Source organism: Paraglaciecola sp. (assembly GCF_039942875.1).
Classification (GTDB): Bacteria; Pseudomonadota; Gammaproteobacteria; order Enterobacterales; family Alteromonadaceae; genus Paraglaciecola.
On sequence record NZ_JBDVBQ010000054.1, the window covers coordinates 1 to 115,343 of the forward strand.

Below are 115,343 nucleotides of genomic sequence, written 5' to 3' on the forward strand. Positions count from 1 at the left end.
CCACTAGAGTCTCCAAATTTAGGGGCGACAACGTTAGGAGGCGTAACCCCTTTAAACAGATACTGTTTCATTACCGCAGCTAAAGGAGGATAGAGTTCATTAATATTTGATAAGCCCCCACCTAAAACGATGATGTCAGGGTCATACATCAGGGTTAGTTGTGCTAAATAACACCCTAAGCAGTCGATATAAGCGTCAAAGGTTTTTTGGGCTTTACTTTCGCCTGCTTGTAACCCTTTAATGAGTGCAGGCACAGATGTATAACCTGCCTCAAAGTGTGTGCACATCCACAGTAATCCTGGGCCAGCAAGATATTCTTCAACGCAGCTAAGTAAGCCACAACCACACTGGCGCAGAGGGAATTGATAACGCTGCTGCAAAATAGCAGGAAGTGGTATATGTCCAAATTCACAAGCTACATTTTGCTTACTGCGAAAGAGCTGCCCATCAATGCACAACCCTCCGGCGACTCCCGTACCCAAAACTAAACCCAGTACATTTTTCTGACTCTGTGCTGCACCGCCATTGGCCTCAGATAACACAAAGGCTTTTACATCATTCTCAAATCCCACTGGACGATTCAGTATTTTAAGGGTGTCTGCCACCAGAGGCTGGCCATTAATACTTGGAATATTGGCAGAAACAGCACAACCGAGACTATCAACAATACCCGGGAAGCCAATACCTACCGACCCTTCACAACCAGTTGTTTGATCCGCTTTATCAACCATTTCAGCCAGGGTTGCTAAAAGCTGTTGGTAATTATCCCCAGGCGTCGCCACTCTCCATGAGTCGCTTAGTGTGAAGTCAGCATTAAAAATCGCTAATTCGATTTTTGTGCCTCCCACGTCCAGACCGTAATGCATATGTTTCTTCTTACCTATTTTTTTCTAATATGAGTAACTGTAGTTGCCAATCTAGTTAACACGTTACTCATAGCTATTTCGCAAAATGTACCCGTTTAAGCCAATTAACTAGCACGCCAGTATGTTAACTTGTGTCCTTTGACTGCGTAAAAAGCAATAAACACATAACAAGGCACCATAATCCAATATGGGCTTTGCAAGTTACCCGAACCATCAGCTAGATAGCCATAAATCAAAGGAATAATTGCTCCACCAGCAATTCCCATAATTAATAATGCAGATGCTGTACTAGTATCTTTCTGATTCAAACCATTAAGCGCTAATGGCCACACGGCTGGCCAAACTAAGGCGTTAGATAAACCAAGTAAGGCAACGTATAACACTGCATTTGGAATAGCCGGAACACCTGTCCAACCGAACAGTAAGTCCCATAGGTCTGTTGAAACTGTGCTTGCATTTAGCAGCAATACTGTAAAGGTCGCCCCTGCGATTGCAGAGATTGCCAAAGCAAGGCTTTGACTGATAATACGAGGGATAAACAACATACCTAACACGTAGCCAACAACCATAAAACCCATAGTATAGGAGGTTAGTTCACCAAAATTAGTGACACCCAGCTCTTTACTAAACAAACCAATTGTATCACCAGCAAGCACCTCTACTCCGACGTAGAAAAACAACGCAATCGCACCCAGTATGACTTGTGGCTTTTGCAAAATACTGCTGTCGTCATCTTCAGTTGCTTCTTCATCTGAATTGATATCAGGCAGAGGAACCGATTTAATAAACAAGCCAAGTACGAATAACATCCCCGCCATAATCAAATAAGGCGTGATCAAACGTGATGACAGCTCTGCAAGTTCCACTGCTCTTTGTTCAATATCCAATGAAGCTAATCTAGTTTCGGTAAATTGAGACATGTCTGTTAGCACAAATGCAGTAAATACAAGTGGGGCGACAATACCTGCACCTTTATTTAAAATACCCATAATGCTGATACGAACAGCAGCAGTTTCTCGTGGACCTAGTAGTACAATGTAAGGATTAGAAGCAGTTTGTAGAATCGTTAGACCAGCACCTAACATAAATAACGCCACTAAAAAAATGCTATACATTCTAAAATAGGCGGCAGGTATGAACATTAAGGCCCCCACTACCATCACGAACAACCCCAGCACCATGCCGTCTTTAAAACCCGTACGGCGTAAAATGTAAGACATGGGTAATGCCATCACCGTATATGAAATATAAAAAGCAAATGTCACTAGCAAGGCTTCAAAATGGCTCAATTCACACGCTACTTTTAAAAATGGAATCAAAGAGCCATTGAGCCAAGTCACAAAGCCAAACATAAAAAATAATATGCCGATAATCAGCATAGGGAGCATACTACTAGAAGGTTGATTATTTGTGCTTGTCATTGAGAACACCGGTTAAGTCATAAAATAAAAAAGGTAATATGATAATCATTACCTACATACATAAAGAAACCTTACCACCCTTCATTACCTTTCACAAGATTGAATAACGAAAGAAAACGAAATCAATTATTTACCTGTATACTTTGAAGTAGCGAGTTATACCCTTTTTGAGGCTGCCACGTACCTTGATTCGCAAATTGAATACTGTACTCAGGACGATGACTTATTATGCCACCATTACTCACGTCAGCTATGTGCAGCGATAAATGGTATTGGCCTTTCTCCATAGAGGCAGGCAGTTGCAAAGTCTCTTCAATTCTAACGTTACTTTCTGGACGCCAGCTTCGAATATCATAACGTTCAGAGTCGAGTACTACTGCATACTCTTGCCCGCTAGTATTATGAGTAAATATCACCCTCAGCTGCATGGGGAACATTGGAGACGTAAAGCCTAGATTTTCTATATCTAACGAGAAAAGCATAAGTCCACCAGCATTCGCAGCACTAGAGAACTCACCCTTCACCATGGATAAACGATAACCAAGACGACGTTTGATATCCGACATACAGCCTTCGTCTTGCCAGTCATTATTGACTTGATTGTTATACGCTGAGTTTAAATAGGTATAGTTAAATCGATCTATAATATCGACTACGTTATGACTACAGTTGTTTTGAGGAGAGTAGCCGTCATCACAGGTTTCTCCGCCCACAATAGTATAACGACTGTGTTGAGCTTGATGAGTTTTTAATGCATTTACCACTTTGTCGTTATTAACTGGGGCTTTAGCAGATGATCCGTAGTCTGCAAATGTTCCCCAATCATCTGATGTAGCAAGAAAACAATCATTGTATAAACCTAACCTAGAAGCATCAGAGCCATTAAATGCCTGCAATTCGTGTAATGGGGCGGCAGTGACTGGAGCCTCAGGTCCATGCATAAACTTTTGAATTAATTGAGGTTTCCTAACTTGTACAGTTATATCTTTTGGTACAGAGTCTAATATTGCTTTAACCATTTCAACTCGGTCATCCCAATTTTCATTGTAAATCCTACCTTGGGCATCAAAGTCACCAAAATGATCGGTAAACATCATCTCTCCCCATGTACCAATAAAGCCAGCCTGCCAAGTCAAAAGTACATCATGGTTTTGACTCAATACCTCTGAGACTTGCTCTATATGCGCCAAGACAATATCTTTACTGGCATCACCATAAGGAGGGCATATCCAGGAACCACAATCACCCGTTGGTGGAACATTGTTATAGGAGAATCTAACAATAAATTTAACCCCAGCTTTTCTGGCTGTATCAAAGTCATGTTGTAACTGCTGTAAAAAGGTCTCAGACAGCTCTTTAGTGTTAACAAAGCTATCTAAAATGTACTGCCTAAGAAAAAGTCCATGTCTGATTTGATAATTTCCGCCTACAGGCGTGGAGTACGTATTACGCAACCTGAGCAGCTCCTCTTCAGTGACCGCCTCAAAACTGCTGGCCTTCGTTGCATAGGGATAGTAGAAGCCACGACCTGGGTTCATGATATCTTCGTCAGAAACAGTATATTTAACCTGATGGGTAGGGCCGGTACTGCTATTTAAGCTACAACTGAACAACACCAAGCACAGACCTAACACTAGAAACGATTTGATTAGGCAAGCAGCGTTTATAACCGGGCCGTAAAATTTTTTAAACATAGAATACCTATTTTTGATATAAAATTTGAGAACATGGTAAACGTCACCTCATCCCAAATAAGGACTCGACGATTTTCTTTTTAGATATATTCATCGAGTGATTTGGTCTGATATTATTTAAAGGTGTATGTTGCCATCGCCTTATCTGGACTTTCATCGGTCGCCCAACCTTCTCCTGTAGATACAAATTTTACTTTAATAGCAGTACCTGTAACGGGTGAACCCAATTCACTTAAAGGAATTCTTCCTTTAATTTGCCTAGGAGTATCAACAACACTTGAAGTTAATGCATTGCTTTGTAGGGCAGATGACCAGCTTCCAGACTGAGCCTCATAGCGTTCAACCACCCATTGCATGCTATCGTTTGTCATAAAACGAAACCCATAACTTGCATCTAACTGTTTAAGACTCGTAGCTCCTGCGGGTAAAGGATTGGCAGTGCGCCCCTTAGTATCCATGCTGAAATACAATTCATGACGGTGCCAACTCGCAATATTGTCTTTGTTATCAAAAGAGAAGTACAAAAATTGACTGTCATTCACTAGGCGATTCTTTAACAGATTATTGTATCCTTCAGCAATATCGTCACCATCTGTATAAATCGACCAATACAGACTCTGAGCTGAACTTTTAGCTGGAGTTTGCTTTGCTTTCACTTGATAAGAAGCCGCCAACGTAGCAATGACAGCTAAAGCAATGAAGATTGGAAGTAATAGTTTTTTCAGGTTAAAAAATGACGACATAATATTTACTCTCACGAAAACAATTAACGTTTATGTTTCTTTTATTTCTTTTTAAATATTATAATCCTAAAATTCAATCAAACGCAACCAAATGAAACCACAAAAGGCTAGCAAAGCAAAATAATTGAAAGACACGCTCACTCAAAGTGAAACATAAAACCACTATGTCTAATTTGAAAGGGCACTACGTTAACCAGTTACATCTGTGAAACTAGCAATAACCATAGCTACAGAGACTGATTCAAACATAGGGAGTGATAAAGGTGAAAAAGAAACATTTACAGCTGATTTATTTAATCACATTGTTTTATCAAGATTTTTTATATGGTACTGAAAACACCTTTAGCCCAATTCGATTGTCGACATCAATAAACAAAGTTCAACCCATGACGGGTATAGCCTTTTGGGCAAGCAACAACAAAGCTCTTGAAGCCCTTGGAGACACTGTTCAGCTAGAGTTCTCTTACTTAACTTATAGTGATGTCATTGAAACTAAAGGTCATTACAAATGGGAAGTCATCGACAATTTACTCAATGATATTGCCAGTCGTAAACATCAAGCAATATTACGTTTTCACTATACATATCCCGGTAAAGTCAAAATATCAGTACCTGCTTATATCTTTAATGATGAAGATTACGCCCGCACCTCAGCAACAGTCGAAAATAAAAAAATCTTTGTGCCTGACTGGAGTTTTAAAGAACTAGAGACGTTCACAACACAATTTTTTGCCAATTTTGCCGCTCGCTACGACGGTGATCCTAGATTGGCCATGATTCAAGTAGGCTTTGGGTCCTACGCAGAGTATCACTTATATAATGGGCCGAGAGTGCTCGGTAAGACCTTCCCTACAAAGAAATTTCAGACGTCTTTTTTTAAAACAATGAATGACAAGTTCGATACAACACAGTGGTCCGTATCTATTGACGCTGCAAATTCTGACTATGGTCCATTTTCTAGTAAAGCTGAACATGCAAACCTTAACTTTGGTTTATTTGACGACTCTATGATGCATAAAACCCACTCAGTTACTGAAGATGAATACAACCTCTCATCTTGGAAGTTTTTTGGAATTGAACGCTACAAAAAAAGGATGATGGGCGGTGAATTCAGTTACTACTCTGATTATGATCAAAAAAGCGTACTTACCTATCCCGATGGTGCTTGGGGCAGAAGCTTTGAATCCTTTGTCGATCAATTTCATCTTAGCTACATCATTGGTAATGATCAGTTTCGTCATCAACCACCAGTGCGAATTAGAGAAGCTTCTATGTCAATGGGCTACAAGTTTCATGTTAACAGCTTTGAGGCTTCTAACGAGCAAAGTCGCATCAGCATTTCGAATATTGGCGTCGCTCCTCTCTATTACGACGCCTACCCTGCTGTTAATGGTGTGCGATCGAACTTATCATTAAAAGGGTTACTCCCAAATCAGACTATAGAATTTCTTATAGACTCAGGGGGGGACACACCCAGTTTTGCGATAGAAAGCGACTATCTGGTTGAGGGTCAAGTTATTGGATTTTCAGCAGATTAACGGACGTAAATGACCGTACGAATAAGTTTTAATTTAAGATGACGCCCTATTTAAACATCTCTGAAGGTACTCTGATTGCTCACTGATTGATTTCAATCAGTGAGGGGGAAACTATAGGCCGACATGACTTCATTGATCAGCGGCAACCGTGATTGGACCTGCCACATAACATCAACATCATTTACCCCGATATTAATGCTCGAGTTAATGGGGTCAATATCGCTCTGTTCTATACTTAGCTCAATAAAGTTAGTAGCACTGTTAGCTTCAATACTATGTGTATTTTGTGGCTCCCAGCTCCAATCTGAACCCGTTGATTTATATAAAGTAACTATGCCACCAGTGCCTTGTTGAATTAAATAATCAGCACCTGATAACGCCCAATCAGATGATTGAAAACCTGTAGAATTGTCGCCGTCAGAGTTGATAAACAAGTCAAAATAAGGCCCCATCTCGTTACCCGCCATCGCTATATATAAATATGTTTCATCAGCAACCACTTTTAATGATGTGACTTGTTGATTTTCGGCACTAGCGAGTAACGAAATACTATCCCAATCATCAGCATTACCATCAATTGAAATATTCACAACCTCGGGCTGAATGAACGGTTCTGATTCAAACTCGATTAAAGGCTCTGTAGGCTTTGTGTTTTTATCCTCTCCCTCCACATATGCCGCAACAGTAATAGTTTGCTCGAGATTATTATAACCGTTTGACTCATCCCATAAGCCAACATTAGCCAGTTGAATGCTATATTCAGGGCGTGTGGCTATCACACCATTATTCGACACGTCTGCGATATGTAAGAATAAATCGTAACTACCTATGGCCAAATTATCAGGTAGTTTAATGTACTCACCTAATTCTGTGGTGCCTGATTGCCAAGTGCGTATATCATGACCTACAGCCTCTAAGACAATAGTCGTTTCTAGTCCTGTGCTTTGATGCTTTAATATAAGTCGTAACTCCATGGCAGTAACAACAGACGTAAAACCATCATTATCAACAGTCAGCAAAAACGGTACATAATTACCAGCATTGGCTGTAGTCACTGCAGTAGAGCTAGTCATCGCTAGGCGATATCCTAATCTATTTTTAATTTCCTCCATGCAGGCATTATCACCCTCGGTCCAATCGTTATTGACGGCATTATTATAATCAGTATTAAGGTAACTATAATTAAGCTCATCCATGGTATTAACCACGTCATCACTACAATCATTTGCATAAGACACTGGCGGAATAGCCCAATCCTCATCCTTACAAGTCTCACCTCCCACAATAACAAAGTGACTATCGTTTTGGTGGTAACTCTTTAAAATGCCCACTGCATTACCCTGTTTTTCTCCTCCGGCGGTACCATAATCAGCATAGGTCCCCGTATCAGAAGCATCGGTTAAAAAGCAGTCATTATGAAAACCAACTCGGGCAATATCTTCATCGCTAAACGCGCTATCGGCCGTTAAGCTACCTTCTGTTCCACTCAGTCCGGCAGTAATTGGCGCATCAGCGCCGTATATAAGCTTTTGTTTCGCTTGTGGTGTTCTTACTTGCACCATAATTGACTCGGCAGTTGCTGCTAACAATGCTGATAATACTTCACTTCTGTCATTCCAATTTTGGTCAGTATAGCTAGCACTAACGTCTCCGGCGGGACTAAAGTTATCGGTGTAGTATTGCTCGCCCCACGCACCAATGAAACCTTGTTGTATGGTTAATATAACATCAGCATTTTCGGTCAAAATGGGTTGTAGTTGCTCAATATGAGCTAGAATTGTGGCTTTATCAGGATCGCCATAAGGCTCACTAGCATTTTTATGATAATGAAAACGTACCACCATCTTAATGCCAGCTTCTCGGGCGGTATCAAAATCAGTTTGAATTTGGCTTAAGGTCTGGCTCGACAACGTTGCGTTGTCAACGTAGTTATCTAAAATAAAAGCTCTTAAAATAATGGTGGCATTAACGCTATAACTCGCATCAGATGCTTGATAGCCATTTCTATTGACGACCAAATCGTCTTTATTTAAAGGTATAAACGCACTGGTTTGTGTTTCTGTGTGCTGATAGAAACCTCTGCTAGGGTTAGCAATGTCTTCATCAGATTTAATATAATATTTGTTCGTTACAGTGAAGCCCGCTAATAATTCAGCTTCGGGTGCTGTTTCTGGCTCAGAAACACTCGGAATAGTTGGCGTCTCATTGTCGCCTACATTTTCTTCAACACTACTGCTACTGCAACCTAATAAAATTGCGACCAGTAAAGCAAGTGCCAATATATTTTGAAAATTTATCATAAGTCCCTAATGTACCCTGTCTAAGTCAGCTTTATCCTGAACACAGAAATAATGTCGACAAGCTTGCCAATGACAATTAGTAGGTAAAAACCTTATACGACGCTAATACGAACAGGAGTCTTTGTTGTTGGCATGTAACCTTACCTCTTCCACAATAGTGTGAATTTTTGACGCAAGAAGAAGGTTCACATAGAGAATGTTTTGAAAAAAACGGCACCTAACCAAGGCACCGTTTTATCTAGCTTAATAGACAGATTTAAGGTGCTTCAGCAGTATAATCATACATACCAGCATCAGGTATTTGATCTGTTCCCCACCCAGCTCCTGTTCCTACAAACATCATTTTGATTGTCGTTATATCTGTAGGATTACCAATTTCACTTAGCGGGATAGACATGGTCGTGTAAACAGAATCACCGCCCTGTGCAGCTGCTGTGGTTTCTGCTTCGACCCAGACGCTTTGATCCACAACTTTCTTATAAGAATTCCAGCCTTCTCCGGTATATTCAAAGCTATATCCATATTCAGCAACTAAGCCTGTTAGACTTGCCGCACCGGCAGCCATAGGTTCAGTAGTGGTATCACTATCATCTGTGTTCAAATATACACTGATCGTATGCCAAGCATCTTTGGCAGCTTTATGCTTTTGTGTAATGACTAAGTCGCTGTCATCTATATTAACGGTCACTGACTCAATGTTATTACCAAGAGGGGTAATATCATCATCTGCTTCCTCAATTTCAATGGTTATTGGTTTATCAAATTGAAACATTGCATCATTGGGGGCTTGATCTGTTCCCCACCCAGCTCCGGTGCCTACAAACATAATATCGAATGCTGCGACGTCCACTGGTTCGCCAATTTCACTTAATGGAATTGTGATAGTCGTAATTACAGTGTCACCACCTGTCGCGGTTGCAGTTGTATCTGCATCAACCCAACCACCTTGATCCACGTCTTTTTTCGAAGCGTTCCAGCCTTCTCCAGTATATTCAAAGTTATATCCATATTCGGCAACTAAGCCAGTTAAGCTTGCCGCCCCGCCCGCTATCGGCGTACTTGTGGTATCGGTGTCATCGGTATTTACATATACGCGAATGGTATGCCATGCGTCTTTAGCAGCTTTATGAGCTTGTGTTATGACTAAGTCAGTATCGACAACTTTATAAGACACATAGTCAATATCATTTCCAAGTGGGCTAATATCATCATCGGTTTCGGTAAGTAGTGCGACTTCTGCACTTGCTGCGGCTTCTTCTGCGGCGGCTAAGGCTGCGGCTTCTGCAGCTTCTGCTGCGGCAATGGCTTCTGCTTCCGCCTGTGCAGCGGCTTCTGCTTCTGCTTCTGCAATAGCAGCGACAAGCGCTTCATCAACTGGCTCTACATTACTTTCTAGCTCTTGCTCCCAGCAACCGCTTAACGTGGTAGACAGTAAACTCAGTACAAATATATATTTTAAACTCTTCATAAGAAATTGCTCTGCTGTATATGTTTATTGATGGGCGCCTAATATAGACGCCAACTTTTTATGGGTGTCCATCATGATTTTTAAGGGATCGGGTATATTGATTAAAACTTATAACGTACACCGGCTTTTGCGGTTCGGCCCCACTCAGCATAACTACCCGGTAAGTTAGTGGTGCCACTGAAACCATGCCAGCCTTCATCTAATAAGTTATCTAGTTGCACGTAAGCTTCTAGACCTTCAGCCACATAGAAGGTTGCCGATGCAGATGCCCATGTGGTTGGCGAAGCCATACTTTTATAGGTATCGGTAACACTACCATCTGCATCATAAACATTGAGTGGAGACCAATGACTGGTTACAAAAGCCTCTGAATGATAAGCCGATAAATTTAAACTCATCTTATCGTTGTTATACAGCAGGCTGAGAGAGTAAGAGGTGTCTGGTATGTTTTCTAAAACTCCGACTGAAAATCCACTGACGATAGACTCTGTATCGATATAAGTATAATTAGATGTAATACCAAAACCTGAATCAAAGAAGTGTTGCAAGGCAAATTCATATCCTAAGATTTTTGCTTGGTCTAAATTTCTTGGTCCTGCAATCGTAAAGGCCACTTCTTCATACATACCTGATGGGGCCCAACGTACTGGGTTTTCCACAAGATAAGTAGGTTTATCTTCTGGATTATCTTGATAAAGATCTATACCTGATTGCACAAAGCCTCTAATGTCTTTTTGAAATACAGCGGCACTAATCGAAGAACCTTCTTTGTAGTACCATTCAATAGATATATCGGCTTGCTGAGCGGTTACAGGGCTTAAATTGGGGTCACCAATATTAGTGATGTACCATTGATTATAAGTAAGCGCGTCATGATCTACCTGTGTTGATAGCTGGTCTATGCCCGGCCTTGACATCACTTCGGCGTACGACAAACGTACAAGTAACTCTTCTGAAAATTCGAACTGAAGATTCATAGAAGGCAATAGTTTGTCGTAATCATTTTCGACCGAAATTGCAACGGTAGGCCCATAATCAACTACAGAAGCCCAAATAGTTTCAGGCGCCTCTGATACGCTTAAAATGGGTCTATCCCAACCAGTGGATGTCACATCAGTTTGCACATACCTCACACCTAGATTACCGGAGATGTTCACAAAATCGAATTCGGTGCTAAAGTTAGCTTGTACAAAGATAGACACAGTTTCTTCTTCAACAGCGCCTGACAAATTAGAGTTAAAAACGGGAAACAATGCATCCGAGTAGCCATCGACATAGGGCTCACCCGTAAGAGGGTTGATAACATTCGCATTCCCATCTGCTGACTTGATAGCTTCAAATGCATTGGCAACATCAAATATCGCAAACTCGCGAGGAAAATCTCCACTTACGCCATCAAGAAAATTATCAAACGGAAAAGCTTTTACTACATCAGCATCAACATCGTCCCATGTAAATGGCGCTCCGCTATACAATGACATGTTCGCGCTATTGTCATACTGCTCACGTTCTTTAGTTCGTTTGTTGTATACCACACCGTATTCGACACTATTTATTACGTCCAAATCCAAAAAAATCTGGTGCTCCAATGAAGCTCCTATCACTTCATCGTCAATATTAATGCCTTCTAACCGAGTAAAATGAGGACCAAATTGACCATTTCCAACAATGTCACTGACTTCAGTGATCCCCCCCTCATTATCAGCAAAATCTAAGGTAATACTTGGTAAACCGCCATCTGTTAATTCCATCCTAGCGGTTGTCTCACCAGCAACTACAGGCACAGAAACAACAAATCTATCTTTGCCACCGGCTTCGCGAGTTGCATTAGACATATATACATCACCGGTTAACACTGAGTTTTCAGTCACGTTATAGGTAAAGTTTGCCCCCAAATTGACAGTGTCTACAACACGATGCTCTTCAAGCGTCACCAATTGCGGTAAGAGATTTTGCACGGTTAGACCGGTAACTAATGTGCCTAGCGGATTCAACTCAGTTTTTATTCCACCATATGTAGCATCTGTGCCACTTGCGATGACGTCTGGGAAAAAATAAGATTCGGTATAGCCTTTACTGGGCGTGTCTAAACGAGTCCATAATGCGTCAACAACAATATCTAAATCACTATTAGGTCTGTATTGGAATGCGGCAGAAATCGCTGTACGCTCTTTGTTTTCTTCACGAGCGGTATAGGCAATGGTACCTGGGAAAATTAACTCGTTATCCGCTGGGTCGTTCGTTAGGCCATCACCATTTCGATCCCAAGACCAATTTGTACTGGTTGAAGGCTCCCACCAATTATCTGACAATTCATCAGTTCGAGTTGGCGCTCTGCTATATAGTGCAGAAACTAAAATACCCATAGTGTCATCATTAAATGTATGACTACCTACGCCTGTTAATTTGTAGCCATATTTATCTGCCTGTTCTCGATATATACCTTCTGCTCCGAAAGCACCATGAGTACCAGCGTTGTCAAACGGTCGAGCAGTTTTAAGATTGATAGCGCCACCAATACTGCCTTCTAATTGCGAAGCGGTAACTGATTTATGCACCCAAGCTTCAGAAATAACCGAAGAAGGTAAAACGTCAAAAGCAAAGTCACGACTTGATGAATCTGTTGCCATAATACGATTATTGATTGTAACAATACTAAATTCTGGCCCCAAACCACGAATACTCACGCCTTGTCCTTCACCACCAGATGTTCTATCTATGGTGATACCTGTGATGTGTGATAACGAATCTGCTACGTTAGCATCAGGAAAAACACCTAACTCAGCTGCTGTAATGCCATCGACAATAGAATCGCTCTCACGTTTCACATCCAACGCCTTGATAAGACTTTTCTGAGAAGAAGTCACTGTGATGACTTCATATTCATCCTCCATGACTTCTTCATCAGCAGCATAAGTAAATGCCGAACTACATAGCAGGCTTATTGCCAGAGTCAGTCTTGTTTTCCTAAATTTATTATTCATATTTTCACCACTCGATTTAGTTTTTTATTATGTGTAATCAATATGTCATAAACTTTTTATCAAAAAGAAACACTGAAATCAAATGAAATTTCAAAACATTATCGAAACGAAACATAAACAGTCAAAAAAAACACAAATGAAACAAAAAGTGACATTAAAAAATGATTTTTTATATAGAAAAGACATGGTAAATTTCATTTTGCAGCAATTAGGGTATATCGTTAAAGTTAAGGTTAAATCCCATTCAAGAAACGTATCATCACTGCAGATTTATTGAGGTTTCCAAACATACTCCGGTGATAGAGCGGCTCATCGGTGCGTAACGCAAACCACCCTAAAAGCGTGGTTCATATTGGATGGGGTTAATAGAATTAGATTCATCTTGATAAAATCAGATGTCAGAAATTACCTATGACCATTTACTATGCTTTTCTGACTGTTACTTGATAGGCTAGCATGACTCTGAATTTAGAGGTTTTGCAACTTATGTAAGCATGACTTAGAGGCAGTTTCACCTGATAAATGCATAGCATACAAAGCCGAGCCAATTACAGGGCTATACAAAGGTGATGAAATAGAAAAACGCAATGTAGTTTGATTAAGGGCCTCTTTCATTGGCTTAGAAACCAATGAGCCCGAGCGAAACACACCGCCCGAAAATGAAAGGTTAACATGCTCATTTTCAGTAAAACCTAGCACTTCACGGGTACTGAGTACAATTTTAGCTAGCTCTTTGCCGGCTTCTTCCATGATCCTCAAAGCTTCATAATCCCCTAAACCCGCAGCTTTGCTCACCAAAGTTGATACCGCTGCAATCCGGCTACGTTCGCCTTGCCACTTAGACAATACGAGTCCGGTAATATCTAAATCTTGCCCAATAGCTAAGTCTTGTTTAATGACTTCGTATAAAGGCCCTTTTTTTAATCTACCGTCAGACATTTGTGAGAATGCACGCAACCCGTTTATGGCAACCCAATATGCTGAGCCTTCGTCACTAAACAGTTCTCCCCAACCACCACAACGAGCACGCTGATTTTTTCGCACGCCGTAAGCAATAGATCCAGTTCCAGCTACAATATTAATGCCGTCCTGCCCACCAAATGCAGCTGCCCAGCCGTTCACCATATCATTGTCACATTGGTATTGCTTTGCTGACAATATACTACTGGGCAACTCGGAGATGTGGTTATCGACTTCACTATCTTCACCGAAAGCGGGTAACCCAAAGAAAGCGTAAGTAAGGTCATTAACGTTTTTTTTAGCTAAATGTAGCGTCTTTGAAATGCCACTTTCAATGACATTCCTTGCTCCATCAAGTCCCACTTGGATGTGATAGCAGGTTGGCTCTGAATGTTCAGCTAAAATGTGACCATTTTTATCAATGAGCACAAACGCGGTTTTTGTGCCCCCGCCATCAACACCTAAAAACATGAGACTTACCTCTTCTAACCATATCTCACTACAAGGCGTGGATATGCACTCCTTGAACCACACGATTAATCGTACCCGATGAACTTGGATTATCTGGCGTATTATTTATCGCCAAAGAATGTTGTAAGGCATACACCTGAGCAGACGCAATAAATGGGAACATTAAATAAGTATCGTCAACCTCAGACATATTATCCAACATCACACACTCACCTTGTTTAAACACTGGGTCACTTTTAGCCGTAATTGATAAAATCTGCCCAACTTCTTGATCATTCTGTAATTCTGCGAGTAACTCTAGGTCATATTGTCGAGTGTATGGATCGTTTGAAATAAAAATAATCACTAAGGTTTTATCATTAACCACTGCTTTCGGCCCGTGGCGAAACCCTAGAGGTGAATCAAAGGTAGACAATGCTTGCCCGTCTGTTAGTTCAAGTAACTTCAAAGCTCCCTCTTGAGCCAAGCCTTTAGATACACCGCTACCCAAATAAACCACACGCTCGAACTTTTTCATTGCCACACTTTTCAACATCATATTGTAGGTTTTCAATAATGCTGAGGTCGCATTAATCGCTGCAGTTAAGTGCTGTTCGAAAGCATCCGAGGGGCAAAACACGTAAAGAGCAGTCAACAACATACAACTAAAACTTGAAGTCATAGCGAAGCTCTTATCATTGGTCTCTTCTGGCATAAGCAACGCAAGTTTATTGTCACCTTGGCAACGTTTATACAAGGCCCCTTCTGCATTACAAGTAATCGCAATTTGAGAGCAGTTTTTTACCAGTTTTTCTGCACACTCAAATGCTGCAACACTTTCTGGGCTATTCCCTGAACGAGCAAATGACACTAATAAAGTGGGTACATCCTCTTGAAAGAACTCATGGGGATTAGACACCAAGTCTGTAGTTGGAATGGCTTCAACTCGGCCACCAAAGCTTTTTAAAATAGCAGGGGCAATACTGGCACCTACAAATGCTGAAGTACCTGCACCAGTCAAAATTATGCGAATATTTTTGGTGTTTAACACTGGCCTTAAAAACGCTTCTATTTTGCCTTTGTTAGCCTCTAGCATTTGATAAGTTTTTTGCCATGTCGCGGGTTGCTGCTCAATTTCTTTGGCAGTCCAATAAGCATCCATACTTCGTAATGTAGCTTCTGAGTAATCTAAATAGGTCATAATTTTACACCTCCTTCGTAGTTCGGCTTAATTGCTATGACAAGCAGCTGAATATTGTGCTAACACTTCTGATATTTTATGGAAAATCAGTTCTTGAGTACTGGTACCTATCTCTCCATTCACTATAGCGCCATACTGATTAGGCAAGTACTGGCTCACTAATGTAAGAGGTGGTGGAGTGTTATCTAAGTTTTCAATCAGTTTATTCAAACTAGCTGTGACCTCCGGTTGTGGCCAGTAGTAGCGAATACGGTCACTCAAGCTATATTGACAATCCAATGCCTGTTCTTTGGTGTCTTGTGAATAATACTTCTTCCAATAGACAGGCTTGTCCTGCATGGCTTGCAGTAATGTTTGTTTCAAATTTGCACGGTTTGCCTGCTCAATCCACTCTTGCTCGATTAAATCTAGCGCCCAACATGCTTCACGTAAAGCATAGGTTAACCATGGTCCAACCTTGAGAATGGCAAAGTGTCCTTTAACCAAATCAGCCAAGTGCTCAGCAGTTTGATAGTCTGTTGAGTGCGCTTCGTAGATCATAAGGGGATCATTTTCAATATTTTGACTAAGTGCCTGGGCTTTTTCTGGCTTAAACGCCATCACTTTATGATGATCGAATTCAACACCTGGCTGCACAACCAATGCAATGATCCTCGGCCATGTTAATTTAAGGCCTGCATCAAAAAAAGCGTGTTTATGAATTGCAATGGTTTCGGTTGCCGCCTCTACTGAAGTGGGAGTCAGTTCATCTAAACCTTCCTGAGCACCACCAGGAACTGGCACTTCAGTTCCTATAATATACACGGGCGCTTCGCCACCCACTTGTTGCCACGTTTGTTCTGCAACCGCACAAAGCCTAGCCGCTCTTAATGCAACCAAATCATCACCTAAAGGCACAGGGTCATCACTGCATGACATTGAACAGTCTAAGTGAATTTTTCTAAAGCCTGCCTTGATATACTCTGCAATTAATATATCTGACTTCTGCATAGCTTCTTCAGCAGTTAAATCTTGCCAACAGTTTGGACCTAGGTGATCGCCCCCCATAATGACACGGTTTCGTGGTAAACCTACTGTATCTGCTATCGAAAAAACCAGATTACAGAAGTCATTAGGGCGCATACCCGTATAACCACCATCTTGGTTTACTTGATTAGAAGTTGCTTCAATAACTAAGGTTTCGCCTTGCTTCAGCGCATGACGCATTGAAGCCTCAATGACTAAAGGGTGAGAAGAACATACCGAATAAACACCGGTTATCTCACCTGCTTTGTGCCTTTGCACCATTTGTAATAATGCTTCCAAATCTTTTACCTCTTATCTAACGATTAAACTCCACCAAAGGAATCAAAGTGAAACAAAAACAAATAGAATATAACACACAATGTTTCATATGCTTACTTTTTTTAAGTGGAAGTATAATAAAGCTAAACATAAGAACAATCAATGAAACGAAAAACTCAAACAACTTCATTTTATTTCCCATTATCTTGACTTGGGTTTCATTTAGCTTCATTATCGATTGCAGCTTATCAAATTTTGTTTGACTACTAGAACAACATTACAAACTGAAATAAAAATGAGAGGGTGAAGAGATGATGAAAATACTGGAAAGAAAGTTTAAAAGAACAGCACTATCTATAGCGGTTGTATCCGTTATGTTAGTTCCACAGGCTATTGCACAGGATGATACAGAAGTCATATCAGTCTCTGGAGTGAGAAGTAGCTTGGCAGAATCTTTGTCTAACAAAAAGGAAGCAAAATCTCTTGTAGACTCAATAGCAGCTGAGGAGTTAGGACGCTTTCCAGATGACAATGTCGCAGATTCTCTTTCTCATATTTCTGGTATTACAGTAAGTAGGACCCGTGGTGGGGAGGCTCAGTACGTTAATATTCGAGGCTTAGGACCAGAGTTTAGTATCGTTACCCTCAACAACCGAATTTTAGCGACCGACGATGGAGGGCGTAATTTTGCTTTCGACGTTATCCCTTCAGAAATGATAAGCGGTGCAGATGTATGGAAAACAGTTCAAGCTAAAAATGTTGAAGGCAGCATTGGTGGTGCGGTAAACCTCAAATCAGCCCGCGCATTTGATAATCCAGGCATGCAGGGAGTTGTATCTGTCACAGGCGATTACAATGACCTTTCTGAAGAGGTAGGTAAAAAATTCAATGGTGTATTCAGTAACACTTTTGCGGATGACACTCTTGGCTTTATTGTCAGTCTTAGTTCGTCATCAGGTACTGAAAGAGCTGATGAGATGATAGACAACTATGTGTTTGGCGTAAATGATGGTTTGAGTTATGACGTCAACAATGATGGCACGATTAGTTCAGATGAAGAAAATTTAGTGATCCCGGGGTCATACGCTCTAGGTGCTTATGCCACAGACTTCAAACGCAATGGCCTAACCTCTTCATTACAGTGGCGCCCAAATAGCCGTTTAGAAGTCACTGCAGATGTGATAATAACTCAATTAGAAGCGGACTCTACAGGCTACACTCAATCATTTTATATGGTAGATGCAAGTGCTGCACAAGACCGCCTTACCAACATTGTATTAGATGGTAACGTAGTCACTCAAATGGATATCGCAGATGTGACTATGGAAGTAGTAACATTAGATGAACACCGCACAGTAGATAGTAGTATGTTCGCCTTAAGTGCTGAGTATATGGTAACTGATGATCTAACCATTAAAGGTGATATTTACCGGTCTAGCTCTGAGCGTGATTCAGGAGGAAAAAACACCTTTGTAGTAGCGGGTTCGCCCGGTGCGCACTCAGGTACATATAGCCTAAATGCGGGTGGCTTACCAGATTACATCCCTAACTGGACCGAAGGCCGTAGCTCCGATGACTTTGGAAATGATGACTTTTCACCTCACTGGGCAGCACGTGATGGCAGTGATATAGAAGATGAAGTCACTGGTTACACCTTGGATGGTGATTGGCAATTCAGTCATGACTATTTGGTGAGTGTAGACTTTGGCATTGCATATACCAGTCGAAATAAAACAAATACAGCCTATGATAACTACAGCGCAGGAGCATGTAATTATTGTGGATACCCGTTTACTTTTGGTGAAGTGGGCGCTGATGTTGTATTACCTTTTCCTTACGACAACCTTTTCGACGGCGAATCTGGCAACTTTCCTAGATCGTTCCCTATTTTCAGTATTCCTGATTATGCTTTAGGACTTGCTGCATCTGACGGAATGACACTAACAGACTATAACGGCAACACTCGTACATTTGGCGAAAATGAATCAGCTCTTTGGGAGCCAGTCTACAACCCAGTGAATTCTTATGACATAACCGAAGATACAACAGCCTTATATGCCCAAGCCAATTTAGAAGGTGACAATTGGTACGCAAATATTGGCGCAAGGGTAATAGATACCGATGTGACTGCCGCATATTCGTATAACAACATTCTGTCGATAGACGTTGTTGATCCAGACTCGTCAAATCCTTCATGGGATGTAGAATATTCTGATGGTTCCGCGCAAACTGCAAAAGGAGGTTATACAAAGTTCTTACCTGCGGCCAACTTCGGCATTTACCTGCAAGAAGATTTATTGTTTAGAGCAGCTGCTGCAAAATCACTATCTCGCCCCACAATTGACCAAATGGCTCCTTTAACAACAGACAATGCTCAATCAGGATTATTCACTATGAATATTAGCGGTAACCCTGACATTGAGCCCGTTTACTCAAATCAAATCGATGCTGCATTAGAATGGTATTTTGAAGAGAACAGCTTACTCAGCGCCTCTTTATTTTGGAAAGATTTAGATGGTTTTATCACCTTGAATACCACCAATGTAGTTATTGCAGGTGAAAACTTTACAGTGACTCAGCCAATTAATGGCGATACGGCTAAAGTTAAAGGGTTTGAATTAGGTATTCAGAAGTTTTTTGAAAATGGTTTTGGTGTAACTGCAAGTTATGCTTATACCGACTCTAGCACAGTAGTCGATGGCGTTGATGCCGGAGCACTAGTTGGGGTGGCTGACAATTCTTATTCATTATCTCTAATTTACGAGAAAGACAAAATCAGTACACAAATAGCATTGGACTACACGGGTGAGTTAGTTGCCGATTCATTCAGTCCTCTTGGAGATGACTATCAAAGTACGACGAATGCCGTGTCCATGGTAAGTGCTTCTTTTAATTATAACGTAAATGACAATGCCCAATTGTTCGTTGAAGGAAACAATCTATTAGGCGAGTCAAACCGCACATTCCAAGGTCGCAACGATCTGCCAGGCAATATTCAAGTCTACGGTAGAACCTTAAAATTCGGCGCTCGTTATACTTTTTAACAACAATAGCTGGCAGCAAAATGCTCACCCATTTTGCTGCTATTTGAGTTAATCAATAAAAGTTTCCTCCTTTGTCATGAATAAATCAGTCAATAACATAATCATTGTAGGTGGCGGAACATCAGGTTGGATTAGCGCCGCCATTTTGGCAAAAAAATTTGCCTCAATCCAAGGAGCACCTAAAGTCACCTTAATTGAGTCAAAGAATGTACCTACTATAGGAGTGGGTGAGGGGACCTGGCCCACCATGCGCAATACCTTAAAACGTATAGGCATCACCGAAACTGATTTAATCACCCAATGCGATGCGACCTTTAAACAAGCCAGTAAATTTGAGGGATGGGTAACGGGTGATAAATCAGATGTTTATTTTCACCCATTCAATAGTACTCAGGGATATCCACGTATTAATCTAGCTAATTTCTGGGGGCAAGATAGTGAGATTGACGCTTCATTCTCTAGGGCTGTAAGTTGCCAAGAATCATTATGTGAACAAGGTTTAGCGCCCAAGTTAATTAGTACCGCAGAATACAAAGACTTGGCTAATTACGGGTACCATTTAGATGCGGCGAAATTTGCCTCTCTTTTAAAAAATCACTGTTTAACCAAGCTTAATGTCAAACATATTGAAGACCAAGTCGTCGACGTAAAAACCTGTATAGCAGGAAACATTAGTGCGGTAGTTACCCAGCATCATCAAACTGTGCACGGAGACTTATTTATAGATTGCAGTGGTTTTTCAAGTATTTTGTTAGGCAAAGCACTTGATGTGCCGTTTGTCTCTAAACAGCATATCCTTTTTAACGACAGCGCCATAACCGCACATGTTCCATATGCGAGTGAAGACCAGTCTATTCCTTGCTTTACTCGTTCTAGCGCCCAACCTGCAGGCTGGATATGGGATATCGGTTTACCCCACCGCCGAGGTGTGGGGTATGTTTATTCAAGCCAGCACTGCTCTGACACACAAGCTAAAAAGCAGTTACAGATGTATATAGGTACTCAATCAGTACCCACTGAATTTCGTAAAATTTCATTTAAAGCGGGCCACAGGGAGGTATCTTGGAAAAATAATTGCGTAGCCATTGGACTATCTGCTGGCTTTCTCGAGCCTTTAGAGGCATCGGCATTAATGTTTGTAGAAACCGCTGCCACTATGCTCGCTGACCAATTTCCGGCTACGTATGAGTCTATGCCGAGTTGTGCCAAGCGGTTCAACCATGCTTTTATCTATCGATGGCACAGAGTCATTGATTTTCTCAAACTACATTACGTTTTGAGCCAACGCTCAGAACAATATTGGCGTGACAACCGCGAAGCCAGCTCAATACCAAGCTCATTGCAAGCGCTACTAGAAGACTGGAAACATATGCCTCCCTCAGATATTGACTTTGCTAGTCAACTAGACATATTTCGAGCCCCAAGTTACCAATATGTACTCTATGGTATGGGTTTTAAAACTAACTTTGCCGCCGCCAAGCACACATTAGACAATTCAGAACTTGCGAATAAATTTTTTGACTTGAGACAACAGGAACAACAAAAACTTTCTATTAGGCTACCTAAACACAGAGAATTAATAGATAAAATTCATCAGTATGGATTCATGGAAATTTAAGATGGTAAATTCTCATATACAAGCCCTAAATCCTAGCACCCACAAAGACTTAAAATTGAATGTCGACCCTCTATTTACCTACACTAAGTCTATTCAGTTTACTCCATTACATGTAAATGAATTTGCTCCAGCCAGCACCTGTTACCCAATTTACTTCATTAAGGATAGAGCAACGGGAAAGCTATTTAGTGTGGCATTATTCGGACTAGAAGAAAAAGAAAACCTGTTCTTCGGCGATACACAATGGCGGGCAAGTTATGTTTCTGAAAGTATGCAATGTTGGCCTTTTACTATGGCAAAAACATCTGACAACCATTGGTCACCCCATATCGATACCAGCAGCCCACTGTTATCCAATGATCAAGGGCAGCTACTCTATAAGTCCGGTCGCCCTAGTGAAACACTAAACACCACCTTGCAGCGTTTACAGCAATCCTATCAACAAAAATTGCAGAGCATGGCATTCGTTGAATGGCTTTTGGAATTAAAATTGCTGAAACCTGTGCGTTTAGGTATGAAATATTTGTCTGGTGAAAAAAGTATCATTAATGGGATGTACAGCATCGACGCAAGCGCTTTACAGCAACTCCCACCAGACGCACTAAGCTTGGGCCATCAGCATGGATACCTAGCACCTATATATACGTTACTTGCATCTCATTACAACTTATACGACTTAATCCGTCTTAAAAAAACATTTTCAAAGCGACCTATTAGTTCACTACAGCTTATTGAGAGCGAGTGAAAATTTTATAATAAAACGATGTTTATATTTTCTAACGGATAATAAATAGCATGTTATGGAGAAAAAAATGAAATCAAAAAAGTGGCTAGTATTTGCCTTGATCACCACCTTATCTTGGGGTTTATGGGGGGCGATGACAGGCTTGTTCGCAGATGAAACCATCCCTTCTACTTTGGTCTATTCAATATGGGCACTAACGATGATCCCCCCCTGCCTTATTGCTCTAAAGCTCATTGCTTGGAAACTAGATTATGATAAACGCTCAGTGATACTTGGATGCTCAATTGGCTTACTTGGCTCCGGTGGCCAGATGTTGTTATTTCAAGCCGTCAATGTAGGCCCTGCTTATTTAATATTTCCCATTGTTTCTCTTTCTCCCATTATCACCATTGCCTTATCTTTTGGGCTGTTAAGGGAACGCACCGGAAAGCTTGGGGCATTTGGTATAGTGTTAGCGCTCATAGCCTTACCTTTATTTGAATACTCGACTGGGCCAGCAGAGTCTCAGAGCCAAGGTTTGCTGTGGTTTGCCTTAGCTTTATTTGTGATGGCTGCTTGGGGATTACAGGCATTCTTTATGAAATTCTCGAATGAAAGCATGAGTGCTGAAAGTATTTTCTTTTACATGACAATCACCGCACTAGCACTTATCCCAGTGGCATATGCCATGACGGATTTCACTCAAGAGATAAACACCAGTGGCTCGGTATTATTAACCACTGCAGGCATCCAAGTACTGAATTCGATTGGCGCACTTTGCTTGGTCTATGCGTTTAGACACGGCAAAGCTATTTTAGTGTCGCCTCTAACAAATGCGGGTGCTCCCCTTATATCAGCAGTGCTGGCCATTATATTAATGGGTGTCGTTCCCTCAGACGCAAAAATGCTAGGTATTGCCTTGGCAATCATAGCCGCTGTTATTCTCGCCATTGAACCCGAAGACAAAGACAAAATTGAAAAGCACTAATCTTTCAATTTTACAATAGGACGTTATTATGAAGATGACACTGCAAAAGAATGTGGTAATTTTGTTGTTCAGCAGTTTGCTGACATTAAGCATAATTGGATGCACTCACACCAGCCAATCATTAGTAGAGAAAAACCACGCTAGGCCACAAACTACTTACACAGTCACGAACGAATTAATTAGCATTGAGTTCGACCAAAATTTACACAGCCGAGTCATCTCTAACCTAGATGGCACCATGCAGAAGCTTGGCAATTTTCAAGCCAGTGAATATGTAATTTTGGAAGGGGGCAAGGTCATCAGTGAGTTTGCTTTTATAAGTCGTTCTGAACATGACATTGACACTGAACTAGGCCCAGGAAAGCAAGTTACTATACTTGGGGATTCGACTTTAGGGTTACGAAAAACAATCTTAATAAGACGTTTCGATGCATATCCTTCGATGCTATTTTTCAGCCTGATTTATGACAACACCTCAGACCAACCGATGAAAATTATAAAGTGGGTCAATAATCACTACGCACTGACTAGCGATTCAGATAATACGTCACAACAAGCTGCATTTTGGTCATACCAAGGGGCTTCATTCTCTGACAGACGTGATTGGGTTATGCCTTTAAAACCTGGCTTTTCGCAACAAAATTATATGGGCATGAATGCTTCAGATTATGGTAGCGGTACAGCAATTTCGGATATATGGAGAAAAGACATAGGGCTAGCTGTAGGTCATAGTGAAGTGAACCCTAAACTGGTAGCGATTCCCGTTAGCTACCCAGAAAATAGTCACGCTGCGCAGTTACACATAGAGCTAGAGCAAACCGTTCGGCTGGCTCCAGGACAATCGACTCAAACAATTGAAACCTTCGTCAATGTGCACAAAGGCGACTACTACGCCACTCTCAAAAATTATCGAAACACTATGGCTGATAAAGGCTTAAAAATGGATGACATTCCCGATTCAGCCTACGAATCCATATGGTGTGCATGGGGTTACGAACGAGATTTTAGTGTTGACGAAGTGCTGGCCACTCTGCCTAAAGCCAAAGAAATGGGGTTAAAGTGGGCTGTATTAGATGATGGTTGGCAAACAGCAGAAGGTGACTGGTATTTACACCCAGAGAAGTTTCCGAATGGCGACAAAGATATGCAAGCCTTTGTAAAAGAAATTAACGACCAAGGTTTAAAAGCTAAGTTATGGTGGGCGCCATTAGCAGTGGATCCAGGTACCGACTTATTACATGAACATTCAGATATGCTACTCCTTGACGAAAACGGTGCAGTGCATGATGTGACGTGGTGGAATAGCTTCTACCTCTGCCCAGCCTATGAAGGCACCATTGAATATACCAAAGAACTGGTTAAGAAAATGATGGGAACTTGGGGTTATTCAGGGTTAAAGATTGATGGCCAACACCTAAATGGGGTTCCCCCTTGTTATAACCCTAAACACAATCATGCATCACCAAACGAATCTGTAGAAAAATTAGCCGAATTTTGGAAAATGGTGTACGACACGGCCCTTGAAATAGACAAGCAAGCGGTAGTTGAAATATGTCCATGTGGCACTTCTTACGCGTTTCATAACTTACCTTACATGAACCAAGCCGTTAGCTCAGACCCACTGACATCTTGGCAAGTTCGGCTCAAGGGCAAAACATTAAAAGGATTAATGGGAGAGTCTGCCCCTTATTATGGTGACCATGTCGAATTAAGTGATAACGCCAGTGATTTTGCTTCGTCATTAGGTATAGGGGCAGTAGTAGGAACGAAATTTACTATTCCTTCAGGAAACAAAGCTGCTGAAGCCTTTCTGTTAAATACCCAGCAAGAACAAGAGTGGGGTAAATGGATTGCTTTGTACAACGAAAAAATGCTGCCTAAAGGTGAGTATCTAGGTGAGCTTTACGATATTGGTTTTGACCTACCAGAAGCTCACGCTATCGCCAAAGGTGAGCGCCTATACTATGGGTTTTATGCCAAACAGTGGAATGGTGATATTGAACTGCGCGGTTTACAAACCGGTCACTATCAAGTCTATGATTACATCAATGACCAAGATCTAGGTACAGTCACTGGGCCCAATGCAATGTTAGAAGTAGCGTTTAATGATTATCTGCTACTCGAACTCATTCCCATCACTCACTAGATAATTAGGAATTAAGGCCATGAAGTTAGCTATCTTATTAATACTGTTTACTAGTGTAGGACTAAGCAAGCAGGTGAATGCGTTGGAAGTTGGTGATCTCGCTCCCAATTTTTCGCTATCATCTATGCATAATGAAAATGTTGTTAAACTAAGCGATTTTGCAGGAAAAGTGGTGTATCTGGATTTTTGGGCCTCTTGGTGTGGCCCTTGTCGAACCTCATTCCCTATTCTGTCTAAACTTTATCAAAATTACCACGCACAGGGGTTTGAAATCGTATCGATTAACTTGGATGAAAAACCTAAGCTCGCCGAAGCATTTTTGCAACAATATCCAGTATCTTTTGAGCATCTTAGTGGCTTTGGCTCCGAAGTTGACAAAACTTATGGTGTTAATGCCATGCCTACCGGTATATTCATTGATGCCAAAGGAAAGGTAAGACTTATACATAGGGGATTTAAACCCAACCATAAGCCATTTATTGAAGCTGTTTTACAAAAATTAATTTCTGAAGTGTAACTCAAACCTATAAAGTTGAAAGGCAGCCAAGCGAAGTGAAACCCTTTATTGAATAAAAGTTTCATTGTGGGTATGATATCGACCAAAACACTTAACACCGAAAGAACCATAAGGAAATTTAATGCGCGATACTAGCCAAAGACGAGTAGAAATATCTAAAATGCTCAAAGATAAAGGCAGTGTTCAAGTGCCTGCCCTAGCTAGTATATATAACGTATCAACTGTCACCATCAGAAAAGATTTAAGGTTCTTGGAACAGCAAGGCATTGCCACTCGTTCATACGGTGGCGCGATGCTTAAAGAAAACGGTATTATCGAAACTGAAGTCACCGTCAATGATAAACAAACTTTACACGCTGAAGAAAAATCATGCATAGGAACGGTAGCGGCTGACTTAGTTAAAGATGGTGACTCTATCATTTTAGATTCAGGTTCTACTACGCTACAAATAGCCACACACTTAGCCAATAAAGAAAATGTAACTATTGTGACTAACGGCTTAAACATTTTGAATGAACTGTCCCATCATGAAAAACTTAATGTCATGTTATTAGGCGGCACCCTTAGGCGTAAGAGCCAGTCTTTTTTTGGAAGTTGTGCAGAAAACACCTTAAGAGATCTACATGTAGATAAACTATTTTTAGGGGTAGATGGCTTCCATATGGAACGAGGGATCACCACTCATTTTGAGGCGGAAGCTCTACTTAATAAACTTATGTGCAGAGTGGCAAGTGAAGTAATCGTCGTCACTGACTCTTCAAAGTTTGGCCAAGTTTGCCTGCATAAAATTTTAGAGCCCGCAGGTGTTAGAAGAATAGTGACAGACCAAAATATCCCTCAAGACTATTTAGATGGCTTGAGACGACTAGGAATAGAAGTCACCATTGTAGAAATCTAAATTTGTTAGTCGTCAATAAGGGAGCATTTAGAGGGTTAAATGCTCTCAGACTAAAAATCACGCTAGTGCCACTATTAACCAGTAATTCGTAAAGAAAGTTATACACTTCCGCTAAAAATCCTTATACCTATCTCTAGGGGTAGGCTATTCAACCACAACGCTTTGTGTAAAATCCGCGCCAAAGTTACCCACTCAAGAAAAGACGAAGGGATGCCCACATGAATTTTCCAAGCCACAGATTTTATGAAGATCTAATCGCATTGTTTTGTGCTGGAGTTTTAGTGTCTTTTGGCATTGTTTTATTTGAAAAACACAACTTACTTACCGGTGGTACTGCGGGTATTGCAATCATAGGTACCCACTTAACTAGCCTTAGTTTTGGTCTGTTATTTTTTCTAGTGAACATTCCCTTTTACTACATTGCATGGACACGTTTAAGTAAACGTTTCACCATTAACACCTTTATATCAGTGACTGTGGTATCGGTTATGACAGAGAAAATGGGCTCTTTTATCACTATTTCTGATATTGAGCCGCTCTTTTCTAGCATAGTAGGCGGGATATTAATTGGTGTCGGTGTGTTAATCATGTTCAGACACAAATCTAGCTTAGGAGGCCTAGGAATTTTAGCGCTGTACCTGCAAAATAAATTCAATATTCGCGCAGGTAAATTTGGGTTGTTGATAGATGCATTGATTTTATCTTCATCGATTTTTATTTTTAGCTTTGACTTGGTTATTCTCTCTATTTTTGGAGCAATAACCTTAAACCTACTCGTTGCCGTTAATCATAAACCGGGACGTTATCAGGCTTACATTGAACCTAAAAACGAGTCTAAAATAACCGACACAGCGACACAGACCTAGACGTTAAAACGGCTTAGAAATTCAAGGCGTATTTTATCCCCAATTGGGCCCGCGTGTTGTCATCATGCACTTCAAATTTAGCGAACCAATCTAAAGGTACAAAATTTAAGCTAGACTCAACCTCTATAGCTAGGCCATGGCCCGTGGCTAAAAAGTCTTCGGTGAGTTCGGCTCTAGCTCCAAAGCTTTCAGACACATAGCTGTAGTAGCCAAACACCTCCAGCTGTTGCGAAAACAACTCCACAGTACTTGCTGCACTAAGCACCAATTTTAATCCGTCAGACGAGACGTTATGGATAAGCTCTGTTGCGTAGGTTACACCTATGCCTGCTTGGTAACGCACTTCACCAGACGCAAAATTATCAGTCAATAGATGCTCTGCGCTTACCTCAAAACTAAAATGGGAGTTAATATTTCCTGAGTATTCTAATTCAAAAAAATTAAGGTCTTTGGCTAAATGTAAAGCTGAGCTAGCTTGGGTATTTTTAAGTTCACCAAACACAATTTCAAACTGCCCATGAGCCACATTTTGCACGTGGCGTAAGCCTTTAATCCAACCATCTTTCGATAACCCAGTAGATGAAACCCTACCTTTATAGGTAGGCAAAACCCCTAGCTCAGTTTTACCATCTTTGGATGCGTAGCGTAAAAATAACCGCCGTAAATACAAATTGTCACTGACACTATGGTTGAAAGTATTATGACTAGACGAAAAACTATCACCGGTTACCGCAAAGCCATTAACACTCCAATCGCTGTTTTCACCGAATACCAACGACAGATAAGCCCGAACACGATATTGATAACGCAAGTCTTTACCAGAACGTTCATCTAGCCTTATCTGCGTATCGAGTTTTCCAGAAAACTCAGCACTATTAGCCACACTAAGAAATAAAAAGCCTGAAAACCAAAACGGCCAAAGCAGCTTGACCTGCTTTGGCCGTTTTAATGTGGTTAAGGAATCATCTATAATTTGAATAAACAAGATCCTGCAAGTTAAGTGAGGTCGATTAGCTTAACGCTCTTAGCATCCAAGCTGTTTTCTCATGAATTCGCATTCTATCAGAGACAAGCGCCGCAGAAGACTCATCATCAGCTTCTTGAGCTGACACTAACACTTTACGGCACGTCTTCACTACAGCTTCGTGGCCAGCTAATAAGATTTTTACCATTTCAGTACCAGAAGGTACACCATCAACCTCTGCAATTGAACTCAACTTAGCGAACTCTTTATATGTTCCGGGTGCCGCCACGTCTAGGGTACGAATACGTTCTGCGATATCATCTACAGCAACGGCTAGTTCGGTGTAATGCTCTTCAAACATTAGGTGAAGCTCTCTGAACTGTGCACCTGTTACGTTCCAATGAAAGTTATGGGTTTGAAGATACAAGGTATATGAATCAGCTAACAAACATTTTAAACCTTGCGCTATGACTTCTCTATCTTGTTCGTTAATACCGATATTAATTGAACTCATGATTTTGTACTCCTATTTGATTGGATAAAAGCATAGACCTTGCGGAGTCTTTTAACCATTGAGTAAAATTAAACTTCAGATTCTATAAAACCTATCAATAATCAAAAAATGCCAGCTAACCAAGACTGAAGATACTCTGAGTATTCCATATTAAGCGAGATCATCAGCTTGCAAATAATTGCTCAATATCTTGAAATGCCTTAAATTCTAGAGCGTTTCCACAGGGGTCAAGGAAAAACATGGTGGCTTGTTCGCCAACCTGCCCTTTAAATCTTATATGGGGTTTAATCACGAACTCCACAAGGGCAGACTGCAATTTTTCACTTAACACTAGCCAATCTTGCCACTCAAGTACCACTCCAAAATGCGGCACAGGTACGGCATGATTATCAACTAAATTATGCTGGGGTAAGCTAGGCATTTCAGCCACTAAATGGGTAACCAGTTGATGACCAAAAAAATTCCAATCAATCCATTGTGGGGAATTGCGACCTTTGGAACAGCCTAACAATTCCCCGTAGAAAGCTTCTGAATCTTGCAAACTCGTTACAGGAATAGCCAAATGAAAAGGAGCAACTGACATATGTATACCTAAAGTAATTTTTTAAGAATTTTAAATTTTTTCGATGTGAAAGGCGGGTACCTAAGGGGCACATCAAACCAAAAACTGCGCTTCATTACTGTTTTCAAATGACTAAAATTATCGAAGCCTGTTTTACCATGATAGGCTCCCATACCGCTGTTTCCTACACCGCCAAAGGGTAGATTAGGATTTGTGGCAAACATAAAACCATCATTCACCCCCACCATACCCGCACTGGTTTGCTGCAGCACAGTTTGCTCGAAATCCTTATTTTTTGTATATAAATATAGAGATAAAGGCTTTGCTCTTTTGCTTACAAAAGGCACAGCTTGTTGGATGTTCTCAAGGGTGATAATAGGCAAGATAGGGCCAAAAATTTCCTGCTCCATTAATGGACTGTTTAAAGCAGGGTCAAGCACAATGGTGGGTTGGATATAGCTTGAATCAGCATCGCTATCACCGCCAAAGACTATATTTTGCTCGTCAAGGTATGTAATAAGACGAGAAAAATGCCGAGCATTTACGATTCGGCCATAATCATCACTTTTAGCAATATTAGCGCTATAAAATGCTTCAATCTTTACTTTTATAGCCTCAATTAATTGAGGTGCAAAAGACTTTTCTACCAATACATAATCTGGGGCCACACAGGTTTGCCCCGCGTTCATAAACTTGCTCCACACAATTCGTGAAGCGGTTACCTCAAGGTCAGTATTGCTATCAACAATACATGGACTTTTACCACCAAGCTCAAGGGTAACAGGAGTTAAAAACTCAGCCGCAGCGCGCATCACAATTTTGCCCACCACTTCTCCGCCAGTGTAAATAATGTGATCGAATTGGTTTTGCAGCAATTCAGAGGTTTCATCTACCGCCCCCTCAACCACAATCACTGCTTGTTGATCTAAATACTTAGGAATTTGCTGCGCCATTAAAGCTGAAGTATTCGGCGACAGTTCTGATGGTTTTATCAGTGCGCAATTTCCTGCAGAAATCGCTGCAATCAAAGGCCCCAATACTAACAATAGTGGGTAATTCCAAGCACCGATTATTAGCACTGTACCTAAAGGCTCAGGTAGCACATAACTTTTACCCGGTTGCGCCACAATGGGTGTAGAGACATGGCGGGGTTTCATCCATTTTTTTAGATGTTTAACTGTATGCTCAACCTCGCTGACCACACCGCCTAATTCAGCCGTCCATGACTCCATGTCGCAGCGGCCTAAGTCTTTCTGTATTGCGGCCAAAATTTCGTCCTGATGCACTAATACCAGCTTTTTAATTTGCTCAAGCTGCGCTATACGCCACTCTATATTTTTTGTATGGCCTGCAGCAAACGTCTCACGTAAGCCTTCAACTTTAGGCCCTATAAGAGATAAGTTGGTGGTGCATCTATCGGAAGGAAAGTCGGTTAACATAGCTCACTTTTGTCTCTAGTACATTTAAGAAACCATGTTAACCCACATTGTTAGCTAGATAAAATTTACAACTGACGAAAAGCCACGGAAGTTTGAGCACCCAATTACACTTGATTGGCTTGCTCTACTAGGGTGAAACTACTGTTTTCTGCCCCTTTAACAAAGACAGTACATTGCCCCCAACTTTCTGGGATCGTCCAAGTCAAATCATTAGCTATGGTGCTACGAGAGCGTTTGTTATCACAGCGAATTTCCATTTCATCTAACTGGCCATTTACATTAGTCATGGAAAAACTATTGCGACTTAACTTATGGGTCCAATTTCTACTGCCTTGCAATGTGGCCTGTCGGGCAATGGGTTGCTCGCCAGTTAGCACGTCTTTAATTTTAGCCACATACACCTCTAAAGGTTTTGCAGCCTCAGCCCCATTTTTCGATTCAACTAAATGTTTATAGGTTTCTAATGCTGCAAGTAGTTGATTATCTTGTAGTTGTAGCACAAACAAGCGAGATTGAAGATACTGATAGTTTTGCGTACCTAAGGCATCCTCTCCACTTAATACTCCTCGAAAACTAGATGCCAATTCACGGTGACTATCTTTGGTGGCATTCGCGAAATTTGCATCTAGCAACCAATACCAAGCACTCTCAGTTCGGTTCCATAATTTATTTTCTTTAAACTCCTGCAAACCTAGCTCAGCACTCACAAAGTCCTGCTCGGCAATAGCATTGGATATTTTCACATACTTGTTACGGAATTTTCGGCGTACGCCAGAATCTTTATTATTGTCTAATTTAAAGTCTAGTTGTACTTGAGTTTGACACTGCTCAATGGCTTCACCATCTCGGGTGGCTGGGTTATATTGCCACTTTTCAACAGATCGCAAGGCTGCCTTTTCTAAACTAGCAATGCCGCTAGAGTCTGTGACTATCGGGTCTAACACTTTGCCATCGTCACCAATCACAAAGCTCACTCGCACCCAACCTTCTTGCTTAAGCATTGCAGCATTCATTGGATATTTAGGAGGCACTCGTTCAATAGGCTCAGCCGCAATTACCGTATCAAAAATTTCGGCTTTTACAGGGCTTTCTGCCTGACTTAAAAGAGGTAAAACCAATAAACCTAAAAGTGGGTATTTCACATACAATCCTTATTTGTCTTAATACGGTATAAAAAAATACCAAAGTAATCACAGATCTACAATACTATGACTCTCATTTGCAGGCACAAAAAAGGCTGCATATAGCAGCCCTTTTTAAACAAAAAATAGAAACTATTTATGCGTCAAATGGGTGACGTAATACAATGGTTTCGTTTCTGTCTGGTCCAGTAGAGATTATATCGATTGGCACGCCTGTCAACTCTTCTAGGCGCTTAATATAATTCTTAGCCGCTTGAGGTAGCTCATCATACTCTGTTACACCGAACGAGTTTTCACTCCAGCCAGGCATTGACTCATATACAGGTTCAATTAGCTCATAACCGTCTGCGGCCATAGGTGGTACATCGCTGATGTTACCTTGCTTGTCTTTGTAACCTGTACAGATACTTAAGCTTTCAAGGCCATCAAGTACGTCTAGCTTAGTTAAACAAAAGCCTGTAATTGAGTTAATTTGCACGGCTCGTTTCATGGCAACAGCATCAAACCAACCGGTACGACGCTTACGGCCCGTAGTGGCACCAAATTCGTGACCTTTAACACCAAGGTGTTGGCCAACTTCACAGTCAAGTTCAGTTGGGAAAGGGCCAGAGCCAACACGCGTAGTATAGGCTTTAACAATACCCAACACGTAATCAAGGTTTAACGGCCCAAAGCCAGCACCGGTGGCAACGCCACCCACAGTAGTATTTGAAGATGTTACATAAGGATATGTACCATGATCAATATCTAGCAAAGTACCTTGTGCACCTTCAAACATAATACAGTCGCCACTCTCGCGGGCTTTGTCTAAGACGTCTGTTACGTCTACTACCATAGCTTTTAAAATATCGGCTACTGCAAGTGCATCTGCTAGAACTTTCTCATAACTTACTGGCTCTACTTTATAATAGTTAGTCAGCATAAAATTATGATACTCAAGTATCTCTTTAAGTTTTACAGCGAAATCTTCTGGATTAAACAAGTCACCCACACGTAAACCACGACGAGAAACTTTGTCTTCGTAGGCTGGACCGATTCCGCGACCTGTTGTACCAATTGCTTTGTTACCGCGCGCTTTTTCACGGGCAACGTCAAGTTCGATATGGTACGGCAGAATTAACGGGCAAGCTTCACTGATACGTAAGCGTTCTTTAACGGGAACACCTCGCTCTTCGAGCATAGCGGTTTCTTTAAGGAGTGCTTCTGGGCTAAGTACTACACCATTTCCGATAACGCAGGTTACGTTTTCACGCAAAATACCAGAAGGGATTAAATGTAGAACTGTTTTTTCGCCATCGATTACCAAAGTATGACCCGCGTTGTGGCCTCCTTGATAACGCACTACATACGTTGCCTGATCTGTTAGTAGATCAACAACCTTACCTTTACCCTCGTCACCCCATTGGGTTCCGAGTACAACAACATTTTTAGCCATGGAATTGGATGGGTCAGAAAAATTAGGCGAGGATTCTACCAAAAAACATTGAGCAGCTAAATAGCTAAATCGTGCAGCTTATAATCAATTTAACGGAAATATGACTGGATAAAAAAGGGCTAAATGAGATACAGCAAACTTACCAAGCCAATTGTGACTAAAACTCTCCCTGTAGTTTTTAACTGATTTGAGGGCTGCAATGACATCTGCAATAAATATTGCTGCCATTTTTTAGTAAATAACATAGGCCCAAAACCCTCAATCACTAACACTGCAGCCAATGCTATTAGTAGGGTGTCGGTTAAGGTGTAACTCATAAAATGGTGCTCAGCAAAATAATGAAGGGCACAGGTTAACCCATTCTATGTATTAAGCCCAATGCATCACTCTATCAAATATGACTATCAACCACTCCTTCAGGATTAAACTTATATCCCACTCCCCATACGGTTTGTACGATTTGTGGTGAGGTAGCATCGGCTTCTATTTTAGCGCGTAACCGGTTGATATGAGAGTTAACAGTATGCTCATAACCGCTATGGTGATAACCCCAAACCGTTTCTAATAGTTGGCTACGATTGAATACTTGATTAGGATGACTCGCCAAATGATGCAATAATTCAAACTCTGTGGCAGTCAACTCTAAGGTGTTGTCTGCCAGTACCACTTGGTGATTTTTCTGATTGATTTGTAAGTTACCAATAGTCAATATTTTTTCATCACTAGTTGGCGTAGCCTGACTAGTTACGTTTTGCATCACATGCACTTTTCGTAGTTGCGAGCGCACTCTTGCCTGCAATTCGCGGGCGCTGAATGGTTTAGTCATATAATCGTCAGCCCCTAACTCTAATCCTAACACCCTGTCGGTTTCAGAACTTTTGGCAGTCAACATAATGATCGCTTGTGAAGGCTTTTTATCACGCACTTGACGGCAAATATCTAAGCCACTCACCCCTGGCAACATTACATCGAGTATCAACAAGGAGTAATCATTTTGTGTCGCGAGCATTAATGCTTGAGCGCCATTTTCCTGAATGCTAACTTCAACCCCCAACTCTTGTAAATTAACACTTATTAGCTCTGCAATATCACGGTCATCTTCGACTAACAACACTGTGTCAGACATATTATTCACTCCTACTACTTTTTATTTGAGTCAAAACTAAAAAACGCTCAATACTTTAATATTGAGCGTTTTTAGTTAGCTCAATACCTTATTCTGTGCGCGTTACAACTATACTCACAGTTGGGTTGTCAAATTTATGGTCAACAGTTAATACAGATGTTGATAAACCGTCATCACTTGAAACAACACCAGGATGCATGGCTACATAACCTGTATCTGTGCGATTAGGGTTATAACCTTCACCACCAGCAGCAGGACCAGGAACAGTTTCTGCTGACTCTGAATTTACTTCAGTACCCGCATCATAAGCTCTACCCACTCCGCTCCAAGTATCACCCACTTCTAGAGTACTTAAGTCTAGAGCATTAAGACCGGTAAACGCATCATTTGTATTCCCCAACATAGCGGTTATTGACAAATTTGCATCGGTTACATCTTGAATTGTTATCGTAACTGTCTCATTTTCACCAGGCAAAATGGGGCCAGTACCTGAAGCAGAAGTCATTCCTAAACTTAACATGCCTTCACTCATACCGCTTTCAGCTAACTGTTCTAGCTCAACCGATGCAACCTCGCCCACAGTAAAAATAGAATCATCATCAGCGTGCAGCACAGCTGCTATTGGTGAAACCGGCTGTCCTTTAGTCAAGTTAGTTACGGTAATTTCATAACTTACGTCAACAGGAACAGGCTCAGGTGCCGGCACTTCCACAATCACTTCTACCGGTACTTCGACTTCTCTGACATCATCGCTACAGGCACTAATAGCAAGGGGTAAGGCTAATAGTAAGGCTGAGCGAAAAGGTTTATTCTTAAATTGATTTAACATAACAGTCTCCTTAGTTAACGGTTACTGTTACTTTGGCAACAGGGTTTAACCAACGGTGAATAGAGTTAGTAACATCACTAGCGCCATCTGTTAAAGAGTCATCACCAATATTACCTGGGTGAATATGTACAGTAGCATTAGCTTCTGTAGACGCTACACCCGAACCACCCGTACCTAGTGTTAAGAAAGGTGGAGCTGGCATACCCGGCATACCTGGCTCACCGCTACCGATCAACTCATCATTGGCTTCGGTACCCGCATCGTAAGCATTTAAGTAAATAGTGTAAGTACCTACTTCGGTTGGGATTTCCCAATTATCTAAACCGATAAAACCATCGTTAGAAGGTAAAATCATCGCAACGACAGATAGTACACTGTTGCCATCTGTGGTCATAAAGGTCCCAGCAACTTTTTCAGTTGGCGCTAAAGGTCCAGCAGTAGGCTCAGCTAACATGTCAGCACCTATTGCTGTAGCTACTGTAGTAATACCAGCTAAACTGCCACCTTCTGCCATTTCTTGAATCTCTGCACTGGCCATTTCACCTACTTCAAATAAACTAGTGTCAGGCGTGTGTGCAACAGCTGCGATAGGCGTAAAATAAAGCCCTTGAGTAATGTTTTGAATTTCAACTGTGACATCGGCTGCCATTGTTGGTAGGGCAGTCACAGCTAAGGCAGTGGCTGCACAGAATTTTTGTAAAGTTTTCATTAATGTTTCCTCGCTAAAGAATGATGTGTTGTTAGAACGAGGAGAAGTGTTACAAACAAGTATCCCGAAAGTATCACGAAAAAAGTACAAATTTCTAAAGCAAGTAAATTATCGAAAATACCTATATGCATTAAACAAGATTAATGCCGTAGCATGACCGATGAACATACGATATGATACATATCACTACAAAACATATATTGATATTATGGGCATCGTAAAAATATCCAACGAACTTCACGAAGAAGTACGTAAAAACAGCACAGTGATGGAACGCTCTATCAACTCTCAAGCAGAATTCTGGCTTAAAATAGGTAGGTTAGCGGAGCAAAACCCAACCTTAACCTATGAAGAAATCCTGCGCCGTGAAATGAAAACTCAAAATGTCACCTCAGTGAAGCTAGTTAATGAGTAACCTATTAATTAAATCTCCACAGCAAATCACCTTAATGCGCGAATCGGGAACGTTATTAGCTCGAGTATTTAGGGCATTAGATGAATTTATAAAAGCAGGAATTTCCACCATGGAAATTAATGATTTTGTGGAAGACTATATAGTTAATACTTTGCAATCTAGGCCTGCAAGTAAAGGGCAATACGGCTATCAATACGTTCTAAACTCATCAATCAACGAAGTGGTTTGCCATGGCGTACCTTCACCAGTCAAAAAGTTAAAAGAACGAGATATTGTTAATATCGATATTACCCTAGAAAAAAATGGCTATATAGCAGACAGCAGCAAAATGTACACTATAGGTGAGGTTTTACCTCTGGCTCAGAAATTAGTAGATGTAACCTACGATGCCATGTGGCAAGGCATTAAGTGTGTAAAACCAGGCGCCACCACAGGTGATATCGGCCATGCGATTCAGGTTTATGCCGAAAAACACGGTTTTAGCGTAGTACGTGAATATTGCGGCCATGGCATTGGTAAAGACATGCATGAAGATCCACAAATTCTGCACTTTGGTACACCTCATACCGGTTTAGCCTTACGAGCAGGCATGATATTTACCATAGAGCCGATGATTAATCAGGGGTCGTATCGTACTAAGCAGAAGAAAGACGGCTGGACAGTTATTACCCGTGACAAAAAACTATCAGCACAATGGGAACATACTATTCTCGTTACCGAATCTGGGTATGAAGTACTCACCCTACGGCAAGAAGAAACATCACCACTATAAGCTTGAACTGGCTTTTATTTTTAAGCTGGTTTATTTTTGATAGCCACTTAGCTACCAACTGAAAAGTACGTATGCAGAACACATTATCAATACGCTCTTACAGCCGACAAAAAGTCAAACATAGTCACGGTTTTCATCAGGTTGTATTACCTCTACGGGGGGTAATACATCTTGAAATTGATAAGTATAAAGGCAAAGTAGCACCGGGCGAGTGTGTGGTAATAACTGCACTGAGCCTGCATCAATTCACCGCCGAAACCCAAGCTAGGTTTGTGGTCGCCGATTTAACTGAGTTACCTAAAAATATCGCCACAGACCAATCTAGCGTATTTGCTATTAATGCGCCTTTATTGCATTTTTTAAGCTTTGTAGAATCACAGCTACAACACCAAGTGAACAAAGAGTTAGAACAAATGTGTTTCAACACCCTATTTGCTTTATTGGGCGAACAGCGTCAGGTTAAACAGATAGATCAACGACTGCAAAACGTTATTGAACATATAGACACACACATCAGTGACGTTATGCCTATAGAAGCCCTCGCTCAAATAGCCTGTTTAAGCCCAACTCAATTCAAAAAGCTATTCAAAGCACAGCTAGGGATCCCCCCCATGCAACATGTCATTAAACTGCGTATGGAAAAAGCCCAAGCGCTACTTATTCACACAGATTCTCCCCCCCATATCATTGCCGAGCAAGTGGGTTATTCAGACTACACCGCTTTTAGCCGCCGCTTTACTCAGCACTTTGGCTTGCCCCCTTCTAAAATATCTAATTAATCACATCCTTAAAAACTTCACATAATTGCGTCTGGCTGGCACTCAAAAGCGTCTTAACTGCAATATTTCTTGCTAGCAGTATAGGTAAACTAGTCACACTAAATATTAGGGCTTTAAAAGTTCTAGAGTATTGTAAATATAGGAAGTGAACCTTGAGAAATAACGCCACAGGCGCGGTTATCTGTATCATAATTGCCTGTTCTTTATGGGCAACCACAGGCACAGCAGCCAACTTTGCTCCTAGCATTAATCCTCTAGCCATAGGCGCTTTTGCCATGGGTGCCGCCGGTTTATTGCTGTTGATAACCGCTTTTAAAACGGTACTAAAAGAGCGAGTTAAACTCATTAAAGTACCCGTTCTATTAGTACTTGGAGGCATATCTATCGCTATCTATCCCCTAGCGTTTTACAGTTCAATGAAACTCGCCGGTGTAGCAATAGGTACTATGGTGTCTTTAGCATCAGCACCTTTTTTCTCAATAGTATTTGAGCGTCTTATTAACAAAAAAATCATTTCATTACGCTGGATGGTTAGCTTTGCGTTTGGTGTGCTAGGCGTTGCTTTAATCGCTATGGGCAAGCAATCACATGGGCAGCAAACGCTTATCAACAACACCGAATATTTAAGGCTAAGTGCCACCCACTTTGGGGTGATTTTGGGGCTTATCGCAGGATTAGCCTATGCCGTGTATGCATGGGCTGGCAAACAAATGATTGACCAAGGCATTAGCTCAAACGCCTCTATGGCGAGTATGTTTGGCTTTGCCTCAGTGTTATTGTTGCCTTCGTTATTCATTACAGGTGACAATTTGTTCGCCACCCCAACAAACACAGTCGTATCTATTTACATGGCTGTGGTCCCTATGTTCATTGGCTACTTATTATTTGGTTATGGCTTAAGGCATATTGAAGCCAGTAAAGCGACCTTGCTCACTTTGTTAGAGCCGGTGTTAGCCACCTTGCTGGCGGTAATAGTGGTGGGTGAGAAATTTAATAGCTGGGGCTGGTTGGGTATGGTACTAATTCTAGTGTGTTTAGCGTTGCAAATCGTGAGAGTCCCAATAAAGCTAGGCGGTAGACAGGCTGTTTAGATGCGCTGCACATAATGGGCATGCGTTACACGCACAAGGTATCGCCGCGACATATGCATTCGCTAGGCTTCTTAACAAGTACCGACTTACATCCATTGAGCTGACTCTCAAAGATACTGTTAAGGTATATGTTGAAGGTATCTAAGCCCAAAGTAATAAGCCAATAATAAAAAAGAGAGGATCTTGATGGATGAAAAAAAAATAGAGAGTATTGGCACCAAAATAATACAGCTATTATCTGTGCTTTTATCACTTGCATCTTTGATATTAGGTGTGCTTTTTTTGAGTAACTTTGATGCTCAAAGCATGATGGTAACTTTTATGGCTGCATGTCTAACATTAATAGGTTTGGTAGGGCTTGTGAGTGTAGTTATTTTTTACGTTAAAGGCACAAAAGCAAGTGCCTAATCAGCATAACCACTACCTATGGCTCTAAAGGGTAGTTCTAATTCAAGTTCAGGTACTTGCAACCCCACCCACTGTGGGAAGGTATTACTATTTGGGCCAGGAAATAGCGTATATTCATTCGCCCATGGGTAACGATTTATCGCTGCGGTGACTTCGGGTATCAACTGTTTAGCTTTAGCTCCGTGAATAGATAACACTTTATCGGGCCTAGCACCGTACCAATAGCGGTCTGGCGTTGTGGTTTGATATTGCTTTAGGGCAGGTAGGCCACGTTTTACTCGCCAACCTACGACTTCATACACTGTATATTCAGCAGCATCTTCAGGTTTAACGGCAATCCACGTATGCACTGCAAACCAGCCGCGCCAGCTAAATGCGTCTGCAGCATAAAATTCAATCACGGCGTCTTTGGTGATGGCAGGGTTTACTGCCAAACCTGCAGGCTCACGACTGGCTTCTCTCCAATTGGTGTTTGAACAAGCAGCTAACATTCCAATCAGCACGGTAATAATGGCTATTTTTCTCACAATTAATCCTATGTAGACTAAAATGGTTCAGAAGGATTTCGACTTTATTTGACTTCGTGTCAACACATGACCCTGTGATACCAAACTATATTTCAACCTAAGTTATTAACACGTCTAGTAATATGGCCAATTATAAAAATTCATATTTATTTAATTGATTAAGACCTTAATCTTGGTACTCTTATATACAGGTTTTGGTTAAAAAACCGCCACTCACGGATTGAACTACACCATAAATTTAATTGTTAAGGATGACTTATAATGTTTAAGCGAATCAAACTCCACCTGTTTTTATTGTTTTTTATTTTTACCTCACACTTTACTTATGCGCAATATTTAGACTCTAAGGGCACTGAATTTTGGTTAGCCTTTCCTGAAAGCTCAACGAATCTCGCATCCCCTGAATTATCTTTTTTTATTAGCTCATCTGAAGATGCAGAGATAATTGTTGAAATACCTGGGTTAGCATTTACGGACTCAGTAATGATAGCTGCAAACATCGCGACTAAGTACACGCTTCCTTCAGGCTTAGAAACCTTGGAGTTTGATACCGCTCAACAGACAGGTATTAAACTATCATCTGTTGTCGAATTTTCTGCATATGGGTTGTCTCGATATCCAGAATCTACAGATGCCTACCTAGGCCTGCCTACAGATGTTATAGGGACTGACTATGCTGTTCTTGCTTGGGATACTGGCGTAGTGGGTGCTTCTGAGTATTTAATTGTCGCGACAGAAGATAACACGACAATTGATATTACTGCATCACATCTAGATACAACCTCCGCAGATACTCAGATTACTCTTAACGCAGGAGAAACCTATCAACATAGCTCACAGGAAAATGATGATGTTACAGGAACGGTTATTTCTGCAGATTACCCAATTGCCGTTTTTGCCGGCCACCAATGTGCCAATATTCCCGATTTATCAACCCTAGCTTGTGATCATATTTTAGAGCAGTTACCACCCACCAATTCTTGGGGTTCGCAGTTTTTCACAGTACCTTTAGCTGAAAGATTAAGTGGTGATACCTTTAGGTTTTTCGCCAATTTAGACAATACCGAAATTACAATTAACGATGAACTTGTGGCAACTATAGATAGCGGTGAGTATTTTGAAACTATTTTACTAGATGCAACTTATGTTACTTCGAGTAATCCCATACTTGTGTCTCAATATTCAAATGGCTCAACGTTTGATGACGTAACATCTGACCCCTTCATGATGTTAATTCCACCATTCGAACAATTTCTTGATGAGTACACCTTCTCCACACCAACTGAAGGATTTCGCGCAAATTACCTGAATATAGTGGTAAGAACCGACTCAATATCTGCCCTATCTCTAGATTTAACTATGCTAGATCCTAGTTATTTCACTCAGATATTTTCTAGTGAATATTCCTACGTACAAATCGACGTTGAGTTAGGTAGTCACACTTTAACTGGCGCTGTTGCGGGTGTTTATGCGTACGGTTACGACTCGTATGATTCTTACGGGTATTCCGGTGGGTTATCTTTATCAAGTGTAGCGTCAGTAGCAAGTATCGAATTGTTTGAAGATTATGAAATAGTAGATGATCTGGCATGTTTTTCTGTACTTGTGAGTGATGTTGATGAACTACCACTAGAAGATATTCGCGTTGATTTTTTAATTGATTTATTAAACGGCAGTGATAGAACAGATACTCAAGGTGTTGCTGAATATTGTATTGAAGCGGGCACAAACCCTGGCGAGTATGTTGTAACAGCAACTGTCGGAAATGAAACTGTTTCAGATACTATTGAACAGACTATTGTCGAAGAAGTTATTGAAGAAGAAGTGGTTGAAGAAGTAATTGATCTCACAGGTGACACTGTCACCTCAAAAGGTGGCGGTGGTGCCTTTGGTATAATTGGGATATTGGGTGTTTTCTCACTTTTTTGTCGAGTAAGACGCAAAAAGCTTCACTTTCATTATTCGTAACCCTTTAAGTACATGGAGCAATATAGAGGTAAAGGCCAGCATTTTTAGCTGGCTTTTTGTTGTATTGATATACTAGGCGGTAATACTTAGTTCACGTTATTTAACTGTGTACCTAAACAAGATCACATTATCTAAAACAAGATTACTCGACCATATAAATTTTGCTCCCGCGCCAGTAAATTGTTCTTGAAAATTCATATAAGCAGGTTTGTTATCTACCCCTATTTCACCTTCGGTATACTCCAAGGAGTTAGGCCAAGTTAAATGGCTTTGATCGATAGTCCAATTACTTGGAATATCCCAATGTAATGAATAAGTCGTTTGATATTGATAAGCGCCTTTAGTATCGCAGGTGCTGGTTAACCTTTGCTGACCTTTTTCTTCTACGCAATTTAAGTCGTAAATGGGTGCCGTATAAAAAGTCTGAGCCTTCCAATCTGAATTGGTGAGTGTACCGTCAGAAAAGCTCGCAATTAAGCCACCGTCTCCGGGGTGATATTGTTTACCTCTGTTGTTCTCACTACCTAAACCAGCGTTTTCTTCCCAGTCCACCACCTTAATCGCAATATCGTAAGGCTTTTTAACTTTAAAACGTACAATGTTGGAGTTAAATGGCGTAAACGGCACTGGATCTACCCCTATCAATTTTCCATTGATAAACAATTCAAAGTAATTATCTGCGAATATATATCCAGTGATAACCTCACCGTCACCATCTATCTCGATTATGGGTACTGCTGATACATCAACTTCAGATATAGACTTGGGTTCCACATTCGTACATTGATCATATAAGTTGGTGACAAAATTTTCTTTTTTGTATTGAGTTTCAGCTGGAACTAAATAGGTTTTATCACCGGCTTTTTTTATACCAATGGGAGACAAGCGCGAACGCCCATGCTCACAGGTGAATTGTGATGTACTAAGCACTGTTGCGGGCCCTTCAATCACGACTGCTTTTGCAGCTAAAACACTACAAGTCGTGCCCCCTAAAAAAACTAAGGTAAAAAAATAACTAAAACGAATGCTCTTCATTTATATCGTGTACTCCTATTTAATACATTTGGTTAACTATTGAAACTAGCAGTCTGCAGGGCACTGTTGTGTTGTTTCTGTATTATCACACATACCATCCCCACAGTATTTTCGGCCTGTGTCAGCTTGTTGGATATGTGTGGCTGGGCGCACTTTTTTAGGGGGCTCTTCGCTATGTTCTTGTTTAAGCTGATTTAACTTTTCATATATTTCGGTTGTGATATTGCCCTCGGCGTCAACATATTCAAATTGATGTAAACCATCGTTATCCCAGCTGTAATTTATATGATGACTGTGCCCATTTAATTGATACTCTAACGAATAACTGGAAGCTTGATGCTTTGTAAAATGGGTGATTTCTGCACCGGGTAGCGGACCGTAGTCAGCCGTTCTTATTGGCCGAGTAAATGGCTGAGGAATAATTTGATCCTCAGGGGCGTTTTCTATTGAGTCCGTACTTACCTTCCCTCTTAGACCAGCAATAAAATAAGGAGCATGATCAACAGCATGGTATTGATAGCTGCCATTCTCAGTAAATCTCCCCAGATACTCATCTAACTCCGCATCTGTTTTACCAAATACAGGGAACCCATCCAAGGCGAAGGCCACTGGGTTATTCTCACCTACTATCTGTTCTAAATGCTCGGGAATTAAGTGATAGTGATAGTCATCTGCTTTGCCTGCATGTCCCCCCCAACGGTCTAGCTCACCAATTTCGGTAGCAAACTCTCCTCTATTATTGGCAGCGTTAAAAATGGGCACACCATTAACCGCGACCGCGACTGCTCCTCGATGAAAGTGCTCTTTAGTTAATAGTGGTGTTTCAGCAAGCTCGGGATGCAGTGGGATCTTCCAAGCGTTATTAGCAGTGTAATCTTGTGGCAATACAACTTGTTGCTGCCAATTGGTTATTCCCTCCATAACCGGATGGTCCGGAATACCATTTGATGCAACAATAAAGTAATGATCATTTTGGCTGGTGCTCACCTGTTTAAAATGAGAAAAACGGTTGTGGCTAAGTAAACTCTGCTCACTACCCAAATCAACACTGGTTTTAACTGGAGTACATGACACTAAACCTAACAATGCAATGGGTGTTAAAACACCAAGATATTTCATAGAAACTCTGTAAAAATGTAAGCAAGCGTCAAGAATGACGTTCGCAAAAGATTAAAAATCTAGTTTGTAGTGCAATCATGCTCAAGATTGATAATTTTTGCGAAGGAATTTACGAACTCTTTACGCTTTTTAAAATACTTTATGCGTTAAATAAGTTCATACGGCTTGTTAACTTACAACTCCCATTAACTTATGGATTTCAGGTTCTTTTTCGAGAGCAAACTCATACTCAGCGAATACATATTTCACGTAGTCTTGATTATAGTGAAAATCTAACGCCTCTTGACTTTCAAACGTTTCAACTAGCACTAGGGTGGTATTGTTTTCGGTAAACAACTCAAAACGTTGGCAGCCTTTCTCTAGGCGGGTAGGGGCTAATATTTCTGTTATTAGCGTACGGCAATGGGCAAATTTTTCTGGTTTAGGGTGAATAAATGCAACAATATCAATCATGAGAACCTCAGTTTTGTAGTGATATAAGCCGTAACGTTAGATACGGGTTTAGTTAAAATAAGCGCCGCGCAAAAAGCGGCAGGCCATGCATTGATAAACGCTATCATCCAGTAGTTTAGAAAATCAGAAACGAATCCGAGATTGATAAAGGTTACCCAGGCAGACATCAGCAAAGACAGGCAAAACGAAAACAAAAATGTAAAAATAAATCGAGTCATTACTCGCACCTATTTAGCGATAGAATAGATGCTAGGTTATAGAAATTAGAATTTTCTAGAACAAGGTTTTTGGAAACTTAAGTATGAGGAATTTGCCATGCTAGATGATTTTTTGTTATTTGTGGAAGTCGCCCGTAGAGGTAGTTTTTCAAAAACAGCCAAAGCACTTAGATTAACGTCGCCAACATTATCAAAGCGCGTGAGCTTTTTAGAAGACCGCTTAGGCACGCCTTTATTTATTCGTTCTTCACGGGGTTTATCATTAACTAGTTATGGCCAAGATATGTACGAAAAGCATGCCAATGGTTTACTGGAAATCAATGATGCTTTACTTGCAAAAGATACATCGTTACCTAGTCGATTTATACTACATTGTCCGCAAAATTTAATGCAAGGCCCATTTTATAGGGCCTTATGGCAATTTATTAGCTTGCCTGAACTTATGGCAACAAACATTACCTTAGAGCCCTCAAACGCCAATGTACTTCTCAGTCAAACATCATTTGATATGGCTATCCGTGTAGGTAAGCAAAAAGATTCTGCCTACTATCAAAAAGCCATAGGTGAAATAGCTGTAGCCTTAGTTTGCGCAAAGGATTGTGTATCCAAAGAGGTATTAGTCACGCCATATGACAAATTTTCGGACCACGATAGGGCGATCACAGATAGCCACAACACTTTCAACAGAATGATAAAAACTAACGACATCACGGTCGCCAGACTGATGGTACAAGATAAAGTGGGAACCGGCTTATTGCCCATGACTGAAGTACAACAATTGCTTGAAGATTCTGAATGCGAATATGAATATAGGTCTGGTGTATTGTTTACACGCCCTGTGTATGCCCTATGGCCAAATACACAAGCGCCATCTACGCTCGCCTCTTTGTTGTTAAAAACCTTACATGAAAACAAGACACTAGCTTTAAACGGCCAACTGCTAAAATTGTAAACACTTAATTCACCCGCCATGGTGGGTTGAGTCTGTTTTCGCCAGCCCAATACAACTTAATTTTATTACCCGATGGGTCAAATAAGATGGCCTCGCGCCACAGGTAGGTTTGGTCTGTGGGTAACTGTTTAAACTCAATCCCCTTCGCTATTAATTGCTCTACCCATGTATCCAAAGCTTGATGCTCAAAGTAGATAACAGCACCATGTTCAGCGCCTTCTTCTAATACTAACGAAAAGGTAGCCTCACCTTCAGGACATTCAAACCGTGCATAGTGAGGGGTATCAACTATTAAGTTAAATCCTAAAGCTTGATAAAAGCTAACCCCTTTGGGCATATCTGTAACCGGCAAAGTCACTTGGTTTAAATTCATTTTTTTACACCTTTTATTATTCTTGTTTACTAAGTTCTATCATTAAAAACTCAATAAGCGCTTTCACTTTCATGGATAAATACCGGTTTTGTGGATAGACGGCCCACACTCCTTCTTTTGGCTTTTGATATTGTTCTAATAAAGGAACTAGCTCACCAGATTCAATGTAGTCTGTCACATAAAAATCGGGTAATTGAATCACCCCTATATCTTTTAACGCCGCATTAACCAGGCCATAGCCACTATTACACCTTATGCTACCACTGACTTTTACTTTTTTCTCTTTGCCACTGTTTATAAAATACCAATAATCATTAGTTCCCAGCAAACAGTTGTGATGACTTAGTTCAGACAAAGAATGAGGCGACCCAAATTTTTTGATGTATTCGGGAGAAGCGCACACAAAAGTTGACCTTTGGGTGAGCTGCCGGGCAACTAAACTTGAATCTTCGAGCTGTCCGAGTCGTATAGCCAAATCAAAATCAGATTCAACCAGATCAACTCTATTATTACTGAGGTTAATATTAATTTTGATGCCGCTATTAAATTTCACAAAGTCATTAAGGATAGGAATGATAACGTTCTCACCATAGGTCACAGGTGCAGAAACATTGACTGTGCCTTGGGGTACACCCTTTAGATTATTCAGGGCTTGCTCTGCTGCATCTAACCCATCTAATAAATCTTTGCAGTGCACATAATACAAGTGCCCTTCTTCTGTTAATGCAACTTTTCGAGTGGTTCTGCGGAACAACTTTACCCTTAACCTTTTTTCTAAAGCGGCGACTTGTCTACTCACCTGTGCCGTTGATAGCAGTAAGTCTTTCGAAGCCAAAGTAAAGCTTTTACGGTCTGCCACAGCCACAAACTCGGTAATACCTTCCCACCTCATTATTATTACACCTCAGTAAAAGATAATTACTAAATGGATTATTGTTATCAAATATAAAACAAATGATAATTTTAAAATACTCAGAATACGTTTAATTTTTTAAGCGAAAAATGCAAAAGGCTAAGTAATGAATGACAATAATATTTCTTCCAATAGCGGATTTATAAAATCTAAAGCTGCAATTGCTTGGGGTCCTAAGCAGCCATTATCCATTGAAGAAGTGGATGTGATGCTGCCTAAAAAAGGCGAAGTGTTAGTGAAAATTGTGGCGTCGGGTGTATGCCATACCGATGCGTTTACACTTTCAGGTGAAGATCCTGAGGGAATTTTCCCTGTGATTTTAGGTCACGAAGGGGGTGGCGTTGTTGAACAAGTAGGTGAAGGTGTAACAAGTGTAAGTGTTGGAGCTCATGTCATCCCACTCTACACCGCTGAGTGTGGCATTTGTAAATTCTGTACTTCAGGTAAAACCAACTTATGTAGCGCAGTACGTGAAACTCAAGGCCGCGGTGTTATGCCAGACGGCACCACTCGGTTCTATAAAGATGGGGAGCCCATTTTCCATTACATGGGCTGTTCTACTTTCTCTGAATACACAGTATTACCTGAAATTTCATTAGCCAAAGTGAATCCTAAAGCGCCCCTTGAAGAAGTATGTCTACTTGGGTGTGGTGTAACAACAGGCATGGGCGCAGTAATGAATACAGCCAAAGTTGAAGAAGGTGACACAGTAGCGATATTCGGCTTAGGTGGAATTGGCTTATCTGCGGTAATTGGTGCCGCTATGGCAAAGGCATCACGAATTATTGCTATCGATATTAATGAGAGCAAATTCGAATTGGCCACAAAGCTAGGCGCCACCGACTGTATCAACCCCAAAGATTATGACAAGCCCATTCAAGACGTCATTGTTGAGTTAACTGACGGTGGGGTTGATTACTCTTTCGAATGTATTGGTAACGTAGACATAATGCGCTCAGCTTTAGAGTGTTGCCATAAAGGTTGGGGGGAGTCAGTCATCATAGGTGTAGCCGGTGCTGGGCAAGAAATATCAACCCGTCCTTTCCAACTCGTTACTGGGCGAGTATGGCGTGGAACCGCGTTTGGTGGGGTTAAAGGCCGCACTGAATTGCCCGACTACGTAGAGCGTTACTTAGCTGGCGAATTTAAGTTAAACGACTTTATTACCCACACTATGGCCCTTGAAGGCATCAATGACGCATTTGATTTAATGCACAAGGGTGAAAGTATTCGCACTGTTATTCATTTCTAAAAGTAACAGCTTAGTACCCTAACTCCCCTTACCCCGTTACTCAGATAGAGAGTAACGGGATGCATTAAATGAGAATCTAACATGACTATTGAAAGCCTCAGCATTAATAAAGTATCTAATGGCTGGCACAAACAGTTTAGCCACCAATCACAAGCATTAAACTGCCGTATGCGATTTGCTATTTTTTTACCGCCACAAGCCACTAGCATACATAAAGTGCCGGTACTTTATTGGTTGTCAGGTTTAACCTGCACCGATGAAAACTTTATGCAGAAAGCGGGGGCACAAAAGTTAGCAGCCGAATTAGGGGTGGCCATTGTAGCCCCAGATACTAGCCCCAGAGGCAGTAAGGTGCCTGATGATAAACTAGGGTCTTATGACTTAGGTTTAGGTGCTGGTTTTTACCTAAACGCGACCCAAACTCCTTGGGATAGCCATTATAAAATGTATGATTATATCCTAACCGAACTTCCCGCTTTGATTGAAGAAAACTTCCCTGTGAACTCAAAGCGTGCCCTTAGTGGCCACTCAATGGGCGGCCATGGGGCGCTAACTATTGCCTTAAAAAATCCTGAAAAATATCAATCTGTTAGTGCTTTTAGTCCAATCTGTAACCCTATGAAATGCCCATGGGGGCAAAAAGCCTTTAGTGCGTATTTGGGTGACGAACAGCGCCTATGGGAAGAGTACGACGCCAGTGAGCTCATCAAAAAATCTACCACTCATTTGCCTACTCTTGTATCGCAGGGCACCAGTGATGAGTTTTTAGAAAACCAGCTTAAAACACACACTATTAAAGAAGCTGCGAGTATTAACGATTACCCCATTACCATAAACATGGAAGAAGGCTACGACCATAGCTATTACTTTATAGCGAGTTTTATCGAGCAGCATTTACGTTTTCATTTTGAACACTTAGCTATTTAGAAGAGTCTAATTTAGACTGTTAGTAACCAAAAGACTTACTGCTTAAGTCTATTTTGAGCAACACACAAGGCATGTTGTCGTAAGGCTTTCAGTTGTGGGCTTTCAGTATGCCAATAATGCCAAAACAGTGGCGTATTAATAACGTAAGTAGGCTTTAAGTCTACTAATTCGCCATTGTTTAATGAGTTTCCAATTTGTAATTCTGGTAACAAACCGTACCCGAGCCCCGCTATTATCATTTGTTTGAAGCCTTCTGAAGAAGGGCATGAATGAATAAATTTAGGTTTACCATAATTGAAATCATCTAGAAATTCATGCTGCAGCGTATCGTTTTCATCAAACACCAAGCAAGGTAAGTCCGATAGTTCAGCATCTAAACCGTGACGCTCTATAAAAGCAGGACTAGCGACGGCTTTATAGGGTAATGCCCCAAGGGCATCCACCGAACCACCATTAACTGGCTCGGGGTGAGAAGATATACATATCATCACTTCTCCAGCTTTCATTCTATTGAGTGTTACAGATTGGTCTTCTACCACCAGCTCAAACTTTAACTTACCCGCCATAGCAGACTCAGGAACCGCTAAGGCCTCTGGTAACCAAGTGGCCAAGGAATCTGCATTTGTAGCCAGTCGCACTGTTAACGGTTTATCGTACGCAGAATCTTCAGCTATATTTGCCATACCTAATGCCACCTCTAACTGCATAACTTGCTGTAAGTGATTCAGTAAACGCTGGCCAGTGACGGTTAATTTAGGGGGTTGAGAGCGCACTAAAACAGGCTCACCTAATGTTGACTCAAGTTGCCTTATTCTTCGGCTCACCGCCGATTGGGTAATAAAGAGTTTTTTAGAGGCTTTTTCAAAGCCCTTTTCAGTGATCACAGCAGCAAGTGCTTGTAGCAATGGATAATCAATCATGATTTTTATTCATGTAACGATATTTATATTCATTATACTACTAACAAAACAAAAGATATCATTAATGTCATTGATACAAGAGACGAGTGCATCACGTTAAGTCATGAGCACTACACAGAACAACTAAAAGTAGGATAAAAATGGGATCTTTTTTCTCTGGAATTATGCTTGGCTTAAGCTTAATCGTCGCTATTGGTGCACAAAATGTGTGGGTGTTAAGTCAGTGTATGTCAGGCGCTAACCGTTTAGTCATTGCCCTTGTATGTATTTTTTGCGATGCCTTATTAATTATTCTTGGCGTGTTTGCAGCTAACGAAATCAAGTTACTCATGCCTTCACTTATACCTTGGTTGACCTATGCAGGTGTAATGATTTTGTTATACATAGCGTTTGGCTCAGCCATGCGCGCCATTAAAGGCAGCTCTGGATTAAAGATAAATGACAGTAAAGCTAGAAACTGGAAAGTGACAGCCATAGCGGCTTTAGCCATATGCTTACTTAACCCCCATGTTTACCTAGATACGGTAGTGCTACTAGGTAGTTTAGGAGCCTTACAACCGAGCCCAGCTTACTTCGCCGCTGGCGCGTGCGTGGCTTCGGTATTTTGGTTTGGAAGCCTTACAGCATTCGCCCCCAAGCTAAGAGTGTTGCTGAGTTCACCTACTCGCTGGAGAATATTCGATAGCATAATGGCCACCATATTAATCTTTATGGCAATACAATTGTGGACGATGGCTTAGATCAGCGAATTAATATTGTGGTTTAGTATTGTTCAATATAAATGATGATGATGCTTTGACTTTAGACTCGTATTCTTTAATTATCTCATTAGCTTTGTAATCTAATAAAATCATAGGGTTACAAATAACATAGCCATCAACTTGTGAAATTATGTTTTTAATTGCTGAAGGTGTATAGCCATGCTCATATTGAGTCTCACGCAGTTTCATCGACTTGAAATTAGGACTTTTACATAATTCCATTGCTCTTTTGGTAAACGTTGCATGAGCAGCAGGAAAATCAGTCCAAGGTGCATAATTGGTTTTTGAAATAATAGAAAAAAGACCATCATCTACCTTAAAATCAGAAAATCCCCCTCCAAACGGATTTTCTCCTTGCTCTTGGTTATTGTGATATGAAGATGTACAACTAGTTAATATTAAAAAACAAAAAAGGCACCTAATGAGTTTCATATGCAATCTCCGTTTGTCGAAAAGAAGTGAATTGATATTAAGGCATATATTGTGAGCTAACAAAGTAAATTTATTTAACCACTTCAAAATCAGCAAAACGAATAGAATCTTGTTCATTAACTAACATATGCTTGCTTTTTAGAGAGCGGTAAAAACCCCATTTAGGCCTTACAAAGTGGTCTTTTTGGGTGCCACGCCACATGTCTATGTTTTCTGACTTAAAAGCCAATACCGTTTGTTTATCAGACATGCGTTTAACACTTATTTCTAAGGCGCCATTATCTCTATACGTTACGGTACACTCAGCCTCTAACCATACATCTGCCACCTCTGGCCAAAGAGTCTTATCTAAAATGACAGCTTTTTTTATTGGCGCATGGGACAAAGCTAACCATCTGTCACCACGATAATTTCTTGCTGATATCGTTAAAATAGGCATGCCAATGCCATCATCTACTGACTTTAACTGGAAAAAATGACTAAAATTTTTAGAAAGTGACATCTCTGCTTCCAGCTTGAATTTCCAGCGGTACGTCATGGTTTCGCCTTCAAAGCCTTTTAAACTGACTTTAGAGCCGCTGTAGGCTTTAATCTCATTGCGCTGCCTGTCAGCAAATTTGATATATTTGTCTCTGTCTTTATCAAGGTCGCGGTGCAGTACAAAGACAAAGTGGTTGCCCACTATATTGTCGCTATCTTCATAAATATGCTTTTCACTAATATGATTATCTGGGTATAAATCAGGAGATTCTATTGACCGTTTGCCACCAAAATTCTGAATTAATTCGTAGGCCGTTAACCCTTGATTAGGCCCGTCAGCTTTTAAGGTAGAAACCATAGGAGTTGAGAGCACAAAAGTACTGAATGCCAAAGATATGAGTAGCAGTAAAATATTAATCATAAGCCTTTAATGTATCAAAAATTTCTTTAGATAGAGTCTCATATGAACTCAGAATAGAACCTGATAATTTTTTGGGATGATCAAAGTCTGGAGCAGGCTCCATCACAATTTCAAAAATAGAGTAGTCTGGCATAACTTCTTTGTTCACCCACTTTACTTCTTTTAGCTTTTGCCAATAGCCCAGTTGTACGTCTTTTGTTTGCCCCAGCAACCAAAGTTCAAAGTGTGCCTGATGATGATTAAGTACAATTGCCAGCTTGAGTTTGTGTTGTTTTAGATAAGCGTTTTGCAGGTAAAAATACGTAAAGTCTATGTAACCGTGAAGTACATTAGCTACCGACAACTCACCTTTATATTGTTTCTGAAAGTCGATTCTAAGGGCTTGCACTATGCCAACTAAGCTTTGATAGGTTTGCTGAATTTCACCGCTAGCAAAAGCCTTTTTGTAGCTCGGAATACGTGCAGCTAGACTTTGTTTTGACATATCCACCTCTGCTATTTTTGATGAGTATTTGGCAGACAGATACCTTAGTTACATGCCCTTTTTTTGTTGATATTTATATAAGCCTTTTAAAGCATTATATAACCCAGCTGCCATAGTAAAATCATGACTCTCATTATCAAACACATCTAAATAGAGAATCAAATCACTGGAGCGGTTGCGTAATATTGTTTGCGTTAAATTGTCATATACCGCTCGCATTTCGCCACCTTCAGCTCCAATATTACAATAAAGAAAACTGCCAACACTCACACCTTTTATAACATATTGTTGTGCAGCTGTAGCCGTTTCTCTTGCTCCCCACCACACCGCAGGACTAAACGCCAAGTGAGCTTGAAAAAGGTTGGGTCGTGAGTGAAATGCGTGTACTACAAACAGACCAGCAATAGAGTGTCCAGCGACAACATTATGATTGTTAGTACGATAGGTTTTATTGATGTAAGGCATGAGCTCTGTCTCAATATAGTCTAGAAACTTATCAGCTCCACCACCTTCACCAACAGGGCCCCTAGGATCCATATTTACGCTAGGGGCAAAATCCCGTAAGCGGTCTGTAGTGTTTACGCCTATCACTATATGTTCATTAGCACCATTAGAACTGTGAAGACGTCGGTTCATACTATCTACAAGCTCAGTATTGATGCCGTCATCTAATACATAGAAAACTGGATAGGTTTTGTTTTTGTTGGCTTTATAAGAAAGAGGTAACTTAACGGTGACCTTTGTTTTTTCGTTTAGTATTTCTGAAAAAATGCCATGGGTCAGTTGTGTATCTTCAGCCCCAACCCCCACAGATAAAACACTCAATAGTAATAGCAAAATAGCTTTCATGAGTAATAGTTCCTTTCAAAAATTAAGTAACGATGAATAATCAAAATAATCGCGCAGCTAGAGTACAAGATTGACATTTTTGACACATTTTTAAAATGTGTTTTCGTAAACTCGATACAAGCTAAGTAATATCCACAACAAATTAGGTAAAACTCCGAATAGTATCCGCTAAGACTTTGATTAATGATAATTCAAAGGTCTATGAAATGTTTTAAAGGATACTCCCAATGAATACCTCAACATGGGCGAAAGAATTACAGAAAAGTTATCAAGGTATGGTAAATAACGTTGAAAAATTTGTAGTGAAAGAAGGAAAAAGCTTGCAAGAGGCTATTCATACTGCTGAAACAACACTAGAGAATGCCAAAGAAACAAGCCTAGATGCCATAAAAGAAGCAAGTAAGCATCTAGAAGACAATTTACAAATATGGATAGAAACAGCTGAAGAAATTAATCAAGCTTATAAAGATGAAATTAACTTTGATTTGGCCTTCGCAAGTAGTTCTGTTTCAGAAAAATTCAAGAATATTGCTAACTCAAACACAGCTCAATTAATTGAATTTACAACAAAACTTAAAGCACAAGCCCAAGCGGCAACGGCAGACTCACATATGTCTGTCCATGAAGAACATAATCAATGGAGTTCAGAACACGGACTATGGCTTGATGAAATTGAGCTTTGGGGAAAAGACCGTGACAATGCCCTAAAGAAATTAGTAACGATAGAAGCCGCATTAAAACAACATGAAAAGGCACTACTTGAGCATTCTCAGGTTATTAAAGCTCATAGCAATTTAGAACATAAGCATGAAATCGCTATCGCAGATGCAGAAAAAGACCCAAGTAATCAAACGTCACAAATTGCAGATGAAACACTACAAACGCTGCACTTAAAGGAACGTCAAATACATGCACAGCATGCAGAGTTCCATCAAGCAGCAAAAGCTAACCATTATAAAATAATGGCAATGGTCAATATGCTTTATAAGCAAACTCAAAAAACTAAATAAGGAATAAATTATGGCTAACAACACGCTAAAACTAGATTCTGAATCGAACATAGAAGCGATCAAAGTGGCTATTGCTAAAGGCGAAGAAAGCAAAGTAAAAATGCTTTTAACTAATATAATTTTTGACGAATTACAAAAAGAGTATTTGATCAAATGGGCTGAGCATTGTCAAACGCCAAATATAGTAACCTTGCTTAAAACCGCCCCCGCTACGCCCTAACTGTCAAAGTAAGTTTTATGTAGATTTATAATTTACAGATAACTATAACGCCACATTTTTTCTATGGGTTGGGAATACTTGGCTGCAAAAAATATGTTTAAAAGCATTGATTTGAAAGGGCTGTTAGTCATTAGAACAAATTAAATTTTAATTTTTTATTGGTCACTTATTCTCAAAATAATCATTTAAAAGGATCCAGTCTTTATAATGGGGTGAAATCCAACCTATGTCTTTAAAGGCATTAAATATTCCATCTTCATTACTATTAATCTGATTTCTATGACCACGAATATATGCCTGTAAGGCATCAAAGTAACCTTTACTTTTTGAGTTGACCACAAAAACTCTAGTACCAGGCAAACTAAGCTTAAACCCATCTATTCGCGTTAACACTATCTCACCATCTAGATTATAAACGTATTTTTTATTTAGCGCGTTTGTCGTAAAGTCGGCTCTTTTTTTGGCAATCATATTGGGGATTTTACGGTGATTAGAAACTAATACATGAGGTCTGGTTGTTAACTTATTCAGCTCGGAGTCGTCTCTAATCCATTGGGTCGCAGTGATACTCGTAAGGTTCATGAGCTCATAAACACTTTTAATAGCTAATACTTCTGGCCTATTGGGAGCAGTGAAAAAACCCACTTCAAATTCACCTTGTCGCAGCACAGGGTCCGAGAGCGAAAGGTTGGTTTCGTTAAGCTGATTAATTACCGACGGGAATTCGCTCATAGAAAAGGCATCGGCAACGCCCACTGAGAGCATTTTAATCGCTCTAATATTATTAGGCGCTTGAATAACCTGAATGGTATCTCCGAGTTTATTGAAACGGACAACTTCACAATGGATCAAAAAATCTAATACTGGTCGACCAAAATTAAACTCTTTAATCTTGGAAATAGGAATACATTTATCGACTGGTAAGAAGTAATCTCGCCCATCTGTAAATGAAGGGTCCTCTTCCAGCATACCTTCTAGGGATTTTAAAAAACCAATAGGTACCACTATTTTAATAGGTTTTGATGGAACCGCTTGCGAGAGTGGGGTAAGTAATAAAAAAGTGGAGATCCAAAATAACTGTAAACGTAGTTTTGCTGCCTTTGATAATTTAAACATAATCCGTGTAATTTCAAATTTATAATTGGTGCAAAAAACCTACCTTATCAATTATAAATTTGAATTCCTAATACAATAGCTGTAACGCTTTAGCTTTAGTTAAACTATGCTCTTACCTTCCGCAGCACTTTTTGAATTTACGTCCATTACCACAAATACAGGGATCATTACGGCCAACTTTTGGGGTATCCCGAACAACTGGTGTTTTAGGCGGGCAGCAACTTGTGTTGGTGCACCCTGTGCTTGTTTCTTGCTGTGTAGTGACTTTTTTTGTTTCATTCATATCTTTAACACCTTTATTAATACAACAAACTATAAATTTTACGACGGTATTTTGATTTTAATGGGTCGCCATCTGGCAATGCATTAATCATATCTAAGGTCAGTTTTTTAGCTTCACCAAAATTTAAGTCTTTTAGCAATACAGAAACAATCAGCTCTAACGCCTCTTCGGTTTGATTGGCCTGATGTAATTGCACTGCTAATTTTACTTTAAGCTCTAAATCATCAGGGTTAGCTGCAAGCTCAGCTTGTAAGGCTTTAATTTCAGGGGACTCAGCGGCTTGTTCAGCTAATTCTATTTTACCTAAAATACTATTATACAGGGCGTCTTGATCCACTAAGCCGATTGTCTCTAACAAAGCTTTAGCTGGTTTAATTTGACCCAGTTCTACTTGGCAATCAGCCAGTAGTAGTTTGATATCAGCACGAGTTGCGTCAAGTTCATGGGCTTGTTTTAAAACCGTATAAGCTTGTTGGTAGTCTCCAGCAGTTACTAACTCTACACCTTGCTGATACAAGCCATCTTCAGGTTTGGGTAAATGCTTTTCAAAACTGGCAATAATTTCTGCTTCTGTTTGCACCCCAGCAAACCCATCAATAGGTTGACCTTCTTTTATCAACATAACCGTTGGTAGATTTTGAATACCAAATTGACCCGCAATTTCTTGTTGAGTTTGACAGTCAACTCGGGCATGAATGAGGCTATCACTAAATTTAGCCGCTACATTTTGTAGTACAGGGGCAAGCTGCTGACTGGGTTCATAACCTTCGGCCCAAAATTCTACCATCACAACGTTAGTTTGTGAGTCTTGTAAGATAACCTGCTGGAAGTTTTCTGGGGTGATATTGATAACACTATTCATATTGGTATCCATAGATATTCAGTTGAAAGGGGGATGGGGTCAAAAACGCTGATTTCAAGGAACAACCACTATCCTTTTATAGGGTAAACAATGCAATTTTGACGAAATATAGCAGCACTATATTATCGTTAAATGAACAAGATGTTATGCATTCAGCGCTAACATTAACCAAAAAGTGTGGTGTATTAGAAATTGATTGACTCATTTGTTGAATGAAAATACCTATTTAGTCTTTCACATCTATATATTTCATAATCAGATAACGTCATAACGTGATTAAGGGGCAAAATTTGCTAGGTCGTTGTAAATGTACATCTTACATTTTTGTTACTGTACTTGCCTTTTTATTATCCGCCTGTACTTCAAGATCTTCCCTCATGCCCACCCCCAACGTATTCCTTCACAAACCGTATTTAGAAAGCGAAGTACCCGTTGCGTTTCGAGAAACAAGTATGAACCTGATTTATGTCACGGACCGGGCTATTTCGCAAAAAGTAGGACAAAAATATAATGCTAAACGCTCTTCTTCAATGGCCTACGGCGTTGCGACAGTTAACTTTGAAGCACCCTCATTACCATGGCATGAATTGGTGGCTCAAAGCAATGCTCCAAAACGTACTGTTGATTTAAGCTATGTATTAGAACAGGTAGAGGAGTTAGGGCGCTACCCAGTATCACCATATAAGTTTAATCAGGTACAAGGTCGACTAGCTATTGATAAGTCTGTTAAAGAAAAAAAGCAACGGCATGAAAATCACCTTAATCACATAGTTAATGAGCAATTAGCGGTATCTACCAACAAAGACGTTGTTCTATTTGTACATGGCTTTAATAATACCTTTGAAGACTCTGTGTTTACACTTGCAGGCATTTGGCATTTTTTACAGCGTCAAGGGGTACCTATTGTTTACTCATGGCCCGCAGCTGCAGGTGGGATAACTGGTTACCTTGCAGATAAAGAGTCTGGCCAGTTTACTATTTTTCATTTGAAAGAAACTTTACGAGCATTATTCAACAACCCAAAAATCGAAAACATACATATTATTGCCCATAGCCGCGGAACCGATGTAGTGACAACGACACTACGTGAGCTTGTTATCGAAAATAGAGCCGCAGGAGGCAACCCAAGACAAGATTTTCGGATTGAAAATTTAATACTCGCCGCCCCAGACTTAGATTTTGGGATTATCAAACAAAGGCTTATGGCTGAGCAATTTGGGCCTGCATTTGGAAAGATAACGATTTATACCTCTCAAGAAGATAGCGCACTTGGGCTATCTCAATGGTTAACGAACACCATTAGTTTTGGGCGGTTAAACACCCAAGATATTAACTTAAATGAACGGGAAATATTTAAGTCAACAGGTAACGTAAGCTTGATTAAAGTACCTAAATCTAAGGGGCTTATTGGACATGACTATTTCCATAGTAATCCAGCTGTAAGCTCTGACTTAATTAATCTCATACTATATAACGCGCAGCCAGGATCAGAAAAAAGACCTCTTATTAATATTGAAAATAATTTTTGGTTACTCAATAAGGACTATTTAATGACACATTGATGAAATGCAAAGACACCCGCTGGCCATGACTGGCTTTTAGCCGCAAACTGCGCTCACCTAGCAGAGCAATTTATCCATACCAAACAGCTTCCAATGTAGTTTAAAGTTCAAGCTGTCTATAGCTTTTTGCCATAACTGTAACACTTGACCAAACGGTTCAGTTTATCTAATCTCGATTACGCTCCCTACTAGCACAATAGTTGAAATAGTAGCTACAACTTAAAAATAAACATAATATTTAAGAGAGATGAACATGTTAAAAGCTATACCAACTTGCTTGGCTTTGGCTATTTCGCCTTTAGCTTACGCTGACGAAATAATTGCAGAGCAAAATTTTAATGGGCTGTCATCTGACGGCACATACACCACAGAAGCCATAACCGATGGTACCGCTTTAAGTAACACTGGCGCATTTAATGTTGGAGGTGATGGCCTAGATTTTCAAACCTATTGGTTTGACAGCCGCAGTGTTGGCGATGGTCCAATTGATACCTCTGAAGGTTCAGACGGTAGTGATTTTATCGGTGTGAATAGTTATAACGCCACCAATTCACCGGATGTAAGTGCTGCTGGTGTACCAGTTTCAGAAGGCGTTGAGCATAACTTTGAATTTAATGACACAGATGGCCGCTTAGATGTTGTTTTCGAAGAAGTAGATGTAAGCGGTTACGAAAACCGTCAGCTTACAATTAACTATTGGATAAATGAAGACACCTTCGAAAGCGATGACTTTTTTACAGTATCTATCTCAGATGGCACATCTGATATAGAGCTTTACTCTGTTAGTGAAACGGTTTTACAAAACTTATCTAATGGAGACGCTGGTGTAGCCTCTGAATGGCAAACATTAACCGTCGATTTGGATGATCTTATATCTACCAACAGCTTAGGTGAAACCCTTACTTTAACGGTAAGCGCTGACATCAACTCTGGTAACGAAAACATCTTTTTTGACGACGTCCTCTTTTCAGCTTTAAGTTCTGAAGAAGAGGAAGATGAAGAAGAAATCGAAGAGCCAATTGAAATAGGTGCTTGTTTTGCTACAGATTCTGAAGGCTTACAGTACATAAGTGCCGTTCAGGGTTCTGGTACGGCTTCTCCATTGGATGGCTCAGAAGTTATAGTAGAAGGTGTTGTGACAGGTCTTCGTGACAATGGATTCTTCATGCAAGAAGAAGTCTCTGATGAAGACCAAGATAGCAGTACATCTGAAGGGGTTTTTGTTTATTACACTGATACTTTACCGACTGTTAATCACACTGTGCGAATATTAGGAACAGTAGACGAATATTACGACCTTACCCAACTAACAAGTGTTACTAGTTTATTAGATTGTGGCGAAACCACTGCATCTATTACCACAGCTAATGTGTCCTTTCCAATGGCTGAAACAGACGACTTAGAGCACTACGAAGGCATGATGGTAAGTGTAAGCGACCTCACTGTTTTCGATACTGATACCCTATGGCAATATGGTGAGCTTGGACTAAGTGATGAACTTAAACGCCAACCAACAGATCTTTACGCACCGCTTACCGCCGCCTATGAACAACTAGTTCTAGATAATGCGTCCACAACCATTTACGTTGAAGATAATACTTCTAGCAGTTACCCAGAAAGCTTAAGCTTTTATAGTAACTTTAGTTACACCAATGCCATTGGTGTGGGTGATACCGTATCTGCAACTGGCCCACTAAACTACTCATTCAGTAAATACCGTATAAATGCCACAGAAGCAGACTTCACAGTGTTAAGCGCCCGTGAAGCATCCCCTAGCATTGATGAAGGTGACTTAAAAATTGCAACTTTCAATGTACTAAATTACTTCAATGGAGACGACGACGGTAACGGTGGTGTGACATTTGATTATGACGCTAACCGCGGAGCTGAAAGCGAAGAAGAGTTCGAGTTACAAGAAGGACGAATCGTTGAAGCAATCGTTGCAATGGATGCGGATGTTATCGGCCTAATGGAAATTGAAAACGATGGCTTTGGTGACGATAGTGCTATTCAATCATTGGTTGACGCTGTTAACGCCAAACTGTCAGATGATAATGCCTACAGCTTCATCGCCACTGCTGATGATAGCTTAATTGGGACAGATGCCATTGCGGTTGGCTTAATTTACCGAGCATCTGTTGTTACGCCATCAAGCGATGCAATTAAAATTGATATGCCATCACAGTTGTTATCTGATGACACTAGTTATGCACAAATGCGCGTATCTTTATTACAAAGCTTCACCCATGACGGAAGCGGTGAGTCATTTGCAGTAGTCGTTAACCACTTTAAGTCTAAAGGGTCAGGATGTTATGAAGATTCTGTAGAAACAACAGATATTGACAGCATTCAAGGTAGTTGTAATGCGCTACGTGTATCAGCAGCCGTGACTTTAGGTGACGCCTTAGAGGCCGCTGATTTACCAGACAGAGTGATGATTTTAGGTGATTTGAATGCCTACTCAGCTGAAGATCCTCTTGCCGTACTAACTGATTACGACCCAGCAGAGCGTGGATACACTATCACCACCGCAGCTCGTACAGAGTTAGATGAAGGTGTTTCGGTAGACGTTACCACAACCTATGGTTATGAAAACGTAGCTGAAACCTTTGACGCCGATGGCTTCTCTTATTGGTATTATGATTCAATGCAAGTGGGCAGTTTAGACCACATTCTAGCTAGTAGTGCATTTATGGATGACATTGTTGATGCCACACACTGGAACATCAACTCAGTTGAAGTTTACCAATTACAATACGACCAAGCTCTAAGCTACTACAGTGTTGAAGATGGTTATGCCTTTACTGACCTTGGCCCATATAGAAGCTCTGACCACGACCCTTTCATCGTATCTGTAAGCTTTGCCGCTGACGAGCCAGAAGAGGAACCTGAGGACGATGACACCTCATCTAACAATGGTTCAGGTGGTTCAACTGGCCTAGGGTTCTTATTACTAGGATTAGGAGCCTTGCTTTTCCGTAGAAAAATGACTCACTAAGATGTAGTCATATAAAGCATCTATAAAAAGCCACATCAGCCATGCTGTCTGATGTGGCTTTTTTGTCTCATTACTACTTAAATTGTCGTTTATTAGACACCTGATACACTTCTCTAGATGGGGCTAGTTGCTTCGGACATACAAGATACCTATTGGTTTTCGAAGTAGTCTAACAACTCGTATTGCAACGATTTTGTGTTGTTCGAACTCAAAAGAGCACCGCTATTCCTTCATTCAAACGCCTTGATTAAGTACATTTAAACTCTCGCAGAGTAACGACTTATGAATGGGGATTGGCATTAAGCAAGTTTTCCCACTTGATAATCACTAAATGCTTGATTGACTTCTTCTTGGGTATTCATCACAAAAGGTCCGCCACGGGCGACAGGCTCATTTAATGGTTTACCGGCAATGAGCAAATATTTAGCATCCCTTAGCGCGGTTATATCAACCGAATCACCATCTGTGAGCACCGCTAATTGACCATGGGTAATAGTCTCCTCTGAGCCATGTAGTAGAATGGCTCCTTCGTAAACATAGATAAAAGCATTGTGTCCTAGAGTGACGGTATTAGTAAAATTTGTACCTACTTGCTGATGAATATCCCAATAAATCGGTTCGACAAAGGTATTATTTACTATGCCTTGGGTGCCATTTTGTGTGGTGCCCGCAATAACCTTAATCCTTACACCTTGATGCTCTTCGATAAGAATTTCATCATGGGTTTTCTCTTGGTAACTGGGTTCGGTCATCTTGTGTGAGCTGGGTAAGTTCACCCACAATTGAAACCCAGACAACAAACCTTGTTCTTGCTCTGGCATTTCTGAATGAATAATTCCTTTTCCTGCTGTCATCCACTGCACCCCACCAGCTTCTATAATGCCGTTGTTACCTGCACTGTCTTGATGTCGCATCTTGCCTGCTAGCATGTAAGTGACAGTCTCAAAACCGCGATGGGGGTGAGGCGGAAATCCTGCGATATAATCTTGAGGCTGGTCAGAGCCAAAGGCATCTAACAATAAAAAAGGGTCAAGCATATTGATATAAGGAGTACCAATAATACGAGTCAATTGCACCCCAGCGCCATCTGAAGCAGGGAGCCCTCTAAACACCTGTTGTATATTTCTAAATCTAGCCATTTTGGGGCTCCTTTTTTCAAATTAAAAAGTATGCACGATTAAGTTCATTGCGAGTTGGTAAGTATGTTATCGCTGCCTAAATCTATTTTAGTCGCATCTACGACAGTAACATCTGTGATCCCGATAAAGCCCATTACCTGCTTTAAGTAGGGAGTCGCTAGATCCATTGCACTGCCAATTGGTACACCACCTGAAGCCATAACCAAGTACACTTTTTTATTTTTTAGTAACCCTTCTGGACCATTTTCGGTATAACGAAAAGTGACGCGAGCACGAGCCACTAAATCAACCCAAGCTTTGAGGACAGCAGGTACACCAAAATTATATATTGGGGAACCGATGACAATCTCGTCTGCATCTTGCAGTTCTTTCACTAACACATCAGAAAAAGCTAACGTTTCCTTCTGAGGCTGCTCTCTTAGCTCAGGGTCAGTAAAGTTAGCGCCAATCCACTGCTCATCGATAAAAGATAAACCAGAGGCTATGTCCCGTTCTTTTATTTGTAAATTTGTATGCTGACTTTTAAGTTCTGCGATTAACTTTGCAGACACTTGTCTGGTTAAAGAATCTTGGTAACGACCGCTGGAATTAATTGATAAAACTGTTTTCATTTTTGTATTCTCCAATAAAGTTTAAGGAATGATTCTGAACTGATAGCTATATTACTGTTGATATAAAAAAGAAAAATAACCTAAAACTGAAATCATTGTTCTCATATTGTGAACAATAATGCTAAATGTTAGGCTCTTCGCTAGAGGTAACTGAAAAGGGGCGGACTCAAAAGCGAATGAATCAATTTGAAGATATGCAAACCTTTGTACGTATTGTTGAGGCAGGCAGCATTACTAAAGCCGCAGAACAGCTAGACATAGTGAAATCGGCGGTAAGCCGTAAGTTAACCGAATTAGAAAAGCGTCTGGGTGTAACATTATTGACCCGCACGACTCGCTCGCAAATATTGACTGATTCAGGTCGCAATTATTACCAAGAATGTATTCGTATCATAGAAGACTTAGCCGAAGTTGAATCTAGTATAAAAGATGAGCACTGTTCATTCGCAGGTAAAATTAGACTTTCAGTGCCCTTTTCCTTCGGGCTTAAACACCTAGCACCCGCTCTACGCCAATTTAACGATGCGCACCCCAATATATTTTTTGATGTGGACTTCAACGACCGAAAAGTGGATTTAATAGAGGATGGGTACGATTTGGCCATCAGAATTTCTAATTTGGCAGACTCTAGCCTAATTGCCAGAAAGATAACCTCTATGACCCCTGTTTTATGTGCTAGCCCCGCTTATTTAAAAAGGTATGGTGAACCTAAAGCCCCTAGCGATTTAAACAATGGACATGTTCGCTTAAGGTACAACCTCATCACCGATGCTTGGCGATTTACTTCAGGTGATGGTGCAGAAGTGACAATCAAAATCCCTGTTACAGTGAGCTCAAATAATGGCAGCTACTTATGTGAAGAAGCCATTGCTGGCAGAGGCTTACTGTTAGGGCCAGACTTTATTTGTTATCAAGCCATAAGCGCCGGACAGTTAATACCATTATTTTGTGAACAACTAACAGGTAAGGCAGTTAATGCCTATGCTGTTTACCCTAAGACTCGGCACCTATCACAACGGGTCAGGGGACTTATAGACTTTCTCGTTGCTTATTTTGGTGACACGCCATATTGGCGGATCAATTAACCACTCCATTGATGGCCTTACAGCTACCTTCACGTTTATCACCCACTTATATATTGTTTGAATTGTCGCTAAGTAGACATTTCCATAAACCTCACTATGTTACCGTTTTGAACAATCGCTGAACGGAACGTTAATTATGACCACCACAAGCCAACAAACATTTACTAGCTTTGCTGAGTTTTATCCTTATTACCTGTCTGAGCATAAAAATAACACTTGTCGACGCTTACACTTTGTTGGTTCAGCATTAATTTTAATATTAGTTGCTTACACTTTAGTAACCGCTCAGTGGTCACTGTTATGGTTATTACCCATTTTAGGTTATGGCTTTGCTTGGGTAGGACATTTCTTTTTTGAACACAACAAACCCGCTACGTTTAAACATCCTTTTTACAGCCTATTAGGTGATTGGGTCATGTTCAAAGATATATTATTTGGAAAAATTCCCTTTTAAGGTATTTTGAGATTAGCCGTTTTTTAGTTAGCCCTTCTATAAAACCAAATAATCCCTCAAAAAACCTATGTTTTTTTAAAGTCAATATGGTTTGACTAAAAAAAGTACAAATATCTTTTATTTGGAGCCTTTTCAAGCTCACAAAAAAACCGTAAACTTGCGCCCCTTTTTGACATGACGAACATTTTTTGCACGATTTAAATAAAGGCAAACAACTCCTTATATGATGCAGATAGGTCCGCATACGTTAGAAAACAATTTAATGCTCGCGCCAATGGCTGGAGTAACTGATCGCCCGTTTAGACAATTATGTAAACGTTTAGGTGCGGGCCTAGTGGTATCAGAAATGCTTTCTTCTAATCCAAGGGTTTGGAACACAGATAAGTCCAAACAACGAATGGACCATGAAGGTGAAGAAGGCTTACGTTCTGTGCAAATTGCCGGGTCTGATCCTGAGCTAATGGCACAAGCGGCACAATTTAATGTAAAAAACGGGGCGCAGATTGTTGATATCAACATGGGTTGCCCCGCTAAAAAAGTAAATAAGAAGTTAGCCGGTTCAGCTTTATTACAAGACCCAGCTCTGGTTGAGAAAATCATTCAGGCTGTGGTTGCAGCAGTAAATGTTCCGGTTACTTTAAAAATACGCACAGGTTGGAATGTCGAAAATCGCAATGGCTTGTTAATAGCTAAAATTGCACAAGACAACGGCATTCAATCATTAGCGGTGCATGGTCGCACCCGAGCCTGTATGTACAAAGGCGATGCAGAATACGACACCATTAAGGCTATTAAACAAGCTGTGTCTATCCCTGTTGTCGCCAATGGTGATATTACAGACGCCCTTAAAGCTAAGTACGTTCTGGAATACACCGAAGCAGATGCTGTAATGATTGGTCGAGGCGCCCAAGGTCACCCTTGGATTTTTCGAGAAATCTTACATTACCTGCAAACAGGTCAAATACTGGCTGCCCCCAGCATTGAAGAAGTGAGTAGCGTATTGCTAGAACACGTCGCCAATGTTCATCAATTTTATGGTGAGTTTATGGGATGCAGAATTGCTCGCAAACATGTGGGCTGGTATTTGGCAGAAAAAGATCAGCAACGGCTGTTCCGTGCAAAGTTTAATGTTATCGAAGATGCAAGGCAGCAACTCGATGAATTAGCGGTGTACTTTGATAAATTGGCAGATGAACAAGCAACCACGCCTATGGGCGCGCTTACGTCAACTGCTGTATGATAACGACTAACTTAAAGAGCAAGATTTCTATATGTTCGAACAAAATGTAACTTCTCCTTTTACCACTACGGTAACGACTCCTTCGCAAACTCAGGCTCAAAAGCCTCTTCGCGATTCTGTAAAACAAGCTGTAAACAAGTACCTTAAGCAACTTGATAACACTAACATCGAAAACTTATATGAGTTAGTTATGGCTGAAGTTGAAGCGCCTATGCTAGAAGAAATCATGACCTTCACACGCGGCAACCAAACCCGTGCGTCAATCATGTTAGGTATCAACCGTGGTACACTACGCAAGAAATTAAAACAGTACGGCATGAACTAAGTCAGTCTGTATATAAAAGAGCACCTTATGGTGCTCTTTTTGTTTGTAAAGACTATGACCAAGTAGTCAAGTAAACCCTATCTTCGTATTTTGGCTTTAATTAATAGTGGAACCAGCATGCAAAACGATTCACCAGTAACACCCATCCGTAGAGCACTTCTCAGCGTATCTGATAAAACAGGTTTATTAGAGTTTGCCCAATTTTTAGCGAGCCAAGGGGTAGAGTTGCTATCTACTGGCGGTACCGCAAAGTTACTTAGCGACAACGGATTAACAGTTATTGAAGCCTCTGATTATACAGGTCACCCTGAAATCATGGACGGCCGCGTGAAAACCTTACACCCTAAGATTCACGGTGGAATTTTAGCTCGTCGTGGTCAAGACGAACAAGTTATGGCAGACAACAATATTCAGCCAATCGATCTAGTGGTAGTTAACTTGTATCCATTTGCAGCTACTGTTGCCAACGACGACTGCAGTTTAGAAGATGCCATTGAGAATATCGATATTGGCGGGCCCACTATGGTGCGCGCCGCAGCTAAAAATAATAAAGATGTGACGATTGTTGTAAACGCTAAAGATTACGCACGCGTAACAAAAGAAATGCAAGCCAACAGCAATGCTGTTAGCCAAGCAACACGTTTTGATTTAGCCATAGCCGCTTTTGAGCATACTGCTGAATACGATGGCATGATAGCTAACTATTTTGGCACCATGATCGAAGAAAATGAGTGCGAAACAGGTTGTTGTGAGCCTGAGTACAGCCTGTTCCCACGTACTTACAATATGCAATTCACTAAGAAGCAAGATTTACGTTACGGTGAGAACAGCCATCAAGAAGCGGCATTCTATGTTGAAAACAACATTCAAGAAGCCTCGGTTGCTACTGCGACTCAACTTCAAGGTAAAGCATTATCGTTCAACAACATCGCCGATACCGACGCAGCTTTAGAGTGCGTTAAAGAGTTTGATGTGCCTGCATGTGTTATCGTTAAACACGCAAATCCTTGTGGTGTAGCTTTAGGCGATGACATTTTGTCTGCTTACGACCGCGCTTTCAAGACAGACCCAACCTCAGCCTTTGGCGGCATTATCGCTTTCAACCGCGAGTTAGATGCAGCTACCGCCCAAGCTATTGTTGATCGTCAGTTTGTTGAAGTGATAATCGCACCTACGGTTAGCGATGCAGCTGTTGAAGTGGTCGCAGCTAAGAAAAACGTACGTCTACTAGCATGTGGTGATTGGCAAGGACAGTTAACCGAAGGCCATGACTTTAAACGTGTTAATGGTGGTTTATTAGTTCAAGACCGTGACTTCGGTATGGTTGAGCAAGACGAATTACAAGTTGTTACTAAAGTAAAACCTACTGAGCAACAGCTTAAAGATCTAATGTTCACTTGGAAAGTCGCTAAATACGTTAAATCTAACGCCATAGTTTATTGTAATGACAGCATGACAATCGGTGTGGGCGCCGGCCAAATGAGCCGCGTTTACTCAGCCAAAATTGCCGGTATTAAAGCTTCTGACGAAGGGTTACAAGTTGAAGGGTCGGTAATGGCATCAGATGCATTCTTCCCGTTCCGTGATGGTATAGATGCCGCTGCAGCAGCTGGTATAAGCGCTATTATTCAACCTGGCGGCTCAATGCGTGACCAAGAAGTGATTGATGCTGCAGACGAACATGGCATTGCTATGGTCTTCACTGGTATGCGTCACTTTAAGCACTAAGAACCGTTTCTCTATAAATAAGCATTAAAGGCTAATTTGATGAAAGTATTGATTATTGGCGGCGGTGGTCGCGAACATGCTCTAGCTTGGAAAGCAGCACAATCTAGCAAAGTGACCCAAGTGTTTTTAGCTCCGGGTAATGCCGGTACTGCCCTTGAAGATAAATTAGTCAATGTTGATGTAGGGGCTGAAGATGTACCTGCATTGCTAGCATTTGCTAGAGAAAACCAAATGGACTTAACCATAGTTGGCCCAGAAGTGCCTTTAGTATTAGGTGTGGTAGATGCGTTTCAGGCTGAAGGTTTAGCCATCTTTGGTCCTTCTCAGGCCGCGGCTCAACTTGAAGGGTCTAAAGCCTTCACTAAAGACTTTTTAGAACGTCACAAAATACCCACTGGCGACTACCAAAACTTTACTGAAATAGAGCCGGCTATTGCTTATGTACAGCAAAAAGGCGCACCTATTGTTATTAAAGCTGATGGTTTAGCAGCGGGTAAAGGCGTCATAGTTGCGATGACACTAGATGAAGCCGAAGATGCGATTCGCGATATGTTAGCAGGTAACGTATTTGGTGAAGCCGGAAGTCGTGTGGTGATTGAAGAGTTTCTTGATGGTGAAGAAGCCAGCTTTATCGTTATGGTTGACGGTAAAAACGTTCTACCTTTTGCCACTAGCCAAGATCATAAACGTGTAGGTAATGGCGACTCTGGCCCTAACACAGGCGGTATGGGTGCTTATTCACCGGCCCCCGTTGTGACTCCAGACATCCACCAGCGAGTGATGGATGAAGTCATTTACCCAACCGTAAATGGTATGGCGGCTGAAGGCAATACATACGTAGGCTTCTTATACGCTGGCCTGATGATTATGGCTGACGGTACACCTAAGGTAATTGAATACAATTGCCGCTTTGGTGATCCTGAAACTCAACCTATCATGTTACGTTTACAATCTGATTTGGTCGAATTGGTTGAAGCCGCCCTTGATGGCAAACTTGACCAGATACGAGCCGCTTTTGATCCCAGAGCATCGGTGGGTGTGGTACTTGCTGCAGGTGGTTACCCTGGTAGCTACAACAAAGGTGATGTGATATCTGGCCTAGAGTTAGGTAATAGCGAGGCTAAAGTGTTTCATGCTGGCACTAAAAACATTGATGGCAAGGTCACCACTAATGGCGGCCGTGTACTTTGCGCTACCGCATTAGGTAACACAGTGACCGAAGCTCAACAAAATGCTTATGAACTTGTAAAAACTATTAGCTGGGAAGGTATGTTTTATCGTGATGATATTGCTTACCGCGCCATTGCTCGTGAGCAAAATAAGTAACCAAACACTGGTTATTACATTTTAAAAAGCGCTTCGGCGCTTTTTTTATTTTTTTGGGCATGCCATCAACTCACTCCAAACCCATAAGCTCTTAAATAACATTTGTTCTTACTTGCAAAACATTTATTATTCACATTTAAATGCGTCTATGAAATAACAGTAAGGTACTGTTTATTATAATTTAAATTTAAGAATATATCTTTCCATACATTTTTAATTCTACAAATACATGGGAAATATTGAAAGCGAGCAGTCAGGTCTATTTTTATGAATTTCGTAAGATAAGTTCTGGTATTAAAAGTCGAATACATGAGCTTTATTGTTTTTTTTGCTTCTTGAAAAACAGAAATTTATAAAATAAAAAGGCACTCATCTACTAATTTTTTCATTTCAATATATTAAGTTTCTTTACCTAAGATTTCTTATCTACTTGTTCTATTTCAGATGTTTATTTTCGGCTATAAATACGTAGCGCCGAACATTTATAAAATACTTTCTGTTCGGTAAAAAGTGGTTGGTCGCCCATAAATTCATCCCTTGTAAATCTTTGTAAAGTTACTATTGAATGCTTTGATAGGTTTGTATAGTACTCCTCTATTTTTACCATAAAAAGATTAAGGGTGCTTAATGCGAGATATTATAGCGGGGCTTTTTTTATTGAGTGCGGTCCTTACAAGCTCTGTCAAAGCTGAAGAACAACTCACTGCCACGATTATTGGTTCAGGTTCGCCTATTTACAATGAAAATAGAGCAAGTGCTAGCGTTTTGGTCTCTGCAGGAGATACTCATATTTTGGTTGATATGGGTAATGGTGCTCAAGCTAATTTAGACAAGTTAGGCATTGAGGTGCGTGACTTATCCAATTTGCTTTTTACTCATCATCACCTTGATCATAACGAAGAATTTGTTCCTATTTTTATCCGCTCTCTTCTGGGTCGCAATAATTTCACCATTATTGGCCCCCCTAATACCGTTAAGCTAACCGAAGCAAACTTGGCCTTGTATAAAGAAGATATTTCCTATCGCTTAAGTAAAAGCCAAAGAACCCTTGCTGAACGTCAAAAAGCCTTTGATGTTAGAGATATTCAAGGTGGTGAATCCTTTAATATTGGCGACATTAGTGTCAATACTATCCAAGTTCCCCATACGATCCATACTATTGCTTACCGCTTTGACTACAATGACCAATCTATTGTTATTACCGGCGATCTTACTTATTCAGAAACGTTACCTGCCTTTGCTAAAGATGTTGATTTTATGATAATCGACTCCGGTGGCATGATTATGACCGGGGGGCGAGGTATAAATCGAAATACAAAAAAATCATCAGGAGGCTCAGAAAGGGGCAAGTCTAAAAATAAAAGCTCTCGTACCCGCGCTCACTTAGATTTAGCCGATTCCAGTTCAATGGCCAAACAAGCCAAAGTCAAAAATTTAGTTTACACGCACTTTAACGCTGATGCTGTGGATACCGACGCCAGCTTAAAAAAGATCCGAAAAAACTACAGCGGTACTGTTATTTTTGCAGAAGATCTCACGGTGCTTAAAAAAGCAGATAACAAACATACAGCAAGCGCATCAAACATCAATGTGTCTTATCCAATAGTCGATACAGGGCAAAAAACCTTTTATAGCAATGACGGTGTGATTTCACTACCAACTGAAGGCGATGATTTTTTTGGTCAGGATGGAAGTTATATAATCAATGAACCCTCTTACACCGACAATCAAGATGGCACTATTACGGATAATGTGACTGGTTTAATGTGGCACAAAGATCTGAGTGACAAATTATCGTACAAAGAGGCCCTTGATAAAATTCAGGGACTAGAGTTAGCTGGCCATACCGATTGGCGTATAGCAACACTCAAAGAGCTCTATTCTTTGATCCAATTTACCGGAGCGGTAAAAGGTGAAAAAGCCATTACTCCCTTCATCGATACAAAATACTTTGAGCAACCACTAGGGGACACCAGCCAAGGCGAGCGAGAAATTGATGCGCAAGTGTGGAGCAGCACAGAGTACGTTGCAAAAACCATGAAAAATGACGAAACCGTATTTGGCGTTAACTTTGTTGATGGGCGAATTAAAGGTTACCCAAAATATAACCCTCGTACTCGAGCACCTAATAAAATGTATTTTAGGTTTGTAAGGGACAATAACGCTTACGGTGAGAACAATTTTGTAGACAACGGGGATGGCACTATCACAGATGCTGCAACAGGATTAACGTGGCAACAGGCTGATAGCAATGAAGGTTTGAATTGGCAATCGGCACTGGAATATACCGAAAATTTAAGTTTAGCTGGACATGATGACTGGCGATTACCCAATGCTAAAGAGCTACAAAGCATTGTTGATTATACCCGCTCTCCTGCAACGTCTGGGTCGGCTGCTATTAATCCCATTTTCCAAACGTCCAGTATTATCAATGAAGCTGATGAAAAAGATTATCCGTATTATTGGAGTTCGACGACCCATCTTGATGGGCCCATTCCAGAGAAAAATGCAGTCTATATTGCTTTCGGAAAAGCCTTGGGGGAAATGCATGGTAGCATAATGGATGTTCACGGAGCAGGTGCTCAGCGCAGCGATTCTAAAACCGGAGAGCCTATATCTAGGGGCCCTCAAGGGGACATGATCCGAGTGAAAAACTATGTTCGAAGTGTAAGAGGCGGGTCAATAGAAGTAACAACAACTGCATCCACTGAAAATATTAGTCAATATTCAGTGAGCGCCAAAAAAGAACCGCAACTAACAAACAAAAAACAACTTTCATCCTCTGGTCAGAATAAATTTATCAATAGATTAGACAAAAACGGAGATGGAAAAATATCAAGTTCAGAGTTTAAAGGTGGAGCAAATCATTTTAAGCATATAGATAAAAACAACGATGGGTATATTACCGTAGACGAAGCCCCTACAGGACCTCCCAAGCAGCGTTAGTTATTAACTAACGCCTAAATCCTGAAAATGTAACTCGCAGTTTCCAACAAAAAGTTGTTAACTCAGAATAAATGCGACTTCAATTTTAATTACGGTGGCTTCTATTAGGAGCTAAGTTCTATTGCGGATAACAATGACAGCCTTAGTTTTGTTTGTATGCAGTTACGGTAAACCGTAATTCCTAACAACTACAAACATCTAACTACAAAGCGCTCAAATATTTAACTAGCTCGCTCGGTATGCCAATGCATTTATAAATCGTTCTATTTTCATAACAGAGAAACACAAGGTTCGCTTAACCTGATCGCTACCCGTGTCTTTTTTTGTTGTTAATATGCGACTTGTTTGTTTTGTTTCACCATGCCAAATTATTTGGCTTGAAACAGTCACATGTAAAGCATGGCCACTGTGCCAATCACAAAACAGTAAACTCGCAATAGGGTTTTCTAACAGGTTACCTAGGGTATTAAAAAAGCCATTACCTAGATAATCGTCTACCAGCAACTGCCCTTGTGAGTTAATTGACACAAAACCAGCGCTGCCACCACGGTGGGATATATCAGCACCGCGGTTATTAAGTTGCTGCCCATCATCAAAATGACTCGCAATAAAAAATGCGTCAGCGCTAGATATTATATGTTTGTCACTTTGGTTGAGTTGCTGGCTAATTGTTGTAGAAAATTCACCATAATTTCGGTTTTTCCTAAATATTTTAGGCTGGATGTATTTAGGGCAATTGCCATAGCTTTGCAATATCGTTAAACGGATGTTTTTCTGATTAATTTCGGTAATGATTGCGCTTGCACGATTACGTCTCTTAGTTTCGAACTCAAGGCCCAACAACCCCACTCGGTCGCCTACCTTGATGTCATCTAGAATGTAATCTCCCAATGAATGTTGGGTATTAATAATGAGCTCGGTTTCACTAGGCGACTGAATAAAGTTAGCTGCACCAAATAACATACTGGCACGAGTCTGCGAAAGGTGATCGGTATAGCCAATATATATCATGGGCAATGCACTAAAAAAGTCTCGATGCTGCTGCGGCATAAACTCACGGATAAACTTAGGCCCAATATCAACCATACGCTGGTAAGTGCCAGCCCTTTTCTGAATATTCTGTTCACCCTTATGCCAAACGGACAGCAGCTCATTACTCATGGGTACGCCTTAAGCCGTTATTAGTTCAAGGCGGATACCACCAGGAATAAAACACATCATGTGTGAAATAGGTAAATCACCTAATGGCTCTGGAGCAAATTCAATTTCAACGCTATCAAGCAGCTTGAGTTGTTGATACAAATTATTCAGTACCTCGGCATTTTCTACCTTAAGAGCAAAGTGATGCAGCCCAATATTCTTTTTACGGTCAAAGGTGACCATATTGCCGACATCAGCAACCTGCCAAAGGGTTAACATTACCGTGCCATCAGACACAAAAATAGCGGGGTACTCGGGCTTTTCACCGACTTTTTTAAAGTTTAATTGCTCAATAAAAAACGCCGCAGTTTGTTTAATATCAGGCACGTTAAGGCCTAAATGATGAATACCTAGGGTGTTAAGTTTAGTTGTTTCGGCAACAGCTTGACTGCTTGTACTGCACATAATAATTGACCTTAATATAAAGTTATCTGACAAAAGTGAACAGATCTGTTCATCACTATAGGTGAACAGACTTGTTTACGTCAAGATAAAAGTGTTTATAATTTAGGTACGCCAGAAAAACTAAGATCAAATAAGATGCAGCCAAGAAAACAACACCTAGTCGACACAGCACTAACCTTATTTAATCAAAATGGTTATCACGCCACGGGAATTGACTTAATTTTGGCGCAATCTGGGGTGTCAAAAGCCACCTTATATAAACACTTTCGCAGTAAAGAGGAGTTGATCTTAGCCGTTCTAAAACAACGACATAATCAAATATTAAGCAATATAAACACTAAGATTGAAGAAGCCGCGCAAACAGGTTCGCATCCAGTATTAGGGATATTTGACGGATTACATGAATGGTTCAACAGCGACGACTTCTATGGCTGTAACTTTATCAATGCCAGCGCTGAATACGCCGAAGCCCACGACCCTATTCATGTATTTGCAGCGGAGCACAAGCAAACAATTGTCGATTTAATCAAGACTCAACTCTCTGTTGCAGATAAAAACCTAGCGGAGCAAATCGGCTTACTCATTGAAGGGGCAATTGTGATGGCGCACACCAGAGGCGTTAAAAACGCAGCGCTAATGGCAAAAGAAATGGCTCAATATTTAATCAGCACCAGCTAGAAGTGAATACTTACATACCATTGAAAAATATAAGGGAATATTTTTGAATTAAAACAAGCCGTGCTTTGGTCTTGATCATTAAATACTATCTTCGAAAAAATTTATGCTCCCATTTAAATCAATCAAACCGTTCTTTTTAATAAAGATACACGCTAGTTTTATTGCTAACCAGGTAAGGCCCTCGACGGACGCATTCAACAAGCTTTCAACCTTCAGCAGTGTAGTGCTCATCGTATTTTATTTATTTGCATTTAGCGTACAAGCAGCTGATGCCACTTGGCCAACAAAAACCCAGTACCATTACGCCAATATCAAAGAACAAAAAATATTTTACCGAGAAGCTGGCACACAACATAAGCAAACCATAGTTTTGTTGCATGGTTATCCTTCATCGTCGCATACCTATCGTGAACTTATCCCACTTTTATCTGGCCGCTACCATGTGATTGCGCCTGATTATTTAGGATCAGGTTTCAGTGACCGACCTGCCCCTTCAAATCAAGATTACACGTTTGAGGTATTGGCCGAATATATAACCGCATTACTTCAACATCTCAAAGTAGAAAGATATAGCCTATACATTCAAGACTTTGGGGCACCAGTTGGGTTTAGAATGTTACTGAAAAACCCAAAGAAATTAGACGCTTTAATCGTGCAAAATGGCAATGCTTATCTCGAAGGCTTAACACCACAACGTCAAGCATTTTTCAAGCAAGCCAATCAAGATAGATCGCAAGCACAACTCGATAAGCTTTATTCATTTACCGGTGAGCAAGCAATCATCTACAAGCAATACCTAAGAGATGTAGCCGATAATACCAGTATTATGAACCCAGATAGCTGGACTCACGATTTACATTTTTTACAGACTCAACAAGACAGGCTGATTCAAGTTAAGCTACTGCAAGATTATTACAATAACTTGCTAGATTACCCCAAATGGCAGGCTTATCTTAGGCAATACCAACCAGCAACTTTAATTATATGGGGTAAAAAAGATCCAGCGTTTATCGCAGCTGGTGCACAAGCCTATTTAAAAGATTTACCTAATGCAGAATTACACTTGTTAGATTCGGGGCATTTTACAGTAGAAGAAAAACCAGTAGCCGTCGCCAAATATATCACTGCTTTTATGAATACTCTTGAAACTCAAAAAGCTTCAAAGCCATAATTTTAAACCTAGAGGTAGTCTATATAGGCTACCTGATATACTTTTGAAAATGACTAAACTACTCATCAGCTCACTAGCATTTATATAGCTAAATATAATTTACCCTTTTAATTTATCTATTGACTCTGAAAACTACCTTTCAAATAAGAATACAAATTCTGCAAATCAAAAGGCTTACCTAAAAAGCCAGTGAACCCCATGGACTTATACTCTTCAATATCTTCTGACATAACGTTTGCGGTAAGTGCAACAATTGGAACACTTGTGTTGTGTTGCCTAATAACTCTAAATGCCTGCTTTCCATCCATAATGGGCATCTGAATATCCATAAGAATGATATCAGGGTGACATAAACCAAACATACTAACGGCTTCTTCTCCGTTTTCAGCAAAATAAAGTTCTGCATTCGTTTCTTGTAGCATCGACTTAATAATCTCTTGATTGATTATGTTATCTTCTGCAATAAGAATTCGCTTATCACTGAGGTCTGGAACCTCAATAGTCTTAGCTTCAACTTTTGAGACCTCAACCTTAGTCGATTTTTTTAGAGGCAAGAAAATAGTAAATGTGGTCCCTTTGCCTTCGGTGCTTTTAATACTAATGTCACCTTCCATTAAAGACACTAAATCTTTAGTAATCGACATACCCAGCCCGGTGCCACCGAATTTTCTGGTAATGGATGCATCGGCTTGTGTAAACCTTTCAAATAACACACTTAGTGCTTCTTCAGACATGCCTATACCCGTGTCTGTTAACTCAATTGCGACACCAGGTATATTGTTCTTATGAGTATCACTAAGGCGAATAGTTACTCCACCTTCTTCGGTGAACTTGATTGCATTTGATACCAGGTTAAGAAGAATTTGCCTAATTCTGACGGGATCACCTATCCAAATTCTAGGAATGTTCTCCTCAAAACAAATATTAATACCTAAATCTTTACTGAGAGCGATGGGTAACATATCTGAAATAACTGACTCTGTTATGTTCAGAATAGAGAATTCAACATTTTCTATAGTTAATTGGTTTGCTTCAATTTTGGAGTAATCCAGAATATCGTTAATTATCCGTAGTAATGAATTGGCTGAGTAGATTGCCTGAGGGATCAACTTTTGGTTTTTAGAATTATTAATATCCCGTTGCAGCAACTGCAAAATGCCTAAAATTGCATTTAAAGGAGTACGTATCTCATGGCTCATATTTGAGACAAATAGGCTTTTTGCATTGTTAGAGCTTTCAGCCTGTTGTTTCGCTTCTCGTAGTAAGCTTTCAGTCTGGTGCCGCTCACTTATATCCTGAATCACTGACCAAGTATAATCTTTACCATCCTCTCCTTTAATTTTTATCCCAGACAATTGTACTGGATAGCTATGCCCTGACTTGTGAATATACTCTTTTATGTACGGCCCGTAGCGACCTGTAGCGGTCAATAAGCGATGCTGTTCCTCATCTAATTCTTTATATTTCTCCGGGGTGAGCTGCCAATAAGATAAAGCATTAAGCTCTTCTAGCTCATAACCAGAAAAACCAATTAACTCTTGGTTAGCATAATCAAATAAACCATCTTCTATTCTATTTATAGCCACTCCAACTGGGGCTAAATTAACAAACTGTTTAAACTTTTCTTTTTCTAATAAATAAGCCCGTTCAAAGTGTTTGGCATCAACATGAGCGTCAACTAACTTAATTTGGGTCTTCACTAAATCAGATAAATCTCTGCCAACAGCTAGCACAAGAGGCCTATCTCCAACAGGTATGGCAGTTAACGACACTAAGCTTGGAAATGTCGAACCATCTAACTTTATATACTGCCACTGGAAAACTTGCGGCTGCCCCTGCAGGGCCTTTTGAATGTATTCCATTGCCATATAATTAGATTTTCGACCACAAGGTTGGAGCTCTGGAGATAAGTCAGCGGGTGTTAACTTAAGAAAACTCTCTTCACTATCAACTCCGTGCATCGCAACGGCAGACGAATTACATTCAATATAAGTTCCTGTACTCATATCAATAATTGAGAGGGCATCAGCAGAAATGTCAAACAGCTTTTTATATTTGTCCCTTTCGAAACAAACTTCATTAATTTGACTTTTTAGCTTCTTATTTTCATTTACTAACGCCCTGTACTCGGACTCGTTCATCTCAATATATCCATTTTATATCGTCATTGGAGCGAAAATTTAATTATAAATTACCCATTAAAATAAACTGTAAAACGAAACTATGGTGGTGCTCAATACTGCAACCTTAAACTCAACAACTGCTAGCGTAGCTGGCACTAAAACTAATCGTAAAGTTTGAGCTATAAAGATAATGAGAGATATTACAGGCATCACTCGGGAAATAATAATCTATTCAACAAGACCACTTTACAGGTGTACAACAACAAGTAGAAGTCGTAAACATTATTATCAGGTACTGTACCTTGCACAGCATTATATCGGCCTATTTTGAACTAATTTGAATTTTAAATTATTCAAAGTTAATTGATACTGAAATGCACTTACCACACAACATAATTAAGGGGCTTGGCATTTGACATGTTACCTACTCTAAAGAGCATTAACTGAACTGCAACTATTTGAATAATAACTCTTTCAGTCATCATCAAACGCTCCTTAAGACGTTAGTATTCATTAGGTAATCTGTATCTTAACTTGCCATTAGCATAGCCATTAGGAGAGGTGATTTAAACTGACATTTGTTACCGAATACTGACACAATGGCCATCACTAAAAAGCGCATTTTCTAACTCAGCTATATTTTGCATCAATCTTTTTCAAAGATCATAAATACAGTGACTAAACCAATCATTAACCAGGTTTTTTGCGCCAATAAAAAATTGACCAATACCACCGGAACTACCACCTGCACCATTCATATTTAAGACTCTTTATTCTTAGGTGATAATTCGCCTTGATTAATCTATTTAACGTTTAAAACTATTTATTCTTTTTAAAATCATCCTCAGTAGCGCCAGACCACACCTTACTTAACAGGTGCATGGCAGTGGCTACGCGGTTTATGGGCTTGATTAGGTCTGTGGTATCAGATTGTTGCATATCAAGCTTTATGGCTTCTAACGAGCTCGCCATTTGCCCAAGTTGTTGCACCGCTTGGGTAGTGGGGTCGCCCTCTACTTTTAGGGTTTGCTTACTGCTAAAGGCACTACAAATATGCTGCCAGCGGGCGGTTTTTTCGTCGTCCATCACGCCCCGCAAAATTGCCAGTTTAAGTAGGTTTTCTTCGGCGCCCGAAGTAAGGGTTTGAGCTTCGCCTGTGTAGTGGTCACCAATTAACTGCATTAGCTCGTCATGATTCATCACAGCCGAGACTTTTTCGGCCATTTTATTCATGTTGCGATAACTACCTTGTAGTTTAAAGGGCGGCTCTTCGCGATAGTCTTCTGCGGTAGCCGCTGATTGTATGTATTGTAAATTTACTTTCAAAATCACATCTTGAATGGCGCTTAAGTGCTTTAACACACTGATGATCTCGTTCACCTCTGCACCGCTATATTGATGGCTTAAGTCGCTACTGCTGGTTTCACCATTTTGTGCCATAGCCACTAATTTATAGACATCTTGCATATCTCTTAATGCAAGGGGAGCTAACACTGGGTTAGAGGTTAGGGAGTTTTCAATGTAACTCAGGGCAAACTGCTCTTCTTTGCCTCCTAGTACATCCCCTAAGTTGTAGATGTCAGCGCGGTTTGCCAACATATCAGGCACTTTAAACACATCCCCAGACTCTGTGTAGGGGTTACCCGCCATGACCACACAGAATTTTTTACCCCGCATGTCATAAGTCTTAGCTTGGCCTTTCCATACCCCTTCGATACGCCTGGTGCCGTCACATAGCGAGATGAACTTTTGTAAAAACTCAGGATGGGTATGTTGAATATCATCTAAATACAACATCACATTACTACCCATTTCTAAGCCTAAGTTAAGTTTTTCAAGCTCTTGGCGGGCAGTAGCATTAGGTGCATTTTCAGGATCGATTGAGGTAACATCATGACCAAGTGACGGACAGTTTATTTTCATAAACACCAAGCCTAAGCGGTCGGCTACATATTCCATCAAGGTGGTTTTACCATAACCTGGTGGCGATATAAGTAATAACAGCCCCATTAAATCGGTACGTTTATTGTCGCCCACAGTGCCCATTTGTTTAGCTAGGTTATCGCCAATAATAGGCAGATACACTTCGTTAATTAAACGGTTTCGCACAAACGAACTAAGGGGTTTCGCCTTGTAAGCATCGAGTTGTAGCTCTTGCTTGCTTAGCTCCATTTGTTGCTGGCGTAATTCATGATATCGATGAAAATTCGCGACATGCTGGATATGATATTGGTTTAGCCGTTCGCTAAATTCATCTAGGGCTATAAGCAGTTGGCTATCTTGAATATTTGAGTGATCACTCAACAAGCCATCAATGGTGACATTTAGATCGACCTGACTAGGGCGAGTATTTAGCTTGTCTCGGCAAATAATAAGGGCTGCGGCTTCTGGTAAATAGTGGGCGAGTTGCACCCTATCACTCTCAGACAAAGTAGCCGCTAACCAAGCGTTAGTAAGTGACCACTGCTCTTCTAAGCCCGAAATATAAACCCCATCAGTTGGAGCCTGCTCAATTAACTGATTAAACTGTGCCATGGCTGCTTGGAATTCGTGACCATGGCCCAAGGCATCTAACTGCTTAGTAAAACTCTCAGATAAACTTTTAGCTGGCTGGCTACTGATAAAGGCGAGTTTGTTGTGCGCCAATTCTGCACTTAAGTATTCTGTACTTTGCTGAATTTCGTTGTAACTAAAGGTTAATCCAAATTGCTCACAAAATCCTTGTAATCTTTGCAGCAAACTTTGCTGTAGTTGCTCAAAACCCTTAAGGCTATTAAAGGAATTTGCCAAAAGCTGGGCACTAAAAGCATGACTTTGCCAAATCTTTTCTTGGTTTTTGTCTCGGCTTGAAAACGCCCAAAACATCATGGCTAAACCACGGGCTTTAGGGGCAAAACGTAATAAGTCTGCCTTTTGATGCACAGGTAAAATAGCTTGTAAAACCTTAACGGTATCTGAGTCATGCACGCCTTTTTCGTAGCCTTCTTGATAGCGAGCTGCAATATACTGGCATACCAGTTCAAGTAAGGCCTTTGGATCATCCGCTAGTTTGTATAAGGCATTAATTGACTGACCATTTTGTTGTTGCTCAGCATCACGAATAATTAAAGAGGTTAAATATTCAATACGGCTTACTTGCTGATTTTCAGATACTAACGCCTGTTGCCAATAAGGTTTGAGTTCGTTCAACTCTTGATTGTCGAGTTGTTCAAAATAGTCTGTGCCCACTAAGTGGCGATATAGACCATCATCACGGGGTAACAAGGTTAGGTCTAAGTTTTGTGAATTCACACTAAACTTATGTTTGCCTAACTTGATAACAGCGCCACCGTCTTCAAAAATATCCTGCTTATCCCGTAAACTGCGAATACCTTGTTCTTTTGCAGCTTTTAGTTGTGCTTCTAAATCATCAGCTTTAACTGGGTCATTCAATTCACGTAATTGCGCCACCAAATCGGCGATTTTCATCACCATGGGGTCTGAGGCAAAGTATGTATTTAACTGGTCTGCATCGCCAAAAGAGTAAGCACGACGGGCGACGCCTTTTAAAATACGTTCGGCAGCACCAAATAAATTTTGCGAGCGACGCTGTTGGTCTTCTAATAAGCTTTGTTTACGACTTTCGAACACACTATGTAATTCTTCACGTTTATCCATAATGTCGGATAAAAACTGATCATACTCACTAAATTTGGACTCTAACTCTTCGAGCTGAATCATTAGCCGTGATAGTTGTTCGTCAGCTTTTTCTGGCGTATCCACCATGGCAATGGCGCTATTAATACTTTGGGAAAACAAACGGAACTGTGCCGCAAATTCAGCAGAAGACTCACCAGAACCTAGTTCTTTGCGGCGCTTTTTACCTTGGGCTTTAACTTGGTTTAACTTGGCATAGATCTCAGAAATATCGTCAAGAATTTTAGTTCTTACAGTAGCGTCATCAACTTTTAAGCCATTCAATATCTCGGTTAATAAATCTAAGCCAACAGATAAACCATCTAGCTCATCGATTAATGGCTTAATATCAACTACTAGTGCAACTTCAGCCACACTATTTTCTAAGGTAATAATTTTGTCGTGGTATGGCTGTAAGGCTTTGTCTGCCGCTAAAAACTCAACGGTAGCACTACTGACAATTTCAAACTGTTCAGTTACTTGGCTATCTAACTCGGTAATACGAGTTTTGTTGATATAACGCTGATCTTTAAGGGTGATCAAGTGACCACGCTGTTGTCGTAAAGCCGTTAAACAGTCCACATATTGTTCGGGCGATTGCCAATCACTAATCTTAACAGTAGTTAACACATCAGCCTGTTTTTGCTCGGCTTGAGCTAGGGCTTTGTCAGCCTGAAGGCGGATTTGCTCAACTTTAATAAATTCATCGATTACTAACTCAGCAGTAGCGGTAATGTTTTTAACGACCTCACCTAGACCACCCACTTCGGGCTCGGTTAACCAATAATAACTGTCGAACATAGTGCGACAGGTTTTGATTAAGTCTTCGTATAAATTACGACTGGGATTTGGGTTAGCCACACTGCGATTAATGGCAATTAAATCTGAAATACCCCGTACTAATTCTTTATTGCCAATGCGGCTAAAAAAGCTGTCGCTTGTGGGCTGTTTAGCGGCATGTTCTTGACTGAAATAAGGGGTTTCCCACACTTGCATAGGGTGTACCCGAGTCGCTTCGTCTTCAGCCACAAACACCACCATAGTGCCGTTTTCAAACACACTGTACCCGTGGGCGTAGATAGGATTTTGTAAGGCTTTACGAATAAGATTGTAAGAATACAAGCCCACTAAACCAGACTCTGGCTCGTAAAACACATACAAGACATCTTCGCCATTGGGCGAGCGGATAGTACGTTTAAAACGCAGACCTTCTATCTCATCAGGGAAAGATTTAGTTTCACCATTCTGTAGATAATAACCACCGGGGAAAATAATGCCGTGATCTTCAGGTAACGACACGCAAGCCAAGCCTATAGCATCAATACGTGTCACTTGATTCGTGCGGGTGTTAAATACTAGATAACGATACTGTTTTTCTCGGTAGGGCTGAATTTTTAAGAGTATCAAGCTACCAATTTGTGCATATTGAATATCAGCATCGGCCAAGCTTTGGGTTTGGTCATCTACTGGCTCATTATAAATGCCTAAGCCATCTTCTGTATTATTTTCGATCTTGATAGTGAGCTGACCGCTTAGGGTTTCAACAAACACAGAATCAAGAATATTAACGTGTGGGTGCTGGCCTGTTTCGTGTTGTTCACGGCCTGCTTTTAGCCATTCAAAATCGTGGGATGGAGGTGTTTTTATTGCCCGCTCACCGCGGTTGTCTATATAAGTAGCACTACCATCTTTGTTAACACGCCACTGAAATACTCGCGTATCTTCAATTTTTCGGCCAATTTGAAACACAGCAAAAAGCGTCTGGTTTTGCACCTTAAGCTGAATTAAACGAGCCTCTTTGTAATAAACATATAGCTCACTGAACTCTTTAACAAAGTTAGCATCTGCTAAAAAACTACCCGCTAGGTCTTGGGCTTCAAGGTCATATCCAGTGTCACTTTGCTTGAGCTTAAACAAACCAAATACATCTTGTACTTTGGTTTCTTTTTTAAGGCCAATGAATACGTTGTAGCCAAATAAAATACTATCGCCAACAGGTACTATATCTCTGGCTACACAGTTGTTTTCGGTTCTGACGCGTACTCGGCTAAGTACATCCAATTTCGCTTGACCAAACTCATCAATACGAGCTTGATTAAGGACATCGACTTTTTGTTTAAGAGCTGACGCTTGCTCGGTTAAGCGCGAGCGAATAACTTCATAAGCCCCGCCCTCGGCAACCGCTTGGTCAACTTGGTTTTGATCTGTTGTAGCTTGTTCTGCCATAAAGCCTCTCCCAGCTAATGAAAACGAGCAGCGATATCACTGCCCATACACTGTTTATTAGCTTGAAGTGCTGTCGCTCTTTTTACTTAAGGCATTGGCAACTAAATCCATAATTTGAGGATTGTCTCCGCCTTCTTTTAGAAATTTAGCAACCAGTGCGGTAATAGCCGTGTCTTTTGCATTTCCACTTGCACCACCAAACCCAGCAATTAACTCTTTGGCGTCTTCTACAAAGCTGGCATCGCCATTGAAGTGATCTGCAAAGGCAGTTTGTAGCGTTTCACTTTTACCTATGGTGCCATCAATAGACTTGCCCACAGACAAAGATTTAACAAAGCTATCTAGATAACTGGTATCGCCGCCCACAATGTCAATGTTTGCTTCTTTTAAGGCTTCAGATAACACTAGAGCTTGCTGTTTAGCTATTTCTACGTTGGTAGTAATAGACTCCATGTTTTCTTCGTGATGTTTGTCTAGGCGCATTCTGAATTCTTCGTGTGAACGCTGACTGTCAGACATAGTCCCCATAGCTTCAAACTTCTTAGTCATACCCTCAGCTTCGGCTGCAGCTTTTTTGGCCATGACTTCGGCTTCTGCCACACCGGTTTTTTCAACGGCATCGGCTAAGGCTTCTTGTACTCTAACCTCGGCCATGCCTTCTTGTTCTTTAGCAATGGCTTGTGCTTCCATCACTTTAGCTTCTGCTAACCCAGTAGCTGCAGCAAGGGCTTCTTTACCTTCTGCTTCTTTACGTTGTGACAAGGCTAGCTTTTCGGCAACGTCTAAATCAGCCATCGCAATCACAGATTTCTCTTTGGCAATGTACTCAGCAGATTTCTCAGCAGCTTCAGCAGCTTTAATGTCTTTCACTAGAGCTTCTTCAGCTTCGGCTTCGGCGGCAATCACTTTTGCTTTTTTCAAGCGTTCAGCTTCAGAAACCACACGTACGTCGTTAATTTCTTCTTCTTTTTCAGCAACGGTTTTATCGACTTCTACTCGGCTGCGAATAACATCCGCAATTTCACGCTTTTCATGTTCTAGGAGTTTTTCATTGGCAATTCGCTGTAAAGAGGCTTCTTTTTCACGTTCAATTTGCTCTAGCTCTCGGGCTTTTACAACACGCTCTTCTTCAATGGCAACGGCACGTAAGCGGTTATTCTCGGCAACTTCAACTTCGCGCTGTTTGTTTTGCTCTTGCACTTCAATTTCTTGCTCGGCTTGTACACGGGCTTGTTCAGACTTCAGCTTTTCTTCGTGTTGCACCCGTTCAGTTTCGGCAGTCTCCCGTGCAATTACAGTTTCTACTTCACGTTTTTGTTTCGCTTCAGCATCAGCTTGCTGACGTTCTAGCTCTAAAATTGCTTCGCGGGTTTCAACGTCTTTACGCTTGATTTTCATCTCTTCATCACGCTCAAACACATTGGTTTGAATATGCTGTTCTGCGGTAAGTTGCGTGATTTTACGAATACCTTGCGAGTCTAAGATATTATTTGGGTCAAGCTTTTCAAGTGGTGTTTGTTCTAGGTAATCAATCGCAACATCTTCAAGTACATAACCGTTTAAGTCGGTACCAATGTTATCGATAATCATGTCGCGGAACTTGTCACGCTTGGCGTATAAGTCTTCAAACTCTAAAGACTTACCAACGGTTTTTAGTGCTTCTGAGAACTTGGCACTAAACAAGTCTTCTAATGTGGCTATGTTAGATGCACGCTCACAGCCAATAGCTTGAGCTACCTTCATCACGTCATCACGGTTTTTGTTCACCTTAACAAAAAACCCCACTTTGATATCTGCACGAATATTATCATTACAAATCAAACCATCAGAGCCGCTTCTGTCTACCTCAATAGTTTTTAATGAGATATCCATAATTTCCATTTTATGAAATACCGGGATCACCACACCACCAGTAAAAGTAACCGTAGGTTCATTACCCATTTTGTTAATGATCATGGCACGGCCTTGCTCCACTTTTTTGTATAAACGGGCAAGCATAAGCGTGATCCCCATAACTAATACAAAAATGCCTACGGCAAGAGAAATCCAAAAAATCACATTACTTTCAGTATTCATTCGTTGACTCCATTAACTACTTAATATTGGGGAAAAAGGTTATACGCTAGAAGATGACATAGCCATCACTTCAGCTTCGCTGGCAACCGTATAGCTATCAGTTTCTTGTGAAAACTCTAACAGCACAACACGGCTTCCTTTACTTAAATCGTTAGGAACGTTAGCCCTAATGGTGTACACCATGCCGTCGTCAGATGCGGCTTGGCCAAAAGACTCAGTGACAGTTTGAGTCGTTACAGTACAAATGACACCATGTAAGTCTTTTTTCGAGACGGCTTCGTGGGTGTGAAATACTTTACGCAAAGGTTTACAACATATAGCGGCAAACGGAATCGCTATCACCACAGCAAACACTGCCACAATAAAACCAACCGCGGTAGCAGTGAGCACGCCATCGAATAAGGGCATTAAATATTTGCGGGCTAAATAGGTAAAGGCGAAGGCATATATATCTACTAAGGTGAGGACAACCGTTAACGGCACACCATCTAACCCGAGGCTTTCTATCCAAGTACCACTGGTGGCGTCAGCATCACTGTCAGTATCAAAATCAAGAATTTCAATATCAATTAAACCTGCAAAGGCCATCAACCAAAACAACATAAAAACAATTAAAGGAACTGTGAATATAATGATGGGGAAGCTAAACACTTCGTTTAAAAAAAGTTCCATTTTGATCTGCTCCGTTACTACGTTTGAGAATCAAACTAATCAGGTCATTAAAAATTGAAATTACTTTTAAAACATAGATTTGTCAATGAGAAGAGTTTCTATTCGTGCTGAAGACTTGTAATAAAAAAATTCGCTTATATGAAGAAGGTGCCCCCCCTTCTTCATAGCTTTTTATTACAATTTTTATATAAAACAGTGTTGCTATGATAGCCCTATAGAAACACTGCTAATGCTTAGTTTAATGCAATACCACCTAAAATGGCATGAATTCGCTCGGCATTTTTACCTAAATCACTGCGGCCTATACGTGACTTACTGCGTACATCTAATAAAGTCATATCACCTGCAGATTGAATTCTAATCACCACATCATCTATAAAACCAAACCAAGTTGTTTTATCAAAGGCCTCAATCTGCCCGGTAGCTTTATTTGCTGTTACCACTTCAAAACCTAGATTCTCAATAGAGGCAAGCGCTGCATCAAAAACGTTATCACTAGAATCTTTATAACTTTGAGTTTGTAACTCTGGGTAAGCACTGCGTTGCTGGCTTGCAATTTCTTCTCCTTGGTAGGCCGCAGGGTTTGGTGCGTCTGCTCGTAAAGCTAGAATGGCATTAAACTTAGGTGGATTAACTAAATCAGTAGTAATGTCATGAATTGCAGGTACTGACTTACCTTTATTCATCATACCTAAAGGCAAACCAATCGCGACCACAGCACACAATGCAGCTAAACCTGTCGATCCCCAACCGATATTTTTACGCATAAAGATAAGTTGAATCACAATCAACACTAGGGTAATCCCACCAATAATCAACGCCACACGAAATCCCATAAAAGCCTGCCTAAGCTCTAAAATTTCAGCCTGATATAGAGGGCCTGATAGCAGCAAAACAAGTACAGATAAAATACCTGCAATTAAAGTAATAATTTTCATAAAAACTCGGTCCTGTGATGTGATGATAAATAGCAATTTGAATAGATGATAATATATAAATAATGACTACAAAACGAATTGTTCCATTAAAGGTTAGGACATAAACAAATATGATGATGGATAGCACAACAGAAATGTGGATAAGACTCGGTGTATTTATTGGTGTTTTAGCAGTTATGATGTGTTGGGAAGCACTCACACCTAACCGAAAATCTCCTGTATCTGAGCTGGCTCGTTGGTCTACTAACTTTGGATTAATATTTATTGGTTCATTAGTCGTGCGCTTGCTTATTCCTGCTGGTTTAGCCGCGGTAGCTCTGTGGGCACAACAGCATAATATAGGTTTATGGAATCAATTTTCTGTAAGTTTGTGGTGGTCAATACCTATTACTGTTGTGCTATTTGATTGCCTAATTTACTGGCAACATAGAGTGTTCCACCGCGTGCCTTTACTATGGCGGCTTCACCGGGTACATCATGCAGACCCACATATTGATGTGTCTACTGGCCTTAGGTTTCACCCAATAGAAATTGGGCTGAGTATTGCCATTAAGTTAGTGGCGGTTGTTGTACTTGGTACTCCTATAATGGCGATTCTAATTTTTGAAGTGCTACTCAATGCCACCGCAATGTTCAGCCATGCAAATATTGCACTTCCTAAAAATATAGAAAAGACACTTCGCAAAGTCATAGTAACGCAAACCATGCACCGTATTCATCACAGTCAAATTGTTAGCGAGACCGACAGCAACTTTGGTTTTAATTTATCGATATGGGACAGGTTATTTGGTAGCTATACCGAATCAGCAAAAAATGGTGATGACGGCATAAAAATAGGGCTCAAAGAATACTTAACTACAAAGTCTAACAGCAATTTAATCAACTTATTATTCATGCCATTTAAAGGTGACACTAAGCCTTATAAGTAAGGCAATGCCAATAAAATAACCAAGGCAATCCAAATCGTTTCTAGTAATAGCAGTAAAATAGGCTTTACACCTACAGTTAATATTTGTCTTAAGTTTGACTTCATGCCTATGGCAGCTATGGAGATAACCAAAGCATAACGAGAGACGTCAGTTGTTGCTTGGGTCACAAAAGCAGGGATCTCAAATACGCTGTTTAATCCCATAAAGATGGCAAAAAAGATTAAAAAAGCAGGAAATTTAGGGCTTTTAGCCTCAATGCCTTTATCTAAGTTCAACTTAAGCAGCAATAATATACACAGTACAACTGGCATTAAAAAAGACACTCTAACTAGTTTAGTTAAGGTGGCTAAATCTCCGGTTTGCTCTGAAACAGAATACCCAGCACCGACTACTTGCGCGACATCATGGATGGTCCCCCCTAAAAAGATACTAGTTTCTGTTTGCGATAATCCAAGAGCATCTGCAATAACAGGGTATAGCACCATAGAAATTGTAGATAAGGAGGTAACGCCTATCACAGTTAAAAGGGTGTCTCTGTCTTTATGTTTATCATTAGGAAGAATAGCTGAAATAGCCATAGTAGCCGAAGCACCGCAGATCCCCACAGCCCCGCCAGTTAGCACCCCAAAGCGTTTATTTAAACCTAGGGCTTTGGACAAGACTACGCCAATGGTAATTGTGCTTACGATAGCAAACACTAATAGTAAAGCAGTCTTCCAGCCCAAAGTAAGTAAGTCACCAAAGGCAATCCTAAACCCCAGCAATGCCACACCAAACCGTAAAACATGGTTTGCAGCAAACTCAACACCTTGCTGACATTGAGTATCTTCATATAAAAATGACATGGCGATACCCAACAACAATGCAAACAACATGGCAGGTGCACCATAATGCTCGCTTAAAAATAGCGCTGCCAAACCAACAATAATCGAAACAGACAACCCGGGAAAAACAGCTCTTAAAGATAAAAAGTTCGACATGCTATACAAGCCTAAAAATTGAAACTACCCCAAAGACTCTAACCTAAAGTAACAAGTGGTGTAACCCATTATGAGAACAGTAGTTTTTTGCAACTAAAGGAGAATGTGAATTGGTGAAATTTGTTATAAAAACATAAGCGGGACTAACCAAGTATTAATTATAACAAGGGGTTAGTGTTAAAACACATCATCTTCACTATACACATTAACATCTAGATCGCCTTCCATGGTTTCATACACTAGAAAACTAATAGGTCTACAGCACACTTGGCAATCTTCAATGTACTGCTCGGCCACATCAGATGCGTCGAGTAGAACTTTTATGGTTTCACCGCAATATGGGCACCCTATAGACTTGGGTGTTAATTCGTTCAAGGTTGATAACCTCCCCTAATATATTTTGCTGAATAACAATGTTGACTCGTTATATATTAATATCACTTTAGTGCCTATGGACATTAACTATTGAATAAGTGTTCATTGGCACGCTAATCTTTTCAAGCTTGTTGCTGCCAAGGTATACGGTATCAGTTAACTTTCATTTTTTAAAAAGGCTAAGATCTTCTTGTTTACTAAACCTGCTTGGTCAGCGTTAATAAAATGGCCACTTTCCTGAATGATTTCAGCCTGAACATTTGGCAATACTTTATTGGCTTGTTGCACTGTGTCCAAATCGTTAACTAAATCATCATCTCCTACTAAAAGTAATACTGGCATAGATAACCTTGATAATTGCGCATCGCTAAAAGGTTGCATATCCAAAAGGATAGGCGATCTTGGTTCGTTTTTAATGGTGCTAAAAAAACGGTCTTTATACAGAATATCAATATTCTCTACGCGACTAGATAAGGTTTCTAAATTATCTTCAAGGCCATCTCGCTCTGGATTTAATTTAAACCACATATTAGCAAGAATATCTAAACTGGGTTCAAGCCAAGTGATAGTTTGAGCTGGGCTTAGTAAAACTAGAGTATCAAATCGTTCTGGGGCACTAAGGGCCAAATTTGTGGCTATCCCCCCCCTTGAGATGCGCCAATCAGATTTATTTGTTGCAGTTGTAGCAGTTCAAATACTTCAAAATACCAAGCCACTAAAGTTGTTATCTCTGTATCTTCATGGCTAGGTGTAGATTTACCGGCGCCCCAAATATCATCAATGGCGTATACCCTATAATGCTCTGACAGGGCCTTAATATTGGGGTACCACATAGTAGAATCTACGCTCATTCCATGGAGTAACACAAGAGGTTTTCCATCAACAGGTCCTGAAACTAAAACATGGGCACTACCATTTGAAGTGGGTAGCTTTAATTCACGGTAGGGGATATCCCAAAGGGTAAGCGCGCGGTTGTACAGCTGCTCACCACTTAGCTCCTTTGGGTTTTTGCTTACTAGATCACGATACTCTGAACTTCTATCAGCAAGACCGAAAGTTTGGGTCACTTGATCTTTAAATTGTGCTCGCTCGCAAGCTGTTAACAAATATATAAATAGGAATAACCGGGGCAAGCTTAAATTCAAGACTACTTCTCTTACAAATGACTTATAATCAGCCACCTATAATAGAGGGTTCAGTTGAGCTTAGATAGTTGAAACATTATGAACTTACTATTCGTACTCGCTACCTTTAGTTTGATTCAGTTACGTTAACTTTTTTGAGAGTCTGATACCCAGTAATAATTCTGACTCCAGTAGTTATCCAGCACATGACGGCATAGACCAGAGCTATTGGCACAAAGTATTGCGGGAACAAACAAAACAAACACAATACAACTATGGTTTCGAAGCCTTCTGCTAAACCGCCCATGTAATGCAGGCTTTTGTTAGGGTACTCAGGATTTTGCAAATCGTATTTACAAGCCATAGAGGCAAACGCCAAAAAGCAGCTGCCAGTGGCCGTAAACGAGAGCATTAAGAAGCTACCTGCAATGGCATTTTGCTCTGGGTGACTCACCACAAAAGCAAACACAATGGCAGAGTAGAATATAAAATCTAGGCTGATATCTAAAAAGCCACCAGCATCTGATGTTTGGGTTTGTCTAGCAATTGCTCCGTCTAATCCATCGCAAATTCGATTTATTAAAATTAAAATAAGGGCTAGGGTAAAGTGCTCTGAAATGATAGCAGGAACGGCTAGCATGCCTAATATGAACCCAGCTACTGTTACCTGATTTGCAGTGATACCCGAGGCAATTAAAGGCTTAACTATTATCGCTAAGGGAGACCTAAGTAGCTTATTTAGTAATGGATCTATCATAAATCAGTCACCCTATGGCGTTTCTTTGGACTGATAATAATCAGCCAGATTAAGTTGTTTAGCAGAGGTAGGTATATCGTTAAGATCGTGGGTCACCATTATGCTAGGAATAGCTTGTTGTGCTAGTTGTTGAAACGTCCATTTTCCAATTTTTTCTCTATTACTTGGGTCAAGAGCAGCAAAAGGCTCGTCGAGCAACATTACTTTAGGTTGATTCGCTAGGGCTCTCACTAGACCAACCCGAGAGCGCTCTCCTCCACTTAAAGATTGTGGGTAACGCTTACTGAGATGTTCTAAGTTAATTTGCTCAAGCATACTGTGAGCTTTAGTACGGCGCTGCTTTTTTGAATGTAAATCAGGGCTTTTAGGTAGAGCAAAGCTAATATTATCCTCAACACTTAAATGAGGAAATAAAAAAACGTCTTGCATAAGTAACCCGATATGGCGATTTTCTACAGTAAGTTGACTAACATCTTGCCCATCAATAAAAATCTGCCCGCTGATGTTTACATGTTTAGGTTGATTACCTAACAACCAATGTAAAAATGTAGACTTTCCAATACCACTAGGACCAATAATCACTAATAAATCATCTGGGTTTAGTTGGATATCTGGAAATCTAATTTGCCACGTTTCACTTTCAATTAGGCAATTTTTAATACTTAACATCTAGAAATTCCCAATGTTGAATGTTTTGGCCCCGCAACCCTACTAGACAAGAGTGCAGTCATTAAAAAAGCTGCCAAAGGCAATAAAGATTGCAATAAAATATAAAGTGCAGCCACATCTTGTTGGCTACCTGTGCCAATAGCAACGGCTTCTGTGGTAATAGTAGTGACTCGACCAGCCCCTATCATTAAAGTAGGTATGTACTGAGCAATACTCACCGCAAAGGTAATAGCAAACGCTGACAAAGTAGCAGGAAATAGCAATCTAAAGCGTATTTTCCACCAGCGTTGCCAAGGCGAATATCCAAAGCTTGCCCCAATTAACTCATAGTTAGCGTCAATTGATTGAAACGGCCCTTTCAATACCAAATAAGCATAGCCAAAGGTAAAAGGTAAATGGGCAAAGACAACCCAGCCACTATGATATCCACCTTCTAACCAAATATGCGACACCTGCCACCCCAGCACCATGCTCAGTTGCGGTAGTAAAATACCTAATAACCAAATGTAATCTGGTAAATAACGGCCCTTTTGTCGCTGTAATTCAAGGGCTAACAAAGTAAACAGAATACCCAGTATTGCAGCGCTTACTCCGATGAACAGGGCATTTTGAAGAGGTAAAGCAACAAACAACCATTCGTCTTGCCATAACTGAGTATTCAAATTAGGTAAACTAAAGGTATCGCAGTGCCAATTAAACCCCAAAGACCAAAGAGTCAATACCAGCACCATAAGCAAAATTAATAACCCTGAAGCGGGTAGCCACACACTGCCTAGAGTATCTACAAAACCTAAACGAATGCGCCGTCCCAACACCGCCCAATGCTGTAGTGCTTTGATGGCCAGTTTTTCGTGGCAGTATAGAAAAACAATGGATACTGCCAACAGTACTAACAGGAGTACATTAGCCCAAAACCCTAAGGCTTGATCACCCTCACTAAAACTGCCTTGCCAGCGATACACAGACACAGCAAACAGTTCAGGAATATTCGGGCCAACCAGTAAATTCATATCGACCACAGACAAGGTATAGGCAGAGGCGGCGAGTAACGCTAAACGCATATGTTTCAATATATTTGGGAAAACCAACAACCACCAGCTTGTACTTGTATCGTAGCCTAAGGCTCGTCCTTGCAATAACCAGCCGTGTAAGGGAAGTTGCCGCCCCACAGTAATCAAAATAAGCAGAAAGAATGGCACTTCTTTTATGATAATAGCCATAATAAAGGTAGAGAGCCCTTTGCGAGGCAAACCAAACTCACCATTTACAAAAAATACACCTGACTCACTAAATAAAAAAACTAATCCTAGCGCAATCGCTAAGTGAGGTAACGACAGTAACGGCGAAAGGTATTTTTCAAGCCATCGGCCGCCAACTTTTGAATGAGACTGGTACTGACTGTAAATTAAAAAAGCCAGATACAAAGACACAAGACTGCTAAACAGCGCACTAAACATGCTCTGCCAAAGTGATAGCCCTAACCCTTGATAAGCGAGTAACCTTGAAAGGTCAGCAATGGAGGTATCTTCATCAGGCCAAAGTCCAAATAAAATACCCCACACAGGTAAACTGGCAATACATATAATGAGCCACCAGCCTAATACTCGACTTAACCGCCGTAACGTTGTTGCCATGCATCCTCAAGAATTAGCTGCCACGAACTATGAGGCTCTCCATGGGCTGGTAATGATGAACGGCTGTCAAACATCGACTTTAGAACTGATGGGTCTCCCCATTCACCCGCAAATTTTTGCTGCTGTGCCTGCTCACTTAACATAAAGTTAATCACCACCTTTGCAGCTTCTGAATTAGGAGCAAATTTGGGAATAGCTAGGTTGTGGCTATTTGTAATAGCGCCATCGATAAACGAACGCCTAACACTTGATTCTGATATTTGCTTAGTGGCTTTTTCTTTTATCCACTGATTAGGGTTAAAAGACACCGCCATAGACAGACTCTTTTGTTGGTATAACAAAAACTGCTCTGAAGACGATGTAGGAAACGCCTTACCTTGCTGCCATAAATATGGATGTAATTTATCTAAATAAGCCCAAAGTATTGGTAGCAACTCTTCTTGTGCTTCTTGAGTCGCCGCAAGGTATAAGCGTTGTTCTGCTTTGGTTAGGTTTACCAAAAGTTGCTTTAAAAAAGTAGAGCCGTGAAACTCGGGAGGTCTGGGGTACGTCACAGTTTCAGGGTTATTGCGAGCGATAGTTAATAAATCATTGGCACTAAACTGAGCATTAGAGAACACCGCTTCTTCAGCGATTAGATTGAACTGACCTATGCCCCAAGGCACCTCATAACCATCCATAGACTCCCCAAAGTCAACAGTAATAGGCAATGTATCTACGGCTAAATTTGCGACATTAGGAATGCTAGACCATAAATTACCCAGCAAATGATCATGTTGTTTTAAATAGGCAAAGTTTTCCCCGTTCACCCAGGTTAAATCAATGGCGCTGGTACGGCCGTTTTCTGCTTTCAAGCGAGCCACCGCTTCACCCGGGTCGGTGACTTTTACATGAATTAACCTAACACCGTATTGTTTTGCTATTTCTCGCTTAGCCCAACGTAAATATTCGTTAACGGCTTTAGAGCCACCCCAAGCATAAAAGTACACCGACTTTCCTTTTGCTACTTTAAGGGTTTGCTGCCACTTAGCATCCGTTTCATCTAACGTTTCAACGACTAAGTCTTCAGCCATAACATTAGATATGCTCACACTAACCAGTAAAATTAAACCGGTTAGCTTAGTGCTAAAACGTCGAAATATCATTTAATCGCCAATCATAATCAAAGTAATCAATCGTAAATTTTTGAGTCTTTAAAAACTCAACTTCTTGCGCATCGTTCGCAATATCTAGTTGATAAGCCTGTATCAAATCTTCTATTTTATTAAAACCTTGATAGCCCTTTTCAAAATCATTCGAGTACCATTTAAAGATTGACGATAACACAAGCTGCTTCTCTTTAAGGTTAACCTTATTACGGGTGTCGTCACTTAAGAATAACTTCATTTGATCATCCAGCTGGGCAATGACCTTGTCTTCTACAAAGGCTTCATTACGCAATGGCGGACAACTCACAGCAGCACACACTAAGGCGGCATGGATTCTCGGGTACGTGAACCACTCTCTGATCATCCCATGTTCAATACCATCTAGATGGCGTTTTTTACCTAATAAAGTAAAGAACTCTTTCTTCCATGGACTTCTTAATATGCTTCCTAAATCTCTGATGGATTCAGCCTCACCAGAAGCAAAACTTTTATAGTTATCAACAATTAACTTTAGGGTGAAACCATTATATGCATTCATTAAAAAGCTTAATTGCTGCATATCAGACCAGGTCTTATACTCTTGCTCAGAAACCGCAGACAAGCTTACCAAATAAGCATTAAGGGGATCTGGATTCGCATTCAATTTGGCGTAATCAACTCGTGTTTGCTTATTATCATCAGACACCACGACATTTTGTAGTACTTTTGTAAACTCAGTGTGCTGATGTTCAAAGGCATGCACTGTATTTGATAACATTATTAACCCTGCAATTAGTAGCGAACTTTTGATGGCTCGCTTAGTAATTGAGTCTACCTCAGACACTATGACCTTCTCCATTTATGAAAACGCTCTACAAGTTTCAATAGGCCTTCTGGTGCATTGGCTTTTTTCCATACTCCAGCCACGTTTTTATTCGCTTCAGCCATAGTCGGATAAATATGAATAGTACCTAATAACTTGTTCATGCCTAAGTTATGTTTCATCGCTAATACAAATTCAGCCAATAGCTCACCTGCATGAGCGCCAACAATAGTCGCCCCTAAAATTTTATCTTTGCCTGGCACAGTGAGTACTTTTACAAAACCTCTAGCGTGGTCGTCCGCAAGCGCTCTATCTAAGCCGCCAATATCGTAACGGCTTATATCGTATTCCACACCCTGTTCTTTCGCAGCGGTTTCGTTTAAGCCAACCGTTGCAATTTCTGGCTCAGTAAACGTAGCCCAAGGGATCACGCTGTAGTCGACTTTAAAGGTTTTAAAGCCTCTAAATAATGCATTAACCGCAGCATACCAAGCCTGATGACTCGCCGTGTGAGTAAATTGATAAGGACCAGCCACATCACCTGCAGCTAAAATATTAGGGTACTTAGTCTGCAACATTTCGTTGGTGATGATGGTTCTATCGGTTTCAATGCCTAGTTTTTCTAAACCAAACCCTTTTAAGTTTGCTTGTCTGCCCACTGCCACTAAGATTTTATCAAAGGCTACGCGCTCTTCCGCGCCGTCTTTTTCAAGTACAATAACCTGTCCTTCGGCGGTTTTCTCAATCGCTTTAGCTGTAGTATTTAAACGAACATCCACCCCATCTTTTATAAGCTGTTTATACAAATGCTCTGCTGCATCTGGGTCTTCTTTGCTTAAAAGTTGATCATGCTTTTCGATTTGTGTGACCTGTGTACCTAAACGACCAAAGGCTTGAGATAGTTCACTACCTATAGGACCGCCACCTAGCACCACTAAACGTTTAGGCTGTTCGGTTAGGTTCCAGAGGTTTTCAGCTGTTAAATAATCGACATCTTTCAATCCAGGAATAGGCGGCACAAAGGCACTGGCACCTGTGGCAATAACGATATTTTTAGTAGTAAGTGATTGCACACCATCTTCGGTTTGAATATCAACCTGCCAAGGCGACACTATGGTTGCACTGCCCGTTACTACATTTACACCTAAAGACTCATATCGCTCTACCGAATCATGGGGCTCAATGGCTTTTATAACATTGTGCACTTGGCCCATTACTGCTTTAAAGTCGACTTCTGGCGCTTGATAATTGACACCTGATTTTTCAGCACCTTTGTGCATATGCGCCAATTTGCTGGCATGTAATAAGCTTTTTGAAGGCACACAACCGGTATTCAAACAGTCGCCGCCCATTTTGTGTTTTTCTACCAAGGTAACCGAGGCTTTAACAGCAGCTGCAATATAAGCTGTCACTAAACCTGCTGAACCTGCACCAATTACCACCATGTTACGGTCGAAAGTTTTTGGTTTTTCCCAGCCTTTGTAAACACGCTTAGCTTTGATGATATTAAGAATAAGTTTGGCAATTAATGGGAATATCCCTAACAACACAAAAGATAAGATAATATTAGGTGAAACAATGCCCGATAAAGATTCGATGTTTGCTAACTGAGTTCCAGCGTTAACAAACACAAAGGTCCCCGCCAACATACCTACTTGACTCACCCAGTAGTAAGTAATAGTGCGAATACTAGTCACACCCATGACTAAATTAATAATGAAGAATGGGAATAAAGGCACTAAACGTAGGCTAAGTAAGTAGAACGCTCCGTCTTTTTCGATACCAGCATCGATTGATGCAATCTTTTGACTAAAACTATTTTTAACCCAGTCTCGGAGTAAAAATCGTGACACTAAAAAGGCAATAGTAGCACCAGTAGTAGAGGCGAACGATGCAAGTACTAACCCCCAGCCTAAGCCAAATAACGCACCGGCGCCTAAGGTTAATATTGCTGCACCAGGCAAACTCAAGGCAGTAACTATGATGTACAAAATAAGGTACCCAAGGAAAGCTTGCAGCCAATTTTCTTGAATAAATTCAGCTAACGCTTCTTGGTTAGCTTTTAAACTGTCCAGCGTTAGGTATTGTCCCAAGTCAAAAACAAAAAAAGCGCCTATTAAACTTAATATCAGGACGAAAAGAATTCCGCGTTTTACATTCATGGTATTTACAAACCTTATTCCAAATCAATAATCAATGTTAATGGCATAAATACCATTACTGCCCACTGAAGACCTATGCAGTATGTTATTTATTTCATTGTATATCCAAAACAATTAGGGCTCTGTACGGTTTCACTTACGTTTCAGTTCCTATATTTACCATAAAAAATCCTTAAGGATATTAGGTTGTACTTGACCCCGTAGCCAAGCTTGCTTATAAATGATGCTCTTTTATTTACATAGAACACTTAATGTCTGTTAAACACCCCATTATTGCGATTACTGGTTCCTCTGGAGCCGGTACCACTACTACCACAAATGCTATTCGCCATATTTTTAGAAATTTATCGGTGAACGCGGCGGTAGTAGCCGGGGATAGTTTTCATCGTTTTACTCGCCCAGAAATGGAAGTAGAAATACGTAAAGCACAGGAGCAAGGTAGACACATAAGTTACTTTGGTCCAAAAGCTAACGATTTTGAAATGCTCGAAACCCTGTTTAAAGAATACGGTGAAACGGGTATGGGTAAACACAGGCAATATCTGCATTCATTTGATGAGGCGGTGCCTTTTAATCAAATGCCCGGCACCTTTACACCTTGGCAAGACTTACCTGAGAAAACCGATGTTTTATTCTACGAAGGTCTCCATGGTGGTGTAAAAAATGATGAAGTAGATGTAGCCAAGCACGTAGATTTATTGGTTGGCACAGTACCGATTGTAAATTTAGAATGGATTCAAAAAATTGTTCGAGACACCACAGACAGAGGCCACTCTCGCGAAGCGGTAATGAGCAGTATAGTGCGTAGTCTAGACGATTATTTTCACTACATTACGCCGCAGTTTTCCCGAACTCATGTTAATTTTCAACGAGTCCCTACCGTAGATACTTCTAACCCTTTTAGTGCCCGTGAAATTCCTAGCCAAGATGAAAGTTTTGTAGTGGTGCGCTTTCGCCGTGAAATGAAAAACGTTGATTATCCCTATCTGTTACAAATGATTGAAGGGTCGTTTATGTCTAGAATCAATACTATAGTCGTACCTGGTGGCAAAATGGGCTTAGCCATGGAGCTGATTTTAATGCCTCTACTAGAAGAAATACTCGATAAAAAACGTCGCGCAGGGTTTCAAATGGACTGGGTTAGCGAAAAGTAAAATACCTAAGTTTCAATTGGAAAAACAATAACAAACTCAGTAAATTCTCCCTCTTTGCTATTTAAGCTAATCTCCCCACCTAGTTTTTTAATGATATTGAACGTTACAGATAGTCCCAGACCTGTGCCTTCTCCTACGGTTTTAGTAGTAAAAAAGGGCTCAAATATTTTTTCTTGAACATCAGCGGGAATTCCGGGGCCATTGTCACGCACCACAATAAATATACTCTGGTCTTTTTTCTCAGCAATAATAGATATTTTAGCGTTATCAGTACCCGCTTCAGTTAATGCTTGTGCTGCATTTTTAATTAAATTGGTAAGTACTTGTTGCATTAAGCCATTGTGAGCCATAAATTCTGGTAACTCACTTAGCCGCGTATCTATGTCAATACTCTTACCTAGGTCATAACTTAACACTTTGAGGGTATCTTCGACTACTTCCGGAAAATCACATATTTCTAATTCAGTAGACTGACTATAAGTAAAAGATTTCAGATCAGTAATGATATCCCTCACTCTTTTTAAACCGCTATGAGAATCACTTATAACAGCTCGAATATCTTCTAAGACAAAGGCCATATTTTCTTCTTCAGAGAATTTTGAAATGTTATTTTTTAATTGTACTACCTTGTTGTCTTGCCCCATATCAATGGAACTTAAAAACTCCGACTGCAACTCCTGTAGTTGCAAGATACTATTTAGGTATTCATCCATGGAAGAAAAGTTACTCATTACGTAAGACAACGGATTATTTATTTCGTGAGCAATCCCCGCGGCCATCTGCCCTATACTGGCCATTTTCTCTTGTTGTTGTAATGCTTGTTTAGTGGTCTTTAATTCAACTAGGGTACTTTTTAATCTTGTATATTGCTTTTTCAAACTACTTTCAGCTTGTCTCCTCTCCAGTAACATTGTTAGCTGCTCAGATGCCTTACTAATTACATTAATTTGTTTCATTGATACCTTACCCATTTCACTTTCTGGAATGAAATAAACAAGTAGATATAACGGCTTGTTGTATACAATGAGGGGAAACGTTAAATAACTACCAACTTTTTCTGGCAACTTTGTTTCTAAAGATGACAGATTAATATCTTCCGGCAGGAGATTAATTTGCGGCAGTTTTTCATCAAGAGCACTTTTTAAGTAATGGGAAATTTTAGGTAAACCTAACACCAGGTTTAATTCAGCCTTAATGTCTCCAGCGTGACATTCACAAAATTCAATCTCACCTTCGCTATCATTGAGTATTTTTATATGAAATGCGCAAGATGCATAAGATAATGCTGATAAAGAAGAAGAGAACATTTGCAACAAACTAGAGAGTGATTCATTACTCCTAGAAAATTTAGTAATACACATCAACATCTCTGTTTCAGCATCGTGCTGACGCTTGTGGTTATCAATATATTGAAATGTATCTATTTCTCGCCTAAGAGTCGTAATATTAACACTTTGCTTGTCCGGCTCCGCAGACAAGCAAGCATTTACTTGTAAAGACTCCATCCAATGTATTTCATCTAGGTCAAAGCTAGGATCCCTTAAAATAACAATACGTGAATCTTGATTAGCCAAGCCGTTACGTACAAACTGGGTTGTTTCTTTACATAATGCTTCATCTTTATCGCTACCAATACTTGCCACTATCAAAGCAGGTTTACCATGCCTAAACTGCTTTTTGAATTGTCGAAAGCTGTCATAGTGCTGAAAGTCACACCAGTTTCCTAAGGCGTTTTCATGTAGCGCTAAATTACCCACACTAAAAACTAATACTGCTATGTTTTTCGCCTCTACCATCTCACGGATCCTAAAAAAGCTGCTAGAGTATATAGCCTAGATTAGATTTTTCGTTCCGCAAGTTATTGTTAATATTAGATATTAAGCAGGAGATTACATATATGAAGCTAGTTAGACTACTCTATTACAGCAGAGCCTCTCGAGAAATGTCATTAGCAGATTTGAAAGATGTTCTAGATACCGCTAGAAATAACAATGACAGCTTGAATATTTGTGGAATGCTTTGTTACGACAAACAATATTTTTTACAAGCGCTAGAAGGGGAGCGAGAAACACTCAACGAGTTATATTTAGATATAGCAGATGACGCCAGACATGACGAAGTAGTCATAATCAGTTATGACGAAGTGACTCAGCCAAGCTTCCCACAATGGAAAATGGGATATGCCGCCAGTTCAGCTCAATTTGCAACTTTGTTAAAAGAACTCGGACAAACAGACTTTGCTCCAGCAGATATGACACCACAACAGGCACTTACATTTTTACAAAAGATGTCAAAATTTCAGTCAGAGGTGTAAACCAGCATCCATTTTACATTGTGGGAAGCTTGCCTCAATCTGCCACGTCAGCGGGAGTTGCGCCTACCTCTATGACAAACTTTGTAACAATCCATAGTTAATAGTCATGATTGCAACCTTTTGAATTTATAGGCTTTAACATATAGTGTGTTTAAGTATGTAACACTTTCTGGAAAGGTTATGGGACAAGAAACAACAAAAATTTTAGTCGTTGATGACGATATGCGTCTACGTAGTTTGTTAGAACGCTACCTAGTGGAGCAAGGCTTTCAAGTAAGAGTTGCCGCTAATTCTGAACAAATGGACCGTTTATTAGAACGGGAGAACTTTCACTTGATGGTCCTAGATCTAATGCTTCCTGGTGAAGATGGGCTGTCTATTTGCCGCCGTCTCAGACAAAAAGAACACCAAATACCTATTGTGATGTTAACTGCCAAAGGTGATGAAGTTGACAGAATTATTGGCTTAGAAATGGGCGCTGATGACTACTTACCTAAGCCATTTAACCCTAGGGAATTACTGGCACGTATCAAAGCAGTATTAAGACGAAAAACTACCGAAGCCCCTGGCGCGCCGTCGTTAGAAGAACAAATAGTAAACTTTGGCAAGTACTCACTTAATCTGGGTACTAGAGAAATGCTTGCCGATGATACGCCAATGACACTTACAAGCGGAGAGTTTGCAGTACTTAAATCTTTGGTTACCCACCCCAGAGAACCGTTATCAAGGGACAAACTTATGAACCTTGCTCGTGGTCGAGATTATAGTGCATTAGAGCGCAGTATCGATGTGCAAGTGTCCCGGTTGCGCCGCATGTTAGAAGAAGACCCTACTAGCCCTAGATATATTCAAACAGTTTGGGGACTAGGTTATGTATTTGTTCCCGATGGTGGCAGTGCAAGTTAGCTTTGAATATATGTATTTCAATCACTAAAAAGCAGGCAATTATACTATGAAGTTACTCCCCAAAAGTGCTTTTGGGCAAACTGTATTATTGATTGCCATTTTATTGCTGATTAACCAAATTGTATCCTTGGTGTCAGTCACTTTTTATTTTGTCAGCCCAAACGTTAAGCAAATCAATCACCTACTGGCTAACCAAATAAAAATGGCATATGTCGCTGGTATAGACTCTAAAAATTCAGCGTTACAGCCTCAATTACATGAGGTGGCTGGCATGCAAATTTATACTCAAGAAGAAGCCATCGCACAGGGGCTAGACCACGCGATTCATTATCAATCTTGGTCTAATCAGATGTCTGAAGTTTTAGGTGGCAAAGCGCAAGTTAGGATCAGCCAAGATACGCCCTTTCTATATTGGATAAACCCTCCTCAAAATCCATCGACTTGGATTACCATCCCTATGGTTGGCCTAGGACAGGGAGACGGCTCCCCTCACCTGGTGTATTTATTAATGATAGGTATCCTAAGTGTTGGTGGCAGTTTGATATTTGTAAGAAGACTTAATCGGCCATTGCAAGCCCTACAAGACGCAGCATTATTAGTAGGTAAAGGGTTGGTGCCTAAACCTTTAAAAGAAGAAGGCTCAACAGAGCTTATTGCAGTGACCCGAGCTTTTAATCAAATGTCCAAGGGTATTAAACAACTAGAAGATGACAGAGCATTATTAACGGCGGGTATTTCCCATGACTTACGCACCCCATTAACACGGATCAGGTTAGCTTCAGAGATGTTGCCGGAAGACCAAGAGTGGATTAAAGAGGGTATAGTGCATGATATCGAAGATATGAACGAAATCATCGATCAATTCATTGATTATGTGCGTCAAGATCAACAAGAGTGCATGGAAAACGGCAACTTGAATGATTTGATTAAAGAAGCCGTACAAGCTAGAAACATCGAAGAAAATCATGATATTAAATTAAATTTAAAACCACTACCTAATACCTTAATTAGACGAGTAGCGTTAAAAAGAGTGTTAGACAACCTTATCGAAAATGCCTATCGTTATGGCAGTAATAATATCGAAATTAGCTCAGCTCACAATAAGAAAAATAATCAGTTGTATTTTTCGGTGCGAGATTTTGGGCCAGGCATACCAGATGATTGTATCCAGAGTCTGTTTGAACCTTTCACTCAGGGCGATAAAGCTCGGGGAAGTTTAGGGTCAGGCCTGGGACTGGCTATTATTAAGCGTATTGTGGATATGCACTCAGGCCATGTCACCTTAGAAAACCACCCTGAAGGCGGACTTATCGCAACTATATTTATAAGTGCCAATATTTAGATTGTTTACTTACAAGCGTAACGCGAACAATTAGCAGGGTAATATTACATGTCGATATGCAATGTTACCCAACAACCTCTGAAGCTCTTTGCAAATGAGTTAATCCTCAAGAAATATTCGGTTCATACCCCATAGTGATTACAGTTTGATTATTTTTAATGTAACTATCTAACCAAACGCAAGTATCGTCATAATTTATTGGCTTAGAACAATAATATCCTTGAATATAGTCACACCCAATATTCTGTAGTTCTTCAAATATAGCTTGCGTTTCAACACCTTCAGCGACAACTTCTTTTCCTAATCTGTGGCAGAGCTCTAGCATTGACTTTACTATAGAGAAGTCTTCCAAGTTAGCTGTAATCTGCATTACAAATGAGCGATCAATTTTAATGATTTGAGCAGGTAGCTCTCGCAACAAAGACAAGGAAGAATAACCAGTCCCAAAGTCATCTAGTGCAATAGTAACCCCCATTGAGGTTAAATTATAAATCACATATTTAGCCCTTTCCATATTCAACATAATGGCACTCTCTGTAATTTCAAAACACAATAACGAGGGTGAAATAGGGTAGCGTTCTAAGCAATCACGAATATAAGGTACTAGCTCTTTGTCTAATACATCTGAAGATGAAAGATTAACACTCATACATACCGGCAAATAATCTCGATTCCAGCCATATGCCTTTTGTATAGCTTGTAAAATAACCCAGCGTGTGATTTTACCAATAAAACGACTCTGCTCAATTAATGGAATAAACTCTGCAGGAGAAATAATAGTGCCATTAGCTTGAGGCCAGCGAATAAGAGCTTCAAACCCCTTTAAGCGGTTGTCAGCAGGACTCAAGATAGGCTGGTAATATAGCTCGAACTCTTGCTCCAATAGCGCATCATTAATTTTAGATATCACACTTATCTTTTTGGGAGATAGTGTGTCTATTGAGGGGTCGTACAATACATAATTTTGATTATTCTGTTTAGCCACATACATGGCAATGTCTGCATTTTTCAATAGAGCTTCACTATCAAAGCCATTTTCAGGAAACATAGCAATACCAATGCTCATATCAATAACCAACAGATGGTCATCAATGGCAAAAGCATCTTCCATCACGTCGGTCAACTTTTGAGCTTCACTTAAACATGAGCTTTCATCTACGTTATTAATAATTAAAGCAAACTCATCTCCACCTAAACGAGCAATGACATCAGATTTTAATAAGCTGTTTTGTATACGATCACCAATTTGAATTAAAAGCTTATCTCCAACGGCATGGCCTAAGGTGTCGTTAATTTCTTTAAAGCGATCTAAGTCAGCCATGATAATCGCAAAAGGCGCGCCCTTAGAAATAGCCTGATTTAAGTACTCTGAAAAATACAAACGGTTGTATAATTTAGTTAAAGGGTCGCTCCTAGCTTCTACATAACGGGCATCTGCATTCTTTTGAATTTGTGTCATCGAACTTAAGCTCAAACGAATTACTATAATGACAAAAGCTCCCCCACCAGCCAAAATAGCAGAAAGCCCTAACTCCAAAAATGTGACTGGATTGGATAATAATACTAATAAAAAGAACGAGTAGCCTAATATGAAAGTCAATATAAGTATGAATAGCAAATACCAACTTCGGTACTCAATACTTTGACAAATTCGATAGCTAGGCTTTACCGCTAAAGCCAAAAAGACTAAGCCACACAAAACAAATAATACTGAAGCAGCTTCTATCATGGATTCACAAATCTCTTTTCAGGTGTATAAACTTAAATTAAATATAGCTATTAGATGGGTACCCTTTTTTCATAGGTATTTTTAGAGGAGAAACTCATCCTTGTTTTAAATCATGTAAAATAAATCATTTCACAGCCTTCAATAATTTTAACGACTGTAAGTCGTAAAACCCCATTGCGGCTAAATCAATAGTTGGTAAATATTAAAGTAAATTCAAGCTAATCACTTATGCTTTTAGTCTATTAAGTATGCAGTTTTAGTAAAGGTTTGAAAATAAAGACTAAAAAACAGTGAAACCTTATTTTAACTTCTCAGGTCTATGTTGCCTGAAGCTAAACCTCTGTTTTATTCAAAGTATAAATAGTCACCTTTAAAATCATTCACAGGAGTAACAATGAAAATCTGTACACGCTTTTTTCTCGCTACATTTTTAATGATAGCCACCATGACTAACCTACAAGCAAACGAAAAACCAAAGCTCATCATTTTTGATGTGAACGAAACCTTGCTTGATCTTGAGTCAATGCGTACTTCAGTGGGTAAAGCGCTGAATGATGACGAAAGCCTGTTACCTTTGTGGTTTTCTACTATGCTGCATTACTCACTGGTAGATACCACTAGAGGAGAGTTTCATGACTTTGGAAAAATTGGTGTTGCTGCGTTACAAATGGTGGCTAAAAACAACGGCATTATCTTAACTGACGAACAAGCAAAACAAGCCATAGTGCCCCCCTTGCTATCTCTTCCTCCACATCCAGATGTTCGTGAAGGTTTAACTCTGTTAACGGACGCAGGTTATAAGATCATCAGCTTAACCAATAGCTCAAATACGGGTGTAAAAGCACAATTCGCTAATGCAAATTTAACGCAGTTTTTTGTTGAGCGCTTAAGTGTTGAAGACATAGGGTTCTACAAACCAGATTTACGTAGTTACGAATGGGCACTAAAAGAAATGGGCGTAAAACCAGAAGAAGTACTTATGGTAGCAGCACACGGTTGGGATATAGCAGGGGCAAAATCTGCCGGCTTACAGACTGCTTTTATTGCTCGCCCAAATAAGCAACTTTATCCACTCGCTCCGCAACCAGATTATTTGGTTAATGATTTATTGGAGTTAGTTGAAGAGTTAAACAACGCATACCCCGAATAAATTCGTTCGGGATAGTACCAATCAATACAAACAAGCGGCCTCAATACTGGCCGCTTGTTTATAAACACTAAAAGCATTGAGTGAATTAAGCCTGCCCTGCAGGAAGACCATAAGTACCGGCGTGAATACTTTCAACGTCGATACTATCGAAGCTATATTCTGCGTGGCAATATTGGCAATTCATTTTTATATCGCCATCTTTTGCCACAATATCTAACAACTCATCTTTGCTCACATTCGTTAAAGCTTGGGCACTGCGCTCTTTACTGCAACTACATTTGAAAATGACACTTGTAGGCTCAAACAGCTCTACTTCTTCTTGATGATATAAGCGATGTAAAATATCGTTGGCTGATAACAAGAATAACTCTTCATCTTTAATGGTGTCGGTTAAAGTGCTTAAGTGGTCAAAATCTGTATCTGTTTTTTCTGTAGTTTGACTGCTAGTGGGTAATACCTGTAAAAACATGCCACAAGCTTTAGCTGCGTCATCTGAAAACTGGGTGCGTAAAATGACCTTAGTCGCTAACTGCTCTGACTGTTCAAAGTAACCTTCAATACATTCAGCCAAAGTAGGCTTATCTAACGCCACCATGCCTTGATAACGCTCCCCCTTTTCTGGGGTAATAGTAATCACTAAAACACCTTTTAGTACCAATTCAGAGAACGCTTCTGGCAACTCGGTTAATTCTTCATCCCACCTTGCCACACCACGCATCTTCTGCTTATCAGTACCGTTTATTACAGCATAACTTAAAGGGCCTTTTCCCTGAATTTGAATGGCTATATCCCCCTTAAATTTTAAGGTTGCGGTTAGCAAACTAGTGGCAGCCATTAACTCACCCAGTAGTTTTTGAATCACTGAGGGGTAAGGATAAGAATCTAGAATAGCCTGATAACTAGATTGCAAACGTACTAGTTCTCCTCTGACATTCCCTTGATTAAATAGATAACGATGAAGTTGGTCAAATGCCATGTGTGTATACCTTGAATATTACTGTTGCTTAAATTGGATGATTTGTCGGCGTTGCTTCTTATCAGGCCGATGTAAAGGCTTAGGACTATGAAAGGCGCTAAGTTTACGCGCTTCAGCGTTACTTGCACGCAGCTTTTTACTGTCTTCCGTTTCTTGATACATAAGTTGTGCAGCAGGCGCGCCTTGTCGCTGCTCTGTTACTTGTTGCACCACCACATCTTTAAAATCGAAACCTTGGGGAACTTTTATAGAAGCTCCAAGCTCTACAATTTTACTAGGTTTGCTGCGGTGACCATTGTAATGTACTTTACCAGCTTGCACAGCATCTCTAGCTAAGGCGCGAGTTTTGAAAAAACGGGCGGCCCATAACCATTTGTCTAGACGAACGCTTGCAGGGATATCAATATTTTTTTTCATGATAAATTTGTCGTTTTTTTGTAACGTTTAGGGTTTAGAGTTGTAGCGCTCGCTCCTACTCGCTATTATTAGGACTTATTTGCTTAACTAATAATCTAGCAAGCATGTTTTGACATTTTAATCAGTCCCACCGAGAGACAATGACAGTCGCAAATTATAACTTCAATCAACTATGGCTCCAATTAGTTAAAAATCAACATAAAATTAATTTTGTGGTGGTTGTACTATTGAGTATTTTTCTTCTAGCCTATGCAGCTGAATTAACATGGCGATTATGGCCGCACCCAGAGCAAACTAGCGGCCAAAGCACACTTACATCAAATAAAAAAACTCGCTCGAATAGTCCTCAAACTCTTAATTTAGCTGCCCTAAAAAGATTGAATTTATTTGGCGATTTAACCGCTAAGCCAGTTCAAGAGAAAAAAGAGAAAGTAACCGATGCTCCCGTTACTAGATTAAAATTAACCCTAACAGGTGTGGTGACAAGTACCGAAGAAGGCCACGGTGCTGCAATTATAGAAAACCGCAACCAACAAGAAACTTATGGTGTGAAAGATGAAATTGAAGGCACCAATGCTACCTTAGAAGAAGTTCACGTTGACCGAGTAATTATTAGTAACAATGGGGTAAATGAAACCCTAATGTTAGATGGCGTGGATTACAACAAACCATCTAGTCGTTCTGCGACTAAACCACGCCCAACACCCCGAGCACAGTCTCCACGGGATGAAGATGAGAATCGGCGTACTTTATCTTCAGATGCATTACAAGCTAGGCGAGAATTACAGCAAAAACCCAGCAGTTTTACCGATTATATTGCTGTTGCCCCTAATAGAGAAAATGGAGAGCTAACAGGGTATCGTGTGAGTCCAGGTAAGAACTCATCTTTATTTAAAGAAGTAGGCTTAAAGTCTGGTGACGTTATCACTGATATTAACGGCTTAGATCTAACAGATATTCAACAAGGCCTTGAAGCAATGAATTTATTAAGAGAATTAGAGTCTTTACAAATGACAATACAACGTAAAGATGAATTACTTACCATCTACCTTGATTTGCCCGAACGGGAAGAGGAACAATAAACATGAAGTCTATTATACGCTTAGCTACATCAAGAGCATTACTCGCCATCGCGAGTGGTGCCTTCTATGCAATGTCTAGCTTAGTGGCAGCCGCCGACTACTCTCCAAATTTCAAAAATACAGATATTGGCGAATTCATTAATATTGTGGGTAAAAACCTGCAAAAAACCATTATTGTTGATCCTAATGTTAGGGGAAAAATCACTGTACGTAGTTACGACTTACTTAACGAAGAGCAGTACTACCAGTTTTTCCTTAATGTATTGCAAGTGTATGGCTACTCAGCTGTGTCTATGCCAAGCGGTGTTATCAAAGTTATTCGTTCAAAAGACGCCAAGGCTTCTAATATTCCGGTAGTAGAAGGCAGCCCTTTCGATGGTGATGAGATGATAACCCGTGTTATGCCTGTCTATAACGTACCGGTTCGTGAACTTGCGCCTTTGTTGCGCCAACTTAACGATACCGCTGGCGGTGGTAACGTTGTAAGTCACGATGCATCAAACGTTATGATGCTGACAGGCCGCGCCGCAGTGGTGAATCGTTTAGTAGAAATTATTGAACGCGTAGACAAGGCCGGAGATGAAGAAGTAGAAATCGTTAAGTTAAAATTTGCATCTGCCACTGAAATAGTGCGCATTATTGAAAGTATTAACAAATCACAAAGTAAGGCCAATACTTCAGGAAAGTCTGACCCACGAGTCGTTGCCGATGATAGAACTAACAGCATCATTGTCAGTGGAGACATAAAAGCCCGTCAGCGTATCGTCAATTTAATTGAGCGTATGGACCAAGAACTAGAAACCAGTGGTAATACTCGGGTTATATTCCTGAACTACGCAAAATCGGAAGACCTAGTCAAAGTTCTACAAGGTGTGAGTGCAAGTATTCAGGCTGAAGAAAACGGCGCCACCAAAGGAAAGTCAACCAGCAATCGCGAAGTCAGCATTGACTCTCACGAAGACTCAAATGCATTAGTAATAACTGCAGAGCCAGATATGATGCGTTCTCTCGAAGACGTAATCCGCAAGCTAGATGTACGCCGCGCGCAAGTACAAGTAGAAGCCATTATTGTTGAAGTGTACGAAGGCGACGGCACCACACTAGGGGTGCAATGGGCCAGTGAAGATTACGGCGGAACTCAGTTTTCTAATGGTGTAGTGGGTATTGGCTCATTGGCGGTAGGAGTTGAAGAAGCTTCAGATACGACTACTACTGTTATTGCGTACGATGATGATGGCGACCCATCCGGTACTTACGATTCAGTTGAAGAAGGCGATTATTCTACTCTAGCTTCTCTAATGAGCAGTGTTAGCGGCTTTCTAGTAGGAGGAGTATTTGATGGCTGGGGTGCCGTGTTACAAGCAGTTAGCTCCGATACTAATGCCAACATACTAGCCACACCACACCTAACAACCATGGATAACGAAGAAGCTTACTTTATTGTTGGCCAAGAAGTGCCCATTATCACAGGCTCAACAACGGGTACTAATAACGCTAACCCATTCCAGTCTATTGACCGTCAAGAAGTGGGTATCAAGCTTAAAGTGACGCCTCAAATTAATGAAGGTGATGCCGTTCAACTATTGATTGAACAAGAAGTATCTAGTCTTAGTGGCGCCACTAGTGTTGATATTATTACCAATAAACGTGAGATCAAAACCTCAGTTATTGTAGATGATGGCGGCACAATCGTATTAGGTGGATTAATAGATGAAGACGTACAAGAAAGTGTATCTAAAGTGCCTTTGTTAGGCGATATCCCTATTATTGGTCACTTATTCAAGTCAACCACAACGAGTAAAAATAAGCGTAATTTAATGGTATTCATTCGCCCAACTATTATACGTGATGGCGTGACCATGAATGAAATCAGCAAGCAGAAGTATCAATACATACGAGCTCAGCAATTAGAGCATCAAGCTGATGGTATTCCTTTAATGCCCTTTAGTGATGCACCATCACTACCAGAATGGGACGACTCATTAAGCTTGCCTCCTTCGTTTAACGACTATATCGAAAGCAAAGATCTAGAAAAGGATGACGAATAGTTATGCCTGATGTCGATGAAACTTTAGGACGAAGTGCTTTAGAAGCAGAGGAGCAGTCATTATTAGAAGCGGGCGCTGATATAAATGCCCCTATTGATGAGCCTGAGCATAAGCAACTTGCATTTAGTTTTGCAAAAAGGCATCAAGTCTTGCTAGATACAGGCGAGACGCCTGCAATTTTATACCATACCTTAGAAACTCAATTCCCCGTATTTGCTGAGGTTAGACGGTTTTTGGGAGCCGAGTTCCGCCTTAAAGAGATTGAAGTTGACCAGTTTGAATCCTTGCTAACTAATGCTTTTCAGCGCGACTCTTCTGCTGCTAAACAATTAATGGAAGACATTGGCAACGAGACCGACTTGTTTAGCCTAGCTGACGAACTACCTGATACCGAAGACTTACTCGAAAGTGAAGATGACGCACCTATCATCAAATTAATCAACGCCATGTTAGGGGAAGCGATTAAAGAAGGGGCATCTGATATTCATATCGAAACCTTTGAAACCCAGCTATTGGTGCGATTTAGGGTCGATGGAGTACTGCGAGAAATTTTACGACCAAATCGTAAAATGGCGTCTATGCTAGTGTCTCGTATTAAAGTTATGTCTAAAATGGATATCGCCGAAAAACGCGTGCCACAAGATGGTCGTATTACCTTAAGAATTGCTGGTAGAGCCGTTGATGTGCGGGTTTCAACTATGCCTTCTAGCCATGGCGAACGAGTTGTATTACGTTTATTAGATAAGAACAATGTAAGATTAAACCTTGAAGACTTGGGTATGACCAAGGTAAACCGAGATCATTTTTCAAGCTTAGTTCGTAAACCCCACGGTATTATTCTGGTAACCGGTCCTACAGGTTCTGGTAAATCTACCACCTTGTACGCTGGCTTAAGTGAAATTAACTCAAAAGACAGAAACATTCTGACGGTAGAAGATCCTATCGAATTTGATTTACAAGGCATCGGACAAACCCAAGTAAATGCCAAGGTTGATATGACCTTTGCTCGGGGCTTACGTGCAATATTAAGGCAAGATCCAGATGTGGTCATGGTTGGGGAAATACGTGATTTAGAAACCGCTCAAATTAGTGTTCAAGCAAGTTTGACCGGTCACTTAGTGATGTCAACCTTACACACCAACACCGCAGCAGGTGCAATCACACGCTTAGAAGACATGGGTATTGAGCCCTTTTTGTTATCATCAAGTTTACTAGCGGTGTTGTCACAAAGACTAGTCAGAACCTTATGCCCAGATTGTAAAGTCAGTCACACACCTAGCGAACAAGAATGCCAAATTTTAGGTATTCATTCAGCGGCTGAGGCTAAAAGTGTATTTTCCCCTAAAGGTTGTGCTGCCTGTAACCAAACAGGCTACCGAGGCAGAACAGGTATTCACGAGCTATTAATAGTCGACGAAGGTATTCGTGAGTTAATGCATAATGGTCATGGCGAGCAGGCGATAGAGAAGTATATTCGCCAGTCTACCCCCAGCATCCGAGAGGACGGCTGTAATAAGGTATTGTTAGGATATACATCACTTGAAGAAGTGTTGCGTGTAACTAGGGAAGACTAAATGGCTGCATATGCTTATCAAGCCATGGAGAAAAGTGGCAAAACCAAAAATGGGGTGTTAGAGGGTGACAACCCTAGGCAAGTAAGGCAGTTATTGCGCGAGCAAGGGCTAATACCCATGCAAGTAGACCAAGTCGCTGAAAAAGAGCGTAAGTCTCAGCAAGGTTTTACCTTATTTAAAAATACTATTTCTGCCTCTGATTTATCCTTGTTGACCAGACAACTTTCAACCTTAGTAGAGTCAGCGCTTCCAATAGAAGAAGCCTTACTAGCTGTGGCTGAACAATGTGAGAAACCTCGTCAGAAAAACATGATGATGGCGGTTCGTAGTAAGGTTGTAGAAGGTCATACTTTGGCTGACGCTATGGCAGAATTCCCCCATGTATTTGATGATTTATTCAGAGCTATGGTGGCGGCAGGAGAAAAATCAGGACATCTAGATACTGTATTAAACCGCCTAGCCGACTACACCGAAAAACGCCAACAAACCAAAAGCCAAATTACCCAAGCTATGGTTTATCCCTGCATTATGCTGTTTTTTGCCTTTGCAATTGTATTGTTACTATTGACGCAAGTTGTACCCAAAATTGTGGGGCAATTTCAGCATATGGGGCAAGACTTGCCAACCATTACTCAAGCTTTAATTACGGTTAGTGATTTCTTGCAAGCATACGGTATTTTTGTATTTATTGCTTTGGTACTCATCATAGTCATCATTAATCGAGTGCTGCAACAACCTACTATGAAAATGCGTTACCACAAATCGATTTTGAGCATGCCCATGTTAGGAAAAATATCTAAGGGCCTGAATACTGCTCGCTTTGCTCGTACATTAAGTATTTTATCATCCAGCGCCGTACCATTACTTGAAAGCATGCGTATAGCCGGTGATGTGTTAGAAAACTTACATATCAAAGAAGCAATCAAAGAAGCTGCAGGCCATGTAAAAGAAGGCTCTAGTTTACGGGCGTCTTTAGAACAAACAAAAATGTTTCCGCCTATGATGATGCATATGATTGCATCGGGTGAGCGCAGCGGTGAGCTACAACAAATGTTAGGCCGGGCGGCTGATAACCAAGACAGACAATTTGAATCTTTAGTGAGCGTATCACTCAAAGTATTTGAACCAATCTTAATAGTGACTATGGCAGTGGTAGTTTTGCTGATCGTTATCGCTATTTTACAACCAATTATGGCTTTAAACTCTATGGTGAATATCTAATGAAACAACATTTAAAACCTATTGCATCTCTTAAATCTCAAGGCTTCACATTAATAGAAGTCATGGTGGTACTGCTTATCATCGGCATTATGGCAGGTATGATTGCGCCGCAAATATTAGGAAATCAAGAAGAAGCGCAAGTTAAAACAGCAGCTATTGATATTCAAAGCTTAGAGAACGCATTAACTCAATATAAGTTAAGCAATAACGTGTTTCCTACTACTGAACAAGGGTTAGAAGCCTTAGTAAGCGAACCAACGATTGATCCTATCCCTCGTAACTACAGAGCAAATGGCTATATCACACGTTTACCTAATGATCCTTGGGGTAATCCTTACCAACTTTTAAGTCCAGGCGAATTAGGTCAGTTTGATATCTTTTCAAACGGACCAGACGGTGAACCAGGTACAGAAGACGACATTGGTAACTGGAACCTTAACGACTACTTAAACTAATCAGTTTGAGCGCCCTCTATGTGCAAATACTTCTCCAAGCATCAAAAGCAAACTGGTTTTACCTTAATAGAGGTAATGCTGGTATTGCTTATCATGGGCTTGGCAGTAGGGGCTGTGGTACTCAACTATTCTGGTGAAAGTGCTCAGGACAGACTGAAGAAACAAACCCAACGTTTGCAGATTGTCTTTAATATGGCGGCTGACTTTGCCGTGCTTAACCAAAGACAATTGGGTCTGCGAATAGAAGAAGACGAGAATACATATTATTTTATGTATTTAGATGAAGAGCAAGCTTGGCAAAAACTCGAAGATGATAAGTTATTAAGTGACCATACTTTGCCACAAGA

At 40.5% G+C, this 115,343-nt stretch carries 102 protein-coding genes (1 of these 102 running past the window's edge); 44 read left to right on the top strand and 58 right to left on the bottom strand.

Going from position 1 to position 115,343, the window contains the following annotated elements:
• The 4 genes from ABJE44_RS18810 to ABJE44_RS18825 form a co-directional block, all read right to left on the bottom strand.
• A partial coding sequence (locus ABJE44_RS18810; protein WP_348120877.1) for an ROK family protein occupies positions 1-866 on the bottom strand: 866 nt, incomplete at its 3' end.
• Positions 867-970: 104 nt separating this feature from the next.
• The gene (locus ABJE44_RS18815; RefSeq protein ID WP_348110969.1) at positions 971-2,287 is read right to left on the bottom strand and encodes a sugar MFS transporter; all 1,317 of its coding nucleotides are present in this window, start codon (positions 2,285-2,287) and stop codon (positions 971-973) included.
• Positions 2,288-2,409: 122 nt separating this feature from the next.
• Positions 2,410-3,981, bottom strand: a complete 1,572-nt coding sequence (locus ABJE44_RS18820; protein WP_348110968.1) for a DUF4832 domain-containing protein — start codon at positions 3,979-3,981, stop codon at positions 2,410-2,412.
• A 113-nt stretch (positions 3,982-4,094) separates the two neighbouring features.
• Positions 4,095-4,724, bottom strand: a complete 630-nt coding sequence (locus tag ABJE44_RS18825; RefSeq protein WP_348110967.1) for a hypothetical protein — start codon at positions 4,722-4,724, stop codon at positions 4,095-4,097.
• Positions 4,725-4,987: 263 nt separating this feature from the next.
• Between ABJE44_RS18825 and ABJE44_RS18830 the strand changes: the two genes are divergently transcribed.
• Complete coding sequence (locus ABJE44_RS18830) at positions 4,988-6,262, top strand: hypothetical protein (protein WP_348110966.1); 1,275 nt, start codon at positions 4,988-4,990, stop codon at positions 6,260-6,262.
• Between the two features lie 92 nt (positions 6,263-6,354).
• Here ABJE44_RS18830 and ABJE44_RS18835 read toward each other — a convergent pair whose 3' ends face one another.
• The 6 genes from ABJE44_RS18835 to ABJE44_RS18860 form a co-directional block, all read right to left on the bottom strand.
• Positions 6,355-8,562, bottom strand: coding sequence for a DUF4832 domain-containing protein (locus ABJE44_RS18835; RefSeq protein WP_348110965.1), 2,208 nt, complete (start codon positions 8,560-8,562; stop codon positions 6,355-6,357).
• Between the two features lie 256 nt (positions 8,563-8,818).
• Entirely contained in the window at positions 8,819-10,030 is a 1,212-nt protein-coding gene (locus ABJE44_RS18840) for a hypothetical protein (RefSeq protein WP_348110964.1), read from the bottom strand.
• A 101-nt stretch (positions 10,031-10,131) separates the two neighbouring features.
• A complete protein-coding gene (locus ABJE44_RS18845) occupies positions 10,132-13,014 on the bottom strand; it encodes a TonB-dependent receptor (RefSeq protein ID WP_348110963.1) in 2,883 nt (960 codons plus the stop codon).
• A 468-nt stretch (positions 13,015-13,482) separates the two neighbouring features.
• Positions 13,483-14,445 carry a BadF/BadG/BcrA/BcrD ATPase family protein gene (locus tag ABJE44_RS18850; protein WP_348110962.1) on the bottom strand — a complete coding sequence of 321 codons (963 nt, stop codon included), beginning with the start codon at positions 14,443-14,445 and terminating at the stop codon, positions 13,483-13,485.
• Positions 14,446-14,473: 28 nt separating this feature from the next.
• Positions 14,474-15,625, bottom strand: a complete 1,152-nt coding sequence (locus tag ABJE44_RS18855) for an SIS domain-containing protein (protein ID WP_348110961.1) — start codon at positions 15,623-15,625, stop codon at positions 14,474-14,476.
• Positions 15,626-15,652: 27 nt separating this feature from the next.
• Positions 15,653-16,930: a D-tagatose-bisphosphate aldolase, class II, non-catalytic subunit gene (locus tag ABJE44_RS18860; RefSeq protein ID WP_348110960.1), complete on the bottom strand. Its 1,278-nt coding sequence runs from the start codon at positions 16,928-16,930 to the stop codon at positions 15,653-15,655.
• A 290-nt stretch (positions 16,931-17,220) separates the two neighbouring features.
• Between ABJE44_RS18860 and ABJE44_RS18865 the strand changes: the two genes are divergently transcribed.
• The 8 genes from ABJE44_RS18865 (at position 17,221) to ABJE44_RS18900 (ending at position 27,710) form a co-directional block, all read left to right on the top strand.
• On the top strand, positions 17,221-19,953 hold the full coding sequence (locus ABJE44_RS18865) for a TonB-dependent receptor (RefSeq protein WP_348110959.1): 2,733 nt from the start codon (positions 17,221-17,223) through the stop codon (positions 19,951-19,953).
• Between the two features lie 76 nt (positions 19,954-20,029).
• Positions 20,030-21,571, top strand: a complete 1,542-nt coding sequence (locus tag ABJE44_RS18870) for a tryptophan halogenase family protein (protein ID WP_348110958.1) — start codon at positions 20,030-20,032, stop codon at positions 21,569-21,571.
• 1 nt (position 21,572) lies between these two features.
• Entirely contained in the window at positions 21,573-22,316 is a 744-nt protein-coding gene (locus tag ABJE44_RS18875) for a SapC family protein (RefSeq protein WP_348110957.1), read from the top strand.
• A gap of 67 nt (positions 22,317-22,383) precedes the next feature.
• The gene (locus ABJE44_RS18880; protein ID WP_348110956.1) at positions 22,384-23,283 is read left to right on the top strand and encodes a DMT family transporter; all 900 of its coding nucleotides are present in this window, start codon (positions 22,384-22,386) and stop codon (positions 23,281-23,283) included.
• Positions 23,284-23,311: 28 nt separating this feature from the next.
• Complete coding sequence (locus tag ABJE44_RS18885) at positions 23,312-25,429, top strand: glycoside hydrolase family 36 protein (RefSeq protein ID WP_348110954.1); 2,118 nt, start codon at positions 23,312-23,314, stop codon at positions 25,427-25,429.
• 19 nt (positions 25,430-25,448) lie between these two features.
• Positions 25,449-25,946, top strand: coding sequence for a TlpA disulfide reductase family protein (locus ABJE44_RS18890; protein ID WP_348110953.1), 498 nt, complete (start codon positions 25,449-25,451; stop codon positions 25,944-25,946).
• A 121-nt stretch (positions 25,947-26,067) separates the two neighbouring features.
• Complete coding sequence (agaR, locus tag ABJE44_RS18895) at positions 26,068-26,844, top strand: transcriptional repressor AgaR (protein ID WP_133469868.1); 777 nt, start codon at positions 26,068-26,070, stop codon at positions 26,842-26,844.
• A gap of 218 nt (positions 26,845-27,062) precedes the next feature.
• A complete protein-coding gene (locus tag ABJE44_RS18900; protein ID WP_348110952.1) occupies positions 27,063-27,710 on the top strand; it encodes a YitT family protein in 648 nt (215 codons plus the stop codon).
• 13 nt (positions 27,711-27,723) lie between these two features.
• Here ABJE44_RS18900 and ABJE44_RS18905 read toward each other — a convergent pair whose 3' ends face one another.
• The 10 genes from ABJE44_RS18905 to ABJE44_RS18950 form a co-directional block, all read right to left on the bottom strand.
• Positions 27,724-28,695, bottom strand: a complete 972-nt coding sequence (locus ABJE44_RS18905; RefSeq protein ID WP_348110951.1) for a hypothetical protein — start codon at positions 28,693-28,695, stop codon at positions 27,724-27,726.
• Between the two features lie 25 nt (positions 28,696-28,720).
• A complete protein-coding gene (locus ABJE44_RS18910; RefSeq protein WP_348110950.1) occupies positions 28,721-29,188 on the bottom strand; it encodes a Dps family protein in 468 nt (155 codons plus the stop codon).
• A 163-nt stretch (positions 29,189-29,351) separates the two neighbouring features.
• Entirely contained in the window at positions 29,352-29,771 is a 420-nt protein-coding gene (locus tag ABJE44_RS18915) for a VOC family protein (RefSeq protein ID WP_348110949.1), read from the bottom strand.
• Positions 29,772-29,779: 8 nt separating this feature from the next.
• Positions 29,780-31,189, bottom strand: coding sequence for an aldehyde dehydrogenase family protein (locus ABJE44_RS18920; protein ID WP_348110948.1), 1,410 nt, complete (start codon positions 31,187-31,189; stop codon positions 29,780-29,782).
• Positions 31,190-31,293: 104 nt separating this feature from the next.
• Entirely contained in the window at positions 31,294-32,331 is a 1,038-nt protein-coding gene (locus ABJE44_RS18925; protein WP_348110947.1) for an energy transducer TonB, read from the bottom strand.
• Between the two features lie 136 nt (positions 32,332-32,467).
• A complete protein-coding gene (locus tag ABJE44_RS18930) occupies positions 32,468-33,766 on the bottom strand; it encodes an adenylosuccinate synthase (protein ID WP_348110946.1) in 1,299 nt (432 codons plus the stop codon).
• A 119-nt stretch (positions 33,767-33,885) separates the two neighbouring features.
• Positions 33,886-34,083 (bottom strand): DUF2065 domain-containing protein, encoded by a 198-nt coding sequence (locus ABJE44_RS18935; protein ID WP_348110945.1) that lies wholly within the window; start codon positions 34,081-34,083, stop codon positions 33,886-33,888.
• A 74-nt stretch (positions 34,084-34,157) separates the two neighbouring features.
• Complete coding sequence (locus tag ABJE44_RS18940) at positions 34,158-34,892, bottom strand: response regulator transcription factor (RefSeq protein WP_133469877.1); 735 nt, start codon at positions 34,890-34,892, stop codon at positions 34,158-34,160.
• Positions 34,893-34,980: 88 nt separating this feature from the next.
• Positions 34,981-35,721, bottom strand: coding sequence for a spondin domain-containing protein (locus ABJE44_RS18945; protein WP_348110944.1), 741 nt, complete (start codon positions 35,719-35,721; stop codon positions 34,981-34,983).
• Positions 35,722-35,731: 10 nt separating this feature from the next.
• The gene (locus ABJE44_RS18950; RefSeq protein WP_348110943.1) at positions 35,732-36,430 is read right to left on the bottom strand and encodes a spondin domain-containing protein; all 699 of its coding nucleotides are present in this window, start codon (positions 36,428-36,430) and stop codon (positions 35,732-35,734) included.
• 208 nt (positions 36,431-36,638) lie between these two features.
• On the opposite strand from ABJE44_RS18950, the gene ABJE44_RS18955 reads away from it, so the two are divergent.
• The 5 genes from ABJE44_RS18955 to ABJE44_RS18975 all read left to right on the top strand — a co-directional run bounded on the left by ABJE44_RS18955 (position 36,639) and on the right by ABJE44_RS18975 (position 39,895).
• The gene (locus tag ABJE44_RS18955) at positions 36,639-36,845 is read left to right on the top strand and encodes a ParD-like family protein (protein WP_348111088.1); all 207 of its coding nucleotides are present in this window, start codon (positions 36,639-36,641) and stop codon (positions 36,843-36,845) included.
• Positions 36,838-37,617, top strand: coding sequence for a type I methionyl aminopeptidase (map, locus tag ABJE44_RS18960; protein ID WP_348110942.1), 780 nt, complete (start codon positions 36,838-36,840; stop codon positions 37,615-37,617). Before ABJE44_RS18955 ends, map begins: the two co-directional genes overlap by 8 nt.
• Before the next feature lie 71 nt (positions 37,618-37,688).
• Positions 37,689-38,396, top strand: a complete 708-nt coding sequence (locus tag ABJE44_RS18965; protein ID WP_348110941.1) for an AraC family transcriptional regulator — start codon at positions 37,689-37,691, stop codon at positions 38,394-38,396.
• A gap of 152 nt (positions 38,397-38,548) precedes the next feature.
• The gene (locus tag ABJE44_RS18970) at positions 38,549-39,487 is read left to right on the top strand and encodes an EamA family transporter (protein ID WP_348110940.1); all 939 of its coding nucleotides are present in this window, start codon (positions 38,549-38,551) and stop codon (positions 39,485-39,487) included.
• Between the two features lie 186 nt (positions 39,488-39,673).
• Positions 39,674-39,895 (top strand): hypothetical protein, encoded by a 222-nt coding sequence (locus ABJE44_RS18975; RefSeq protein WP_348110939.1) that lies wholly within the window; start codon positions 39,674-39,676, stop codon positions 39,893-39,895.
• Here the strand turns inward: ABJE44_RS18975 and ABJE44_RS18980 are convergent.
• Positions 39,892-40,386 (bottom strand): DUF3750 domain-containing protein, encoded by a 495-nt coding sequence (locus ABJE44_RS18980; protein WP_348111087.1) that lies wholly within the window; start codon positions 40,384-40,386, stop codon positions 39,892-39,894. The two genes, ABJE44_RS18975 and ABJE44_RS18980, sit on opposite strands and share 4 nt — an antisense overlap.
• Positions 40,387-40,683: 297 nt before the next feature.
• Between ABJE44_RS18980 and ABJE44_RS18985 the strand changes: the two genes are divergently transcribed.
• Positions 40,684-42,390 carry an IgGFc-binding protein gene (locus tag ABJE44_RS18985; RefSeq protein WP_348110938.1) on the top strand — a complete coding sequence of 569 codons (1,707 nt, stop codon included), beginning with the start codon at positions 40,684-40,686 and terminating at the stop codon, positions 42,388-42,390.
• Between the two features lie 96 nt (positions 42,391-42,486).
• Here ABJE44_RS18985 and ABJE44_RS18990 read toward each other — a convergent pair whose 3' ends face one another.
• The 4 genes from ABJE44_RS18990 to ABJE44_RS19005 all read right to left on the bottom strand — a co-directional run bounded on the left by ABJE44_RS18990 (position 42,487) and on the right by ABJE44_RS19005 (position 45,215).
• Positions 42,487-43,425: a hypothetical protein gene (locus tag ABJE44_RS18990; protein ID WP_348110937.1), complete on the bottom strand. Its 939-nt coding sequence runs from the start codon at positions 43,423-43,425 to the stop codon at positions 42,487-42,489.
• 45 nt (positions 43,426-43,470) lie between these two features.
• Positions 43,471-44,544 carry a YHYH protein gene (locus ABJE44_RS18995; RefSeq protein WP_348110936.1) on the bottom strand — a complete coding sequence of 358 codons (1,074 nt, stop codon included), beginning with the start codon at positions 44,542-44,544 and terminating at the stop codon, positions 43,471-43,473.
• Between the two features lie 168 nt (positions 44,545-44,712).
• Positions 44,713-44,997 carry a putative quinol monooxygenase gene (locus tag ABJE44_RS19000; protein ID WP_348110935.1) on the bottom strand — a complete coding sequence of 95 codons (285 nt, stop codon included), beginning with the start codon at positions 44,995-44,997 and terminating at the stop codon, positions 44,713-44,715.
• Positions 44,994-45,215 carry a DUF2798 domain-containing protein gene (locus ABJE44_RS19005; RefSeq protein WP_348110934.1) on the bottom strand — a complete coding sequence of 74 codons (222 nt, stop codon included), beginning with the start codon at positions 45,213-45,215 and terminating at the stop codon, positions 44,994-44,996. Before ABJE44_RS19005 ends, ABJE44_RS19000 begins: the two co-directional genes overlap by 4 nt.
• 97 nt (positions 45,216-45,312) lie before the next feature.
• On the opposite strand from ABJE44_RS19005, the gene ABJE44_RS19010 reads away from it, so the two are divergent.
• Entirely contained in the window at positions 45,313-46,167 is an 855-nt protein-coding gene (locus tag ABJE44_RS19010) for a LysR family transcriptional regulator (RefSeq protein ID WP_348110933.1), read from the top strand.
• A gap of 4 nt (positions 46,168-46,171) precedes the next feature.
• Here the strand turns inward: ABJE44_RS19010 and ABJE44_RS19015 are convergent, their stop codons facing one another.
• Both ABJE44_RS19015 and ABJE44_RS19020 read right to left on the bottom strand, forming a co-directional pair.
• Entirely contained in the window at positions 46,172-46,540 is a 369-nt protein-coding gene (locus ABJE44_RS19015) for a VOC family protein (RefSeq protein ID WP_348110932.1), read from the bottom strand.
• A gap of 16 nt (positions 46,541-46,556) precedes the next feature.
• Entirely contained in the window at positions 46,557-47,432 is an 876-nt protein-coding gene (locus ABJE44_RS19020; RefSeq protein WP_348110931.1) for a LysR family transcriptional regulator, read from the bottom strand.
• 127 nt (positions 47,433-47,559) lie between these two features.
• On the opposite strand from ABJE44_RS19020, the gene ABJE44_RS19025 reads away from it, so the two are divergent.
• Positions 47,560-48,705: an S-(hydroxymethyl)glutathione dehydrogenase/class III alcohol dehydrogenase gene (locus ABJE44_RS19025; protein ID WP_348110930.1), complete on the top strand. Its 1,146-nt coding sequence runs from the start codon at positions 47,560-47,562 to the stop codon at positions 48,703-48,705.
• A gap of 81 nt (positions 48,706-48,786) precedes the next feature.
• Positions 48,787-49,632: an S-formylglutathione hydrolase gene (gene fghA / locus ABJE44_RS19030; RefSeq protein ID WP_348110929.1), complete on the top strand. Its 846-nt coding sequence runs from the start codon at positions 48,787-48,789 to the stop codon at positions 49,630-49,632.
• Between the two features lie 35 nt (positions 49,633-49,667).
• Here fghA and ABJE44_RS19035 read toward each other — a convergent pair whose 3' ends face one another.
• Positions 49,668-50,552, bottom strand: coding sequence for a LysR family transcriptional regulator ArgP (locus ABJE44_RS19035; RefSeq protein ID WP_348110928.1), 885 nt, complete (start codon positions 50,550-50,552; stop codon positions 49,668-49,670).
• 140 nt (positions 50,553-50,692) lie between these two features.
• Here ABJE44_RS19035 and ABJE44_RS19040 point away from each other — a divergent pair, with 140 nt between their 5' ends.
• A complete protein-coding gene (locus ABJE44_RS19040; protein WP_348110927.1) occupies positions 50,693-51,292 on the top strand; it encodes a LysE family transporter in 600 nt (199 codons plus the stop codon).
• Between the two features lie 9 nt (positions 51,293-51,301).
• On the opposite strand, the gene ABJE44_RS19045 is transcribed toward ABJE44_RS19040, so the two are convergent.
• From ABJE44_RS19045 to ABJE44_RS19060, 4 genes are all read right to left on the bottom strand, one after another.
• Complete coding sequence (locus ABJE44_RS19045; protein WP_348110926.1) at positions 51,302-51,745, bottom strand: hypothetical protein; 444 nt, start codon at positions 51,743-51,745, stop codon at positions 51,302-51,304.
• A 70-nt stretch (positions 51,746-51,815) separates the two neighbouring features.
• A complete protein-coding gene (locus tag ABJE44_RS19050; RefSeq protein ID WP_348110925.1) occupies positions 51,816-52,646 on the bottom strand; it encodes a hypothetical protein in 831 nt (276 codons plus the stop codon).
• Positions 52,639-53,130: a hypothetical protein gene (locus ABJE44_RS19055; RefSeq protein ID WP_348110924.1), complete on the bottom strand. Its 492-nt coding sequence runs from the start codon at positions 53,128-53,130 to the stop codon at positions 52,639-52,641. The genes ABJE44_RS19050 and ABJE44_RS19055 overlap by 8 nt, the downstream gene beginning before the upstream one ends.
• Before the next feature lie 48 nt (positions 53,131-53,178).
• A complete protein-coding gene (locus tag ABJE44_RS19060; protein ID WP_348110923.1) occupies positions 53,179-53,979 on the bottom strand; it encodes an alpha/beta hydrolase-fold protein in 801 nt (266 codons plus the stop codon).
• 227 nt (positions 53,980-54,206) lie between these two features.
• Here ABJE44_RS19060 and ABJE44_RS19065 point away from each other — a divergent pair, with 227 nt between their 5' ends.
• Positions 54,207-54,989 (top strand): hypothetical protein, encoded by a 783-nt coding sequence (locus ABJE44_RS19065; RefSeq protein ID WP_348110922.1) that lies wholly within the window; start codon positions 54,207-54,209, stop codon positions 54,987-54,989.
• A gap of 10 nt (positions 54,990-54,999) precedes the next feature.
• On the top strand, positions 55,000-55,209 hold the full coding sequence (locus ABJE44_RS19070) for a hypothetical protein (RefSeq protein ID WP_348110921.1): 210 nt from the start codon (positions 55,000-55,002) through the stop codon (positions 55,207-55,209).
• Between the two features lie 162 nt (positions 55,210-55,371).
• On the opposite strand, the gene ABJE44_RS19075 is transcribed toward ABJE44_RS19070, so the two are convergent.
• From ABJE44_RS19075 to ABJE44_RS19085, 3 genes are all read right to left on the bottom strand, one after another.
• The gene (locus ABJE44_RS19075; protein ID WP_348110920.1) at positions 55,372-56,325 is read right to left on the bottom strand and encodes a hypothetical protein; all 954 of its coding nucleotides are present in this window, start codon (positions 56,323-56,325) and stop codon (positions 55,372-55,374) included.
• A 112-nt stretch (positions 56,326-56,437) separates the two neighbouring features.
• Positions 56,438-56,608 carry an SEC-C metal-binding domain-containing protein gene (locus tag ABJE44_RS19080; protein WP_348110919.1) on the bottom strand — a complete coding sequence of 57 codons (171 nt, stop codon included), beginning with the start codon at positions 56,606-56,608 and terminating at the stop codon, positions 56,438-56,440.
• A 16-nt stretch (positions 56,609-56,624) separates the two neighbouring features.
• Complete coding sequence (locus tag ABJE44_RS19085) at positions 56,625-57,470, bottom strand: tetratricopeptide repeat protein (protein WP_348110918.1); 846 nt, start codon at positions 57,468-57,470, stop codon at positions 56,625-56,627.
• A 377-nt stretch (positions 57,471-57,847) separates the two neighbouring features.
• On the opposite strand from ABJE44_RS19085, the gene ABJE44_RS19090 reads away from it, so the two are divergent.
• Positions 57,848-59,032 carry an alpha/beta hydrolase gene (locus ABJE44_RS19090; protein WP_348110917.1) on the top strand — a complete coding sequence of 395 codons (1,185 nt, stop codon included), beginning with the start codon at positions 57,848-57,850 and terminating at the stop codon, positions 59,030-59,032.
• A 253-nt stretch (positions 59,033-59,285) separates the two neighbouring features.
• Entirely contained in the window at positions 59,286-62,030 is a 2,745-nt protein-coding gene (locus ABJE44_RS19095) for an ExeM/NucH family extracellular endonuclease (RefSeq protein WP_348110916.1), read from the top strand.
• Positions 62,031-62,329: 299 nt separating this feature from the next.
• Here the strand turns inward: ABJE44_RS19095 and ABJE44_RS19100 are convergent, their stop codons facing one another.
• Together ABJE44_RS19100 and ABJE44_RS19105 are read right to left on the bottom strand one after the other, a co-directional pair.
• Positions 62,330-63,169, bottom strand: a complete 840-nt coding sequence (locus ABJE44_RS19100) for a pirin family protein (protein WP_348110915.1) — start codon at positions 63,167-63,169, stop codon at positions 62,330-62,332.
• Positions 63,170-63,213: 44 nt separating this feature from the next.
• Positions 63,214-63,780, bottom strand: a complete 567-nt coding sequence (locus ABJE44_RS19105; RefSeq protein ID WP_348110914.1) for an NAD(P)H-dependent oxidoreductase — start codon at positions 63,778-63,780, stop codon at positions 63,214-63,216.
• A 176-nt stretch (positions 63,781-63,956) separates the two neighbouring features.
• Here ABJE44_RS19105 and ABJE44_RS19110 point away from each other — a divergent pair, with 176 nt between their 5' ends.
• The 7 genes from ABJE44_RS19110 (at position 63,957) to ABJE44_RS19140 (ending at position 72,884) form a co-directional block, all read left to right on the top strand.
• Complete coding sequence (locus ABJE44_RS19110; RefSeq protein ID WP_348110913.1) at positions 63,957-64,865, top strand: LysR family transcriptional regulator; 909 nt, start codon at positions 63,957-63,959, stop codon at positions 64,863-64,865.
• Positions 64,866-65,001: 136 nt separating this feature from the next.
• Positions 65,002-65,319 (top strand): DUF962 domain-containing protein, encoded by a 318-nt coding sequence (locus ABJE44_RS19115; protein ID WP_348110912.1) that lies wholly within the window; start codon positions 65,002-65,004, stop codon positions 65,317-65,319.
• A 226-nt stretch (positions 65,320-65,545) separates the two neighbouring features.
• On the top strand, positions 65,546-66,559 hold the full coding sequence (gene dusB / locus ABJE44_RS19120; RefSeq protein WP_348111086.1) for a tRNA dihydrouridine synthase DusB: 1,014 nt from the start codon (positions 65,546-65,548) through the stop codon (positions 66,557-66,559).
• A gap of 31 nt (positions 66,560-66,590) precedes the next feature.
• A complete protein-coding gene (gene fis, locus ABJE44_RS19125; protein WP_133469908.1) occupies positions 66,591-66,884 on the top strand; it encodes a DNA-binding transcriptional regulator Fis in 294 nt (97 codons plus the stop codon).
• Between the two features lie 117 nt (positions 66,885-67,001).
• Positions 67,002-68,612, top strand: a complete 1,611-nt coding sequence (purH, locus tag ABJE44_RS19130) for a bifunctional phosphoribosylaminoimidazolecarboxamide formyltransferase/IMP cyclohydrolase (RefSeq protein WP_348110911.1) — start codon at positions 67,002-67,004, stop codon at positions 68,610-68,612.
• 39 nt (positions 68,613-68,651) lie between these two features.
• On the top strand, positions 68,652-69,938 hold the full coding sequence (gene purD, locus ABJE44_RS19135) for a phosphoribosylamine--glycine ligase (RefSeq protein WP_348110910.1): 1,287 nt from the start codon (positions 68,652-68,654) through the stop codon (positions 69,936-69,938).
• A 627-nt stretch (positions 69,939-70,565) separates the two neighbouring features.
• On the top strand, positions 70,566-72,884 hold the full coding sequence (locus ABJE44_RS19140; protein WP_348110909.1) for a DUF1566 domain-containing protein: 2,319 nt from the start codon (positions 70,566-70,568) through the stop codon (positions 72,882-72,884).
• 225 nt (positions 72,885-73,109) lie between these two features.
• On the opposite strand, the gene ABJE44_RS19145 is transcribed toward ABJE44_RS19140, so the two are convergent.
• Positions 73,110-74,045 carry a pyridoxamine 5'-phosphate oxidase family protein gene (locus tag ABJE44_RS19145; protein WP_348110908.1) on the bottom strand — a complete coding sequence of 312 codons (936 nt, stop codon included), beginning with the start codon at positions 74,043-74,045 and terminating at the stop codon, positions 73,110-73,112.
• A gap of 9 nt (positions 74,046-74,054) precedes the next feature.
• Entirely contained in the window at positions 74,055-74,489 is a 435-nt protein-coding gene (locus ABJE44_RS19150) for a VOC family protein (RefSeq protein ID WP_348110906.1), read from the bottom strand.
• A gap of 135 nt (positions 74,490-74,624) precedes the next feature.
• Here ABJE44_RS19150 and ABJE44_RS19155 point away from each other — a divergent pair, with 135 nt between their 5' ends.
• Positions 74,625-75,167, top strand: a complete 543-nt coding sequence (locus tag ABJE44_RS19155) for a TetR/AcrR family transcriptional regulator (RefSeq protein WP_348110904.1) — start codon at positions 74,625-74,627, stop codon at positions 75,165-75,167.
• A gap of 223 nt (positions 75,168-75,390) precedes the next feature.
• Positions 75,391-76,338: an alpha/beta hydrolase gene (locus ABJE44_RS19160; RefSeq protein ID WP_348110903.1), complete on the top strand. Its 948-nt coding sequence runs from the start codon at positions 75,391-75,393 to the stop codon at positions 76,336-76,338.
• Positions 76,339-76,454: 116 nt separating this feature from the next.
• On the opposite strand, the gene ABJE44_RS19165 is transcribed toward ABJE44_RS19160, so the two are convergent.
• The 5 genes from ABJE44_RS19165 to ABJE44_RS19185 all read right to left on the bottom strand — a co-directional run bounded on the left by ABJE44_RS19165 (position 76,455) and on the right by ABJE44_RS19185 (position 88,048).
• Entirely contained in the window at positions 76,455-78,479 is a 2,025-nt protein-coding gene (locus tag ABJE44_RS19165) for an ATP-binding protein (protein ID WP_348110901.1), read from the bottom strand.
• Between the two features lie 801 nt (positions 78,480-79,280).
• Positions 79,281-84,362: a DNA repair ATPase gene (locus ABJE44_RS19170; protein WP_348110900.1), complete on the bottom strand. Its 5,082-nt coding sequence runs from the start codon at positions 84,360-84,362 to the stop codon at positions 79,281-79,283.
• 57 nt (positions 84,363-84,419) lie between these two features.
• Positions 84,420-86,438: a hypothetical protein gene (locus tag ABJE44_RS19175; protein ID WP_348110899.1), complete on the bottom strand. Its 2,019-nt coding sequence runs from the start codon at positions 86,436-86,438 to the stop codon at positions 84,420-84,422.
• A 39-nt stretch (positions 86,439-86,477) separates the two neighbouring features.
• The gene (locus ABJE44_RS19180; RefSeq protein WP_348110898.1) at positions 86,478-87,110 is read right to left on the bottom strand and encodes a hypothetical protein; all 633 of its coding nucleotides are present in this window, start codon (positions 87,108-87,110) and stop codon (positions 86,478-86,480) included.
• A gap of 233 nt (positions 87,111-87,343) precedes the next feature.
• Positions 87,344-88,048 (bottom strand): DUF1499 domain-containing protein, encoded by a 705-nt coding sequence (locus ABJE44_RS19185; RefSeq protein WP_348110897.1) that lies wholly within the window; start codon positions 88,046-88,048, stop codon positions 87,344-87,346.
• A 116-nt stretch (positions 88,049-88,164) separates the two neighbouring features.
• Here ABJE44_RS19185 and ABJE44_RS19190 point away from each other — a divergent pair, with 116 nt between their 5' ends.
• The gene (locus ABJE44_RS19190) at positions 88,165-88,977 is read left to right on the top strand and encodes a sterol desaturase family protein (protein WP_348111085.1); all 813 of its coding nucleotides are present in this window, start codon (positions 88,165-88,167) and stop codon (positions 88,975-88,977) included.
• Here the strand turns inward: ABJE44_RS19190 and ABJE44_RS19195 are convergent.
• The 10 genes from ABJE44_RS19195 to ABJE44_RS19240 form a co-directional block, all read right to left on the bottom strand.
• Positions 88,968-89,957, bottom strand: coding sequence for a putative sulfate exporter family transporter (locus tag ABJE44_RS19195; protein ID WP_348110896.1), 990 nt, complete (start codon positions 89,955-89,957; stop codon positions 88,968-88,970). The two genes, ABJE44_RS19190 and ABJE44_RS19195, sit on opposite strands and share 10 nt — an antisense overlap.
• Before the next feature lie 177 nt (positions 89,958-90,134).
• Positions 90,135-90,332, bottom strand: a complete 198-nt coding sequence (locus ABJE44_RS19200; protein ID WP_348110895.1) for a CPXCG motif-containing cysteine-rich protein — start codon at positions 90,330-90,332, stop codon at positions 90,135-90,137.
• A gap of 156 nt (positions 90,333-90,488) precedes the next feature.
• On the bottom strand, positions 90,489-90,959 hold the full coding sequence (locus ABJE44_RS19205) for an alpha/beta hydrolase (protein ID WP_348110894.1): 471 nt from the start codon (positions 90,957-90,959) through the stop codon (positions 90,489-90,491).
• An 8-nt stretch (positions 90,960-90,967) separates the two neighbouring features.
• Positions 90,968-91,399 (bottom strand): alpha/beta fold hydrolase, encoded by a 432-nt coding sequence (locus tag ABJE44_RS19210; protein WP_348110893.1) that lies wholly within the window; start codon positions 91,397-91,399, stop codon positions 90,968-90,970.
• Positions 91,400-91,583: 184 nt separating this feature from the next.
• Positions 91,584-92,213, bottom strand: a complete 630-nt coding sequence (locus ABJE44_RS19215; protein WP_348110892.1) for a CDP-alcohol phosphatidyltransferase family protein — start codon at positions 92,211-92,213, stop codon at positions 91,584-91,586.
• A gap of 12 nt (positions 92,214-92,225) precedes the next feature.
• Entirely contained in the window at positions 92,226-92,882 is a 657-nt protein-coding gene (locus tag ABJE44_RS19220; protein WP_348110891.1) for an ATP-binding cassette domain-containing protein, read from the bottom strand.
• Positions 92,876-94,516 (bottom strand): ABC transporter permease, encoded by a 1,641-nt coding sequence (locus tag ABJE44_RS19225; RefSeq protein ID WP_348110890.1) that lies wholly within the window; start codon positions 94,514-94,516, stop codon positions 92,876-92,878. The genes ABJE44_RS19220 and ABJE44_RS19225 overlap by 7 nt, the downstream gene beginning before the upstream one ends.
• Positions 94,492-95,661, bottom strand: coding sequence for an ABC transporter substrate-binding protein (locus tag ABJE44_RS19230; RefSeq protein WP_348110889.1), 1,170 nt, complete (start codon positions 95,659-95,661; stop codon positions 94,492-94,494). Before ABJE44_RS19230 ends, ABJE44_RS19225 begins: the two co-directional genes overlap by 25 nt.
• Entirely contained in the window at positions 95,642-96,487 is an 846-nt protein-coding gene (locus ABJE44_RS19235) for a DUF547 domain-containing protein (protein WP_348110888.1), read from the bottom strand. The genes ABJE44_RS19230 and ABJE44_RS19235 overlap by 20 nt, the downstream gene beginning before the upstream one ends.
• Entirely contained in the window at positions 96,487-98,628 is a 2,142-nt protein-coding gene (locus ABJE44_RS19240; RefSeq protein WP_348110886.1) for an FAD-dependent oxidoreductase, read from the bottom strand. The genes ABJE44_RS19235 and ABJE44_RS19240 overlap by 1 nt, the downstream gene beginning before the upstream one ends.
• A gap of 251 nt (positions 98,629-98,879) precedes the next feature.
• Here ABJE44_RS19240 and ABJE44_RS19245 point away from each other — a divergent pair, with 251 nt between their 5' ends.
• The gene (locus ABJE44_RS19245; RefSeq protein WP_348110885.1) at positions 98,880-99,782 is read left to right on the top strand and encodes a phosphoribulokinase; all 903 of its coding nucleotides are present in this window, start codon (positions 98,880-98,882) and stop codon (positions 99,780-99,782) included.
• A 5-nt stretch (positions 99,783-99,787) separates the two neighbouring features.
• On the opposite strand, the gene ABJE44_RS19250 is transcribed toward ABJE44_RS19245, so the two are convergent.
• A complete protein-coding gene (locus tag ABJE44_RS19250) occupies positions 99,788-101,578 on the bottom strand; it encodes an ATP-binding protein (protein WP_348110884.1) in 1,791 nt (596 codons plus the stop codon).
• A 101-nt stretch (positions 101,579-101,679) separates the two neighbouring features.
• Between ABJE44_RS19250 and ABJE44_RS19255 the strand changes: the two genes are divergently transcribed.
• From ABJE44_RS19255 to envZ, 3 genes are all read left to right on the top strand, one after another.
• Positions 101,680-102,096 carry a BLUF domain-containing protein gene (locus ABJE44_RS19255; protein WP_348110883.1) on the top strand — a complete coding sequence of 139 codons (417 nt, stop codon included), beginning with the start codon at positions 101,680-101,682 and terminating at the stop codon, positions 102,094-102,096.
• 180 nt (positions 102,097-102,276) lie between these two features.
• The gene (gene ompR, locus ABJE44_RS19260; protein ID WP_289029027.1) at positions 102,277-103,002 is read left to right on the top strand and encodes a two-component system response regulator OmpR; all 726 of its coding nucleotides are present in this window, start codon (positions 102,277-102,279) and stop codon (positions 103,000-103,002) included.
• Positions 103,003-103,048: 46 nt separating this feature from the next.
• A complete protein-coding gene (gene envZ, locus ABJE44_RS19265; RefSeq protein WP_348110882.1) occupies positions 103,049-104,344 on the top strand; it encodes a two-component system sensor histidine kinase EnvZ in 1,296 nt (431 codons plus the stop codon).
• Between the two features lie 106 nt (positions 104,345-104,450).
• On the opposite strand, the gene ABJE44_RS19270 is transcribed toward envZ, so the two are convergent.
• On the bottom strand, positions 104,451-106,073 hold the full coding sequence (locus ABJE44_RS19270; RefSeq protein WP_348110881.1) for an EAL domain-containing protein: 1,623 nt from the start codon (positions 106,071-106,073) through the stop codon (positions 104,451-104,453).
• 445 nt (positions 106,074-106,518) lie between these two features.
• Here ABJE44_RS19270 and ABJE44_RS19275 point away from each other — a divergent pair, with 445 nt between their 5' ends.
• Positions 106,519-107,223 (top strand): haloacid dehalogenase type II, encoded by a 705-nt coding sequence (locus ABJE44_RS19275; protein WP_348111084.1) that lies wholly within the window; start codon positions 106,519-106,521, stop codon positions 107,221-107,223.
• Between the two features lie 85 nt (positions 107,224-107,308).
• Here the strand turns inward: ABJE44_RS19275 and hslO are convergent, their stop codons facing one another.
• Together hslO and hslR are read right to left on the bottom strand one after the other, a co-directional pair.
• On the bottom strand, positions 107,309-108,199 hold the full coding sequence (gene hslO, locus ABJE44_RS19280) for an Hsp33 family molecular chaperone HslO (protein ID WP_348110880.1): 891 nt from the start codon (positions 108,197-108,199) through the stop codon (positions 107,309-107,311).
• Positions 108,200-108,217: 18 nt separating this feature from the next.
• Positions 108,218-108,616: a ribosome-associated heat shock protein Hsp15 gene (gene hslR / locus ABJE44_RS19285; protein WP_348110879.1), complete on the bottom strand. Its 399-nt coding sequence runs from the start codon at positions 108,614-108,616 to the stop codon at positions 108,218-108,220.
• A gap of 140 nt (positions 108,617-108,756) precedes the next feature.
• Between hslR and gspC the strand changes: the two genes are divergently transcribed.
• The 6 genes in view from gspC to gspH are tightly spaced (at most 18 nt apart) and all read left to right on the top strand, a layout consistent with a single transcriptional unit that may run on beyond the window.
• Positions 108,757-109,698, top strand: coding sequence for a type II secretion system protein GspC (gspC, locus tag ABJE44_RS19290; RefSeq protein ID WP_348110878.1), 942 nt, complete (start codon positions 108,757-108,759; stop codon positions 109,696-109,698).
• A gap of 2 nt (positions 109,699-109,700) precedes the next feature.
• Positions 109,701-111,746 carry a type II secretion system secretin GspD gene (gene gspD / locus ABJE44_RS19295; RefSeq protein WP_348110877.1) on the top strand — a complete coding sequence of 682 codons (2,046 nt, stop codon included), beginning with the start codon at positions 109,701-109,703 and terminating at the stop codon, positions 111,744-111,746.
• 2 nt (positions 111,747-111,748) lie between these two features.
• Positions 111,749-113,320, top strand: a complete 1,572-nt coding sequence (gene gspE, locus ABJE44_RS19300; RefSeq protein ID WP_348110876.1) for a type II secretion system ATPase GspE — start codon at positions 111,749-111,751, stop codon at positions 113,318-113,320.
• The gene (gene gspF, locus ABJE44_RS19305; RefSeq protein WP_348110875.1) at positions 113,321-114,541 is read left to right on the top strand and encodes a type II secretion system inner membrane protein GspF; all 1,221 of its coding nucleotides are present in this window, start codon (positions 113,321-113,323) and stop codon (positions 114,539-114,541) included.
• A complete protein-coding gene (gspG, locus tag ABJE44_RS19310) occupies positions 114,541-114,996 on the top strand; it encodes a type II secretion system major pseudopilin GspG (protein WP_348110874.1) in 456 nt (151 codons plus the stop codon). Before gspF ends, gspG begins: the two co-directional genes overlap by 1 nt.
• Before the next feature lie 18 nt (positions 114,997-115,014).
• Positions 115,015-115,343: the 5' portion of a type II secretion system minor pseudopilin GspH gene (gspH, locus tag ABJE44_RS19315; RefSeq protein WP_348110873.1), read on the top strand. The gene runs 301 nt beyond the window's last position; 329 of the gene's 630 nt are visible here — the first part of the coding sequence; it begins with the start codon at positions 115,015-115,017; its stop codon lies off the right edge, out of view.

What these genes read in the sequence shown, in the direction of transcription:
- ABJE44_RS18815 (WP_348110969.1), bottom strand. Translation starts at nt 2,287, where the DNA reads ATGACAAGCACAAATAATCAACCTTCTAGTAGTATGCTCCCTATGCTG.
- ABJE44_RS18820 (WP_348110968.1), bottom strand. Translation starts at nt 3,981, where the DNA reads ATGTTTAAAAAATTTTACGGCCCGGTTATAAACGCTGCTTGCCTAATC.
- ABJE44_RS18825 (WP_348110967.1), bottom strand. Translation starts at nt 4,724, where the DNA reads ATGTCGTCATTTTTTAACCTGAAAAAACTATTACTTCCAATCTTCATT.
- ABJE44_RS18835 (WP_348110965.1), bottom strand. Translation starts at nt 8,562, where the DNA reads ATGATAAATTTTCAAAATATATTGGCACTTGCTTTACTGGTCGCAATT.
- ABJE44_RS18840 (WP_348110964.1), bottom strand. Translation starts at nt 10,030, where the DNA reads ATGAAGAGTTTAAAATATATATTTGTACTGAGTTTACTGTCTACCACG.
- ABJE44_RS18845 (WP_348110963.1), bottom strand. Translation starts at nt 13,014, where the DNA reads ATGAATAATAAATTTAGGAAAACAAGACTGACTCTGGCAATAAGCCTG.
- ABJE44_RS18850 (WP_348110962.1), bottom strand. Translation starts at nt 14,445, where the DNA reads ATGTTTTTAGGTGTTGATGGCGGGGGCACAAAAACCGCGTTTGTGCTC.
- ABJE44_RS18855 (WP_348110961.1), bottom strand. Translation starts at nt 15,625, where the DNA reads ATGACCTATTTAGATTACTCAGAAGCTACATTACGAAGTATGGATGCT.
- ABJE44_RS18865 (WP_348110959.1), top strand. Translation starts at nt 17,221, where the DNA reads ATGATGAAAATACTGGAAAGAAAGTTTAAAAGAACAGCACTATCTATA.
- ABJE44_RS18870 (WP_348110958.1), top strand. Translation starts at nt 20,030, where the DNA reads ATGAATAAATCAGTCAATAACATAATCATTGTAGGTGGCGGAACATCA.
- ABJE44_RS18875 (WP_348110957.1), top strand. Translation starts at nt 21,573, where the DNA reads ATGGTAAATTCTCATATACAAGCCCTAAATCCTAGCACCCACAAAGAC.
- ABJE44_RS18880 (WP_348110956.1), top strand. Translation starts at nt 22,384, where the DNA reads ATGAAATCAAAAAAGTGGCTAGTATTTGCCTTGATCACCACCTTATCT.
- ABJE44_RS18885 (WP_348110954.1), top strand. Translation starts at nt 23,312, where the DNA reads ATGAAGATGACACTGCAAAAGAATGTGGTAATTTTGTTGTTCAGCAGT.
- ABJE44_RS18890 (WP_348110953.1), top strand. Translation starts at nt 25,449, where the DNA reads ATGAAGTTAGCTATCTTATTAATACTGTTTACTAGTGTAGGACTAAGC.
- agaR (WP_133469868.1), top strand. Translation starts at nt 26,068, where the DNA reads ATGCGCGATACTAGCCAAAGACGAGTAGAAATATCTAAAATGCTCAAA.
- ABJE44_RS18900 (WP_348110952.1), top strand. Translation starts at nt 27,063, where the DNA reads ATGAATTTTCCAAGCCACAGATTTTATGAAGATCTAATCGCATTGTTT.
- ABJE44_RS18910 (WP_348110950.1), bottom strand. Translation starts at nt 29,188, where the DNA reads ATGAGTTCAATTAATATCGGTATTAACGAACAAGATAGAGAAGTCATA.
- ABJE44_RS18915 (WP_348110949.1), bottom strand. Translation starts at nt 29,771, where the DNA reads ATGTCAGTTGCTCCTTTTCATTTGGCTATTCCTGTAACGAGTTTGCAA.
- ABJE44_RS18920 (WP_348110948.1), bottom strand. Translation starts at nt 31,189, where the DNA reads ATGTTAACCGACTTTCCTTCCGATAGATGCACCACCAACTTATCTCTT.
- ABJE44_RS18930 (WP_348110946.1), bottom strand. Translation starts at nt 33,766, where the DNA reads ATGGCTAAAAATGTTGTTGTACTCGGAACCCAATGGGGTGACGAGGGT.
- ABJE44_RS18935 (WP_348110945.1), bottom strand. Translation starts at nt 34,083, where the DNA reads ATGAGTTACACCTTAACCGACACCCTACTAATAGCATTGGCTGCAGTG.
- ABJE44_RS18940 (WP_133469877.1), bottom strand. Translation starts at nt 34,892, where the DNA reads ATGTCTGACACAGTGTTGTTAGTCGAAGATGACCGTGATATTGCAGAG.
- ABJE44_RS18945 (WP_348110944.1), bottom strand. Translation starts at nt 35,721, where the DNA reads ATGTTAAATCAATTTAAGAATAAACCTTTTCGCTCAGCCTTACTATTA.
- ABJE44_RS18950 (WP_348110943.1), bottom strand. Translation starts at nt 36,430, where the DNA reads ATGAAAACTTTACAAAAATTCTGTGCAGCCACTGCCTTAGCTGTGACT.
- ABJE44_RS18955 (WP_348111088.1), top strand. Translation starts at nt 36,639, where the DNA reads ATGGGCATCGTAAAAATATCCAACGAACTTCACGAAGAAGTACGTAAA.
- map (WP_348110942.1), top strand. Translation starts at nt 36,838, where the DNA reads ATGAGTAACCTATTAATTAAATCTCCACAGCAAATCACCTTAATGCGC.
- ABJE44_RS18965 (WP_348110941.1), top strand. Translation starts at nt 37,689, where the DNA reads ATGCAGAACACATTATCAATACGCTCTTACAGCCGACAAAAAGTCAAA.
- ABJE44_RS18975 (WP_348110939.1), top strand. Translation starts at nt 39,674, where the DNA reads ATGGATGAAAAAAAAATAGAGAGTATTGGCACCAAAATAATACAGCTA.
- ABJE44_RS18980 (WP_348111087.1), bottom strand. Translation starts at nt 40,386, where the DNA reads ATGTTAGCTGCTTGTTCAAACACCAATTGGAGAGAAGCCAGTCGTGAG.
- ABJE44_RS18985 (WP_348110938.1), top strand. Translation starts at nt 40,684, where the DNA reads ATGTTTAAGCGAATCAAACTCCACCTGTTTTTATTGTTTTTTATTTTT.
- ABJE44_RS18990 (WP_348110937.1), bottom strand. Translation starts at nt 43,425, where the DNA reads ATGAAGAGCATTCGTTTTAGTTATTTTTTTACCTTAGTTTTTTTAGGG.
- ABJE44_RS18995 (WP_348110936.1), bottom strand. Translation starts at nt 44,544, where the DNA reads ATGAAATATCTTGGTGTTTTAACACCCATTGCATTGTTAGGTTTAGTG.
- ABJE44_RS19000 (WP_348110935.1), bottom strand. Translation starts at nt 44,997, where the DNA reads ATGATTGATATTGTTGCATTTATTCACCCTAAACCAGAAAAATTTGCC.
- ABJE44_RS19005 (WP_348110934.1), bottom strand. Translation starts at nt 45,215, where the DNA reads ATGACTCGATTTATTTTTACATTTTTGTTTTCGTTTTGCCTGTCTTTG.
- ABJE44_RS19010 (WP_348110933.1), top strand. Translation starts at nt 45,313, where the DNA reads ATGCTAGATGATTTTTTGTTATTTGTGGAAGTCGCCCGTAGAGGTAGT.
- ABJE44_RS19015 (WP_348110932.1), bottom strand. Translation starts at nt 46,540, where the DNA reads ATGAATTTAAACCAAGTGACTTTGCCGGTTACAGATATGCCCAAAGGG.
- ABJE44_RS19020 (WP_348110931.1), bottom strand. Translation starts at nt 47,432, where the DNA reads ATGAGGTGGGAAGGTATTACCGAGTTTGTGGCTGTGGCAGACCGTAAA.
- ABJE44_RS19025 (WP_348110930.1), top strand. Translation starts at nt 47,560, where the DNA reads ATGAATGACAATAATATTTCTTCCAATAGCGGATTTATAAAATCTAAA.
- fghA (WP_348110929.1), top strand. Translation starts at nt 48,787, where the DNA reads ATGACTATTGAAAGCCTCAGCATTAATAAAGTATCTAATGGCTGGCAC.
- ABJE44_RS19035 (WP_348110928.1), bottom strand. Translation starts at nt 50,552, where the DNA reads ATGATTGATTATCCATTGCTACAAGCACTTGCTGCTGTGATCACTGAA.
- ABJE44_RS19040 (WP_348110927.1), top strand. Translation starts at nt 50,693, where the DNA reads ATGGGATCTTTTTTCTCTGGAATTATGCTTGGCTTAAGCTTAATCGTC.
- ABJE44_RS19045 (WP_348110926.1), bottom strand. Translation starts at nt 51,745, where the DNA reads ATGAAACTCATTAGGTGCCTTTTTTGTTTTTTAATATTAACTAGTTGT.
- ABJE44_RS19050 (WP_348110925.1), bottom strand. Translation starts at nt 52,646, where the DNA reads ATGATTAATATTTTACTGCTACTCATATCTTTGGCATTCAGTACTTTT.
- ABJE44_RS19055 (WP_348110924.1), bottom strand. Translation starts at nt 53,130, where the DNA reads ATGTCAAAACAAAGTCTAGCTGCACGTATTCCGAGCTACAAAAAGGCT.
- ABJE44_RS19060 (WP_348110923.1), bottom strand. Translation starts at nt 53,979, where the DNA reads ATGAAAGCTATTTTGCTATTACTATTGAGTGTTTTATCTGTGGGGGTT.
- ABJE44_RS19065 (WP_348110922.1), top strand. Translation starts at nt 54,207, where the DNA reads ATGAATACCTCAACATGGGCGAAAGAATTACAGAAAAGTTATCAAGGT.
- ABJE44_RS19070 (WP_348110921.1), top strand. Translation starts at nt 55,000, where the DNA reads ATGGCTAACAACACGCTAAAACTAGATTCTGAATCGAACATAGAAGCG.
- ABJE44_RS19075 (WP_348110920.1), bottom strand. Translation starts at nt 56,325, where the DNA reads ATGTTTAAATTATCAAAGGCAGCAAAACTACGTTTACAGTTATTTTGG.
- ABJE44_RS19080 (WP_348110919.1), bottom strand. Translation starts at nt 56,608, where the DNA reads ATGAATGAAACAAAAAAAGTCACTACACAGCAAGAAACAAGCACAGGG.
- ABJE44_RS19085 (WP_348110918.1), bottom strand. Translation starts at nt 57,470, where the DNA reads ATGAATAGTGTTATCAATATCACCCCAGAAAACTTCCAGCAGGTTATC.
- ABJE44_RS19090 (WP_348110917.1), top strand. Translation starts at nt 57,848, where the DNA reads ATGCCCACCCCCAACGTATTCCTTCACAAACCGTATTTAGAAAGCGAA.
- ABJE44_RS19095 (WP_348110916.1), top strand. Translation starts at nt 59,286, where the DNA reads ATGTTAAAAGCTATACCAACTTGCTTGGCTTTGGCTATTTCGCCTTTA.
- ABJE44_RS19100 (WP_348110915.1), bottom strand. Translation starts at nt 63,169, where the DNA reads ATGGCTAGATTTAGAAATATACAACAGGTGTTTAGAGGGCTCCCTGCT.
- ABJE44_RS19105 (WP_348110914.1), bottom strand. Translation starts at nt 63,780, where the DNA reads ATGAAAACAGTTTTATCAATTAATTCCAGCGGTCGTTACCAAGATTCT.
- ABJE44_RS19110 (WP_348110913.1), top strand. Translation starts at nt 63,957, where the DNA reads ATGAATCAATTTGAAGATATGCAAACCTTTGTACGTATTGTTGAGGCA.
- ABJE44_RS19115 (WP_348110912.1), top strand. Translation starts at nt 65,002, where the DNA reads ATGACCACCACAAGCCAACAAACATTTACTAGCTTTGCTGAGTTTTAT.
- dusB (WP_348111086.1), top strand. Translation starts at nt 65,546, where the DNA reads ATGCAGATAGGTCCGCATACGTTAGAAAACAATTTAATGCTCGCGCCA.
- fis (WP_133469908.1), top strand. Translation starts at nt 66,591, where the DNA reads ATGTTCGAACAAAATGTAACTTCTCCTTTTACCACTACGGTAACGACT.
- purH (WP_348110911.1), top strand. Translation starts at nt 67,002, where the DNA reads ATGCAAAACGATTCACCAGTAACACCCATCCGTAGAGCACTTCTCAGC.
- purD (WP_348110910.1), top strand. Translation starts at nt 68,652, where the DNA reads ATGAAAGTATTGATTATTGGCGGCGGTGGTCGCGAACATGCTCTAGCT.
- ABJE44_RS19140 (WP_348110909.1), top strand. Translation starts at nt 70,566, where the DNA reads ATGCGAGATATTATAGCGGGGCTTTTTTTATTGAGTGCGGTCCTTACA.
- ABJE44_RS19145 (WP_348110908.1), bottom strand. Translation starts at nt 74,045, where the DNA reads ATGAGTAATGAGCTGCTGTCCGTTTGGCATAAGGGTGAACAGAATATT.
- ABJE44_RS19150 (WP_348110906.1), bottom strand. Translation starts at nt 74,489, where the DNA reads ATGTGCAGTACAAGCAGTCAAGCTGTTGCCGAAACAACTAAACTTAAC.
- ABJE44_RS19155 (WP_348110904.1), top strand. Translation starts at nt 74,625, where the DNA reads ATGCAGCCAAGAAAACAACACCTAGTCGACACAGCACTAACCTTATTT.
- ABJE44_RS19165 (WP_348110901.1), bottom strand. Translation starts at nt 78,479, where the DNA reads ATGAACGAGTCCGAGTACAGGGCGTTAGTAAATGAAAATAAGAAGCTA.
- ABJE44_RS19170 (WP_348110900.1), bottom strand. Translation starts at nt 84,362, where the DNA reads ATGGCAGAACAAGCTACAACAGATCAAAACCAAGTTGACCAAGCGGTT.
- ABJE44_RS19175 (WP_348110899.1), bottom strand. Translation starts at nt 86,438, where the DNA reads ATGAATACTGAAAGTAATGTGATTTTTTGGATTTCTCTTGCCGTAGGC.
- ABJE44_RS19180 (WP_348110898.1), bottom strand. Translation starts at nt 87,110, where the DNA reads ATGGAACTTTTTTTAAACGAAGTGTTTAGCTTCCCCATCATTATATTC.
- ABJE44_RS19185 (WP_348110897.1), bottom strand. Translation starts at nt 88,048, where the DNA reads ATGAAAATTATTACTTTAATTGCAGGTATTTTATCTGTACTTGTTTTG.
- ABJE44_RS19190 (WP_348111085.1), top strand. Translation starts at nt 88,165, where the DNA reads ATGGATAGCACAACAGAAATGTGGATAAGACTCGGTGTATTTATTGGT.
- ABJE44_RS19195 (WP_348110896.1), bottom strand. Translation starts at nt 89,957, where the DNA reads ATGTCGAACTTTTTATCTTTAAGAGCTGTTTTTCCCGGGTTGTCTGTT.
- ABJE44_RS19215 (WP_348110892.1), bottom strand. Translation starts at nt 92,213, where the DNA reads ATGATAGATCCATTACTAAATAAGCTACTTAGGTCTCCCTTAGCGATA.
- ABJE44_RS19220 (WP_348110891.1), bottom strand. Translation starts at nt 92,882, where the DNA reads ATGTTAAGTATTAAAAATTGCCTAATTGAAAGTGAAACGTGGCAAATT.
- ABJE44_RS19225 (WP_348110890.1), bottom strand. Translation starts at nt 94,516, where the DNA reads ATGGCAACAACGTTACGGCGGTTAAGTCGAGTATTAGGCTGGTGGCTC.
- ABJE44_RS19230 (WP_348110889.1), bottom strand. Translation starts at nt 95,661, where the DNA reads ATGATATTTCGACGTTTTAGCACTAAGCTAACCGGTTTAATTTTACTG.
- ABJE44_RS19240 (WP_348110886.1), bottom strand. Translation starts at nt 98,628, where the DNA reads ATGAATGTAAAACGCGGAATTCTTTTCGTCCTGATATTAAGTTTAATA.
- ABJE44_RS19245 (WP_348110885.1), top strand. Translation starts at nt 98,880, where the DNA reads ATGTCTGTTAAACACCCCATTATTGCGATTACTGGTTCCTCTGGAGCC.
- ABJE44_RS19250 (WP_348110884.1), bottom strand. Translation starts at nt 101,578, where the DNA reads ATGGTAGAGGCGAAAAACATAGCAGTATTAGTTTTTAGTGTGGGTAAT.
- ABJE44_RS19255 (WP_348110883.1), top strand. Translation starts at nt 101,680, where the DNA reads ATGAAGCTAGTTAGACTACTCTATTACAGCAGAGCCTCTCGAGAAATG.
- ompR (WP_289029027.1), top strand. Translation starts at nt 102,277, where the DNA reads ATGGGACAAGAAACAACAAAAATTTTAGTCGTTGATGACGATATGCGT.
- envZ (WP_348110882.1), top strand. Translation starts at nt 103,049, where the DNA reads ATGAAGTTACTCCCCAAAAGTGCTTTTGGGCAAACTGTATTATTGATT.
- ABJE44_RS19270 (WP_348110881.1), bottom strand. Translation starts at nt 106,073, where the DNA reads ATGATAGAAGCTGCTTCAGTATTATTTGTTTTGTGTGGCTTAGTCTTT.
- ABJE44_RS19275 (WP_348111084.1), top strand. Translation starts at nt 106,519, where the DNA reads ATGACTAACCTACAAGCAAACGAAAAACCAAAGCTCATCATTTTTGAT.
- hslO (WP_348110880.1), bottom strand. Translation starts at nt 108,199, where the DNA reads ATGGCATTTGACCAACTTCATCGTTATCTATTTAATCAAGGGAATGTC.
- hslR (WP_348110879.1), bottom strand. Translation starts at nt 108,616, where the DNA reads ATGAAAAAAAATATTGATATCCCTGCAAGCGTTCGTCTAGACAAATGG.
- gspC (WP_348110878.1), top strand. Translation starts at nt 108,757, where the DNA reads ATGACAGTCGCAAATTATAACTTCAATCAACTATGGCTCCAATTAGTT.
- gspD (WP_348110877.1), top strand. Translation starts at nt 109,701, where the DNA reads ATGAAGTCTATTATACGCTTAGCTACATCAAGAGCATTACTCGCCATC.
- gspE (WP_348110876.1), top strand. Translation starts at nt 111,749, where the DNA reads ATGCCTGATGTCGATGAAACTTTAGGACGAAGTGCTTTAGAAGCAGAG.
- gspF (WP_348110875.1), top strand. Translation starts at nt 113,321, where the DNA reads ATGGCTGCATATGCTTATCAAGCCATGGAGAAAAGTGGCAAAACCAAA.
- gspG (WP_348110874.1), top strand. Translation starts at nt 114,541, where the DNA reads ATGAAACAACATTTAAAACCTATTGCATCTCTTAAATCTCAAGGCTTC.